Here is a 115,343-nt window from a genome sequence, read left to right as displayed (position 1 = left end):
GCGAGGCAACCGGGAACTGGGCGATCAACACCGGCAACGGTTTCTACGGCGGCGTGCAGTTCGACCAGAACACCTGGGAACGCCAGGGCGGCCTCAAGTACGCTCCGCGCGCGGATCTCGCCACCCGCGAGGAGCAGATCGCCATCGCATCGGTGACGCAGAAGTCCCAGGGTTGGGGCGCATGGCCTGCCTGCACCTCGCGCTTGGGTTATCGCTAGTCACGTAGAGTTTCGCCCGTGTCCGAACATGTGAGGGGATCTGCGGCTCTTCTCGGTCCTGCCGAGGTCCGCTCGTTGGCCGCCGAGCTCGATGTACGGCCCACCAAGCAGCTCGGCCAGAACTTCGTGCACGACGCCAACACCGTCCGACGCATCGTCGCCTCCGCCGGAGTCGGCCCGCAAGACACGGTGCTCGAGGTCGGCCCCGGCCTCGGTTCGCTGACACTCGCGCTGCTCGATGTCGCCGAGGCCGTCATCGCCGTCGAGATCGACCCCAAGCTCGCGACCCGTCTGCCGATCACGGTGGCCGACCGGGCCCCGACTCTGGCCGACCGCCTGACGGTCATCGAGGCCGACGCCCTTCGTATCCGCGCCGCGGAGATTGCCGGGGAGCCGACCGCCTTGGTGGCCAATCTTCCGTACAACGTCGCCGTTCCCGTGCTGATCCATCTGTTCTCGGAACTGCCGAGTCTTCGGGTGGCTGTGGTGATGGTCCAGGCCGAGGTGGCCGATCGACTCGCCGCGGTGCCGGGAAGCAAGATCTACGGCATCCCCAGCGTCAAGGCGAGATTCTTCGGTGACGTCAAAAGGGCAGGAGCAGTGGGTCGTTCGGTGTTCTGGCCAGTCCCCAAAGTCGAGTCGGGCCTGGTTCGCATCGATCGGTATGCCGAGCCACCGTGGCCGACGGACACCGCGCATCGCAAGGCTGTCTTCTCCGTGATCGATGCCGCATTCGCGCAGCGGCGCAAGACTTTACGAGCAGCCCTGGCGGGGTGGGCAGGCTCCCCGGTCGCCGCCGAACGGCGACTTCGCGAGGCCGGAATCGACCCGACGGCACGCGGCGAGACCATCGACGCCGCAGCCTTCGTCCGTTTGGCCGCCACCGAAGCCTGACCGTCAGAACGGGTTCAGGGTCACTTCGAGTGCGCCGGACGACGTGACCCGCTGCGGATTGAGCTGCTGAATCAATGCTCCCGAGGTGAGCGTGATCGTGTACTCGACCCACCCGAGGCCGGTGTCGATGTACGCCTCACCCCACGGATACCTCGCGGTTCTGTCCTCGTGTGCGACGCCCGAGGCGCCGGTCGTCGTGTTGCGCCACTGCACTTCGGTGTGCGAAGCGAACGACAGAAAACGCCAGTTCTGGCTGTAGATCGGGTCGGTGGTCGGCGGCTGTGCGGTGATCGCCAGGAATGCGTGATACGGCCCGCCGAAGTCGGATCGAAGGCCGCTGTAACCGTTGACCTCGAGCGTGTAGGGCGCTTCCCAGGGGTACGCGCTCGGGATGGACACGGTCGTGAGATGGGAATGCGGTGCAGCCGCCGCCGTGCCACTCGAGACGAACAGCGCTGCCACCGTCATCGCCAGCGCCACCAGTGCCGTCGTCCATCGTCTTCGCATGTCGAACCCCTGTTCGTCGACGCCTCGTCAGATGCTGAGCAATGCTATTGGCATTCCGCGTCGCTGCGCGTCACGTTTCCGTATCGAACCAAGTGGTTCGTTCAGAGGTGGATGTCCGACAGTCTCGTCAGCTCGGTCCACCTCGACGCCGCACCGCGGGCCGCGGCCACCGGTGCGTAACGATCGGCTTCGATCAGAGGGTCCAGCTCGAGACCGGTCGCCGACGCGATGTCGGCCACCGGAACCTGGTATGTCCGGTAAGGGCCGAGGGGCGGGGGATCGGTCTCGAGTCGCAGCGGTTTGTCGAGGATCGGGTCGAGAGACGGCGACTGGTCCAGCACGTAGCCGGTGCATGCAGGATTCGAATCCTGCGACCACACAGCGATTTTGAAGAACCGTCGCGGAATGGCGATGCCTCGGTAGATGGGATCGTCGTCGGCGAATACGCAGCCGCTGAACACCGAAAGACGTCGGCCGTATTGCTCTGCGTAGCCCAGAACGTAATCTTCGAGCCCGAGCCACAGTGTCTTCGATTGGTTCAGCGTGGCCGTCTGCGGAGCGCACACCGTGTAGTGGAAGGTGTCCTCGTTGGCGCGGGTGGCCACCGACAGCTCGCCCCACACCGGGTCTCGCCTGCGAACCAGGTGTCCGCGATCGAGGTCGTTGTTGGAGTACAGCTCGTTACCGGCCTGCTGCGACGGCGGCAGGCGGTCGTCCAATCGCCAGTCGTCGCCCCGCTCGACATCCTTCAGGCTGGCCCCGTCGATGTTGACACCGGTGACCGCGGCGAGGCGTCGGTCGGGGTCGATGGACACCGAGAAGTGCGTGTACGGCAGTACCACCACACCCGCGCGATCGGGCAACGGAACGTCGATGTCGGCCAGGAACTTCGGGTCGAAACCGAATGGTGTCGTCATCGGTCCATTGACTCACGTGTCGGTTACCGGAGAGTGAACCGCCGCGAGGTACCGGTCGGTCAGTCTCGCGTGTCGCTCTGCCACGACTCGGCATTCCTCACGCAATTCCGGTGGATCGAGCACGGTGAAATCGGTGTCGAACGCCGCCAGCCATCGCGCGATCGACGGCAGCGAATCGCCGGACAGCACCACCGCGCAGGTGTGCTCGTCGATGGATTCGATTGCGCCCCATTGTTCGTCGATCATCGGAGCGATAGTCTCGATCGGTGCATGCAGTGCGATCCTCGCCTGCACCTGAGTGAACGCGCGATCGATTCCCTTCGAGACGAACGCGGCCGCCCCGCCTGCAGGCAACTCTCGCGGGGTGAACCGAGGACCTGTCGGAATCTTCGGAATCAGGCGATCCACTCGATACGATCGCCAATCCTCCCGCAGCACATCCCATCCCAGCAGATACCAGCGTGCCCCTGCCCGCACCAGACTGTACGGTTCCACCTCACGTCTGGACTCGGAACCGTCGTGCTTGCGGTAATCGAATCGCAGCCGCTCGTGCCCGTGACACACCGCCGCCACCGTCGACAGCACCGAAGCGTCCACCGCCGAACGCGGCGTCTGTTCCACCACGTCGATTCGCAGCGCATCGAGCCGATGGCGGATGCGCGACGGCATCACCTGCCGCAGTTTTGTCAGTGCCCGCAGCGACGCCTCGCCGATGCCTGCCACCGACCCACCGGCGGCGGACTGCAACCCGAACGCCACCGCCAGTGCCTCGTCGTCGTCGAGTAGCAGCGGCGGCATCTCGGCACCGGGGCCGAGCTGATAGCCGCCGCCCACCCCCGGCGTCGCATTGACCGGGTAACCGATATCGCGCAGCTTGTCCACATCGCGTCGCAGCGTCCGTGGGGTGACATCGAGCCGCTCCGCCAGCTCCGCGCCCGCCCAATCGCGACGGGTCTGGAGCAGGGACAGCAACCGCAGCAGCCGTGCCGAGGTTTCTTTCATGCTCACACGATGCCACGCAATGCGGACATGTTCGGTCCGCATGCAAAACCCTGGTGGTGAACTCGGCCGCTGTTTCTCCACTACTGTGGTTACTCGTGCTGTCTGTCGTTCCCACACCCGTTGTCGTTCGGGCCCCGTCGAAGGTGAACTTGCATCTCGCGGTCGGTGACCTGCGTCCCGATGGCTTTCACGAGTTGACGACGGTGTTCCAGGCGCTCTCGCTGTCCGACGAGCTGTCGGTGATTCCGGCCACGTCGCTCTCGGTTCGGGTGCGCGGCGACGACGCGAAGGTGGTTCCCACCGATTCGCGGAATCTGGTGTGGAAGGCCGCGGTGTTGCTGGGGCGTCGAGTCGGGCGTGAGCCGTCGGTGGAGATCACGATCGACAAGGGCATCCCGGTGGCCGGAGGCATGGCAGGCGGAAGCGCCGATGCCGCCGCGACGCTGGTGGCGCTCAATGCGATGTGGCATCTGGATCTCTCTCGCGACGAGCTGGACGAGATTGCGGCCGAACTCGGTAGCGACGTGCCGTTCTCGTTGCACGGCGGCACCGCGGTGGGAACAGGACGCGGTGAGAAGTTGCTTCCGGTGCTCTCGCGCAACAGCTTTCACTGGGTACTGGCGTTGGCCAAGGGCGGTCTGCAGACGCCCGCGGTGTACAACGAGCTCGACGAGTTGCGTGCCAAGGGCAGTCCGCCTCGCCTCGGTGGCACCGAGGATCTGATGCACGCGCTCACGTCCGGTGATGCGCGAGCACTCGCACCGTTGCTCGGCAACGATCTGCAGGCTGCTGCGGTGTCGCTGATGCCACAGCTGCGTCGCACCCTTCGAGCGGGGGTCACGGCCGGGGCGTTGGCGGGCATCGTCTCGGGCTCGGGCCCCACGTGTGCGTTTCTGTGCGCCGACGCCGATGCGGCGGTGTCGGTGAGCGCTGAACTGTCCGGTGCCGGCGTGTGCCGCACCGTCCGTGTTGCGAGTGGGCCGGTTCCCGGCGCTCGTGTTGTCACTAATGAATCGATTGGTTTTTCCTGATGGTCAATCTCGTCAATCTCGAAAACGTCAGCAAGTCCTTCGGCGTCAAGCCGTTGCTCGACGGCGTCTCCCTCGGTGTGCAGGAGGGCGAGCGCATCGGCATGGTGGGCCTCAACGGCGGTGGCAAGACCACCACACTCGAGGTTTTGGCCGGTCTCGAACCGCCCGATTCGGGACGCGTCAGCCGAGTCAACGGCCTGCGGATGGCCGTCGTCACTCAGCGTGGCGTGCTTCCGCCCGGGTCGACCGTCGGCCAGGTGGTGCTCGACCCACTCGGAATGGCCGAGCACGAATGGGCCGGTGATTCTCGGGTGCGCAACATCCTGACGGGCATCGGCATTGCCGATCTCGGACCGGTCGGCAGCTCCGGGCTCGACGCGTCGATCGACAATCTGTCGGGCGGCGAGCGGCGTCGCGTCGCCCTGGCTGCGGCGCTCGTGCAGGACCTGGACTTGCTCGTGCTCGACGAGCCCACCAACCACCTGGACGTCGAAGGAGTGCAATGGCTCGCTGCGCACCTGGTGTCGCGTCGCAGCGCACTCGTCGTGGTCACTCACGATCGGTGGTTCCTCGATACCGTCGCCAATCAGACGTGGGAGGTCGTCGGGGGTGGTATCGAAACCTACGAGGGTGGCTACAACGATTGGGTCTTCGCGCGGGCCGAACGGTCCCGTCAGGCCGACGCATCCGAGGAGCGGCGTCGCAACCTCGCCCGCAAGGAACTTGCATGGCTGCGCCGCGGTGCTCCTGCGCGAACGTCCAAGCCGAAGTACCGCATCGAGGCTGCGGAGGCATTGATCGCCGATGTACCGCCGCCTCGTGACTCCGTAGCACTGTCCTCCTTCGCGCAGCGTCGGCTGGGCAAGGTGGTCATCGAACTCGAGGACGCGCGCCTGGAAACTCCCGACGGCCGTGAGTTGGTCAAGGACTTCACGTGGCGTCTGGCTCCCGGCGAGCGCGTCGGTCTGGTCGGCGTCAACGGTTCGGGTAAGACGACGATGCTCCGCACGCTCGCCGGTGAACTGCAGCCCGCCGCGGGCAAGCGCATTCAGGGCCAGACCGTCAAGATCGGTTGGCTGAAGCAGGAATTGGACGACTTACCCAAGAAGCTGCGTGTCCTCGACGCGGTCAAGGAAGTGGCCGAGCGGATCACGTTGGGCGACAAGGAGATTTCTGCTGGGCAGCTCGCGGAAAGGCTGGGCTTCACCCCCGCTCGCCAGCGCACACCGGTCGGAGATCTGTCCGGTGGCGAACGTCGCCGCCTGCAGTTGACGCGAGTTCTGATGGCCGAGCCCAACGTGCTGTTGCTCGACGAGCCCACCAACGATCTGGACATCGACACACTGCAGCAGCTCGAGGACATCCTGGACGGCTGGGCGGGCACGCTCGTCGTCATCAGTCACGACCGGTACCTGATCGAGCGCATCTGTGACTCGACGTGGGCACTGTTCGGCGACGGCAAGCTCACCAACCTTCCCGGCGGCATCGAGGAGTACCTGCGTAGGCGGGCCGTCCTCGCCGCCGACGCGACGCCGGACTCGTTGACCACCGGCGGGGCACCGCGCAAGGCAACCCGTGATGCGGCCTCGGAGCGGGCAGCCCGCAAGGAACTGAGCAAGCTCGAGAAGCTCGTCCTTCGGCTCTCCAAGCGTGAGGTCGAGCTGCACGCAGAACTAGTCGACGCGTCGACCGAGCAGAGCAAACTCGTCGCTCTCGACACCGAGCTCAAGCAGGTTCTTGCGGACAAGGACGTTGCCGAGGAACGGTGGATGGAACTGGCCGCCGAGCTCGAGTGAGCGGCTCCGCCGCATGTGGCAGGAGTGGAGCCTGCGGAACGACCCGGGGTACTAGTTGGCTCGTAGCCCACTACGAAGTTTCGCTCACGTGCCCGATGCGCATACTGGACACATGGCATCGGTGGTCGCGGAAGTACTCGGTTCGGATTTCTCCCGTCTGCATCCCAAGGTTCAGTGGCGCTTCGGATTGAAGTCCTCGGACCATCTCGCCCAATTCGGGGTTGGCGTGATGGAGGAGATGACGCACTCTCGGCTGGTGCCGCCGCCGTTGTTGTGGGCCGGCCGCAAGCGTGGACTGTTCCCCGCCGGTGTGGGCAAGGACGTGCCGTTCACCATTGCCAACTACGCGTATGTCGACGAACTGGGCCGCGAGACACTGTCTTTCGTGCGACGCTTCGCCTTCGTCGGCCATCCGCAGGGGATGAACTCGGTGATGGTCTCCTCGGCGGAATCCGACGCGTATGCCCTGGACTATCTGGGATTCTCCTCGGACATGGTGGTGCACACCAGGTGTGAGGTCGACGATGAGGGCGGTCTGATACTCGAGAGCGAAGTGCCGAGATTCCTGCTCGGCCCGCTGGCGCCGAAGTTGCCGAAGGTGGCGTCGGCGCTGACGATCGGCCGGGAGTGGTGGGACGCAGCCGAGGAGCGGCATCGCATCGAGATCAAGGTGCAGAGTCCGGTGCTCGGCCAGTTGTTTCTGTATCGCGGATGGTTCACCGCAGAGGAGAGGCCGTGTCGACCTGCCGACATCCCCGGTGACGCGCGCCCGCGATCGGTGGAGTCTCGCGAGTAGCGCGCGCTACTGTTACGCGTCGAACGATGCGCGTGTGAAGGAGTCAACTGTGGCCGTTGTCGAAGCCGAGGTGTCCGGCGGGGTCGGACATATCGTCCTGAATCGGCCGGAGGCTCTGAACTCGTTGAACGGTGCCATGATCCAGGGCATCCGAGACGCTCTCGATGCGTGGCGAGACGACGATGCTGTCGCGTCGGTTCTGGTGACGAGCGGTTCGCCGCGGGCGTTCTGCGCGGGCGGAGACATCAAGGCGATTCGGCAGGCAGTCGTCGACGGCGACCACGACGCCGGTCCGCAGTACTTCGCGGCCGAGTACGATCTCGACGAACTGATCGCGAACTACCCCAAGCCGTACATCGCCGTCATCGAGGCCGCGGCCTTCGGCGGAGGTCTGGGTATCTCGATTCACGGCAGCATCCGCATCGTCACCGAGAACGCGGTGCTGGCCATGCCGGAGACGGCGATCGGCTTCGTGCCGGATGTGGGGTCGAGCTATTTTCTGTCGCGGCTGCCCGGTCGTGTCGGGCGTTACCTGGCGCTCACGGGTACGCGCATCACCGGATCGGACGCTCTCGCACTCGGATTGGCCACGCACTTCTGCCCGAGCGAGGTGGTGGACGAGCTGAAGGCCGACATCCTCGCCGGCACCGATATTCACGAAGCGCTGGAGCGTCACACCACGGCACCGTCGTCGACGGAGCTGTCGTTCGACGCGGAGGCGGTGGCGGCGGTGTTCGAGAAGAAGTCTCTCGTCGACATCATCGACGCACTCGAGTGCGATACACCGTGGTCGCGCACAACGAAGACTCAGCTGGCGACGTTGTCTCCGACGTCCCTGATGGCCACCGACGCGCTGATTGCGCGCGGAGCAGACAGCACGTTGCGGGAATGCCTGGACCGCGAGTTGCGAATGGCTACCTGGATCATCACCGAGCCGGATTTCGCCGAGGGTGTACGCGCAGTGTTGGTCGACAAGGACCGCGCACCGCAGTGGAAGCCTCTGGTACTCGAAATGGTGCGACCAGAGGTCTTCCAGCAGCTGTTGTGACCGTCTGGGGTCAGCGGTAACCCTTGGCCGGGTTCTGCAGGTCCAGCACGATGGTCTGGCCGTTGGAACGCACGTGGATCTCGGGGTTCTGCAGGCCACCCGAGACGAGGTATTCGCCGAGAAGCTGCAGCAGCTCGTCGGGGCCGACCGAGGTATCGGGGGTGCGGATGTCGCCGGTGCGGCTGCCGAGCTCGTTCTGGGTCAGCCGGCCTGCGATGCGTACCGAGGCGACGCCCATGGCGGTACGACGGTCGGGAGCCTGGCCACGCCCGAGCGTCGGCGTGGAGCCGGTCGATCCGTGAGACGTGGAGCGGCCGTTGGTGGGCAGGCCGTGTTCTGAGATCTGATCGCTTGTAGTCACTTCAACCTCGTTCGATTCCGTGGCGGGCTTCTCTGGACGACGTCGATCCGCGCGGGGGGTCGCTGAATCCGTGACGGACGACGTTGCTGGTGCAGGCGTTGTTGCGGACGCCTTCTCGGTGGGCGTGGCCGCTTCGGCCGATTTCTCGGTGGTTGCGGCCTCGACCGCCTTCTCGGCGGGCGCTGCCGCCGAAGAATCGGTGCGGGCACTGGTGGGCGAAGTGGAGCCGGACTTCGGCGGCGTCGCCAAACGATGCGCAGGAGCGCCACCGACCTTGATCCCGGCCAATGGGTAGTTCGATCCCTGTGTCGTCATGTCGTCTTCCACTTCATCGTGTTCCCAGGTGACTCGGTGCCGAGATGTCACGATCGGATATCGATCAGGACGACTCACTCGGCGTCGAGCACGCCAAAACGTACTCTAAGTTTGTTCGGACACACTGAGAGTAGCATCACGATTGTTTAAGACGCTATTTTTCGACCGATGTATTTGTTCTGGATCCTGAACCACACGGCAAAACCCCAGGCGACGAACGCGGCGTACACCACGTAGAGAGCCGCGGACGGGTAGAAACCGGCGACGACGAGCAGCGGTACCCCCACTACGTCCACCGCGATCCAGATCAGCCAGAACTCTGTGAGTCCGCGCGCCATTCCGAAGGTGGCCAGCATCGATCCGGTGAAGATCCACGCGTCGGCCCATTTGCCGAACGAGCCGAGATAGCCGAAGAGCTGCGCGAACACCACCGTGCCGACGACCGCGACCACGAGCATGGCGGTCCGTTCTCGCGCAGTACCCCACCGCGGGAGCACAGCGGCCCCCGATCGCTTGGAATCTCGCATCCAGCGCACCAGCCCGTAGACACTCACGGCGATGAACATCAGCTGGCGTCCGGCTTGGCCGTAGAGATCGAGTGCCTGCGGTGTATGGAACACGCCGCCCAGAAACACGGTGAACAGCAACGCGTTTCCGATGATGCCCACCGGCCACGCCCACACGACGCGTCGCATCCCACCGATGGCCGAGAGCAGCCCGAAGCCGTTGCCGACCACCTCACGCCACAGCACGGGGTGGCCGAACACGCTGAATTCGGCATCGAGCAGATCGATCAGCACAAGGTGCTACTGATCGCCCGCGGCGACGAGCGGTTCGAGGGTCAACTCCGGCATTTCCTTCTGGATGTACTGCAAGCGCCATTTGTCGCTGACGAGTGCCAGCAGGGCCCCGTCCGTCCGGGTGAAGATTTCGACCCCACGCTGACGACCCAGTTCGACGGCCGATGCCGCGTCGGTCCGCCGGGCAAGTGAGTACCCGAGGGGTTCCATCCGGGCGTCGACGCCGAATTCGGTCTTCATTCGTGCGGTGACCACCTCGAACTGCATCGGACCGACGGCCGCGAGCACCGGGGAGGCGTCGCCGCGAATGTCGTTGCGCAGCACCTGAACCACGCCCTCGGAGTCGAGCTGCTCCACGGCGCGGCGGAACTTCTTGTACTTGTCCGCACTGTCGACGCGCAGTGCCGAGAAGTGCTCGGGCGCGAACGACGGGATCGGCGGAAATTCGACCTTCTTGTCGGAGTACAGGGTGTGGCCCGGAGCCAGCGCGGTCGCGTTGACGAGGCCGACGATGTCTCCGGGGTAGGCGTTCTCGACCGTTGTGCGATCGCGACCGAACACCGTCAGGGCGTACTTGGTGGTGAACGGCTTCTTGGTCTGGGCGTGCGTGACCACCATTCCGCGCTCGAAGACGCCCGAGACGACGCGCATGAAGGCGAGCCGGTCTCGGTGGGCGGTATCCATACCTGCCTGCACCTTGAACACCACAGCGCTGAACGGGTCGGTCACCTCGCGCACGCCGCCGGAGACGTCGTCGCGGGATCCCGGCGCGGGGGCCAGGGCCACCAGGGTGTCGAGGATCTGCCGGACGCCGAAGTTGAGCATCGCCGAGCCGAAGATCACCGGCGAGGTCTGGCCGGCCAGGAACATCTCCTGATCGTGCCGCTGACCGCTCGAGATCAGTAGATCGCTTTCCTCGACCGCGGTCTCCCAGTCGACGCCCTCGCGTTCTGCGGCTGCCTCGGCCGACATGAATTCCTCGGGAGCGATGGTGGCGCCGCCCGCGGTGCGCGTGAAGCGGATGTAGCTGCCGTCCTGCACGTCGAGCAGCCCGCGGAAATCACCTGCTATTCCGACGGGCCAGTACAGCGGCGTCGGAGTCAGGCCGATCCGCGACTCGATCTCGTCGAGCAACTCCAGCGGCGACTGGCCCGGGCGGTCCCACTTGTTGATCACGGTGATGACCGGGATGCCGAACTGGCGGCACACCTGGAACAGCTTGAGAGTCTGCGGTTCCAGGCCCTTGGCGGCGTCGATGAGCATCACGGCCGCGTCGACGGCCGTGAGCACGCGGTAGGTGTCCTCGGAGAAGTCGGCGTGGCCCGGAGTGTCGACGAGGTTGATGACGTTGGTGATCTCGGCATCGGGTGATGTGTGGTAATTGAACTGCAGGGCAGTCGAACTCACCGAGATTCCGCGGGCCTTCTCCATCTCCATCCAGTCCGAGACGGTGGAGCGGCGGCCGGCTTTGCCGTGGATGGCTCCGGCCTCGGAGATGACGCGGGCATGCAGTGCCAGTGCCTCGGTGAGCGTCGATTTACCGGCGTCGGGGTGAGAGATCACCGCGAATGTTCGACGCCGGGCGACTTCGGTCTCGAGCTCTTTGGAGGGGTTTCGAGAAGGCCCGGAATCGCCGCGCACTGCCGGTCCGGACCCTTCGAGCGCTGCGTCGACGTCGGGGGTACTGGACGGGGTACTCACGAAAACCTCATTCTCGTAGAAGGCGGCACCGACACGGTGACCGGGCAGAAATCCTGCGTTCGAATTCTCAGGATACGCGGCCTGTTGTGCCTCGCGGGCGGGGCGGGACTGCCTACTGTGTTCGGTGGGGCGGGATCCACCTCACGAGGAGACGCGCGTTGAGCAAGTTCACCGAGGAAATGTTCGAGACCGCGAGCACCAGCAAGCGAGGTCTGGTCACGGGCGAGCCCGATGAGGCGCTGCGGCAGTCCTGGGGCGAAATTCACGAGCAGGCGCGTCGAATGGCAGGCGCGTTGGCCGACGCGGGCGTCGTGCACGGTGACGCGATCGGCATTCTGGCCGGTCAGCCGGTGGACATCGCACCCGCGTGTCAGGCGACGTGGATGCGCGGAGCATCGGTGACGATGCTGCATCAGCCGACTCCGCGGACCGACCTCGCCGTGTGGGGCGAGGACACCGAGACCGTCGTGCGGATGATCGAGGCCAAGGCCGTCGTTCTCGGGGCCCCGTTCGACATCGCCGCCCCGGTGCTCGAGGAGCGCGGCATCACCGTGTTGAAGATCGAGGACATGAAGACCGGTCGCGATATCGATCCGGTGCCGACGGCAGAATCCGATATCGCGTTGCAGCAGCTGACGTCCGGTTCGACCGGTTCACCGAAAGCCGTACGGATCACGCACGAAAACTTCTACGTCAATGCGTACGCGATGATCGACCGCATCGAGTTCGACGTCGAGTCCGACGTGATGGTCAGTTGGCTGCCGCTGTTCCACGACATGGGTATGGTGGGCTTTCTCTCGGTGCCGATGCAAGTCGGTGCCGAGGTCGTCAGCATCACTCCGCTGGACTTCCTGCGTTCGCCGCTGCTGTGGGCCAAGCTCATCCACAAGTACCGCGGAACCGTCACGGCGGCACCGAATTTCGCGTACTCACTGCTTGCGCGTCGGTTGCGCCAGGCCGAGGACGATCTGGACCTCGACCTGTCCACTCTGCGTTACGCCTGGAACGGGGCGGAGCCTGTCGATCCGGACACGATGATCGCGTTGGCAGAGGCCGGCGCCCGGTACAAGCTGAACCCGTTGGCTCTCGCGCCGGTGTACGGAATGGCGGAAACCACTCTGGCGGTGTCGATTCCGGACCCCGCTCGCGGTCAGGTGATCGACGTGGTCGACGCGGACCTGCTCGAGACTCTGGGTCGAGCCGTTCCGTCCACCCGTGGAAACACAAGATCTCTCGCCACCCTCGGCAAATTCGTGCCGGGCCTCGAGGGCCGCGTCGTCGACAAGGAGGGGCAGGTGCTGACCGCTCGAGGTGTCGGCATCATCGAAGTGCGGGGCAAGGCCGTCACCCCCGGGTACATCACCGTCGAGGGGCCGGTCTCGACGCAAGACGCCGACGGCTGGCTCGACACGGGCGATGTCGGCTACATCACCGAGGAAGAACTGGTGGTCGTCTGCGGACGCATCAAGGACGTCATCATCATGGGCGGTCGCAACATCTATCCCACCGACATCGAACGGGCAGCACAAACCGTCGCAGGTGTGCGGCCCGGCAATGCCGTTGCCATCCGGCTCGATGCAGGCGACAAGCGTGAAAGTTTCGCTGTAGCCGTGGAAACCAACGACATCGGCAATGCGGACGAGGTCAAGCGCATCGAACGTGAGGTGGTCCACGCCGTGCACTCGGAGGTCGGAGTGCGACCCCGCACCGTTGCCGTACTCGGACCGGGCAGCATTCCCAAGACGTCGAGCGGCAAACTGCGACGTGCCAATTCGGCGTCACTGATCGCCTGAAACGGCAGGAGACCTCACACCTTTTTTGCGGGGTGTGCGCGTGCGTTCGGAAGCGAGAACAGGCGCGCACCTCACAACAGGGGTGTGAGGTTCGCCAGCATCAGCGCGGATGCACCCTGTTCTGGGCTGCTTCGAGCCCGGCCGAGAGTAGAAGTTCGGCGGCGTCCGCGGCTTCTTCGACGACGACGCCGAGATCCTTGCGTTCGGCGGCCGAGAACGGCTTGAGGACGAACGATGCAGGATCCATTCGTCCGGGTGGGCGTCCGACGCCGACGCGAACCCGCAGATAGTCCTTGGTGCTCAGATGCTGCGAGATCGAGCGCAGCCCGTTGTGGCCACCTTCGCCACCGCCGAGTTTGAGTCGGAGAGCGCCGAAGTCGATGTCCAACTCGTCGTGCACCACCACGATGTTCGCCGCGTCGATGGAGAAGAACCGTGCCAACGCGGCCACCGGCTGGCCCGAGAGATTCATGAACGTCCGCGGCTTGGCGACGACCACCGAGCGACGCCCCAGACGTGCCTGCACGATGTCGGAATTGGACTTCTTGTGCGAGGAGAACGCCCCGCCGATGCGTCCGGCCAAGGCGTCGGCGACCATGAAACCGACGTTGTGGCGGGTCTTTTCGTACTGCGGGCCAGGATTGCCGAGCCCGACGATCAGGGCCGGCGCTTCGGGGTCAACACTCACGGTCGTCATTCTCTCATCGGTGATTCGAAACGAACGGCGCGCCGGTCCCGTGGGGGAGCGACGCGCCGTTCGACGTGGTGGGTGAGAATCAGCTCTCGTCGGAGCTTTCCTCGTCCGTGGACTCTGCTTCTTCCTGAGTCTCGGCTTCGCCCTCTTCGGAGATGGGCTCGGTGCCTTCGCCGTCGGCCTCGAGGTCTTCCTCGGACGGAGCCTCGACGACGTTGACGAGGAGCGTCTCGCCGTCGGACACCAAGGTGACGCCGGACGGAAGGTCCAGGTCGGCTGCGGTGATCTGGGTACCGATCTGAGCCTCTTCGACGGAGACGACGAAGTTCTCGGGGATCTCCAGTGCGTCGGCCTCGATCTCGACCGCGGTCGAGTCGGTGGTGACGAGGGTGCCCGGTGCGGCGTCGCCCTCGACGATGATGTTGACCTCGACGGTGACGCGCTCGCCCTTCTTCAGGACGAGGAGGTCGGCGTGCTCGATGCTGCGACGGATCGGGTGCACGACGATCGACTTGGTGAGCGCCAGCTGCGACTTGCCGGCGATGTCGAGGGTGAGCACAGCGTTGGTGCCGTCGTTACGCAGCACAGCCGCGAACGCGCGAGCGTCCAGCGCGAGGTGCTGGGGATCGGTGGCGTGTCCGTACAGAACGGCGGGAACGAGGCCGTCGCGACGTGCGCGGCGAGCTGCGCCCTTGCCGAATTCGGTGCGGACCTGCGCGGTGAGATTGTTTACCTTCGATGCCATGGTGCTACATGCTCCTGATTACTGTGGTTCGTGCGGCGTACTTCGTCGGGCGGTCAAGCTCGTCGGGGCGGACACGAACGAGCGCGGCCAACGGGGCCGAGCCGCGTCGATAACGGTGGATCCTGAAATCGTGGATCTACCCTCGCCGAGACAACCTGGAAGACAATACACGACCACGTCATGTGCGCGGGAGTTCGACCCCTGCTACGAACTTTCGCGCACCTGCGAGCGCAGCGAGCAACTCGGCGGCAACATCACGCGCCACGGATATCGCATCGTCACGGCCGCCCGCGGTTCCCATCACCACCGCACCCTCGTGCAGTACCGACAGTCGCGATCCCAGCTGTTCGGCGTTGGCATACCCGGCGTCGTCGGCCAATCGCGCGAACAGCGATCTGGTCCATTCCTTCTCGGACTTGATGATCTCGAGTACCGGGCTGTCGGTGCCGCCGAACTCGGCGAACGCGTTGACGAATCCGCAGCCGCGATGGTTGTCGCGCATCCACAGATCGAGGGCGTCGTACACCCCCAGGATGCGCGCGTCTCCCGGGGCGAGGGATTCGACGTACCGGCTCACGTGCTCGCACCACAGGCCGTAGCGGCGGGTGAGGTACCGCTGGACCAGGCCGTCCTTGGAGCCGAAGCGGTCGTACAGGGTCTTCTTGGTGGTGCCGGCTTCCTCGGCGATGAGGTCGACGCCGACGGCGCGAATTCCGCGGGCGTAGAACAGCTCGCTGGCGACGGTGAGAATGCGTTCTCCGGCGGGGGTGAGTGGCTTGTCGAGCATGGTTGCCTTCCGAAAGCGCTGGTGGGAAGCAGGTGCACTGCGAGTATACAGACCTGTATGTTTACATCGCTGCATGAAAGCAAATGTCGACGCCGTCGCAGGTACTGCCCTGGTGGTGCTGTGGAGTTCGGGGTTCATCGGAGCCGAGCTCGGTACAGCGCAAGCCCCCGCGCACACGCTGCTGGCCTGGCGCTATGTCGCGGCCGTGGTGCTACTGATCGCCTGGTGCCGATATCGACGGCTGACACCGACCTGGCACGCCATCCGAATTCACGCCGTCCTCGGCCTGTTCTGCCAGTTCCTCTACCTCGGGGCCACCATCACCGGCATCGGGATGGGCGTGCCGCCAGGTGTCGCCGCGCTGATCGCCGCCCTGCAGCCTCTGCTGGTCGCGTTGGCGTCGAGCAGGATCTTCGGCGAACGTGTCGGGGCGAGGCAGAGTCTGGGACTCGTCGTCGGCATCGTCGGGGTAACGCTGGTCGTGGTGGGGGACATGTCCGGTGCGGATCTCGCCTGGCCCGTCTACCTGCTACCGGCCGCCGGGATGCTGGCTCTGTCGATAGGGACGATCGGTCAGCGAATCCTGGCACCGAAGGAGCCGATCGCGCTGTCGATGGCCATCCAATGTTCGGTCAGCGCAGCCGGTTTCATGACATGGAGCATGCTGGCCGGAGATGCCGCACCGCCGATGACGGTGGGTTTCGGATTGGCCGTCGCCTGGACCGTGGTGCTGTCGACCTTCGGCGCATACGGCGCGTATCTGTTCGTGGTGCGTCGCAGCGGGCCCACCCGCGCCAGTGTGCTGCTTTACCTGACTCCGCCGACGACCATGGTGTGGGCCTGGCTCATGTTCGGCGATGCGATCACCTGGGTTGGAGTGGGTGGCCTCGTGGTCTCGGCAATCGGTGTGGCTGCCTATGTGAGCGGAACTTCGACCCCTGCTACGAGCCCGGAGTGGAGCCTGTGGAACGACCGGAGAGCCGGTCACTCACCTGCGAGCGCAGTGAGCATCGTGTCCAGTTCGGCGAACGTGACGAAATAGTGGGGAGATGCGCGCACCACGGCGTCGAGTCCCCGGCCCGTCATGTCCAGTCGCGTCGAGCTGCGGTGGCTGACGGTCACCGTCACTTCCTCGGCGGCGAGTCGGTCGCGAACAGTGACGGGATCTTCACCGTCGACGGTGAAGGAGACGATGCCACTCTTGCGATCGCCCAGATCCTGCACCGTCACCCCGGGGATTTTTCGGAGTCCGGCGCGAAGGTATTCGGCACGTTCGGCGACGGCTTCTTCGACGTGGTCGATGCCGAGCTCGAGTAGATAGTCGACGGCAGCGCCGAGTGCGAGCCTGGCCGCGACGTCGCATTCCCAGAACTCGAATCGTGTGGCGTCGTCGGCCATTCGGTAGGTGGAGGCGTCTTCCCATTGAGCGCTGTGCAAGTCGAGGGCCGGCGGATGCAGCGTCGACGCCAATCCTGGACGCAGGTAGAGAAATCCGGTTCCGCGCGGGCCACGAAGCCATTTGCGTCCGGTGGCGGACAGAGCGTCGACATCGAGCTCGGCGACGTCGACACGCATCTGCCCCATGGACTGGCAGGCGTCGAGCAGTACCAGGGCACCGTGTCGGTGGGCGAGATCTGCGACAGCGCGAGCGGGATTGATCAGACCGCCGTTGGTGGGTGCGTGCACCACCGAGACCAGCTTGACGCGATCGTCGAGCATGGTTGCCAGCGCGTCGATGTCGATTCGTCCCGATTCGTCGCTCGGAATCACCTCGACGATCGCTCCGGTGACCTCGGCGCGGTGGAGGGCGGAGATCGCGTTGCTGGCGTATTCGGCCTCGCACAGCAGAATTCGATCACCGGGGGAGAGCGGCACCGAGTAGAAGAAGTCGTTCCACGCGCGCGTCGCGGAGTCACTCAGTGCGATGCTCGACGCCGAAGCCCCGATCAACGTTCCGATCGATGTCTTCACCGCGGCGAGGTCGTTCGCTCGTTCGGTTGCGGCCCGGTAGCCACCGATTTCCGCTTCCCGGCGCAGGTGCGCGACGGCGGTGTCGACGACGACGGTCGGCGGCAACGAGGAGCCGGCGCTGTCGAGGAAGACCCGACCCGACGCACCGGGGGTGTCGCGGCGAATGCGGTCGTGATCGAGCATGGTCGTCCTTCCTGTCAGGAACTCTCGGCATCAGGGTTGCACAATCGGTAGCCTCGATACGACGCGGGATCACGGCGTTTTCGATCCCCGCAGCTGGGTACGTTCGGTAGCGAAGAACGTGGTGAGTGCGGAAAGAAGGAAAAAGTGTCGTCGAACGAGAAATCCCTCGAGCTGAGCACACGCCCAGCAGCCGAGGCGTACGTGTCGAAAGTGTGTTTCAAGCTGGGGCCACCGGCCCTGATCGGTGCCGAACTCGAGTGGCTCACTGCCCTCGACGACGGAACGCGTCCCAGCCTCTCTTCGCTTGCAACTGCACTCGGTGATCACTCCCCGCGCAGTATCGCCCCCGAGTCACCCGCCCTGACGTTGCCGGGCGGAAGTATGGTCACCGTCGAACCCGGCGGCCAAGTCGAATTGTCCAGTTCGCCTTATACATCCGTTTCCGATCTCGCACCGATGCTCGACGCCGATGCCCGGTTGTTGCGAGACATGCTCGAGGACTCCGGCATCGGCATCCTGGCGGTTCCGGCCGATACCGCGCGTGCTCCGGAACGGCTCCTCGTCCTGCCGAGATACTGCGCGATGGAGAACCGATTCACCACCATCGGCCCCTATGGCAAATTGATGATGTGCAACACGGCTGCCGCGCAGGTGAGTGTCGACGCCGGTCGTGATCGAGCCGAGGTTGCCGCGCGTTGGCGAATGCTCCACGTCATCGGCCCGGCCTTCGTGGCGGCATTCGCGCGATCCCCGGAACTCGAGGGAGCCCCCGAAGGAGTATGGGCGTCCCAGCGCATGCGGACGTGGCTCGAACTCGATTCCAGTAGAACGGATTCCAGCAGAACCGCGGTTCCCACTACCGGAGACCCGATTTCCGACTACGCGCGGTGGGCTCTCGACGTGCCGCTGCTCTGCATACAGGGCGTCGACCAGAACTGGGAAGCGCCCGCGGGTACGACGTTCGCACAATGGTTGGCCGATCCAGGTGTCGTCGGGCGCGCACCAACATACGGGGATCTCGACTACCACCTGACCACCCTGTTCCCTCAGGTTCGAGCGTGCGGTCACCTCGAGATCCGTTACCTCGATGCCCAGCCGGACGGGCAGTGGGTGGTTCCTGCGGCGGCGTTCGAGGCGCTGTTGTCGACACCCGAGCTGGTGGCTCGCGCCACCGAGATCGGAGCAGGGACCGCCGGACGTTGGATCGACGCGGCGCGCGTCGGGCTGGGCGACCGCGATCTCCGCTCGGCCGCAACCGAATTGCTGAACCTCGCGGCGGAGTTCGGCGGCCTGCACGCCGACAACCTGTCGGCGGCCGCTCGCCGATGTCACTCCGGCGAGCCCCCGAGCGAATTCGACTCTGCGACGCGGGAATTCCACACTCGAAAGGAATCGGTGTGAGCGCCGAACAACTCAGGAACAGGATCGAAACGGTCCTCACACGCAGCCGCGCCCGCAGCGCAGCACTCACCGATTGCGTGGACGAAACCGAACTGATGGCGCAGCATTCGCCGTTGATGAGCCCGCTGGTCTGGGATCTCGCGCACATCGGGAGTCAGGAAGAACTCTGGCTGGTTCGCGACGTCGGTGGCCGTGACCCAGTGCGTCCCGATATCGACGAGCTGTACGACGCGTTCAAGCATTCGCGTTCTTCACGAACGTCGCTTCCGTTGCTCACTCCCGACGAGGCGCGCCTCTACGTGCAAACCGTTCGAGACAAGGCCTGGGACGTGCTCGACCGCAGCACATTTGCGGGCAGGCCGGTCGAGAAGCACGGATTCGCGTTCGGCATGATCGCGCAGCACGAGCAGCAGCACGACGAGACCATGCTGGCGACGCATCAATTGCGCTCGGGGCCCGCTGTTCTCGCCGCCCCTGCGCCGCCGTCGTCTGCGGTTCAGGTCTCGGGTGAGGCGATCATCTCCGGTGGGTCGTTCTCGATGGGCACCTCACTCGACCCGTGGGCGCTGGACAACGAACGTCCGGCCCACCCGGTGCACGTGCCCACGTTCGCGATGGACCGCGCCCCGATCACCAACGCACAGTTCGTCGAGTTCATCGAGGACGGCGGATACCGACGCCGCGATCTGTGGACCGAGAAGGGTTGGCAGCACCGCGTCGAGGCCGATCTCAGCGCTCCGCAGTTCTGGGAGCGCGATTCCGACGGCACGTGGTGGCGTCGTAGCTTCGGGGTGCGCCGTCCGGTGCGTCCGCACCAACCCGTCGTTCACGTGTGCTGGTTCGAGGCCGACGCGTACGCCCGGTGGGCGGGCAAGCGCCTACCGACGGAGGCGGAGTGGGAGAAGGCCGCGCGCTTCGATGCCGAGACCGGTATCAGCTGTGCCTACCCGTGGGGCGACGCCGAACCCACTGCGGCGTATGCCAATCTGAATCAGCGGCACCTCGAACCGGCGGACGTGGGCGCGTATCCGGACGGTGCGTCCGCGGACGGCGTGCACCAACTCATCGGTGACGTCTGGGAATGGACGTCGTCGGACTTCGAGCCGTACCCCGGATTCGAGGCGTTCCCCTACGCCGAATACTCCGAGGTGTTTCTTCGAGGCGATTACAAGGTGTTACGCGGCGGCTCCTTCGGCACCGACGAAGTGGCGTGTAGGGGCACGTTCCGTAACTGGGACCACCCGATTCGCCGGCAGATCTTCAGCGGCTTCCGGTTGGCCCGCGACGTCGAGCCCAGCTGAATGTGCCGTCACCTGGCATATCTCGGCCCCCGCACGTCCGTCGGGGGAGTGCTCACCGACGGTGAACACAGTTTACGTGTGCAGTCGTACGCCCCGAACGACATGCGCGGCGGGGGCACCATCAACGCCGACGGGTTCGGCGTCGCGTGGTGGCAGGACGGTTCGGTGCGCAGCTACCGCAATCCGATGCCCATCTGGACCGATCCGGCGGTCGATGATGTTCTGCCGCAGCTCTATTCGACGTCGGTGATCGCCGCGGTGCGATCGGCCACGGTGGGAATGCCGGTGGAACGATCGGCCTGTGCGCCGTTCACCGACGGCCGTTGGGCGTTCAGTCATAACGGTGTGGTTCGCGGCTGGCCCCACTCGCTGACCGACCTGTGGTCCGAGGTGCCACCGGTCGATGCACTCACGTTGCCTGCTCCGACCGACGCAGCCGCAGTCTGGATCGTGTTGCGGCAGTTACTCGACACTCTCGACCCGCCGGCAGCCCTCGCCACGTTGGTTCGGCGCATCGAAGCGCGTGCGCCGGGGTCCAGGCTCAACTTTCTCCTCGGCGATGGGGAGAACATGTACGCCACCGCAGTGCATCACGCATTGTCGGTCCGTCGTTCCGATGACGCCGTCACCATCGCATCCGAACCGACCGACGACAGTACCGACTGGACGCACGTCGACGACCGCAGTCTTGTTGTTGCCACGGCGTCGGAGTTCACCGTTTCCCGTCTCGACGAAGAGGAGCACACATGAGCACTGTCGAGGTACACCTCGCAGACACAGCATTGGTGGACGAATTACGCAAGGATGTGCGAGACGGGTTGACGTCTTCGCCGAAGTGGCTCTCGCCCAAGTACTTCTACGACGCACTCGGCAGCGAGTTGTTCGAGCAGATCACAGTGTTGCCGGAGTACTATCCGACCCGCACCGAGCGGGCACTCCTCGAAGAACATGCCCTCGACATCGCCGAGGCAACCGAATCGACGATGTTGATCGAGTTGGGCTCGGGCTCGTCGGAGAAGACGAAGATACTGCTCGCTGCTGGGGTCAAGCATGGATCACTGAAAACGTATGTGCCGCAAGATGTATCCGTTACGGCGCTCGAGGGAGCCATCGAGCAGATCGCCCAGGAGTTCCCCGCTCTCGAGGTGCACGGCATCGTCAGTGATTTCACCGACACACTGCACAATCTGCCGGCGGGTAACTCACGCACCATTGCGTTTCTCGGCGGCACCTTGGGCAACCTCATCCCCGAGGAGCGCGAGGAATTTCTGAAGGCCATCGCCGACGCGCTCGATCCAGGAGAGCACCTGCTGCTCGGTGTCGGGCTGGTCATCGACCCGAAGGTTCTCGTTCCGGCGTACGATGACGCGGCCGGGGTGACGGCGGAGTTCAATCGAAACGTGCTGTCGGTGATCAATTCTCGCCTGGGCGGAAACTTCGATGCCGACGCGTTCGAGCATGTTGCGCTCTGGAATGCCGAGCAGGAGTGGATCGAGATGCGGCTACGGGCCTCGTCGCCGCAGGAGGTGTATCTGGCCGATCTCGATCTGCCCGTGCACTTCGACGCCGGTGAGGATCTGCGCACCGAAATCTCGGCGAAGTTTCGACCGGAAGGCATCACCGAAGAACTCGCCGCCGCGGGATTCGATGTCGACCATCTGTGGTCCGATGCAGAATCTCGCTTCGCGCTCATCCTCGCGCGCAAGGGTGGGTAGCGACCTATTCGGCGAGAGTCACATCCAGTTGCTGAGTGCCGATGACGCCGAGTAGATCCAGTTTCTCTCGGGCATCGGTTCCCGGTTGCGGCGAATAGACCAGGAGGTGTTGGCCCTCTTTCTGAGTCACGAGTGTCTCGCAGTGGACGGCGATGACGCCGAGTTCGGATGCACGAAGCGTTTGGACGCCGACGTCTTGTATGCGACTCGGTGCTCGCTCCAAATCGTCTCGAACTCGGAACTGGCGGCGCGTAGACGCTCGACCAGCACAGCGACCTCAGGATCGCCTGCTCGCCTGGCCGACACTGCTCGAAGATCGGCGACGTGCTTGTGGCCCATCCGATCCCAGTCCTCGCGTACGAAGTTGCGGCGCGTGCCGGGATCGGTGAACCAACGCCACACCACGTACTTGTCGAGCCCGGTGTACCTGCGCGGGTCCTCGGCCAGCGCGAGGTACATCGCATTGTGCGCCACGATCTCACCGAGGTCTGTCACGACGCAGGCGGGAGTGTCGTCGAGCTTGGTCAGCAGGTGCATCAGGCCGGGTCCGACGTGTTTGTCCGCGCCCATCCTCGTCGGCGGTGATTGGCCGGCGAGGATGTAGAGATGGTCTCGCTCGTCGTCGTCCAACCTCAGGGCGCGGGCCAGCGCACTCAATATCTGAGTCGACGGGTGCGGCCCGCGGCGTTGTTCGAGGCGGGTGTAATAGTCGGTGGACATCCCGGCCAGCAGTGCCACCTCGTCGCGCCGCAGCCCGGGCGTGCGGCGTCGCGGTCCCGGTGCGACACCTACGTCGCCGGGAGTCAGAAGTTCCCGACGTCGTCGGAGAAAATCGGCCAGTTCGTCACGTTCCACGTATCGAGTGTGCGCCTCGTCGCCGGTTCGAGCCAGGGATCGGCAGTCCTCCGACAACTGCTCTCTGCCGCAATTCTCGTCGGGAACGCACAGTGGACGACATGAACAGAACACAACTGGGAAAGTCCGGACCCACCGTCTCGCGTATCGGCCTCGGCGCGATGGGGATGTCCGGTGCATACGGCGAATCGAACGACCGGGAATCGATCCGCACCATCCATGCTGCTGTCGACGCAGGCGTCGATCTTGTCGACACCGGTGACTTCTACGGTGCCGGCCACAACGAGATGCTCATCGGTCGGGCATTGAGCGAACGCAACCGCGACGAGGTCGTGCTGTCGGTGAAGTTCGGGGCACTACGAGGACCCGACGGAAGCTGGCTCGGATTCGACGGCAGGCCGAACGCCGTCAAGAGCGCGCTGGGCTACACACTCGCACGGCTCGGCGTCGATCACATCGACATCTACCGACCCGCCCGACTGGATCCGCAGGTGCCCATCGAAGACACCGTCGGTGCCATCGCCGAGATGGTGGACGCGGGATACGTGCGGCACATCGGCTTGTCCGAGATCGGAAGTGCGACACTGCGTCGTGCCGTGGCGGTACACCCGATCAGCGACCTGCAGATCGAGTACTCCATCGTCTCGCGCGGAATCGAGGAGGACATCCTCGCGACGGCCCGCGAACTCGGTGTCGGTACAACCGCGTACGGCGTGCTCTCACGTGGGCTGCTGAGCGACACGTTCCGCGCGCCCACTGCGTTGGCCGCCAACGACTTCCGTGCACATAGTCCCCGATTCCAAGGGGAGAACCTGACGAGGAATCGCGAACTCGTGGAGTTGCTGGCCGAGATCGCGGACGAGCGCAACGTCTCGGTCGCGCAACTGGCCATCGCCTGGGTGCTCTCTCGTGGTGACGACATCGTGCCCGTCCTCGGCGCTCGCACCGTCGAGCGATTGACGGAAACCATTGCTGCATCGGAGATCTCGCTGACCTCCGACGAGGTAGCGCGCATCGAGAATGCCGTGCCGAAAGATGCGGTAGCAGGCGAGCGCTACGCCGAGGCACAGATGGCGCAACTCGACAGCGAAGCCTGAGCAGAGGCGTCAGCCCACGGCGATGGCGTCGATCTCGATCATCTGACCCGGGATTGCCAACCTGGCCACCCCCAGCATCGTCATGGTCGGCGCAACTCCTGCGGCTCCCAGTCTCGCCATGAGTACGCCGTAGTGCTGGAACAGAAGGTCGACGTCGGTGGTGTACACACCCAGCCTCACCACGTTCGAGATCGACATCTCGGCCCCCGCCAACACGGCGTCCAGATTGTCGAGACTCAGCGTCAGCTGCGCTTCCATGTCTCCCTCGTGCACGGGCGTGCCGTCGCTGTTCGTCGAGGTCTGCCCGGAGCAGTAGAGGGTCCTGGTGTGTCCGGTGACCAGCTCGCCCTGGTGAAAGCCCAGAGCGACTGACCAGTTCACCGGGTCGACTGCAGTTCTTTCCATATCTTCGTCTCCGTCTCGTTCGTTTCCGATCAGTACGAAGCAAGATTGACAGCGATACACGACACCCTCTGTCGTGTATTTCGGTACCGTTCGCGCATGCGTGCGGACAGGTTGGTCTCGCTGGTGCTTCTGTTGCGCCAGCGCGGCCGAATGACGGCCGACTCTCTCGCCGTCGAACTGGAAGTGTCGACTCGCACCGTCCTCCGCGACATCGACGCTCTGTCGACTGCGGGCGTCCCTGTCTACGCGGAGCGCGGCAGGCTGGGAGGGTTCGCGCTACTGCCTGGCTTCAGGACCGAATTTCAGGGCCTCAACCACGATGAGACCCTGTCGCTACTGGCTGCAGTGGGATCGAACGGCGGAGATCACGCGCTCGGCCTCGGATCCGGAGTGGTGTCAGCGCTCCGAAAGGTGATGGACGCGTTGCCCGACGGCCATCACGACACCGCGCGTACTGCCGCTCGCCGGCTACTCATCGAGCCGGAGACAGACCTTCTGTCTCGACGGGTTGTCAGCGAGCAGATACCCGCTCCCATCATGGACTCCGTTCGCAGGGCCGTGTTCGACGGCAGCAAGCTCCGGATTCTCTACGCGCCGAACGACCGAGATGCGCAGTGGCGCACGGTGGATCCTGTCGGTTTGGTCGCAGTGCGAAGCCGGAGCTACCTGCTGGCGACCCGAGACGGCGAAGACCGCACCTACCGACTTTCGCGGGTGCAGGACGCCGAGGTGCTTCTCGAGCCGGCCCAACGGCCGGACAGCGTGCATCTCGACCGGATGTGGCACGAGCGCAGCACCCGATTCAGGAACGGCGGCACCCCTGTGACGGTGTCGGCGCTCATCGACCCGAGGCGCCGGGAAGAACTGGCAGACACTGCATTGACCGTCACCGACGAGGATCTCGACGGTGACGGTCGGTTGCGAATGGACATGACTTTCCAGGATGCGCGGCACGCTGAGTGGGCTCTGTGGCAACTCGGTACCGACGCGGAAGTCCTGGTGCCGCAGTCGTTGCGGGATGGTCTGTACGGCCGGGCCCTTGCAATCGCCGAGCGCTACAGACCACGCGATCAGGCGTCCGCCAACGCGAGTACCGGCGAAATTTGATTCGCCCGACGAGCCGGAGTCAGTGAGGCACCGAGTGCGAGGAGTCCACCGCACAACACGGTTCCGGCGATGACTGCCCACGGGAGGGTGGGCGCGGTGAGTCCGCGGGAATCCAGTGAGCCCAGCAGCGATTGTGCTGCGGCCCAGCCGTACACGATGCCGAGGATCAGACCGAAGCCCATGGACGCGACCACCATCTGAGTACTTTCCGAGACGATCATCGCTCGAATCTGCTTGCGGGTGAATCCGAGTGCACGCAGCAGACCGATCTCACGGGTGCGCTGCAGAATGCTCAGCAGCAGGTTGTTCACCATTCCGACGGCCGCGATGACGGCCGAGAAGCCGATGAGTCCGGTCATGATGCCTACTGTCACGGTGAGCACTTGGCCGACCGTCGCCTCGTCGTATTCGTCGACGAGCATGGACCGATAGCTGTACATCGCGACCGCGAACGTCGTCACCAAGGTCACCCCGATCAACAATCCCACCGCGGTTCGGGTACTGCGATCCGGATAGCGAATCGCGTTGGCGGATGCCAATCGGGCAGCGGGTCCACGGCCGGACAGTCTCCCGACCAGTCTCAGTGTCGCGGGCAGAATGCGGTACGCCCCGACCATGATTCCGGTGAACGATGCGACGCCACCGAAGAACGCCACCAGAACACCGCCCGGGTTGACCATCCCGATCATGACTCCGAGCCCCAGCAGAGCCACGCCGCCGGCGATGAGCACGATCGAGAGCGCGGTCCTGATCCGACGGGACCGCGGAGCCTCCACGCCCGTGTCGACGGCACCTCCGGTTGCTTGAACGGGTGTGACGTCGAGGACCTTTCGTGACCCCACATACGACGCGACGGTCGTCGTCAGCACCACGATCACCACCGGCAGGACCACCATTGGCTGAACGGTCGTGTACTGCACATCCGGCAGCTGACCGGCCGAGACCGCAACGGCCCGGGCCAGGTGACTCGCGCCGACGCCGAGGACCATACCGACTGCGCCACCGAACAATCCGACGACGAGGCCCTCGCGTGCTACCGATCGGCGCAGGTCACGAGAGCGGGCTCCCAACAGTCGAAGGAGTGCGATGGTGCGGGTGCGCCCCGCGACGATCGTCGCGAACGTGTTCGAGGTGACCACCGCCGCGACGTACAACGCGAGGCCGATGAACACCAACGCGACGCTGTACAGCGCGGTGACGGCAGCACCGTCGGTGTCCCCGAAGATATCGACCAGAAACGCGGTCGCCTGAATCAACACCACACCGAAGAACGACGCCAGCGATGTCACCAGAATGCTGGCACCGTGCTCTTTCGACGCCTGAGCAGAAGTCAACGCACTCATCGGACGCTCTCCATTCCCAGCATGTAGCTCGAAATCTGTTCAGCGCTCGAACGTCCGAGCTCGTTGACGATGCGCCCATCGGCGAGGAAGACGATGCGATCGGCGTAGCTGGCTGCGATCGGATCGTGGGTGACCATGACGATCGACTGGCCGTACTCGCGCACCGCCGCGGCCAGGAGGCCGAGAACCTCGCGGCCGGTGCGGGAATCGAGGTTGCCGGTGGGCTCGTCGGCGAAGATGAGATGCGGTCGAGTCCCCAGCGCACGGGCGATCGCGACGCGCTGCTGCTGTCCGCCCGAGAGCTGATGTGGACGGTGGTTCACCCGACCTTGCAGTCCCAAGGTATCGATGAGTTGCTCGATCCAGGCCGACTCCTGTGCACTGGGTGCGCGACCGTCGAGCTCGAACGGCAGCAGGATGTTGCCCCGAACATCCAGAGTGGGAACAAGATTGAAGGACTGGAAGATGAACCCGACTTGCTTGCGTCGCAACGTCGTCAGAGCGTCGTCGTTGGCCGAGGTGATGTCTGCACCGGCCAGCATCAAGTGACCCGAGCTGGCGTTGTCCAGTCCGGCCATGACGTGCATGAGCGTCGATTTGCCGGAACCGGACGGTCCCATGATGGCGGTGAACTGGCCGGCGTGAATGTCGAGAGAGACGTTGTCGAGGGCGCTCACCGGATTGGACGAGTCGCCGAAGTGCTTACTGACCTGAAATGCCCGTGCAACAGGGCCTGCTGTGATCGTCATGCCCACAACGCTATGAATTCGCCGGATCGAAGTAATCAGGCGCGAGTCTTCGCGTCGTACATCTGCAGGATGACATCGGCGTCAGTCCCGAGGTCAAGGCGAGTTCAGTCCGTGCTCGAATGCGTAGACCACCAGCTGCACTCGATCACGCAGGTGCAGCTTGGCGAATATGCGGCTGATGTGTGTTTTCACCGTCGCTTCGCTCAGGTACTCCAGTTCGGCGATCTCGGAGTTGCTCAGCCCGCGGGCTGTGAGCCGGAAGAGCTCCTTCTCCCGCGCAGTGAGGGTCTCGAAGGCGGCCGGCACCGTCGGAACCGGAGGCGTCGGAGTGAAATGCGCCAGCAAGCCGGTCGTCGCGGACGCGGCGATCACCGAGTTTCCGGCATGGACCGTACGGATCGCAGCGAGCAGAAACTCCGGGTCGGCATCCTTGAGCACGAATCCGCTTGCGCCCGAACGAATGGCTCGCGCAGCGCTCTCGTCCAGGTCGAACGTGGTGAGTACCAGAATGCGCGGAGGTGTGTCGGAGGCCGCCAGAATCTGCTCGGTCGCGGCGATACCGTCGAGCACCGGCATCCGGATGTCCATGAGCATCACGTCGGGAGTGACGGACGCTGCGAGTTCGACGGCTTCTCGTCCGTTGCCCGCCTCCCCGACGAATTCCAGGTCGGGCTGGGAGGAGATCAGCATGCGAATGCCGGCTCGGAACAGCTGCTGATCGTCGACCAGCGCAACTTCGATGCGATCGGAACTCACGTCGTGCCCTTCGTCGAGGGGGTGGTGGTAGGCAACCACGCCGTCACAGTCCATGACGAGGCGTCGCCGGTCGCTGTGCACGTGCCGCCGGAGAGGCCGGCGCGTTCCTTCATGCCGGCCACTCCGTGGCCGGACGATTCCGCGGCGGGAAGCCCCGGGAACACACTGTTTCGTACCGTCAGTTCGACGCCGGCAGAATCCGATTCGATGGCGACGGTCACCGGCGCGTTCGGATCGCCATGGCGCAGTGCATTGGTCAACGATTCCTGCGCGATGCGGTACAACGCCAGATGCGCTCCTGCACCCAACGACACGTCGCCGGTGTCGATCGAGGAGTCGATGTTCAGGCCGGTGGCGCGCATCTGGTCGAGCAGACGCTCCAGGTCGCCCGGACCGGGGGTCGGTAGATCGCCTTGGCTGTGGCGGAGCTGTCCCAGCAGCACCCGGACGTCGGACAGTGCCTCGCGCGCTGTGTCGGAGATCGTCGTCAGTGCAGTGTCGACGGCCGCGGGGTCCAGTGCACGCACGTAGCGTGCGCCATCGGCCTGAGCGATCACCACGGCCAGGGAATGCGCCACGATGTCGTGCATGTCCCGGGCAATTCGGTTGCGCTCCTGTTCGATTGCCACTTCATGCTCGGCTCGCGCCTGGTGTACCTCGGCGAGCTCGCGCGCGTGTGCCGATTCGATGGCTGTACGCCGGGCGTAGGCGAGTCGACCGAGCGCCCAGGACAGCCCGAGCATGGCCCACAGCGCAGCGAGGAGAACGGCGGCCTGCAGCAGCCTCGGTTCCTGAAATCCTGCATCGGTGGGCGCCCCGAATGGATTGCCGTCCACGAACGCCAGGTACAGCGCCGCTATCACTCCGCCGACGACGGCCGAGGCGAGACCGAGGCGTCGAACCACGTTGTCGCCGTACGCGGCCGAGCAGTACAGAATCGCGAAGATCGCTGTATCCGCCGACAGGGGGAGCACTCCGCTGACCATCTGTACGACGGCAAGGACCCAGGCGAGCGCCAAGGACCATCGTGGCGATCGGCGCCGGATGGCCAATGCGATGCCGAACCCGATCAGAACAGCTGCGCTCGGAGAACCGGAGGATTGGCTCAGAGTCGACGGCAGCAGGAGCAGAACGAAGACCACGGCGTAGGTGACATCGAGCACCTGCCGTGAGATCGAACGCTTGCGCAGCACTCGATCAGACTACGTGGATCAGTTGGTGCGGCGACGAGCCTTCTCGAGCGCGGCCAGTGTTGTCAGCACGGTGGTCCGCTGACGTTCGAGATCCTTCATGCGAGCGCGTGCGGGGAGGCCCTGAACGCCGTCGAGTGCGCTGATCTGCTCGTCGACGGAGGTGAGTTGGCCGAGCAACTTCTCCACGCGGGACTGCAGTTCGATCGCATCGATTCCGGTGACACCGGCCTGCGACTTCTTCGTCGGTGCCTTCGCCGGAGCGGAGGTCGATGAGGGTGAGGCCGGTGCGTTCACCGCGGCAGCGGCCCTGGGGCGCAACGCCTTGCGTACGGCGGCCGGGTCGGGGAGCTTCTCGAGCCGAATGCGGTTGAGGACCTCACGCGCATCGCGGGCGGTGACGCGGTACTCGCGCTCCTCGTCGTCCTCGGACGCCAGGGTGCCGCCCAGGGGCCGCAGACCGTACATGCCGATGAAGTGCTTGGCCTCGTCGATGACGGCTTCCTTCTCGCGGCACAGACCGCAGCGAGGCTCGTTCCTGAAGATTTCGACGCTGTCGGTGCTGCCGCACCAGACGCACCCGCCCGGCGTCCATCGAGCAATTCTGACGGTAGTAGTTCCAGCCGGGCCGTTGAGAGAGTGCGCGTCGATCACGACGAGTCATCTTAGGTGACAACAAAACCCGCCCCACACACCCCCGTCTCGCGAGCTGCATATTCCGGTCGTCGACGTGACGTAGTTCATGCAGTGCGGACGGAGAGTGGGTGGGGCGGGTTCCGGTCGAGCGAAACAGACCTGTTGTTATGCGCTGCCGTTGAAAAGGCTGGTGACGGAACCGTTTTCGAAGACCTCGCGGATGGTGCGGGCCAGCAGGGGTGCGATCGACAGCTCGGTTAGTGTCTCGAAGCGCTTCTCGTCACTGATCGGGAGAGTGTTGGTGACGACGACTTCCTTGGCACCGCAGTTGGCGAGGCGCTCGGCGGCCGGGTTGGACAGAACGCCGTGAGTCGCGGCGATGACGACGTCGCCCGCGCCGGCTTCCTTGAGAACCTTCACCGCGCCCGCGATGGTGCCGCCGGTGTCGATCATGTCGTCGATGAGGATGCAGGTGCGGCCCTCGACCTCGCCGACGACGCGGTTGGACTTGACCTGGTTGGGCACCAGCGGATCACGCGTCTTGTGGATGAAGGCCAGCGGTGCGCCGCCGAAGGAGTCCGCCCACTTCTCGGCGACGCGGACGCGGCCGGAGTCGGGGGAGACGACAGTGATGTGCTCGAGGCTGTACTTGCCGCGGATGTGATCGGCGAGCTGGCTGTGCGCGTGCATGTGATCGACGGGGCCGTCGAAGAAGCCCTGAATCTGATCGGTGTGCAGGTCGACGGTGATGATGCGGTCGGCACCTGCGGTCTTGAGCAGATCGGCGACGAGGCGAGCGGAGATGGGCTCGCGGCCGCGGTGCTTCTTGTCCTGGCGGGCGTACGGGTAGAACGGGAGGATCGCGGTGATGCGCTTGGCCGATCCACGCTTGAGAGCGTCGATCATGATCAGCTGTTCCATCAGCCAGGTGTTGAGCGGGAACGGATGCGACTGCAGAACGAACGCGTCCGATCCGCGGACCGACTCCTCGAAGCGCACGAAGATCTCGCCGTTGGCGAAGTCACGTGCCGTCTGCGGGGTGATCTCGATGCCGAGTTCCTTGGCGACCTGCTCGGCCAACTCCGGATGTGCTCGACCAGAGAACAACATCAGGTTCTTCTGGTTGTCGATCCAATTGGGGGTGCTCACTGCTGTTCGCCGTCCTTTTGTTCGTGCCGATCACGATCTGCGAGCGCCGCTGCCTGCGCAGCTTCGGTTCCGGGCCTGTTGTCGATGACCCAGCCTTCGATATTGCGTTGCTTGCCACCGGAGACGGCCAGCGCGCCGGGAGGAACATCTTCCCGAACCACTGTCCCTGCGCCGGTGTAAGCGCCGTCGCCCACGTGAACGGGAGCGACGAACGTCGAGTCGGAACCGGTCCGTACATGGGATCCGATTTCCGTGCGGCTCTTGTTGACGCCGTCGTAGTTGGCGAAGACGTTGGAGCAACCGATGTTGCTGTGGTCGCCGATCGTGGCATCGCCGACGTAGGTCAGGTGCGGAACCTTGGTGTGGTTGCCGATCGTCGCGTTCTTGGTCTCGACGTAGGCACCGAGCTTGCCGCCGGTGCCGAGAACGGTGCCCGGACGCAGGTAGGTGAAGGGTCCGACCGTCGCATCCGGTCCGATCACGGCCTGCTCGGCGTGGGTACGCACCACCGACGCGCGTTCCCCGATCTCGACGTCACGCAAGGTCGAATCCGGCCCGACGACCGCGTCGTCGGCGATATGGGTCTTGCCGTGCAGCTGGACACCGGGCTCGAGGCGAACGTCCGCACCGAGAGTGACATCGATGTCGATCCACGTGGTCGACGGGTCGACGACGGTGACGCCTGCCCGCATGTGCCGCTCGATGATGTGGCGATTGAGTACCGACGTGACGTGCGACAGCTGCACGCGATCGTTGACGCCCACCACCAGGTCGGGATCGGCGAGCTGGGTGCCGTAGACAGCCTTGCCGTCGGCCTTGCTGATCTTGACGACGTCGGTCAGATACAGCTCGTGCTGGGCATTGGCGGTGCTGAGCTTGCCGAGTGCGGTGCGCAGCGCCACCGCGTCGAACGCGTAGACGCCGGAGTTGACCTCGCCGATCAGCACCTGAGCGGGGGTGGCGTCGGCGTGTTCGACGATCTCGGCCACCTCGCCGTCGTCGGTGCGAACGATGCGGCCGTAGCCGTTGGCATCGTCCGGGACGAAGGTCAGCACCGTCGCGGCCGCGGGACGCGGGGCGCTCAGATGCTCGTCGAGCAATGCCTTGAGGGTGTGGCCGTCGAGCAGAGGGACGTCGGCCGCGGTGACGAGGATCGTGCCCTCGAAGTCGTCCGGGAGCGCGGCCAGGCCGCACTGCACGGCATGTCCGGTACCCAACTGTCGATCCTGAACAGCGGTATGGATGGTGCGACCCAAGGTGGCCGCGAGATCGTGCACGGCGGAAGAAACTCGTTCACGATCGTGTCCGACGACGGTAACCAGGTGGTCGGGCCCGAGGTCGGCGGCCGCGTGAAGGGCGTGCGCGAGCATCGTGCGTCCGGCGAGAGGATGCAGAACTTTCGGGGTCTTCGAGCGCATTCGGGTACCTGCACCCGCAGCGAGAACGACCACGGCGGTCTGCACAGGCATTGAGCTCCTCAGGCGGTAACGCGAAAGACGGGCATGCGTGAATGATGTTGCTCGCTCCGCCGCCAGGACTCGAACCTGAACTATCTGAACCAAAATCAGAGGTGCTGCCATTACACCACGGCGGATAATCGACCGGTGGTACAGACAGTGGCCGACGAATCGAACGACGCATTCGTCAAGCCGTTGCGCTCCCACCGAGCGCAACGATCCTCGCATGAGAGGTAGTGGTGAGTCGAACCGCGACGTATAACAGACCGGGCAGGTCGTTCCCACAGGCACGCCAATGGGATGGATCGGGCATCGCTAGGGTGAGGTTGTCGTCGAGTCCGGCGTCAGGACGTGCACGGTCGGTAACGGAAGCGGTTTCCATGTCAGCCTCGGAGCAAGAACGCTCACCTCGGGTTCGGATGACCGGGACTCAACGTCGTGAGCAGTTGATCGAGGTGGGACGGACGCTCTTCGCCGAACGTGGCTACGAGGCCGCGTCGGTGGAGGAGATCGCCGGACGCGCCAACGTGTCCAAGCCGGTCGTCTACGAACATTTCGGCGGTAAAGAAGGCCTCTACGCCGTCATCGTCGACCGTGAGATGTCCACGTTGCTGGGGATGATCACCAAATCTCTCGATCTCAATCGGTCGCGAATCCGCGTGGAACGTGTCGCGCTCGCGCTACTGACCTACATCGAGGATCGGACCGACGGTTTCCGCATACTCGTTCGTGATTCCCCTGTCTCTGCCGAGGACGGCAAGTACTCGTCCCTGCTCAACGAGGCCATCGGACGCGTCGGACACATGCTGGCCGGAGACTTCTCGCGTCGCGGCCTCGATCCCGAGTTCGCCCCGATGTATGCCCAGGCCCTGGTCGGAATGGTGTCGATGACGGCGCAGTGGTGGCTGGACGTGCGCACTCCCTCGAAGGAAGTGGTGGCGGCACACGTGGTCAACCTGTGCTGGAACGGGTTGACAAACCTGGAAGCGGACCCTCGACTGACCGAGGAATGAGTACCCGGTTTCGTCTCTTTGCGGTGAAAGAGGGGGTATCGTCCCCTTTGTCGGCCATGAGAGCTGTGTCACTTACGGCACAGTGCTCAACCGGACCGATGCATGTTGGCATGAGACGTAAAGCCACTCAGTGGTACCGTTCGGGCGTAATTTGCGCAGTGTCAGTACAGAATCGCGAAGGCGGATCCTATGGTCAGGCAGGCCCGCGCTGAGATAACCCGCGACACCGTGCTCGCGGGCGCAGCGAATGTATTCCTGCGCCTCGGGTACGCGAACGCGAGTCTCAGCGAGATCATCTCTCAGTCTCAGGTCACCAAAGGCGCTCTGTACTTCCATTTCGGTTCCAAGGAAGAATTGGCGCGTGCGGTCATCGACGAGGGCAACACTCGTCTGACCACTGCCTGCTCGCAGTTCAACGATGGTCGCATCCCCGCACTCGAAGCGGCTATCGGCATCTCCTACATCGTCGTCGATCTCTCGGTCAGCGATCCCATGGTCTCGGCCATGCTCCGATTGAGCCATCAGATCGGTGACTACCGAGGCACCGAGGGCAATGTGATGGCCGGCTGGAGCGAGTCGTTCGACAGGCTCGCCGCCAAGGCGATCGCGCAGGGCGACATCGATCCCAACTCGGATTCACGCACCATCGGTTCGCTCGTACTCGAGATTCTCACCGGCGTGCACATGGTTGCGGTCGCCACCTCCACCACCGAGGAATTGCCCTCGCGCATGGAGCGTCTCTGGTACTACCTCCTGCCGGCGTTGGTGCCTGCCAACAAGTTGGACTACTTCCGCGAGTTCGCGGCTCGTCGAGTCATCCGCTTCGGCCCGTAACTCACGAGTTCTCCGCAACGAAGTCTGCAATATCGCCCTGGAGGCGATCCGGATATTCGCCGTTGACGGCATGTGAGGCGTCGGGATAGAGCCGCACGGTCCCGTCGGGAAGCGCCCGTTCTGCCGTGGCGACGGCATCCGTGGCGTCGTGCATCACGGACTTTCCTGCGATGACGGCCAGTAGCGGCACCTCGAGTGTCGCTAGGCGTTCTTCGGTGATTCGCGTGGGCTGCGGCAGTTTCAGCGAGTAGCCCTGCATTCCGGCCTCGATCATGTCTGCAATCGGAACGTTCTGGACCTCGGCACCGCCCGCGGTGTACGAGTTGAAGCCGTCTCGCCATGACTTCGGCAGCCACGGTACGGCGGCAGGGAGCGCGCGGATCGCGGTGCTCCAGGGGATGTCGGAAAAGACCTCCACAGGGTCGATCAGTGTGAGGGAGGCGATGCGGGAGCTGTCGTGCAGTGCCAGGTTCGCCGCCGTCCACCCGCCGATGGACAGCCCGATCACGTGCACTTTGTCGACGGGCAGAGCCGCGAGGGTCTGCGCGAGCCAGTCTGCCTGATCTTCGTCACCGGAGATCGGACGTTCTTGAATACTGCGACCCGGTTCGCCCAGTAGATCGACGGTGTAGACGTCCCCGATCGTCAGCAGGCCCGGAAGATTCGCTGCCCAGACCGGGGTCGCGGAGGACCGCCCAGGTAGGAGTAGTAGCGGGTGCGTCGAGCCGCCCGTGCCAGCAAACCGATAGACGCGGACGACGCCATAGTCGGTGCGAACGTCGATTGTTTCTGCCGGGGTGGGTAGATCTTCGAAAGCGAGGTCGTATGCGGCGAGAAATCGATCCTCGCTCTCTGCGCTGTTCCAGTGCCCGACAGGTGAGGGGGATCGGAGCGCGAACGTGAGGGCGAGCGCGCCGACGGTCAACGCCCCGGCTGCGATCTTCAGGTATCGACGGCGTGTTTTCGGTACTCGATCGTTCATGTCCGGTCTCCTAACCGATCGGTAAGTATTTCGACCGTACAGTAAGCTGGCGGTTGTGGCAACGAGAGAACCGAGCTTCATCGAACGCACCCGGCGCGCGCAGCTGATCGACGTCACGATCACTGCGGTCGCCGAGCACGGATACTCGAACGTCTCGCTCGCGCGTATCGCAGACAACGCCGGCATCACCAAAGCGGCTGTGCTGTACCACTTCCGAACCAAGGATGCGGTAGTGGAAGCGGCGTATCGATTCGTTCTCGATGCTCTCGTCCAGGACGTGGCTGCTGCGGTCGGGGATGTTCCAGCGCAGGACGGTCCTCAGGCCTACGTCCGGGCCATGGTCGGCCACCTCCGCGCTCACCCCCGGCACACGCGCATGCTGATCGAGGCGCTGGCAAACTCCACCGCCGGACACACGCCGGAGCAGCGATGGCGGCCGTTGGCCGACCTCATCGACGCGTCGGTCCGTGCACGTGGGACGGACGGTGTCGATTCACGAACGCTCGCCATCATCACCGGCGGCGCGGTCGACGCGATCGTCACCGAATGCCTGCACGACCCGGATTACGATTCGGCTGCTGCCGGCGAGTCACTCGCAGCGATGCTCGACGCAGCTCTGAGCTGAGCTCGCGTGTCTCCCGCCTGCCGGGGTGTCGGCGTACTCCCATAGACTCGACGGCGACTGTGCATGCGCAGCCGTCGCCTCGAATCGCTTGTAGGAGCATTGCTGTTGTCTTCCGATTCTCTGCCTGCCGTGTCGCTATCCGGGCCGGCCCCGATCGTTCCCGACGCGGCGCTGCAACTGTCGGGTCTGGCCAGCGTTGCGCTGACGGATTCGTCGATGGTGGCCGTCGCCGACGCGATCGGCACCGCTGAGCACACCCTCATCGGACCGCACTCGGTTCGCCCATTCGTCGCGGCCGCGATCGCGCAGCACACTCAGCTGTTGATCGTCACCGCCACCGGGCGTGAAGCGGACGACCTCACCGACGAACTCCGCCAGATCCTCGGCGGCGGCGTCGTGATGTTCCCGTCGTGGGAGACGCTTCCGCACGAACGCCTGTCGCCCAGTGCAGACACCGTCGGCAAGCGACTGGACGTGCTCCGCCGGCTCGCTCGTCCCGGCGACACCGATTACGGCGATCCTCTGCGCGTCATCGTCACCACCGTCCGCTCGCTGGTGCAGCCCATGGCTCCCGGTCTCGGCGAGATCGAACCCGTGACCCTGAAGGTCGGGCTCGACATCGACTTCGACGGCTTGATCCACCGACTCGTCGAGTTCGGATACCTGCGCGTGGACATGGTCGGCAAGCGCGGCGAGTTCGCCGTCCGCGGCGGCATCCTCGACCTCTTCTCGCCGACGGCAGATCACCCGGTGCGCGTGGAATTCTGGGGCGACGAGATCACCGAACTTCGCGCGTTCGCGGTCTCCGATCAACGGTCGCTGCCCGATCACGAGGTCGAACTCGTCATCGCGCCGCCGTGCCGTGAGCTGCTCCTCACCCAGGAGGTCCGCGACCGCGCCGCAGTGCTCGCCGCCGACAACGCGGGTGACACGGCGCTGGTGGAGATGCTGGACAAGCTCTCCGCCGGAGTTCCCGTGGAGGGAATGGAAGCGTTGCTTCCGCTGCTGCAGCCGGGCGAACTGCAATTGCTTGCCGATACCCTCCCCGCCGGAACGCACGTACTGCTGTGCGATCCTGAGCGAATCCGCACGCGCGCAACAGATCTGGTGCGCACGGGCCAAGAGTTCCTCGAAGCATCCTGGACGGCAGCCTCGATCGGTGGAGCTGCGCCGCTCGATACCTCCACCCTCGACACGTCCAGTCTCGAAGGCGCGTCACTGGATCTCGGTGCCTCGGCGTATCGGTCTCTTCGACAGGTTCGCGAGTCCGCGCAGGTGCACGGCCGTCCCTGGTGGACCATCAGCCCACTCGCCTCCGGCAACGGCGAAGAAGTCGAACTCGCCGTCGATTCGGTCCCGGAGGTCCGAGGGTCCGAGGAAGCGCTGACGGCCCTGTTCGCCACCCTGCGGGCGCACATTGCCACCGGTGGCCGCGCCGTCATCTCCGTGGCGGGTGCCGGTACCGCCACTCGCATCATCGAACGCCTCGCCGAGGCCGAAGTGCCTGCAGCACGTCTCGAGTCCGGTGCGGTCCCGGTCGCGGACGTCGTCAACGTCCTCTGCGGATCGTTGCACGACGGCCTGGTGTTCCCCGATGCCAAGCTCGTCGTCGTCACCGAAAGCGATCTGACCGGCAACCGCGTCGCCGCAGCGGGGGAGGGGCGCAAGCTCCCGGCGAAGCGTCGCAATCAGGTCGATCCCCTTGCTCTCGTCGCCGGCGACAGCGTCGTGCACGATCAGCACGGCATCGGTCGATTCGTCGAGATGGTCGAACGCACCATCGGTGGTGCCCGACGCGAATACCTCGTCGTCGAATATGCACCGAGCAAGCGGGGCCATCCCGGCGACCGACTGTTCGTCCCGATGGACTCGCTCGATCAGCTCTCACGCTATGTCGGCGGCGAGCTGCCGTCGTTGAGCAAGCTCGGCGGATCCGACTGGGCCAATACCAAACGCAAGGCGCGCAAGGCAGTTCGTGAGATCGCCGGCGAGCTGGTGCAGCTGTACGCCGCTCGTCAGGCAGCTCCCGGGCACGCCTTCGGGCCCGACACTCCGTGGCAGCTCGAGATGGAAGATGCGTTCGGATTCACCGAGACGGTCGACCAGATGACCGCCATCACCGACGTCAAGGCCGACATGGAGAAGGCGGTCCCGATGGACCGCGTCATCCTCGGCGACGTCGGGTACGGCAAGACCGAAATCGCAGTACGCGCCGCGTTCAAGGCTGTGCAGGACGGCAAGCAGGTCGCCGTCCTGGTTCCGACAACGCTTCTGGCGCAACAGCATCTGCAGACCTTCACCGCGCGCATGGCGTCGTTCCCGGTGACGGTGAAGGGGCTCTCCCGCTTCACGCACGGGTCCGAGTCCAAAGAGGTCATGGCCGGGTTGGCCGACGGCACAGTCGATATTGTCGTCGGCACGCACAGATTGCTGCAGACCGGTGTCGCCTGGAAGGACCTCGGTCTGGTCATCGTCGACGAGGAGCAGCGTTTCGGCGTCGAGCACAAGGAGCACATCAAGTCGCTTCGAACCCACGTGGACGTGCTGACGATGTCGGCCACGCCGATTCCGCGAACCCTCGAGATGAGCCTGGCCGGCATCCGTGAGATGTCCACCATTCTCACCCCGCCCGAGGAGCGGCACCCGGTGCTCACCTACGTCGGGGCGTACAACGACAAGCAGGTCGCCGCGGCCATCAGGCGCGAGTTGCTGCGTGACGGTCAGGTGTTCTTCGTCCACAACCGAGTCAGTTCGATCGACAAGGCCGCCAAGAAGATTCGTGATCTGGTGCCCGAGGCCAGGGTCGCGACCGCCCACGGTCAGATGAACGAGGAGACACTCGAACGCACCGTGCAGGGTTTCTGGCAGCGCGAGACCGACGTGCTGGTGTGTACCACCATCATCGAAACCGGTCTCGACATCTCGAATGCCAACACGCTGATCGTGGAGCGGTCCGATTCGCTCGGCCTCTCTCAGCTGCACCAGCTCCGAGGACGAGTGGGTCGTAGTCGCGAGCGTGGCTACGCGTACTTCCTGTATCCACCGGAGAAGCCGCTCACCGAGACCGCCTACGATCGCCTGGCGACCATCTCGCAGAACTCCGACCTCGGTGCCGGTATGGCCGTTGCGATGAAGGACCTCGAAATCCGCGGTGCCGGAAACGTTCTGGGAGCCGAGCAGTCCGGGCACGTCGCAGGCGTTGGATTCGACCTGTACGTGCGGCTCGTGGGTGAGGCGGTCGAGGCCTACCGCGCCGCTGCGGACGGAAAGCCCATTACGACCGACGAGGCTCCGAAGGAAGTGCGCATCGACCTTCCCGTCGACGCCAACATTCCACCCGACTACGTCACCAGCGACCGGTTGCGCCTCGAGGGCTACCGAAAGCTCGCTGCGGCAGCCGATTCTGCTGGTATCGACGCCGTCATCGACGAACTCGTCGACCGGTACGGGCCCCTTCCCGAGGAGGTCGGCCGCCTTGTCTCCATCGCGAAGTTGAGGCTGATCGCCAAGGAATACGGCTTGACCGACGTCAACGTCGCCGGAACGCAGGTCAAACTGGCTCCGATGGAGTTGCCCGATTCCAAGCAGATTCGCCTCAAGCGGCTTTATCCCAGCGCCACCTACCGGGCGACGACCGGGGTGGTGCAATTGCCGCTGCCGCGCGTCGAGGGTGGCGGAGTGGGCGCGGCGCGCGTGCGCGACGTCGAATTGGTGCAGTTCATCGCCGATCTCATCCTATCCTTGGACGGGAAGCCATCTCGGTCGGTCTTGTTGGAGCAAACAGTGGGGGTGTAGCGGTGACGGTAGTTCTGCTCGACCCCGTTCGTCCGGCGCAGGTACCCGTGGATGCTGTCGAATTCCTCGGTGGTGCGGTGCAATTCACCGAAGAGGTACCGGTGCGGGTGCGGTGGCTGTTCTCCGGCACCGCTGCGCCCGATGCCGTCGATCCCGTCCTGGTCAGCACCGACCGGGCCAATCCCGACGTCCAGGACCGGATCGCGCGCGGAGAACGAGTCATCGCCGCCGAGAAGTTGCCCGGTGACGACGTGATCGCAGCGGTGCACTTGATGGACCGATTGCACACCGTCGGTGGCTGGGAAGCGCAGCAGACCCACGAATCGCTGCGTGGTTACCTGTTGGAAGAAACCTACGAACTTCTCGACGCCATAGCCGCAGGGAACTTGAACGACCTGCGCGAGGAACTCGGAGACCTGTTGCTGCAGGTACTCTTTCACTCCAGAATCGCTCAGAACGCCGCCGAGAATGCGTTCGATATCGACGACGTCGCCGCGGGACTCGTTGCCAAACTCACCCACCGCAGCCCGCACCTCGCTCGCCAGGACGGCGGACCGATCGACATCGTCGAACAAGAGCGCGCCTGGGAAGCGCAGAAGGCGTCGGAAAAGGCACGGCGATCCTGCATCGACGGCATTGCTTTGTCCCAGCCGTCACTCGCCCTGGCGCAGAAGGTGATCGGACGAGCCACCAAGGCCGGCCTACCCGACGAACTCGTTCCCGACGGCCTACGCGTCGTGCACATCGGGGTCGACCATTCGCACGGTGGAGAAAGCGCCGAGGACGCACTGCGGCGTCGGGTATTGGATTTTGCATCCCTGATCCGCAACGCCGAAGCATCCGCCCGTAACGCGGGCATCGCGCCGGGAGAAATGTCTGCACTGGATTGGATCGAGCACTGGGGTCTGCGGGGGTAGTCCTACACCACCCGCTCCACCCCTCACCTCGTCCCTCGGTTATGGGATCAATGTGGGTTTCAGTCGCTCAGAGTGCAACAAAGCCGCATTGATCCGGATCGACTACTTACGCCAGAACAGGTGATGAGTGATTCCACTGCTGCTAGGGACGACCTCGTGCTCGAATCTGTCGTCCAACTCGTCGGGTGAATCCCACAGCTTCAGGCCCGAGCCGAATTCGATGGGCGCGACAGCGATGTGCATGGTGTCGACGAGATCGGCATCGAGGAATTCCCGGATGCTGGTGACGCCACCGCCGAGGCGCACGTCCTTACCGTCGGCCGCCTCCTTTGCCTGTGTCAGCACCTCGGACGGCTCGCCGTCGACGAAGTGGAACGTGGTGTCGGAGAGTGTGATCGACGGTCGCTCGTGGTGGGTGAGGACAAAGACGGGTGTGTGGAACGGTGGTTCCTCGCCCCACCAGCCCTGCCATTCGTGGTCGGCCCACGGACCGCGTTGAGGGCCGAACTTGTGTCGGCCCATGATCTCGGCACCGATGTTGTTCGCGAAGTCGCGGGCGAAGTAGTCGTCCAGACCACGACTGCCGCCTGGAGCGGTGCGGTTCGGCCAGCTCGCGGTTGCCCCGCACCACGCCATCAGGCTTCCATGATCGAGACCGAACGGGCTCTCGAAGCTCTGGTCCACTCCCGCAGCGATCCCATCGCTCGAAATGGTGAAGTTCTGTACCCGAACCAGCTGTCCCATGTGTGCTCCCGATGTCGATGATGAAGATCTACGACGTGTAGACCGAGCCGCGTGTAGAAACTCATCGCTGAACTGGATCGGATCAGACTAGTCCGGTGGCACACGTCATCGATCACCGAACCGTGAAGTAGTCGGCCGGATCGAGGCCGTCGAGTGCGATCCATCTGTGCGGAACCGCAGCGTCGCCCTGTGTGCTGCCGGACGTGGCTCGGACGAAGTCCTGGATATCGAGTGCCAGTCGAGGGTCGTCGTCGATGCGACGGGCCATGTCGTAGAAGACTGCCAGCACGTGGACGCAGCGACCGGTGCTGTCGGAGCAGGTGCATTCGACCCGGGTGAGTGTGGGTACAGGCGGATGACCTCGATCAGTGCATTCGCTGTACATCTCGTCGGTGAGAATTGTTCGGGTTCCCTGTAATTGGGTGCTGATGATGTTCAGAGCAGGTGAAGGCATCGGTGCCACCTCGATAGACACCTCAGGTGTTGTGCGGCCGTGTTCGACGGCTCCTCGGATCTTGCCGGCACTGATCGTCACCTCCACATTTCCGCCCTTCGCCAGCGCGCGGGCGCGGGGCAGCCGGGGGTCGGGCCGGGTCACGCGTAACGGCTGGGCGAGTCGAACCCAATCCCGCCCCCACGCTGTGTAGCCGAAGTCGTCGTCCGCCATGTCAGCGGCTTCGCTTGCGGCGCAGCGTGTCGACGAGCCGGTCGTCGTCCAACTTCGCCAGCTCGGCTACATCCGACGTATCGGCGACGTCGGACAGTGTCGACTTTCGTGAATGCATGGCCGCGATGTGCTCCTCGATGGTGGTGTCGGTGGTGAGGGTGGTGATGGTGACCGTGCGGGTCTGCCCGATCCGATGGACTCGATCCGAGGCCTGCGCCTCGACGGCTGGGTTCCACCATCGGTCGAAGTGGACGACGTCGGCTGCGCGAGTCAGGGTGAGTCCGGTGCCGCCGGCTTTCAGGCTCAGCACCAGTACGGCAGGGCCGTCGTCGGACTGGAAACGTCGAACGATATCTGCCCGTTGCTCCTGATTCAGGCCACCGTGAAAGAACGGCACCGACACTTGGAACTCCTCGCCGAAGTGCCGTACGAGAAGCTCGCCGGTCTTGCGATATTGGGTGAAGATGATTGTCGGCGAATCGGTTTCGAGGTTGTTGGCCACGATGTCGGTGCAGAGGTCGAGCTTCCCCGAACGCCCCGACAGATCATCGGAGTCGCCCGTGACCAGTGCCGGGTGATTGCAGACTTGTTTCAGTGCGGTCAGAGCCGCCAGGACCCGGGCCTGGCGTTGCACGCCATCGCCGAAGCCGTCGTCGATCGCCTGATCGAGGACGCGGTCGTACAACCGCTGTTGTTCCTCGGTGAGATCGCAGATCAGGTCGGCGTGAATCTTCGGCGGAAGTGATCCGGCGACCTGAGACTTCTTTCGCATCAACACAACCGGTTCGATCGCTGCCCGTAGCCGAATGGCGGCGGCGCCGGAACCGTCCGATATCGGCTTGATGAAGCGACGCCGGAACTGAGTCTTGTTCCCGAACACGTGCGGTGCGACGAGGTTGAGCAGCGCCCAGAATTCGTCGAGATGGTTCTCGACGGGCGTGCCGGTCATCGCGATCGTCGCGTCGGCGTGGATGAGTCGCGCGGCCTTCGAGATCTGGGTGCGCGGATTCTTCAGCACCTGTGCCTCGTCGAATACGGCAGTGGCCCAGTGAAGATCGGCGAGTTGTGGACCGTGCGTGCGCAACGTCGGATACCCGGTGAGCATCACCGTTCTCGGGTCCATTGCCGGCAGTGGCCCTCCGCGCCAGGTCACGGTCGAGAGGCTCGGCGCAAACCGAGCGATCTCGTGTGCCCAGTTCCCGACCAGCGACGTCGGACTCACCACCACCTGTGGCCCCTCGTCGGCGCGCCCGACGAGGTAGCCGATTGCCTGCAGCGTTTTGCCGAGCCCCATCTCGTCCGCGAGCACCGCACCGCCGTGGGCGGTCACCGTCTCACGCAGCCAACTCACGCCGCGCACCTGGTAGGGCCGCATCTCCGCGACCAGCGCTGTGCGCAGTTCGGCGGCGACGGCCGTCGTGTGGCGAAAGGTGGCGACGGCGTGTTCCGCCGACATGACCGCTCTCCCGGTGGCATCGGGAACCGCATGCCCCGCGATCGGCAGCGCAGAACCGCCGCCCGCCAGGTGCGTCCGCCACGCATCGACCGAGGCACCGGAAGTGTCGAGGACAACGTCAGCCAGTCGATCGGGCTCTATCAACGCGCAGTCGACGTCGGACACCTCGAAACCCGAAAGGTCTAGAGTCGGAACTGCCAGCGTCACCCGCTGGGCATCGCCGACGGGTGGGGGAGATCCGACAGTGCCGGAAGACCAGGTCCACAGGGCAAACATGTGGCGATCGAGGAGGTAGGTCGCTTGAGTATCGGCAGGCTGGGGGAGGGGCATGAATCCCTTCGAGAAGCAGTCGGCGACGAATCCGAACCGCTAGAACATAAGCAGACCGCACAGTTCTGTCAAACTCGAAATAATTCCGAAAGCTGTTGCAAAATAACGGAATTTATGACCCTACGTTTAAATTTGACACCCAGATGGTTCGGTGTTCTCCGCCGGACTCAGGGCTCACCCGCCCGCGTCAATGGACCGTTGCACCGGTCGGACGTATGCAGTGCGCCATTGACGCGGACCGGGCTATTGCGTGAATGAACCACTGCACGGGTCAGACGTGTGCAAGGGTCCATTGACGCGACGCGGGGAACCGACCTACTCGAACAGCGTCGAACCCCAGTATTCGGATTCTCCGACGCCGGGAGGGCAGGCGAATACCGCAGAACCCACGTGTTGGATGTATTCGTTCAGAGCGTCCTTGCGGGACAGGGCCAATTGCATCGGCACGAATTGGGTCAGTGGGTCGCGGCAGTAGGCGATGAAGAACAGTCCGGCGTCGAGGTGTCCGAAGCCGTCGGATCCGTCGGTGAAGTTGTATCCCCGACGCAGGATCTGGACGCCGCCGAGGTTTTCCTTCGATGCCAGACGCACGTGCGCGGTCTTGTCGATGAAGGTGCCCTCGGGGCCCTGTGACTCGAAATCGAGTGCGTCGAACTCGTCCTTCTGGCCGAGTGGCGCGCCGGACCCCTTGCTGCGCCCGATCACTCGCTCTTGTTCCTTCAGTGTGGTGCGGTCCCACGATTCGATGAGCATGCGGATGCGACGGGCGACGAGGTAGGAGCCACCGGCCATCCACTCTTGATCATCGTCGGACGCAACCCACACGTTCTCGTCGAGCAGCGACGGGTCTTCGGCTTTGAGGTTGGCCGTTCCGTCCTTGAAGCCGAACAGGTTTCGCGGTGTTGCCTGGGTGGTCGAGGTGGATGAGGTTCGGCCGAAGCCGAGTTGAGACCACTTCACCGAGACGGTGCCGAATCCGACACGAGCGAGGTTGCGGATCGCGTGCACGGCAACCTGGGGGTCGTCGGCGCAGGCCTGGATGCAGAGGTCGCCGCCGGAGCGTCGAGGATCGAGGTTGTCGGCCGGGAAGTGCTGCAAATCGGCAAGCGATGCAGGCCTTTTCGAGGCCAGATCGAATCGATCGAACATCGAGGGACCGAATCCGATCGTCAGCGTCAGCGACGACGCCGTCAGACCGAGAGCTTCGCCGGTATCCGACGGCGGGTTGTACTGGCCACCGTCGACTGCGCCGCCGTCGAACGTCTCTTCGCCCTTGGTGAGGCGTTCCGCCATCAGGGTCCACTTCTTCAGCAGCGCAACGACATCGTCGCGTGAGTCGGTGGTGATGTCGAAGGCGACGAAGTGCATGCGATCCTGTGCCGGGGTGACGATTCCGGCCTGGTGGTCTCCGCGAAATTCGACGACGTCCGAAGCGGGTGCCTCGGCTCCGGAGGCGGTCGCGTGTCCAGCGATGGCTCCCACTCCGACGAGTGCAGCCCCCGTCCCGACGGCACCGAAGAGGCACCGTCGGGAGAATTGTCCAGTCTTATTGTCCGGCAACGACACCCTGCACCTGGCTCACTTCAGCGGACAATGCGTCGATCTTGTTCGAGAGTTCCTGGCGCTGTGGTTCGGTCACCGTGTCGTAGAAGACGAAGCCGTCGCCGCTGCGGTACTTGGCCAGTTCGGCGTCGAGTTCTGCGAAGCGGGCATCGATGGCGGTTCCGAGTTCGGCGTTGCGCTCGTCGAGGATGGGACGCACCGCAGCGATGGCGGCCTGGGAGCCGTCGACGTTGGCTTGGAAGTCCCACAGGTCGGTGTGTGAGAAGAAGTCCTCTTCACCGCTGATCTTGGTTTTGGCAACTTCGTCGAGCAGTCCCTGTGCGCCACCGGCGACCTGAATGGGGTCGATGGTGAAGTCGTCGGCCTTGATCTTGTCGGCGAGTTCGGTGATGTCGGCCTCGAGTTGATCGGCCATCGCGTTGGTGTCCGGCTGCAGCCCCTGCGACCACAGGTCCTTCTCGATGCGGTGGAATCCGGTCCACTCGGCACCGGGCTCCACGTCCGGCTCACGCAGGTCGATGCGTGGGTCGAGGTCGTCGGGGAAGCTCTCGGCCACGGGCTCGATGCGCTCGTAATAGCTACGCGCAATGGGGAACTGGGCCTTGGCTGCGTCGACGTCGCCGCTCTTGACGGCGGTGACGAACGATGCCGTGGTGTCCTGCAAAGCATCGATCTGGCTCACGACGTAGCGCTTGTAGCCGGCGGCGGCCTCGGTGAGGAGGCCGTTCTCGTCGGCGGTGCGGACCGAGTCGCCGGAGACGACGTAATCGGCGCGGATACCGTCGCCCACCATGCCTGCCTTGCAGGCGGTTTGGTAGGTGCCGGGGTCGGGCAGGGCGACGATGAGCTGACGCGTCAGGCCGGGTCCGATGTTCTCGACCTCACCCATGACGCGGTCGCCCGCGCCGTAGACGTAGAACTCGGTGACCTTGCTGCCGTTGTTGGTGATCTGGAACGTCGAGTTACCGGTGGTGCCTTCGGATGCGCTCACGTCGCAGGAGGAGTCGGTCGCGGTGACGGCGATATCGCCCGATGCGGCTTCGTTGGAAGACTTTTCGGTGCAGCCGGCCAGGGCTATCGGCAGAACCGCGACCGCGGCCAGAGCGATGGTGGAACGACGCATGATGGTGGTGCCTTTCAGGAGTTCTGAAGTACGGGCTCGGGAGCCGCGGGAACGTGGACCGGCCGGAGGAAGAGGAACAACACGACGACGATGTAGAGCACCCATGCGATCGCTTGGAAGACAGTGGGTTCGGGACGGAAGTTGAAGATGCCGCCGAGCACGGTGCCGTACCAGCTCGAGGCGTCGAAGTGCGCGCTGATGTCGAAGGCGACAGCGCTGCCACCGGGCAGAACTCCGCCGATCTGCAGTGCGCGGATGCCGTAGGCGAGGATTCCGGCGGCGACCACGATGAGGAAGATGCCGGTGTACTTGAAGAAGACAGCGAAGTTTATGCGCACGGCACCGAAGTACAGGAACACCGTCAGCACGGCAGCGACGACGATGCCGAGCAGTAGACCGAGCAGCGGCCACAGGCTGCCGTTCGTGTTCTCGGCGTAGCCGACCATGAGCAGTGCGGTTTCGACACCTTCGCGGCCGACGGCGAAGAACGAGAGCGTCAGCACTGCCGCAGGCCCGACGGTGAGTGCTTTCTCCATGTTCGCCCGCAGTTCGCCGGAGATGTTCTTCGCGGCGGTCCGCATCCAGAGCACCATCGCCGTCACGATGATTACGGCCACGAGCGATGCTGCGCCTGCGATGACCTCGGCGGTCAGGCCGGTGACCGTGGATGTGCCGTAGTGAATGACGAAGAAGATCGCGGCCACCATGGCGACGGCCAGCCCGACGCCCAGCCACACCCATTTGAGCGCGTCGCGTCGGTTGGCCTTGACGAGGAACGCAACGAGGATCATCACCACGATGCCGGTCTCGAGGCCCTCGCGAAGACCGATCAGACCGCTGCCGAACATCTGAGTGGCGATCGACGGCGCGGATCCTGCGGCGGCGAGAACGGACACGGGCACTTCTCCTGTTTTGCAATGAACATTGGTACGCCTTCCCTCTCAAAGGGTAGGCGACCCTCATGCGTGAAGGTTGACAGAAACATACACCCTGCATCGCCAGTCGAATGCACGTTGAACTGGGGTTTTACGGGTCTTTAGCTTTCTATTACCTTGCGTGTGCAGGATGGTGAGGTGATCTCACGAATCTGCGTGCTCGCCACCGCATCGCTCCTCCTTGCGCTCACCGCATGTGGCAGCAGCGAGCCGAAGCGTGAGATTCCCGAGGGCATTCCGCCCGGTCCGGGAACCGAGGTGCCGCTGATCGACTTCAATGCCCCCGGCCGGACAGCCGATCTGTTGCTCGCGTGGGCCGAACCTCAGACCGACGCGCTCGGTATCTCGGTGACGGCTCTCGCGTCGTACGGGCACGCGGCCGCGATCATGACCGAGACGGACGCGGACTGCGGAATCGCCTGGACGACGCTCGCGGGCATCGGATACATCGAGAGTCGGCACGGCACATACCAGGGCTCGTCCGTGCAGCCCGACGGTCTCGTCGCACCGCCGATCCGCGGTATTCCGCTCGACGGCGGGCCGGGCGTCGCCGAGATTCCGGACACCGACGGCGGCGTCATGGACGGTGACGCCGAGTTCGATCGAGCGATGGGTCCCATGCAATTCATCCCCGAGACGTGGAAGAAATGGGGTGTCGACGCCAACGGCGATGGCATCGCAGATCCGGACAACATCGACGACGCGGCGTTGACGGCGGCTCGCTATCTGTGCGCCCGCGGCGGCGATCTGCGGACGGCACAGGGCTGGGAGACGGCGTTGATGGCGTACAACCTCTCGGGCCAGTATCTGCGTGACGTGCGAGATCGCGCGGCCGCGTACTCGGTGGGCACCAGGCCGTAGAAACTCCGTGCATCGCGGGCACCACGGGGGAGCGGCTAGTCTTGCACCCGGCACAGTCCGCCGGTCCCCGTTACTAGGAGAAGCATTCGTGGCCATCATTGAGCAGGTCGGAGCTCGCGAGATCCTCGATTCCCGTGGCAACCCCACGGTTGAGGTCGAGGTCGCATTGGACGACGGGACGTTGACCCGCGCAGCCGTCCCCTCCGGCGCATCCACCGGTGAGCACGAGGCCGTCGAGCTTCGTGACGGCGGAGACCGCTACGGCGGCAAGGGCGTCGAGAAGGCCGTCAACGCGGTGCTCGACGAGATCGCGCCCGCGGTCATCGGCCTCGACGCCATCGAGCAGCGCACGGTCGATCAGGCTCTGCTGGATCTCGACGGCACGCCCGACAAGTCTCGCCTCGGCGCGAACTCCCTGCTGGGTGTCTCGCTCGCTGTCGCCAAGGCTGCGGCCGAGTCCACCGGCCTGGAGCTCTTCCGCTACCTCGGCGGACCGAACGCACACATCCTCCCCGTGCCGATGATGAACATCATCAACGGCGGCGCACACGCAGACAGCGGCGTCGACGTGCAGGAGTTCATGATCGCGCCGATCGGTGCTCCCACGTTCAAGGAGTCGCTGCGCTGGGGTGCCGAGGTCTACCACGCGCTCAAATCCGTGCTCAAGGCCAAGGGCCTGTCCACCGGACTCGGCGACGAGGGCGGCTTCGCTCCCGATCTCGCCGGCACCAAGGCAGCTCTCGACCTGATCCTCGAGGCCATCGGCAAGACCGGCCTCAAGCCCGGCCAGGACGTTGCTCTCGCGCTCGACGTGGCGGCCACCGAGTTCTACACCGCAGGTACCGGCTACGCCTTCGAGCGTGAGACCAAGTCGGCCGAGCAGATGTCGGCGTTCTACGGCGAACTGGTCGATGCCTACCCGCTGGTCTCCATCGAGGATCCGCTCGACGAGAACGACTGGGACGGCTGGGTTGCACTCACCGAGTCGATCGGCGACAAGGTTCAGCTCGTCGGCGACGACCTGTTCGTCACCAACCCCGAGCGTCTCGAAGACGGCATCGTCAAGGGTGCGGCCAACGCGCTGCTGGTCAAGGTCAACCAGATCGGCACGCTCACCGAGACCCTCGACGCAGTCGATCTCGCTCACCGCAACGGTTACAAGACGATGATGAGCCACCGGTCCGGCGAGACCGAGGACACCACCATCGCTGACCTGGCAGTTGCCGTCGGCAGCGGCCAGATCAAGACCGGTGCTCCGGCTCGAAGCGAGCGCGTGGCCAAGTACAACCAGTTGCTGCGTATCGAAGAAGCTCTGGGCGACGCGGCGCGTTACGCCGGCGAGTTGTCTTTCCCCCGGTTCAATTACGAGGGATAGCAGGCAGGTACGTATCGCACGAAGTGGAGATGAATGATGGCACGGCGCGGAAGGTCCGGGACCAGTCCAGGTGGACGTGATCCCCGACCCCGCGGCCGGTCCTCCTCTTCGAGTCGGTCGAAGGCCGGGGGCGTCTCTCGTGACGAGAACGCCTCCGGTCGGACGGCCACCCCGCCGGAGCCGTCGGAGCAGGTGCGCGACGCGGTGGTCGGCGGCAAGGCCGCTCCCCGGCGCGTCGGTGTTCGTCGGCCCAAGATGCCCGAGCGGACGTTCCTCGGACTGTCCACCGGGCGGGCCGTCATCCTCGGCGTTGTGGTGTGCGCGCTGGCGTTGACGCTGGCAGTACCGCTACGCACCTACTTCTCGCAGCGCAGCGAACTCGAGTCCGTGCTGGCCGAGCGGCAAGCGTTGGAGAACGACGTACAAGCGCTGCAGACCCAGAAATCTCAGCTCGACGAGCCGTCCCGCATCGCGGCCGATGCGCGTGAGCGCCTGCGGTTCGTCATGCCGGGGGAGACGCCGTACCAGGTGCAGTTGCCCGGCGACTACGGCAAGACCCCGGAGGAACTCGCGGCCGACAGTGGGCCGACGGGGCCCTGGTACACCGACCTCTGGAACACCGCAGTTCAGCCGCAGGGATCGAACGAGCCGGCGGAGCCGACGTCCGCACCGATGCCCGTCGTACAGCCAGAACCCGTGCCGGCCGCTCCGGCACCACAATCAGAAGGAGGACCGGTCGGGTGAATTCCTCGGCAGTCTCGCAGGAAGATCTCGATGCGGTCGCATCGCAGCTCGGACGTGAACCGCGTGGCGTACTCGAGATCGCATATCGATCTCCGGACGGCCGGCCGGGCGTGGTGAAAACCGCCCCGAAGCTGCCCGACGGTACGCCGTTCCCCACCCTGTTCTATCTGACCGATCCGCGGCTGACGGCCGAGGCGAGCCGGCAGGAATCGGCCGGTGTGATGCGGGAGATGACCGAACGCCTGGGCACCGATCCCGAGCTGGCTGCTGCCTACCTGCGCGCCCATCAGTCCTACCTCGCCGAGCGTGACGAGATCGAATCTCTCGGAACGGATTTCACCGGCGGTGGCATGCCCGATCGGGTCAAATGCTTGCACGTCCTGATCGCCCATTCGTTGGCCAAGGGCCCGGGCGTCAACCCGCTGGGTGACGAGTCGGTGGCCCTTGCCGCCGAGAACTCGTTGCGTGGCAAGGCTATTCCGGCTGATTGGCCGACCATCGAAGAACTACGTGCGGAGAAATCATGACCAGGGTTGCAGCAATAGATTGCGGCACCAACTCGATCCGCCTGCTCGTCGCTGACAACAACGGGAAGTCCCTCGCCGACGTCGCCCGCGAGATGCGGATCGTGCGGCTCGGTCAGGGAGTCGACGCGACGGGAGCGTTCGTGCCCGAGGCCATCGAACGCACTCGTGTGGCATTGATCGAGTACGCGGAGATCATTCGCAAGACAGGGGCCACCGCAGTGCGGATGGTGGCCACCTCTGCCACCCGGGATGCGTCGAATCGCGAGGACTTCTTCTCCATGGTGCGCGAGGTGCTCGGCAAGGTCATCCCCGGTGCCGAGGCCGAAGTGATCACCGGTGACGAGGAAGCGCGGTTGTCCTTCGCCGGTGCAGTCGGTGAACTCGACTCTGCGGCAGGGCCTTTCCTGGTTGTCGATCTGGGCGGCGGTTCTACCGAGCTCGTACTGGGCGACGCCAAAGGCGTCAAGTCTGCGTTCTCGGCGAACATCGGCTGCGTCCGTTTGACCGAACGATTCCTGCATTCGGATCCTCCCACCGCGGACGAGATCAACGGCGCGCGTGAGTACGCCCGCGAGAAGTTGGCGGAGGCGTTCGAGGAAGTGTCGATCGGCGATGCGTCGAGCTGGGTCGGTGTGGCCGGCACGATGACGACCATCGCTGCCATCGCCAAGGACCTGCCCGAGTACGACGCAGACGCGGTGCACCTGTCGCGAGTGCCCTTCGATCAGCTCTTCGAGGTATGCGAGCGACTGATCGGCATGACGCATACGCAGCGAAGTGCGTTGGGCCCCATGCATCCAGGTCGGGTCGACGTCATCGGCGGCGGTGCAATTGTGTGCAGCGTATTGGCCGAGGAATTCGAGCGACGCGGTGCCGTTAGCTCGTTGACGGTCAGTGAGCACGACATCCTCGACGGTATCGCGATGTCCATCAAGATCTGATCTGCAATTCTGCAGATACGGTCTGCGGCGATGTAGGTTGCATCGCTGCGTGATTCGGTGAAGCCTTACAGGCGCTGTGGCCCACGTCACGGCTCCCTTCGAGGTGAGGACCACCGATGACGTCACCCGCCGAGCAAGCACCGGCCGACCAGGCGCCGGCCGAGAAAGGGCTGGCTCGCGTAGCGCAAGCGCTCGCCAAGGGGACCGAGAAGTGGTTCCCCGATGCGTACATCTTCGCCCTCGTCGGCGTGGTGGTCGTTGCCGTCGCTGCCTTCGCCAACGGGTCGTCTCCGCAGAATGTGGTCGACGCGTTCGGTAACGGGTTCTGGGACCTGACTGCGTTCACGCTGCAGATGGCGATGGTCGTTCTCACCGGCTACGTCGTGGCCACATCTCCACCTGTCGCCAGATTGATCACCCGATTGGCGCAGGTGCCCAAGAGTTCCAGTAGCGCAGTCAGTTTCGTGGCGCTGCTGTCCTGCTCGGTGTCCTTCCTGAACTGGGGCCTGAGCCTGGTGTTCGCCGGTCTGCTGGCCCGAGCCATCGCGCGACGTGACGATCTGCGGACGGACTACCGCGCACTCGGGGCTGCTGCGTTCATGGGACTCGGAGCCGTGTGGGCACTCGGTATGTCGTCCTCTGCTGCTCAGCTGCAGGCGACGGCGAAATCGCTTCCGGCGACACTGCTTTCGGTGACGGGAGTACTCGATTTCGGAACCACGATTTTCACGTGGCAGTCGTTGCTGATGTGCGCGATCATCATCGTGTTGACGGTCGTCATCGCACACGTGTCTGCTCCCAAGGGTGCCGCAATCAAGACTGCCGCGGACATGGAGGTCGATCTCGACGACACCGTCGCGGAACCGTCACCGCGCACCAGGCCGGGGGAGTGGCTCGAGTACAGCCGCATCCTGCCACTGTTCGCCGGCGCGATGACTCTGGGATGGCTTGTCTCCCAACTGCTGACGCTGCCGGTGCTGTCGGTGGTCAGCAGCCTCAACGGGTACTTGTTGGTGTTCCTGATGCTCGGACTCGTGCTGCACGGTACTCCGCGTCGCTTCCTCGATTCGGTCAGCAAAGCAGTCCCGGCCACCGCAGGCATCCTGGTGCAGTTCCCGCTGTACGCGGCTATGGCAGCCATGTTGACCAAGGCGGAGGGAAGGGGAGGCGTGACGATCTCCGAGCACCTCGCGAATTTCTTCACCGACATCGGCAGCGGAGGTGGATTCGCCGTGGTCATCGCGGTGTACACCGTCGTGCTCGGATTGTTCGTCCCCTCCGGTGGCGGCAAGTGGCTCGTCGAAGCGCCGTACGTCATGCAATCTGCGACAGACGTGCAGATGAACCTCGGCTGGACAGTCCAGATCTACAACGTCGCAGAGGCGTTGCCGAACCTGATCAATCCGTTCTTCATGCTGCCTCTGCTGGCGGTTCTAGGCCTGCGAGCGCGAGACTTGATCGGATTCACGTTCCTGCAGTTCATCTTTCACTTCCCGGTGGTCCTGCTGCTGGTGTGGCTCCTCGGTATGACCTTCGACTTCGTGCCGCCGGTCATCCCTGCCCAGTAGCAGCCCGATATGATCGTCACCGCTGGAGCGAGTCTCCGGCGGTGGCCCCTATAGCCCAATTGGCAGAGGCAGCGGACTTAAAATCCGCACAGTGTCGGTTCGAGTCCGACTGGGGGCACCGGAGTTCATATGAATCCATTCTCGATTGCGGCACAGCGTATTTCGATGGGCGTCAATGTACTGGGTGGACGCTCGCGGATGTGTACGGACCCCGCGAAGCCGCGGATTCTGTTCGTTGTCACAGAAATCGTGCGTTCGGCCGAGTTTCTGCTGGTCAGAGCGCTTTCACAGGAGTGGGTATTGCCCCGAGTGTCATGGCTCGGTGTCACAGAATGTCACAAGTCATCACAAACTGGACGCGTGCTGCACGACTCGATTCGTCCATGCGACTGGCTTTGCCGGTAACTTGATCCATCGCGGCAATGCCATCCGAAAGTGTCATTCGAGTAGATGAAGGGGCCGCCGGCCGAAGTCGAAGGGCACCGGATTTGTCTGGATGGGTCGCTACAGTGCAGGAACTCGCAACGATCAGAACAGAGGTGTCACGGGTGGCGAAGCGTCGAGGTTTTTTCGCGGAGATGCAGCACCAGAACCGGCTACGCGAACAACGTGACCGCCAGCAAGCACGAGCCCACGCGCAGGCGACTGCTCGAGCGGTGCGGTTGTCGGAAAAGGCACGGCGCGATTGGGAGCGCGCGTGCGCCTCCGCTGACCGCGCGGCGAATCAAGCTTCGGCAGCGGCGGTCAAAGAACGCGCCCGCTTGCACGTGGAGGCACAACTGGCAGAGGTCGAGGCGCGCAACGCCACCTTGGCAGAGAAGTACGAAGCGATCGATGGCATCCTGGCGGCCACACTGGACGTGGACGACTACGTCGACCTGAACGCTTTACGACAGAAGATCGAGCATCCGCCGTTCGATCGACCGGATCTGACTACACCGACACCCCCGCCTCCACCCCTACCGCTCCCACCGGAGCCGGCCTACGTCGAACCAGCCGCACCCGAGGGTCTCGGCTCCCTACTGGGGGGACGAAAACGCCATGTAGCAGCTGTGGAGCAAGCGCAGGCGATGTACTGGCAGCAGCGACAGGGGTGGGAACAGGCTGTCGTCCAACGCAATCACGCCCAGGAGGCCAACGAGCGCGCACACGGTGCCGCCGAAGCGAGTCGACTACGGGCCCTGTCGGTCGCTCAGTCCGAGTACGAGGCGGAGTGTGCTGAACGCCGCAGACAGGTGATGCAGGCGAATGTCCAGTTGGAACGGCTGATGGTCGGGCTGCAGGAGGGTGAGCCGAATGCGCTCGAAGAGTATGTCTCCATCGTGCTCGGGAATTCGGTGTATCCAGAGTGTTTCGAGGTGCAATACGACTTCTCCTTCGATGGTGCCGACCGGGAACTCGAACTGACCGTCTCGGTACCCTTGCCCTCGGATTTGCCGACCGAGAAATCGTTCAAATACACCAAGGCGAGTGACACGATTACTAGCACGCCACTACCCATGAAGGCGCGCAAGGATCGATACGCCACCGCAGTGGCCGAGGTCGCGGTCCGCACCGCCCACGAAATTTTCGAGGCTGACCGTGACGGTGTGGTCAACACGTTGGCGATGACAGTTGGCGTCGACACCGTGGACCCGGCCACTGGCCACCCCACTCGAATCACACTGGTTGAACTGGCGACGGACCGAACCGCCTTCGAGCGGCTCAATCTTTCCGGCGTTCAGGCGACCGCGACGCTCGAGCACTTGAGTGCCGGTGTATCGAAGAATCCACACGACCTGGTACCCGTCGGCAACACACGGGGAGTTCGCGGGTGAGTAGCTATCAGAAAAACGCTGTCTGTGATCAAGCGTGTAGGCCACGATGACAGGCCCAGACGACACTATCCGGGCTCTGCGAACCACTCTGGTAGCCAAAGAGCGCGAGCTCAACGATCTGTTGGATCGACTAAAAGTGGTCGAGCAAGAACGCGACGAGGCACTATCGCACGCTGCGTGGCGGGGCCAGGTTGTGACCCCGACGTCGGGGTCGGCGGCTACCGGAGTGGTGGAAACCGACGACCGGATCGTGTTGCAGGAGGTGGGCATCTACACCTACCAGCACCCCCTGGAGAACGCCGACCAATTCCGTGAACGGTTGGCCGCGGTGCGTGACGAGATCAAGGCTGCGGTCGTCGGGGGAGAGGCCATAGTCGCGTCGGACATGTTCAGCTTCAACAATTCTCTCGCCAAAGGCCGCAAGATGACTTCGGATCTGTCGAAGCTCATGTTGCGCGCCTATAACGCCGAGGCCGACATCTGTGTTCGTACCATCCGGGCCGGAAACCTTGCGACGGCCGTGAGCCGTCTGGAGAAGGCAGCTGCCACGATCGCGAAGCTCGGAGACATGATGCAGATGCATGTCGCCGAGACCTATCACAGGCTCCGGGTAGAAGAACTCGAGCTCACAGCCGATTACATGATGAAAGTCCAAGAAGAAAAACTCGCTCAACGCGAGGAGCACGAACGCCTCCGAGAGGAAAAGAAGGTCGAGCTGGAATTGGCCGCGCAGAGGGAGAAGCTCGACAAGGAACGAGCGCACTATCAGAACGTGCTCGACTCCCTGGCCGGCCGCACTGATGCGGAGGCACAGCGTATTCGAGACAAGTTGGGCGAACTCGACCAGGCCATCGCACAGAACGACTATCGACGTGCCAATATTCGCGCTGGCTATGTGTACGTGATCAGCAACCGCGGTGCATTCGGACCGGATGTGGTCAAGATCGGTATGACGCGACGGCTCGAACCGATGGATCGGGTCCGCGAATTGGGGAGCGCCTCGGTGCCGTTCCCATTCGATGTGCACGCGTTGTACTTCTCTGACGACGCTGTTGCATTGGAGGGAGCGCTCCACGCGGCTTTCGCAACTCGTCGACTGAACCACGCGAACCTCAGGCGAGAATTCTTCTTCGCCGAACCGGGCCAAGTGCGAGATGTGTTGGCTCAAGAAGTGGGGAACCTGTTGGAGTACAACGAGAAACCCGAAGCGACGCAGTATTTTCAGAGCCGGGGGAGTTGGCCGGCGAGCGTGGTATCTCGACCCTGAGGTTTGACTGAACTCGGTGAAGGCCGGTCGAAATCAGTCGGTCGCCCCGGCTCGGCTCGCAGGTGGGTTCGCGGTGGGCGCGCGGACGACCGTTCGGTGACACACAACGTCGGGTTGCGGAGGCAATGTGCCTGACGGCATTGGCGCAGTTGGCGGGGTTCTGTCCACCGCGGTACGTCAGGATGTCGGTGGATTCAGCGTGGTCTTTGCCGAGGGTCTCGCTGACACGAGAGTGACACAACTGGGTACAAACGGGTGCGGATCGGTCTGGACGCGAATGTACGAAAAGCACTGTTGCACAACAAAAAGAGGATTCATCTGAGTCCGGGTAAGTCCATCTTTCCGGACTTAGAATCCACACAGTGTCGGTTCGAGTCCGGCTGGGGCACGGATAGCAGCAGTTCAGGGCTGGTTAACGCCCGCCAGCGATACCGTGACCGGTGATAAGCCTTCTACCAATCGTCAGCGGTTGTCGCGCCGAGCCGCATGGCTTCGTTCACCAAGTCGGTGAGGTCGGGCATGGGATCGCCTTCACGGAGGTGAGGCATCAGCTCTTGGAGGTGGTGCACGATGCCCCATTGCTGCTCACTCGTGTTCTTGAGCAGGTGGGTCAATAGGCGAGCCCAGTCCTCAGCCTCGGCAGCAATGTCGAGGTCCTTCAACCGATAAAGAAGCCGTCCGTGCGGCTCGATGCCTGCCGTTGATGCCAGGACAAGGTCGATTGCTTCGCTTCGGGCTCCTGGCAGGCCGACGACCCAGCCGCCCGTGGCGGAGGCCTCAGCCGGGGTGAATGGTTGCGGCACGGACCGATTGCGACTCGACCAGTATGCGCGGATCCATCGATCCCACTGACCCTGTGCCTCAACGGCTTCGAGCTTTGTCAGCGTGTGCCCGACCTGTCGTGCCCACGAGACTCGAAGGTCTTCTGGCGCGTCCAGAACGAACCGTGTCAACCACGTTGCCGGGTCGACGGAGGCGAACATCGCGATTGACGTCAAGTGAATCGCGAGCTGGCGACGGAGGTTCTTCGCAAACGCGGCGGTATGCGTCGTCGCGGTCAGGTAGTGCTCCAGTAGACCGGCCTCGAGCAGCCCGTCGTTCGCGCGCCCCCATGTGAGAAAGCCCTGCCATGCTGCCGCTGCCTCCTCCTCGCTTGTCCAGTCGAAGAGGGGGAGGAGCCAGACTTCACACCAGTCACGATCCGCGCTGAAGAAGAAGTGCAATTGCGAGGAAAGGAGAACTCGGGCGAGAAGTCCGTTACGGTCGTGGGCCGAGATCAGATGGCTGAGCTCTCTGGCGATTTCCGTCGGGAGGCCATCCCAAAGCGCCTCAGCTTGCGACCACTCCCACTGGACGACCTTTGTCCAGAACTCGGCCAGGTCACCTGCTGGGTGGTTGATCGCTTCCGTCACAAGGTCATCCCCACCTACGATCGAGCCCTCTGTAGGCGTCGTGGGCCATAGGGCGGATGCCAGCGTCCGTGCTGATTCGTACTTGTGCCACGGGGTGGGGTGTTCGGGAGTTCCGCCGTTGGACAGCATGGCAGAAGCTGGCCTGCGGATCTCCTCATGATCCCAGCCCTCGATCGTTGCGAGAGCTTGCTGAGCAAGAGCATCGTTGAGCGTCGCGCGATCCCAGCCATTAATGACTGCCGATCGGAACTCGACTTCATCATCCTGTAGAACTTGAGCGACAAGTAAGCCGTCCGCGGGATGCGCTGTGACGCATGCCTGCAGAGATCCCAGTGCGCCGGTCCAGCTGGGTCCTTGGAATGCGTGCGCCTCTCCGTTGAATTCGCGAAGCCGAGCGAGCGCTGAAGTTGGTTCCTCTGCTATCAAGTCGTGGAGCCCGGCTGCCGTAAAGGGCAATGCATCCTCGACGAACCCAGACATGCTGTAGTGCAGAAGATCCGGGTGCTCCCTTCGGGCGTACTCGGGGTGTGCAGCCTGCGCTTCCTTAAACGCTTCGGCTGCCATCTGAAGTCCGGGTGCTGACTGTGCGAGCCAGCCGAGCATGTTGTAGACCCGATAGGTGGATTGCTCACCGTCGCTGCTCGCGTCAGGACCGGCAATAGCAGCGTCTACGAGGCTGCGGGCCACGTCCTCGCTTGCAGCTGGGAGAACGTCACCAATGAGCTGTAACAACTCGTGCTGGAGCGCTAGGTCCCAAAGAAGGTTCCGCCCTAACAGCCAAGTCAACTTCTCATCGGGGCCGGCGTCCGTTCGTACCCGCCAGCCATGCACAGCAAGGCGGCGAAGGATCCCGTTGGGAGAGGATCTCCACACTTCCAGGTATCCCTGTGCAAGCGATAGATCGTGGGACAGAGCCGCCTCGATCGAGTCGCGTGCTGCGTCGATGAGGATATCGATGCGGTTACGGTGGTTGTCTTGCTCATGCCGTTCGATGGCTGATCGCGAGAACGAAATTGGATCGAAAGAACTGTCAGGATCCATTCCACGAAGGCTTCGATAGACGCGCGAAATCTGCGCCGTTGCGAGACTGAGGAGTTGGGCGAAGTACTCATCGAGGACCGGGAGGAAGATCTTGGTCCAGTTATCGCTTAGCCAATATTCGTCGCCGCAAAGGTCGACTTCGAACCGGGGTTGGTTGGTGGTCCCTCCGAAGTCAAACGCTGGTATCAGCAAGGGGCGGGTCCGATCCTCGAACACCGTCAACGCGAGATCGAAATTGTTCGTCCAGTCCTTGCCTACAAGCATCATGTCGAGTAGGTCATGTCGACGGGTCGGGGCGTTTTGAAGGACAAGCTGGAGCCATGGATTGAGCCACTTCGGGAACGCGCCCTCGAAGCGAACGAGGGTCTGGGTGATTACGTACCAGGTGTGCGGCGGCCACGGCTTCTCGCGGAAGGATCGGAGAACTTTCCCCGAATTCTCCTTGTTGAGGATGTACTGATCAGCGATCCAGGACATTAGGACCCCCGACGCCGGGTCGACGGCTGTGTCCGGCGAAAACACGCGAGGGAATGCAGGTTGGCCTTCGACCCAGGCGAACCACCGTTGGCCATGGTCGACGTCGACGAACCTTGCCTTCTCCGAAAAGTACCTGGACCGAACCGGGTGAGTGAGCGCCGCGTTGAGGTATGAGACCTCCTCGGGGATCGTCGGCGGTTCCCCAGACACGAGGTCGGCAATTCGCGCGCGATGCTCGATGTGCCCCATCGTCGCCAGTTCTCGCCATCGCTGCAGTGATGTGGGCAGGGCCGAGTGGTCGCCGGCGTCATTGGGGTACGAGATGGGTGTCAACCCCAACCGGCGCCACTCTGCGTTTTGCTCATCGTCGGTTAGGACATATCGGTTTTGGTCCGGTCCAAGAGACCGGGCGAGGTACTGCATCACGACGTCGCCATGGCTATAGCCGATGAAGATGACCGTGAATCTCACGAACATTCGCTCCAAGAATCGTGCAGCCCACGCCTCGCGCAGATAAGCGTGGCCAAAATCGGTGTCCGTAACCACAAGACGGCGGCTGGGCTGCAACAAAGACCCGTGGAGGTGAACGACCCCTTCGAAATCGTCACCGACAGGTAGAGCCGGGGCCTCGTAGACATCAGGTTCGAGGGACATGGAAGTGGCTGCCGAGGTCAGGTGCCGGTCGTAGTTGGTCGTGACAATTTTAGGGGTCGGATACGCGGCAGCCAGTCCAGCGATCGCGAGGTGAAGGGGGTTGGGCTTCGATCCGGCAAGGTCGATCGCGCTGGCGACGAGTTGGTGCACGTCGTTCCCGTAGTCCTGAAGGCGGCCGAGAAAGACATCCGGGTGTCGAACTTCTTCGTCGGTCGGTTCGCGTCCGACGAGCGCACCGATATCCCGCACCAGTTCCGCGAAGTCCGGCAGACTAGAGGGATGTGAACGAGATGCACCTGCTCCGACGAAGATCACCAGGTTGCCTGCTTCGGCGGCATCAAGAACGGGCTGGGGCACGTCGATGTCGCCGATCCACATGCGTCAAGTCTGACCTACCGTGCCGAGAAAAGTTCTGTAGCTCTCGGCGTGTCCAGCGATTCACGCCCGTGATAGCAGGTGAATCTCACAGCTGGAAGGGGTATAACTTATCCGGTCCGTTGTAGCGAACGGGAGCCGCCCACGGCTGGCAAGACCTCAATGCCGTGTAGCCCCCGCGGCAGCTACCGCCGACGGTATGATATTGATGCTCACTTGGCCGTGATGGATGCAAGGACCACCCGCCGGGCTGACCGAGCCACGGACTTGCCGAGACGAAATTCTCAGGCGCGCAGATCCACCTCCCACGGCAACGACTCGGCATAGCGCTCAAGCTCGGCGAGGGGAAGCAGCACCCTTGATCCATGTTTCCTCGCCAAGAGCATTCCCGCGCTTCGCAGGTTTTCGATTCCATGCAGGCTTAGCAACAAGATGCGAGCAGCCTCGGTTCCTGTTGCCAGTAGTGACGCCGGGCGAACTGGCGACACATCGCGCCACGGCGCGTTCCGTCCACCCGAACACGTGGTTGTCCATGACCGATCACGTCGGTTCGGTGTTGCAGCATCGGCGGTGTCTCGGTGTCACGAGAGTGTCACAAGTCGGTACGTTCGGCAATGGACCGAGCCGGACCGTGATGCACGAAAAGCGTTGCAAATAAACAAATATCGAGTCCAGTATGGTTCAGGTGAATCCACTTCTAGGGACTTAAAATCCGCACAGTGTCGGTTCGAGTCCGACTGGGGGCACTGTATTCCCGCAGGTTACTGCGCTATGTCGCTTCGGTGAGCTAACCGGAACCGTTGTCCGCGAATTGCTCTGCGGTCCAACGTAACACGAACGGTAGCCCAGTCATGGCGCCGATGAAGTGGTCGCCTGCCACGGGCTCGTAGTGCACGTTGGCACCCTTGCTGCGCCACTGCTCGATCAGGGCAGTCACGCCGGCCTCGGGGATGAAGCGATCACCGATCCACTTGCTCGCGGAACCGTGGAAGAACGCGACCGGCACCGACGGCGCGTCCGCACCCGGACGGTTGGCGGCGATCACCCGCCGCGCGATGTCGGAGTCGAACGGGTCGGGCTCGGACGCCAAGTCCTCGATTCGCATGCGTGCCAACCCGCCCAGGGCCAGGGGGAGGACGGACATGTCCTTCACCCAGGACGCCAACAGTAGCGCCTTCGGGCCGAACAGCTCGACCATCTCGGGGTGCTCACGCGCGAGACCCATGCTCGCCGCACCCAGCAGGCCGGCCGCGATGGTGCCGTTCATGGTGTCCAGCAGCATCGAGAAGTCGGTGGGCGTTCCACCGGCAATGGCGCCTGCCAACCTCACGTCCGGCGCGTACCTCGGCTGCAGCTGCGCCGTCCACGTGGTGGCGATCGCGCCGCCGCTGTAGCCGTAGGCGACCACTGGGCTGTCGGCGAGCTCCGGGGCGACGACCGTCATCCCGCGTAGCGAATCCAGGACGGCATGCCCGGCCATCGTGCCTTCGGAGTACGACATCCGCGGGCCTTGGTGATCGGCGACGAGGACGGCGTATCCGCGGGCGAGCCAAAGCGGCATCACCGGCGGGAGGTCGGCACCGACACCGTGCACGAGCCGGTACGACGGCGTGCTCTTGGCTCCGAGGGAATCGATGGCCACGTTGTGGGCGACGACAGGCCGCGGTCCGCGCCCGGTCCACGGCCGCCTCGGGATCAGCAGCGAGGCGGTGACGCCGGCGGGGAGACCCCGCGCGTCGGTCGATCGCACCATGAACTGATGCATGGCGGTTCGCGGGCGAGGCACCAGACCACGGGTCGTGCGCTGCCGGATCACCGCACCGGGTGCGAGGTCCTCGATGCCGGGAGGGGTGAGGAAGAAGGCGTCGTTGTCGATCGGCGTCGGGAGGATAGCGGCGTGGGGATCGGCCGGAGGCTCCAGAGGCAGTCGTCGAGTCAATACGCGATCGAGCACACCGAACAGAGTCATGATCCCCCGACATTCGTCTCCAGCCGTATGAATCCCCGCGGTCACCCTACAGTGCGAGGCGGTCGAGCTCGAGCACATCGGTCCGGCTCAGGACCGCCTCGCTGTGTTTGCCGCACGTGGCAAGCAGTCTTCCGTCATGCCTTTGCTCGGCTTTCGGTCCTGCAGTGCTCGACAATGGACGATGCGGCCAGCTTGGCGGTCGAGATCAGTGCATGTCGCGGCACTGCGTTTCGAGATTGGACAGAGAGGCCGTGCCAGATCGCCTGGACGACTCCGACGATGGCGTCGGCCGATGTGTCGACTGGGAGCTCACCCTCGGCGATGGCACGTTCGATTCGCGCGTGTAGCGTGCGTTCGTTCGCGCGGTGCAGTTCGGAAATGTATTGCGCGGCGTCCAGCGTGTCAGCGCTGTCGTTCGTCACTGCACTGCTGACGAAACACCCGGGATGAGTGTCGGAAGGCGCGGTGAACTCGAGCACCGAGTTCGTCAGGATCGACTCGATCACCGCAGCGATCGAGTCGAGACCGACTGCGCGGGTGTAGATGTCGCGATACTCGACGGTGTATGTGCGGACAGCTTCCTCGAACAGTCCTGCCTTGCTGCCGAAGGCTGCGTACAGGCTGGACGTCGACAGTCCGGTCGCAGTGGTGAGTGCACGTGTGGATGTGCCGGAGAATCCGTGCCGCCAGAAAAGCCGCGCAGCAGCGAGCAATACGAGATCGCGGTCGAACGCCGAGGGCCTGCCGCGTGACGGTGTTGCCATGGTTGCATTTTAGATCGATTGCTCCATAATTGTCATATGGAGCGGACGATTCAGAAATCGGTGCCCGTGTCCGGCGGCAGCTGGGTCAACGTCGATGTCTACGGCACCCCGGACCTGCCAGGCCTTCTCATCCTTCCTGGAGTCATGAGTGATGCTCGATCCTGGGCTGCGGTGGCGCGATCGGTGAATGCGTGGCCGTCGGTCACAGTCGTCAATCGACGCGGACGCAGACCTTCGGGGCCACTGACCGCCGAGTACTCGATCGGTGTCGAGGTAGACGATCTTGTCCAGGTGCTGAGTGCGATTCCCGAGCCGGTCAGCATCTTCGGGTGGAGCTACGGCAGCCTGATCACGTTGCTCGCCGCAGACGAACATCCAGTCGAACATCTCATCGCGTACGAACCTGTTATCCCGCCTTTCGCTCGACACGCTCTGAGCGACCTGAAAGAGGCAGCAGCACAGAGTGATCGGGGGAGGAGCGTCGAAATCGTCAATCTGGACATCTCCGGCTTCTCCGTCGAACACGTCGACATCTTGCGCGCCGATGCAAAGCAGTGGGAAGCGCTGTGCGAGCTCGCTGAGCCGCTGTACGACGAGTTGAGTGCGCTCGACGCAGCGCATCTTCCCGATGTTCTGGCCGGAAATGTCGAGCGAGTCGACCTGATCATCGGCCAACACAACCGTTCGGTCGAACCGTACGGCACATCCTTCGACCGGATCAGCCGTCGAATCCCGAACGCGCGCGTTCATCAACTCGATGGCAACGGTCATCTCGCTCACATCGAATCACCCGGCCAGCTCGGACGGGTCATCGACGCAACCGTTGCGTCGGTATGACTCGGTTTCTCCCTGTGACCGCAGTTCGTGAGCCGGAAGAGTCTGCGGTGCCGAGTATTTCGTCAAATACACAACTGCGAGCAGGCGCGCCACTCGCCACCGATCAGCAGTCCAGCAACGAAGTCGGGCTCCCCTCGCTTGCTGCTGCCTGTTAGAGTCGAATTACCGGAAGTAAAAGCGAGGGCTGTCAGCCCCGTTCATACGCCGCTCACCGAGCTGCCACTTCTCCTTTGGATGGAGACGTGTATGAGCCTGAAAAATGAGCGACCAGCCAACACAGATGAGGCGCAGGCCTCTTCGACGCGGCACCGTCCGCAGACTTTGAAAGCCGCCGCGGTAGCACTGGCCGGCCTTTCTGCAGTGTTTCTTTTCGAGATGCTCGACAACTCGATCCTCAACGTTGCCCTTCCCACCATCGGTCGTGAACTCGGTGCGTCGACCACCGCGCTGCAGTGGGTCTCCGGCGTGTACGCGGTCGTGTTCGGGGGACTGATGCTGCTGTTCAGCGCCATCTCAGACAGGTTCGGCCGACGCCGAATAATGTTGAGCGGCCTCGTATTACTGGCGGTTTCCAGCACGGCTACCTCCGTCGTCGAGACACCCGAGCAGCTCATCGCAGTCCGCGCCGCGATGGGCGTCGCCGCGGCCATGACCACCCCCGGCTCCATGGCGCTCGCGTTCCGGCTCTTCGATGAGGAGTCCTTACGCGTTCGAGCCCTCACCCTGATTTCGACGGTCGGCCTGGTCGGGTTGGCGATCGGACCGACCGCAGGAGGCTTCGTTCTCGCTTTCGCGCCCTGGCAGGTCCTGCTCCTGATCAACGTACCCATCGCGATTCTCGCGTTCGTCGGAATCCGCATGGGCGTCGCGAAAGACCTTCCCGAGGAGTTGCACCGCGACCCTCTCGATGTCGCTGGGGCACTGCTCGGCACGGCCACCATCGTCCTGGCGCTCGTCGCGCCGACCCTGTTCGTCGAGGTGGGTTCCGAATCATGGACGCCGTGGGCAGCAACTACCGGAACCCTTGCTGCGGCAACGCTGTTCGTCGTCCGCGCGCGCACGGCAAGGTACCCGCTCTTGGACCTGAAGCTCGTCGCGCTTCCCCTCGTGTCCAGCGGTCTCGCCTACAAAGCCGCGTCTGGTCTCGCCATCGCAGGCCTCGGCTACATGGTCACACTGCAGCTGCAGTTCGCATGGGGATGGTCGCCGGCCCTCGCATCGATAGGGATGCTCCCTCAGGTCGTTGTGCTGCTCGTGGGCGGCCGACTCGTCGCGCCGTTCCTGCGACGAGTGGGGATGAACCACGCCGCCTGGATGAGCGCGGCGGCGGTGGTGCTGGGGCTGGCCGTCTTCGCCGTTGGTAGCCGATTCGGGTATGTCTGGGTCGCTCTTGCCCTCGTCCTCGTCGCGGTAGGTATGCGGGTAGTCGGTGTCGTCGCAGGTACCAATGTCATGGCAGGTCTCCCGGAGAGCCGCACCACCATCGGGGCCGCCATGGTCGACACATCGAGTCAGGTCGCTACCGGCGTCGGGATCACCGTCACCGGCACCATCCTCGCCGCTCTTTTCACGGGCAACATCTCGAGTACCACGTGGAGCGCCGAGCAAGCGGCCTCGTTCCAAACCGGAGTGACCGTAGCGGGGTTCGTCATCACGGCGGCGGCTGCAGCGCTGGTGCTGCTCGGCATGACCCGGGCGCGGTCAGGCCGTGGCGGACTCTGATCGCTCAGGGAGATATCAATCGAGGCGCGCTGACTTGGTTGCTTTGCTCGCCGAGTCGGCTGTGAGCATGGTGGCCGTTGTGACGTCTCCATCCACGTTGGCGGTGTGACGTGGTTGTGGAGAGGTCAGCGGTGCATCCGGGCGCAGATCATCGAAAAGTCCTCTCGGGGAACGGTGAAGAGTCCGCGACGAAAGGGAAGACCCCAGTGGGCAGCGTCTGGAATGAACGACAGTCGATCGACAAGCGGTCGTGCGTCCACGTGTGTGCAGGGGTGGAACGTGGCGGCCAGTCTCCACGGCCGGAAGTTCTCGGTGATGTCGACTCGATAGGGCTCGTCCCCGGTGATGGTCGCCCATGCTGTGAATTGTTGAACCGGAGTTCCTTTGTGCAGGCTCGTGCGGGGGGAGTAGAAGATCATTTCGTCGCCCGGCCGAGGTCGACCGAGACGCGTTCTCGCGCCGTGGTCGGCCTGCGTGAAGCCACCCTTGGTGGCTGCCTCGACGTGGTCCAGGCTGACGGTGTTGATCCAGAACCGCTGCTCCGGCTTGTCCGTGGCGGGCTTCGGGCGGGTCTTCGGGGGCGTGTGGCTCGTCATGATCTTCGTGCGCGGTTCAGGCACGGTCGTGGAGGGTGATGTGATAGCCGTCGGGGTCGGCAAATGTGAACGTGCGGCCGAAGGGGCCGTCGATCGGCGCGGAGACGATCGTCTTGCCATCGGCGACGAGGGCGTCATGGATGGCCTGAACATCAGTGGCGTGCAACCAGATTGCCGCACCGATGCCGGGCTGCGGGGTGGACGCGATGTCGGTGCCGGGGATGACGTCGCGGAGCGCGAATGCGATCGGGGACGTCTCGAAGACGACGGCGTGAGGCGGGCCGGCCTGCGAACGCACGAGACCGAGGTAGTGCTCGTAGAACGACTGCGATGCGGCGAGGTCGGTTGCTTGGAGGTTGATGAAGTCGGGTCCGGTGACAGCCATGGTGATGCTCCGTTTCGTTTGTCAGTTTGTTGACACGCATCAAGCTATGTCAAACTACTGACATGAGTCAAGCGGATGAGGGCATCGACTTGAAGACTTCTCTGGGATACCAGCTGAAGGAGGCTTCCAGTGCGCTTCGTGCGGCCATGGAAGCTGCCCTTCGGCCCCTCGGGATGACGGTGACTCACTATTCGTGCCTCGAGCTTCTGTCGCAGCGTCCGGGCTTGTCGAACTCGGATCTGGCACGGGGCACCTTTGTCACGCGGCAGGCGATGAATGTTCTCCTGCAATCGCTCGAACGCGACGGATATGTAAGTCGGCCCGCGCGAGCACCAGTCGGCAAGGCCCTGCCCACCAGTCTCACTGCCGCCGGGCGACGGAGATTGGCCCGGGCGACGGTGGCCGTCAGGGCGATCGAGATGCAGATGCTCGCAGGGTTGTCCGATCAGGACCAGGTCGCGACCCGGCGCATTCTGTCGACCATCATCGAGTCGCTGAACAATCCGAACGGGTGACCCAACGGCTCTTCGCCGGCCGCGCGCATTGTCCGATGAACGTTCAGATGTCCGCCAGGAACGGGTCGATAGCGGTCCAGGTCGCGTCCGGCGCTTCCAGGTGCGGCAGGTGTCCGGCGTGGGCGATTTCGACGAACTGGGCGCCGGAGATCGCGTCGGCGATGGCCCGTCCGTAGGCCGGTGTGACGATTCGGTCGCTCTCTCCCCACACCACGAGCGTCGGCACTGTGATTGCGTCGAGCCGCGCCATCAGGGTCGGATCGCTCATGTTCCTGCCCGCCAGGGTTTCCATGGTGTTCCTATTTGCCAACTGCATCGCTCGCTGTTCATCGGTGAAAGTGCCGGGGTCGATGTATCCACGGTGTGGGTCGTGCCATGCGGCTTCGGCGAGTTCGCGAGCGTCGAGGGCGAAGAAATCCGCGACAGGTTCTCCGTCCACGATCGCTCCGACGCCGTCGATGACGACCACTGCTGCGATCGATGTTCGGTACTGCTCGGCACGGGCGGCCTGCACTGCCATTTCCAGGGCGATCCACCCGCCGATGGAGGACCCGATCAGCACGACGTCGGTGTACCCGCGCTCGTGCAAGCGAGCGAGGTAACCGGCGGCGAGTTGCGCGATCGAGCTGATGCTGTCCGGACGGTCGGTGCCGTCCCAGCCGGGATGGGTGGGTGTCAGCACGTGCCGGTGGAGCGCGACGTGTCCGGCTAGGGGAGCAACGGTTCCAGGTCCGCCGCCGCCGTGCAGTACGAGCGCGATTCGTGACCGAAGGCGAGGGGTCGGGGCGACGGGGAAGTCGATCGGGAACGATGCGTTCATGATTCTCCTGTATCAACATGTTTATATAAAGACATTGATACGGTAGCACCATGGCTACCGATCTCGAAGTCCTCGGACAGACAATCAAGCGCGCGCAGTATCGAAATCACCGCGCGATGGACGCTGCTCTGCGCGAGATAGGTGTCAGCCTCGTGCAGTGGGATGCGCTGCGCGCGATCGATCGCATGCCGGGTGCCTCCGGGCACGAGCTCGCTGTGACGACCTTTCAGAGCGATCAGGCATTCGGGACTTTGGCGGGCAGGCTCGAAGAGCGAGGGCTCATCAGACGCTCCTCGGGCCGCGGACGCCGGGTGGAACACGTCTTGACCGACGCGGGAGTGCGCGCACTCACGGAAGGTCGGCAGCTGGCGCGCGAAACGCTGGAAGACCTTTTCGCGCCACTCGGTGAAGCGCAACGCCGCGAACTACTTCGGACTCTTCGCAATCTCACCGAAGAGCCTTGAGTTGGACGGTCTCGAGTGCCGCTGCGGCGGTCAGCGAGGCGTACTCCGCTCCGTGTGCTCCCAGTGACCGTACGGCCCTTGCCCTCATGCGGCTGCAGGACGAGACCGAGCATCCGCACTGGATGCCGCAACGCGAGTACGACAGTCCTTCGGGGTGGACGTGCCTGTGATCGTCGCCTATCACGGTTACCCATGGCTCATCCATTGTCCGACCTACCGCCGAGCCAACAACACGCATCCTCACGTGTGTGGCTACAAGGAGGAGGGAATGACCACCACGCCCTTCGGCATGGTGACGATGAATGACATGGACCGTCGCCATCGACGTCATCGACCGCACACCGATTCTGTTCGGTTGTCGGTCAGCCGGCCTTGACGCGCAGACGCTCGACCTCCGAGCGAGAGTGACGCACGGCCTCGGTGTCGGCTCCTTTCCCGTTGGCAAGGTCGTGGGCGAGGTCGAGAATCGCGCGCCGAAGATGCTTGCGTGCTCGACGGGACTTGTGATGGGGCGCGGACTTGATGAACGCCTCGCGCGCCTTCTTCTCCAGGATGCCGTCCACCTCTGCGTCGGTCACGGTCCCCGCTTCGACCTCGGGGGCGAGGATGTCGCGGACGAACTGGTACTCGCGCGGCGCTGCTCGTCGAAACGCGATGGTCAGCACGGTGAACCCGAGCACGATGGAGCCGATCATGACGGGGAAGGTCAAGATGCCACCCATACCGAGGCCGGTGGCGTCGTCCCAGGTGAAGTGCAGGAACATGCCGAACAAGACGAATGCCAGGCCGCGCCCGATCCGGCGTGGCTGGGCCGCGGTGCCGATGATGTAGATGACACCCGTACAGACGAGGGCACTGAAGAGCGGATGGGAAACGAAGCTGACCGCGATGCGGGTGAACGACATCTGCACTGCTTGACCGACCGGATCGGTACCGAACGCCCGGGCAGTGGAGTTGGCCGCGTACAGAAAATCCTCGAAGACCGCGAATCCGAGTCCGAGGAACGCGCCGACTATCAGACCGTCGTTCGCGGTCCGAATCAATCGCGGGGCGAGGCCCATGAGGAGGATGAATCCGCAGAGTTTGGCGGCTTCTTCGGTGATCGGTGCAGTAGCACCGGCTGCCCAGTCGGCGCTCCACACCTGACCGAACAGCTTGGAGTAGATGCCGAGCATCGCGGTGTTCACGGTGTAGGCGAACGCGAAGGTTGCCGGGATAGCGCCCCACAGAAGCGCAGCGAGAACGAGGCGGCCTGGCTGGCGCTCCCAACGGTCGATATGACGGAACCAGGCGAACCACGCCAGCCCACACAAACCACACAGTATTGCCGAGATCGCGAAAGCGTCGGCGTAGAAACCGGCCGACGGCGCGAAGAACGCCCACGCCTGGAACACGCCGATCGCAGTCAAAGCGAGGTAGACCCAGAACGATAGATTGTGGGGTTGCACGAAGCGGAAACGCTCACCCCAGCCGGAGACCTCGATCGCACGGGCCTGGCGTTGGCGGGCTTCGGAAGACTCGGAGCTGCGCGTGGTGTCGGTACCGGTCTCGCTCATGAGTTGTTCCCGTCTACGGTCCGGATGCTGGCGATCATGGTCTGGATGTCGTCGACGGCTGCGGTCATCTGAGCGGGAGGACCGTAGGCGGTGATTTTCACGCCGGTACCGGAGATGACGAATGCTGCGACCACACCGTCGCCGGTCACACTGCTGTAGGGCTGCGCGACACCCGTCTCGCCCGCCGTCGTGGTGAGAGTGGTCCGGTCGCCGTCGACCCGGAAGGTCGGGTCTTCGGTGCGGGAGGTGACCTTCTCTACCTGGTCCAACAATTCACCGGGAGTGCCGTCGAACGTGTCCGGCGAGACCTGGAAGGTGACGCCCTTCCCGGCGATGGTGGCGTCGCCGGACCTGCGTCCCTGATCGTTTGCCCGAAAGCCCGCTTCGACATCCCAGCCGGTGGCCGGGGTGAAGACGATGGTGTCGGTGATCGCAAGTTGCTCGCCGGCTACCACTGGATCGTCCCAGCCGATGGCTGCATTGACACGTGGCACGAAGATGGTCAGCACTACGAAGACCGCGACGACGAAGAGCGCCGGTGGAAACGAGCGTCGGTCGAGTCCGAGCAGACGATGCTCCGCCGGCACCCGATGTTCTTGGTGCGCAACATGTATCTGTGTCACGGGTACTCCTCGGTGCCGAGTGTTGTTCGTGCACATGGACCTCGTGATCGGTGCAGTCCAACAGGGGTGGAATGAGCAGAGTGGTGCTTGCGGTGCAACAGTGCGCGGTCGTTCGTCACCGAGTTCATTGATATCAAAGGCGCGTGGGTATCCGCTGTCGCTCTGCTCGAAAAAAACTGAAAGTACATTTACTACGAAGAAATCAGAAGTTTGCCCTCGTCGCCAGACGGCATTCGCGATAGCCGCGACATCACGTAATGCAAAAAGTGGTCGGGCGAGGGGAGAGGGCGAAACCAATGTGCCTACATTGCTGTTCCGAGGGATGGGTCCCGGATTTCGAGAAAAGCGCCGGGCAGCAACGTCGTTCTTCGTACGGTGAACGGTACGGCCCGGCCATTGAATATTGGGCCGGACCCGACATGCGACCGACAAGTCAGGTTCCGTGAGAACAAAGCCCGGGCGGGTGCGCAGGAGTCCGTCGGTGGTGACCGGATTCTCGATGTGGCCCTTGCGGTTTCACGCGGCTCGACGTCAGAAGATGACTCCATCGGTGGTACTCGCGATGTCCGAGACGGCGGTGTATGCACTGGCGCGCAAGCGATCCAAGCTGTTCGGATCATGGCAGAAATTGGGACTACTCGCCGAGATTCCACGTTCGCACCTGAGCGTGGCGACGCACAGACGGCGCGGAAACGTTCTTCTTTCGACGTTGACGGATCATGCCGACCCGCCGATGCAGCGCATCCCGCCGCTTCTGTGCCCTCGGGCCGAGGACGCCAGCTAGGCTCGTTCGGTGACGGACTCAACGTGGGACGGGTATGTCCGTGTGCGCGGCGCCACCGAGCACAATCTGGCCGCTGTCGATGTCGACATACCTCGCAATGCCTTCGTCGCGTTCACAGGGGTGTCGGGGTCCGGAAAGTCGTCACTGGCTTTCAGCACCTTGTATGCCGAAGCGCAGCGACGCTACTTCGAGTCGGTTGCGCCATACGCGCGTCGGCTGCTTCAGCAAGTGGGCGCACCCCATGTCGCCTCCATCACCGGCCTTCCACCGGCCGTTGCGCTGCAGCAGCGCCGGGGTTCGCCCAGCTCACGCTCCAGCGTCGGCACCATCACCACCATGTCCAACCTGCTCCGCATGCTGTACTCGCGGGCCGGTAGCTATCCCGATGGTGCGCCGCTGCTCGCGGCGGAGGCGTTTTCACCCAACACGGTCGCCGGCGCGTGCCCGCGATGCGGCGGATTGGGCGACTTCCACGATGTGACAACGGAATTGCTCGTCCCCGACCCCTCGCTCAGTATTCGCGAGGGGGCGATCGCGGCGTGGCCGGGTGCGTGGCAGGGTGCCAACCTGCGCAGCATCGTTGCCGGACTGGGTATCGACATCGACGTGCCGTGGCGCACGCTGAAGAAGAAGGACCGGGAGTGGCTTCTCTTCACCGACGAGCACCCCAAGGTGTGGATCGAACCCGAAGAGGGCCGCGTCGACCACAGCTACGAAGGCAAGTTCTGGAGCGCTCGGAGTCACGTCATGCATGTTCTGGCGGACTCGAACAGCGAGCGGATGCGGGACCGCGCGCTGCAGTTCACCGAGACCGTTCGCTGCCCGATGTGCTCCGGCAGTGGACTGCGCGCCGATGCGCTGGCCGTCACCATCGCGGGCCGCTCGATCGCCGAGATCAATGCACTTTCCTTGACCGAACTAGCGCAGGTGTTGCGCCCGATCGGCGAACAGGAAGGAGAGGGAACCGAGGTGGCGGTACGCATCACCGCCGACCTGCTGGTCAGAATCGATGTGTTGCTCGGCCTGGGCTTGGGATATTTGGCGCTGGGGCGTAGCTCGACGACGCTGTCGCCTGGCGAGACGCAGCGGTTGCGGATCGCCACGCAACTCCGTTCCGGTCTCTTCGGGGTGGTCTACGTGCTGGACGAACCTTCCGCAGGACTGCATCCCGCGGATGCCGAGCCACTGCTCGACGTCCTGGACCAGCTGAAGGCGTCGGGCAACTCCCTTTTCGTCGTCGAACACGACATGGACGTGGTTCGCCGCGCCGACTGGGTGGTCGATATCGGTCCCGCGGCCGGCGAGGGCGGTGGACGGGTTCTGTACAGCGGCCCCGTCCCTGGGTTGGAGGAGATCGAGGAATCGGTCACCGGCAGGCACCTCTTCGGTCGGGCGGAATCCGAGCAGCGCGAGGCGCGCCCCACCCAGGACTGGCTGACTCTGACCGGAGTCACCCGGCACAATCTGCAAGAGTTGACGGCGAAGTTCCCACACGCGGTGTTGACGGCAGTGACGGGTGTGTCGGGCTCGGGGAAGTCGACGCTCGTCAGCCAGGTCCTGTTCGAGGTGGCGCGCCACCGACTCGAGACCGCGGCGGACGAGGACGATGACGCGCAGATCGAGGTCGACGTGGCCGAGGTGTCCGGAATCGAGATGTTCACCCGCCTGGTCCGGGTGGATCAACGCCCCATCGGCCGAACCCCCCGATCGACACTGGCCACCTACGTCGGAATGTTCGACATCGTCCGCAAACTGTTTGCCGCCACCGATGAGGCCAAGGCCCGCGGGTGGTCACCAGGACGGTTCTCCTTCAACGTCGCCGACGGACGATGCCCCACGTGCCAGGGTGACGGTTTCGTCGAGGTGGAGCTGCTGTTCCTTCCAGGCACCTACGGCCCTTGCCCCACCTGTCATGGTGACCGGTACACCCCGGAAACTCTCGAAATAACGTGGCGCGACAAGACAATTGCGGAAGTGCTGCACATGTCGGTGGACAAGGCCGCAATGTTCTTCGCCGATATCACGGGAGCATCCCGCAGTCTGGAGACCTTGCGCGACATCGGGCTCGGCTACCTTCGGCTCGGTCAACCTGCCACCGAGCTGAGCGGCGGAGAAGCGCAGCGCATCAAGATAGCCACCGAACTACAGCGCACCCGCCGCGGCACTGCCCTTTATCTGCTGGACGAACCGACGGCAGGGCTGCATCCCTCCGACGTCGCACTGCTCATGCGCCAACTACACCTGCTTGTCGACGCGGGCAACACTGTAGTGATGGTGGAACACGACTTGGATGCCATAGCTTCCGCAGACTGGGTCATCGACCTCGGTCCCGGCGGCGGCGACAACGGGGGCACCGTGGTTGCCACCGGGACGCCCGCCGAACTGGCGGCGTCTCCGGACAGCATCACGGGACCATATCTGGCCCGACGGCTCCAATCCTCAACTGTCGCTTCGTCTCATTGACCTGCAGCCCTACCGACGCGACCGACAACCACACGAGCCACATTTTGGGCATTCCGGTAATTCAGGACCACTGCTGTCCGCGATGAGTTGCACGATGACGTCATGACAATCACTGAGCCCCCCACCCCGTTCGTTGTCGACGTTCCGCAATCCGAGCTCGACGACCTGGCCCGGCGTGTTCGCGACGCACGTCTGCCCGAACCTCTCGGTGCCGATGACTGGACTACTGGAGTGCCTGTGTCGGTGCTCCGTTCGATGGCGACCACCTGGGTCGACGACTTCAGCTGGCGAGAGGTGGAGAAGCAGCTCGCGTCGTTCCCTCAGTACATGGTGGAGATCGACGGGCAGCGCATCCACTACCTTCACGTGCGGTCGTCGCGAGCCGACTCCACTCCCGTGCTGCTGTGCCACGGATGGCCGGGGTCGTACCTCGAATTCCTCGACCTCGTCCCACTGCTGACCGAGCCGGACGACGCCGACCTTCGAGCCTTCGACGTGATCGTGCCATCCGTCCCCGGATTCGCATTCTCGACGCCGCTGTCCGACGGCGGGTGGAGTACCGATCGCGTGGCCCAAGCGTTCGTGGAGTTGATGAGTTTCCTCGGATACGGGTCCTATGTAGTGCAGGGCGGTGATTACGGTGCCGGAGTCGCACCGGCGATGGGTCGTCTCGATCCGGACCACTGCGCCGCCATTCATGTCAACGGGTCCATCGGCGCACCCTTCCAGGAACCCGACGAGGCAGAGCAGAAACGTTGCACCGAAACCGAATTGGACCGCTATCGACGTGTGGGCGAGTTCATGGAATCGGAGTTCGGGTACATCTCCATCCAGTCGACGCGTCCGCAACTTCTCGGTGCTGCTCTGACCGACAGTCCCATCGGTCAGTTGTCATGGATGCTGGACAAATTCCGCGCGTGGACTTATCCGTTCGACGCGGAACCGGATGGTGCCCTCGGCCGCAATCGGATACTCGCCCACGTCACCCTGTACTGGTTGACTCGGAGCGCCGGTAGCGCCGCCTACACGGTCTACGCGGCCGAGGGTGGAGCCTGGGATGGTCCGAAGGCTAAACCGTCGCAACCGGTGGGTGCCATCATGTTCGCCCACGACATCGGCATCAGGCACCTTGCGGAACACGAGTTCGACATCGCGCACTGGACCGAGGTTCCGGATCATGGTGGTCACTTCGCGGCGATGGAGGAGCCGGTGCGTCTTGCCGCGGATCTGCGCTCGTTCTTGTCTGCGTTATCGTCTGCCGGTTGACCGATCACTGGGGGTGGGGACAGTCGCCGCGGCGGCCGACGAACGCCGTCCGGCTGGAATCAGAATCGTCACACCGGCACCGATGACTGCCGGCAAGGCGAAGGCCAACAGCTGAGTGCTGGTTCCCGCACCGGCGGCGACGAACAGTCCGCCGTATGTCGGACCGACGATCGCGCCGAGACGCCCCACCGCGAGTGCGACGCCCAGTCCTGTGGTCCGGCACGACACGGGGTAGTAGCCACCGATGAAAGTGTTGAGCAGGATCTGCGTCCCGGTTGTTCCCATTCCTGCGATCAGCACCAGAACGTAGACGATCCCGATCGGGGGAGTGGTCGCGATCAACGCCAACGACACTGCTGCACAGAGGAATCCGAGAGTCGTCACCGGCTTGATGCCGAACCGATCGGCCAGGTAAGCGCCGCCGAGTGCACCTACTGCACCGCCCACGTTGAGCACCAGCAAGAAGGACAGCGCTGCACCGAGCGGGTATCCGGCCGATCGCATCACCGCGGGCAACCAGGTGGCGACGCCGAACAACACCAGGAGGCACAACAGGGTCATCACCCAAAAGGACAGTGTCACTCGCGCACGGTTCGCAGTGAACAGCGCACCGATTCCGCGATCTGTCGACTTCGGGTCACCACCGGAATTCTTCACAGCTTCTTCGAGGCCGTAACGAATCGAGATCGTTTGTGCCGCAGCGCTCCTGCCCTGCGAGTTCAGGAAAGCGGGGGATTCAGGGAGATAGCGGAGCATCATCGGCAGGATCAACAACGCCGGGATCATCCCAGCTGCGAACATCGCTCGGAAGCCGAATGCCGGGACGAGCCAGAGGGACAGGATCCCCGCCGCGATACCGCCGACGCTGGTCCCCACGAATCCCAGTGCGACCGTTCTCGCTCTGGTGTCGAGGCGGGAAAATTCGATCAGCATCGACGCCGCGGTCGGCATCAGAACTCCTGCCCCGACGCCGACGACAAATCGCGCTGCTCCGAACATCTCGGGCGAGGGTGCAAGTGCACAGCATCCCATTGCGGCCGAGAACAAAGCGACCGCGGCGATCAAGGCGCGTCGCCTACCCCAGCGATCTGCGATGCTGCCCGCGGCCAGCGCCCCGACCAACATGCCGACTCCCACCACCGATCCGAGTACACCGACGGTCGCCGGATCCAGATCCCACGGCTCGTACGCCAGGAGCGACGGCACCACCGTTCCGTACATGAGAAGGTCGTACCCCTCCAGCGTCAACGCCGCCAGGCAGAGTGCGACCACGGGAGAAAAAGTGTTACGTGACATGAGTTTCCGCTCGCGAGAGGGTCAGATGAAGTGTTGGGACAACCAGGCACCGATGTCGGCGGCGGCCAGAGAAGCACCGGTGGGCGCGCCATCGCGAATGGGGCCACCGAAGTGGGTGCCCTCGATCGCCACGCGGGACTTGTCCACTGAGCCCAGAGCCTCGACCATCCTCGACGCATCTTCCGGGAAACACGCCTGATCGCCGGTCAATTCGACGAACAACGACGGGACCGTCACCGACGGTGCGCACCGAACGAAATCGGCGTTGGAGCTCAGACCGGACCACGTCGACAACCAGGCATCCGGTGTGGACAGGCGCGCGAACCCGACGAGCCCATAATTCGTCAGATCCGGCCGTCGGCCGAACAACGAACCATAGGGGCGGGCGTTGGGGCTCAGCGACAGGTCGGTGAATCTCAGGTCCGCGTCGGTGCGATAGACGGTCGATATGCGAGGTGCCAACGCATCTCGACGGTCGACAGGATCACGGCTTGTCTTGAAACGCCGTCGGGCGCCGGATGCTTCGGCGACCCGTGACCGCGCGATCGCGTCGAGCCGAGCGACGCGCTCGAGCTGAGCGGCGCGGTACCTCTGAACGAAGTCAGAGGAATAGGTAGAGCTATCAGGTGCGTCGACAAATCCGTTCGCCTTATCGAAGGGATCGAGTGCCGGGTCGACGGACATGGGGTCCGATTCGTCGACGACGGACGGATCGATCAGACGCAGCAGCAGCGCACCCTGTCCGGGGTGTGGAGCCATGAAAATCGCACCGTCCGGCACGGGCATCTCCGCAGATGCGAGGTCGATCGGTCGACCTGCGGGCGTTGCCGCCAGCCGATCCTCGGGCGCGAGACCGGCCTGCTCGTGGTAGAACGCGAACAGGGTGCCACCACCCGAGTGTCCCAGCGTCACAACGTGATCGAAGGAGCGCGAGCGTAGGAACACCTGCCCGGCGGCGGCGTCGAGCAACGCCTGCTCGTGCACCAGGGAGATGTCGTTGTTCACCGATCGCGTGCCCTGAGTCCACACGGCGTATCCGCGGGCGAGCAACTCGGGCACGAGAACGTGATGCGTCAGGTCCTGTCTCGGGTGCATCAACGCCACGACCGTCTCGGCACCGGGAACGGTCCGCAGCACTCCGCTGACCTTGGCACCGTCTGCGGTGCTCAGCTCGTGCACCGAGGTCACCGTGTTCGACGGAGCCTCGGCGGCATCGATGTACCGGCCTGCGCCGAGTCGGGTCCGAGTCATGACTGCTCGACGCGCAGAGCGTCTTTGTCCCACTGTGTGATTCGAGACTCCGACAGGCCAGAGACGCTGCTGTACCAGACGGCGTGCCTGCATCCGGTGGCCCGACGATCGATGACGATGTCCCCATCCGAGACTATGCGGAAGTACGGGCCGACGTGGTCGACGCGTACGGCTGGGTCGACGTCGGCCACCGATGCGATAGTGGTGTTCTCGGGAATGTCGAGTACGTACAACGTGGTCACGAAACTCCCACCTCGTGCTCGGCCGACCAGTCGGCCGCACGTTCGACGATCAGTTCGGCCTTGCGGGTCAACAGATTCGCCATACTCGGGTCGGGTCCGCGCACGACGTCGATCAGGGCGTCGATCGTCAGGTTCGCGTCGAGATCTTCCTGCGGCGTGACCGGCCGCATCGCGCGGGTGAGCTCGATCATGTAGCCGTTGGGATCGTGTGTGTAGATCGACTCGATCGTCTCGTGTTGGATCTGCATCTCCACGGGCCAGTCGCTGCCGTCCAGCCGCCGCCGGTATTCCATCAGGTCTTCTTCGTTGTCGACGTGGATTGCCAGGTGACGCGAGCGGATGAAGAAGATCGGAACGTCCTCGGCGAAGCGCGAGTACGAATCGCCCTGTGGTCCACCGTCGAACGGTTCGAGGCCGAAGTAGTAGAAGAACGCGAGGCGGTCGTCGTTGCCGATGTCGAAGAAGAAATGGATGAAGTCCGGATGCTTCTCCGGGCCCCACCCTGCGGCGCAGATGGAGTGGACGACGGGGAACCCGAGAACGTCGCGGTAGAACTCGACCGTTGCTGCCGGATCGAACGTGGGGTAGGCGACGTGGTCGACGCCCCGAACCTTGTGTGGCAAGTCGGACATGAAGATTTCCTCTCTACGAAAGTGACGATCTAGGAGGTGACGACGGCGTCTGCCCGGAGCAGTGAGCCGGCGTCCGGAAGATCGACGGGTAGGTCCAGCGCACGGAGCAGGCTGTAGGCGCCTGCCGTCGCGGCCGACAGAACGGGGATGCCGAATTCGTCCTCGGCAGCCTGGACGAGCGGAAGGGACGGCATCTGTACGCACGCGGAAATCACCAGGGCGTCGGCACCTGTGAGATCCAAGGACCGTGCCGCGTCCATGACTCGTTCGCCAGGGATGCAGCCGACTTCGGCGTTGTCGGACACTTCGAGTGCACGCCAATCGAGGACGCGAATGCCTTCGGCCTCGATGTACTCGACCACCTTCTCGGCGAGCGGTCGCATGTACGGCGTCACGAGAACGATGTTCTTCGCGTCCAGAGCCCGCAGGCCTTCCACGAGTGCTCCCGCACTCGACCTGACGGCTGCATCGGATCCGCCCGTGGCGAGTTGTTCCGCGATGAGCCCCTCGACCCGTTGGTGTTCCCCGGGCCCGGCGACCATGAGAGCGACGAGGCATGCATAGAGAATTGCGTCGATTCCGGCATCGCCCAACTCGAGGATGCACCGTTCGCGCTGGGCGTTCATGGCCCGCAGTTGCTCCGGCGACACGGCCTGCATGCGCATGCGCGAGGAGTGGAACGAGAACCGGGCATCTCGATGTCGCGCCAACAGGGCGGGCATCTCCGTTTCCACGGTGACGTTGGAGCTCGGTACGACCAAGCCCACACGATGAATACTCATGAACTGCCTTTCAGTAATTGACGTTAATGACGAGTATTCGACGTATGCGACGATTCGTCAAGCGGCCTGGAGCTGGGGAATCGAATCCGGGAGTCCGGTCGGGCAGTATCGAGGAAGGTGGCAGCACTCACATTCACGCTTGACATGTCGTCGGTCACGTCGAATACTCGACGCAGACGTAAGCAGTGTTCGAGAGTGTTTCGCTCTCACACGCCAGAACGTCTTCGACTCGGACCTAAGGAGCACACCGGCATGACCTATGTGATCGGAGTGGACGTCGGCGGAACGTTCACGGACGCAGTACTCGACGACAGTTCCGGCACCGTGGTCGCTGCAAAAGCGCCCTCGACACCACCCGACTATTCCCAGGGGGTCATCGACGTTCTCGAAGCGTTGGCCGAACAACTCGGATGCCCGGTGCAGGAAATGCTCGCGAACACCCACCACATCGCGCACGGCACCACGTCCTCGCTCAATGCTCTGGTGATGGGCAACGTCCCGCCGGTCGGGTTCCTGACCACCAAGGGGCATCGGGATTCGATCTACATCATGAACGTCGAGGGCCGGTACCTCGGTGGCTCTCCCGAGCAACTGCAGAACGTGTTGGGACAGAGCAAGTCCCACGGTCTCGTCCCCAAACGACACGCACTCGAGGTCACCGAACGCCTCGACCGTGACGGCACGGTCGTCGTCGCGCTCGACGAGGAGTCCGCGCGCGTCGCCATCCGAAGGCTGGTCGACGACGGTGTCTCCGGAATTGCGGTCTCGCTGCTCTGGTCTTTCCGTAACCCTGTGCACGAGCAGCGTATTCGTGAACTCGTGCACGAGATCGCGCCCTACATGTTCGTTTCTTTGTCCTCCGAGGTGAGCCCGCGCATCCGTGAGTTCGCGCGTAACGCGACGACGATCATGAGCACCCAGATCGGACCGGGACTACGCGACTATCTGGGTTCGCTGGAATCCAAGTTGCGCGCACTCGATCTCGCCGGCCCACTCCTGGTGATGCAGAGCAACGGCGGTGCCGTTGCCGCAGCCGAGGCACCGAAGAACGCCATCAGCACGGTCGGTTCGGTCCTCACCGGCGGCGTGGTCGGAGCCGTATCACTCGGAAAGCAGCTCGGACACAAGAACATCATCGCCACCGACGTCGGCGGAACCACCTTCCTCGTCGGACTCGTCGTGGACGGTGAGCCGGTGCGTGCGTCGAGCACCATCATCAATCACCACCCGATCAACGTGCCCACCCTGCAGGTGCACGCCATCGGCTCCGGGGGCGGTGCCATCGCGTGGGTGGATGCAGGCGGCAACCTCCAGATCGGGCCGCACAGCGCCCAGGCGGTGCCCGGACCTGCGTGCTACGGACAGGGCGGCACCGAACCCACCAATGCCGACGCCAATCTCGTCCTCGGCATCCTCCCCGAACGCGGATTGCTCGGCGGACGTAAACCGCTCGACAAAGAGCTTGCGCGAGAGGCCATTCGTCGCCGCATCGCGGAACCGCTCGGTCTGTCGATCGAGGACGCGGCGGCCGCGATCTACGCCGTTCAGAACGCACAGACCGGCGACCTTCTGCGCAAGACGGTCGTCGAAGCCGGACACGATCCGCGCAACTTCGTTCTCTACGCATTCGGCGGAGCCGGCCCATCGCATTGCGCTGCCTATGCAGCCGAAGTCGGCGTCAAGGAAGTCATCGTTCCACTCGGGCAGGTGGCATCGGCGTTCTCGGCCTACGGTCTTGCGTCGTCGAACATCGTGCTCGCGGCCGAGCTGTCCGACCCGGCGGCGATGCCGCTCGATCCTGCTCGCGCAGAAGCGAATTTCGACGGCCTCGAGAAGCGAGTCCGTGAAGCCCTCGGTCGACAAGGGCTCAATTTCACGTCTGTCCAGGTCGAACGTGAAATCGACATGCGGTACACGATGCAGTTGGCAGAGGTTGCCACGACCATTCCCGAAGGCTCGCTGGACTCTTCGAGCGTCGCACACGCCTCCGATCTCTTCGAGCAGCGCTACGCCGACTTGTACGGGAAGGACAGCGGCTTCCGTGAAGCAGGTATTCAGGCGATCACCTATCGCGTGCGTGCAACCGGCGTCCTGCCGTTCTCGCCGACCCTCCCCGAGCTGAAGTCGGCCGATTCCGCCGATGCCTCGGTCGCTCGCATCGGTACCCGAAAAGTCAACTTGGACGGTCGAATCGGATACGTCGACACCGACATCTACGACTACAGCAAGCTCGCCGCCGGGCATGTGCTCGCCGGCCCCGCCATCGTCGAAGTCCCGACGACCACAGTCGTCGTCCCGCACGGCACCACCGGAACTGTCGACCGCCTCGGCAACCTCAACATCGTCGCCGGCTGAGACCACAGGAGAACCGAACCATGACATCCGCAATTCCCGGGTCCGAGATCTTCTCGTCCCGCCCCGTCGACCCCGACGCCCTCGCCCGCACCCTGCCACCGACGCTGCCGGTGCACACCGTCACCCAGCAGCAGATCGACGAGCTCGACCCGCTGACCTACGAGGTCATCCGACACCGACTCTGGTCGGTCACCGACGAGATGGGCGAGGCACTCAAACGAATGTCGGGCTCACCCATCGTCACCGACGCGAACGATTTCGACTTCGCGATCAGTGACGAACTGGGACAGGAGGTTCAGGTGGGCCTCTACAACACCATGCTCGTCGGAGCCGTCGACCTGGCGATCTACTGGACCCTGCAACACCGCGCCACCAACCCGGGAATTGCGCCGGGTGACATGTTCCTGTGCAACGACCCATGGGTCGGCGGGGGACTGCATCAGAGTGACGTCATCGTCTACCAACCCATCTTCCACGAGGGCAAACTGTTCGCCTGGACCAGTGCGATCTGCCACGAACCCGACCTCGGTGGTTCCGGCCTGGGATCGTTCGATCCGTCGGCGAAAGACGTGTTCTCCGAGTCGCTTCCGACTCCACCGGTCAAGGTGGTCCGCGATTACGAGCTACAACGCGACATCGCGGATCTCTGGGTTCGACGCTCCCGCGTTCCCATGCTGGTAGGGCTCGACCTGCGCGCCAAGATCGGCGCGAACACCGTCGGCCGCAACCGCATGCTCGCCGTCATCGAGCAGTACGGTGCCGACACCGTCAAAGCCGTCATGAAGCGCATGATGACCGACGCCGAAGGACGTCTGCGCAGCAAGCTCTCCTCGCTCCCCGACGGGACCTGGAAGGCCACCGGCTACCAGGACCAGTCGCACACCGGTGATCGCGAGGTGCACAAGATCACCGTCGCGATGAGCAAGACCGACGACCATCTCACGTTCGACTTCACCGGCACCGACAAGCAGACCGGCGTCATCAACTGCACCTACGCAGGTATGCGCGGCGGTGTCATGCTCGCGTTGCTTCCGATCCTCGCGGGCGACATTCCCTGGTCTGCAGGCGGATTGATGCGATGCTTCGATTTGGTCTCCGAAGAAGGCACCATCAACAACGCGAGCTTCCCGGCTGCGGTCAGCCGTGGTCCCATCGGACCCGCTTGGCTGACCGGAACACTCATCGCCGAATGCCTCTCGCAGATGCTCGACAGATCGGTCGACCTGGGCAAGAGCGTGCAGGCTGCGTGCTGCGGTACCTGGGACACCGCCGTGATCGCAGGCCTCGACGAACGCGGAGAGCAACCCGTTCCGTTCCTCAACATCATGATGGAACCGATGGCAGGCGGTTACGGCGCACGCCCGACCGCAGACGGCATGGACACAGGCGGACTCTTCTGTATTCCGATGGGGCGCATCCCCGATACGGAAATGACCGAGTTCCTCTACCCGCTGCTCACACTGTGGCGTCGTGAAGAGCCCGACTCCGGTGGACCCGGTCGTCAACGCGGTGGCGTCAGTGCATCGCTCGCGGTCACGCCGTACGGCACCTCGCTCCCGATGGGCCTCGTCCTCGCCTCGGCGGGTAAAGCCGTGGCGCAGAACAACGGCCTCGCCGGCGGATACCCCGGCAACACCGGACTCGAAATCCTGGCGCGCAGTACCGACGTCATCGAGCAGTTCGCAGCAGGCAAGATTCCCGGAGCCCTCGACGAGCTCGGCGGCGGAAAGGAATTCGGCGCGTGCTACGCCGAAAGCTATGTCGCTCCCGGTGAGGTGCTGTACATGCACTGGCAGGGAGGCGGCGGTTACGGAGATCCGTTGCATCGCGATCCCGGGGCTGTCGTCGTGGACCTACGCGAGGGCAAGGTCACCGCAGAGGGGGCGAACGTCGTCTACGGCGTGGTGATCGACGCGGGAAAGGTGGACGAGGTAGCAACTGCGCAACGACGTCGAGACATGATCGACGAACGGCGCACGCGGTCCACCCAGCACTCCGACGCCCCCATCATGGATCTCTCGCTGGCCAGACGTCTCGACGACAACCTGTCCGAGGTGACCGTCGGGGACGTTCGGGTCATCGCCTGTGCACAGTGCGGTCGACTGCTCGGTGACGAGAAGACCAGCGGCGTATTGGATCTGGCTCGCTACGAGGGTCCGTCCTCGGCGGCGGGTCCGCAGGTGACGTCGGATCCGTCCATATACGTCGACACGCCCATCGTGTTCCGTCAGTTGTGCTGCCCGGGATGCTGGACGGCCGTGTACTCGGGAATCGTCCCGGCCGATCACCCCGATCATTCGTTGGAGATCTCACGATTGCTCCCGGCGGTGGCCGAACGATGACGGTGATCACCGACGCGACCCACTCGGACTGGGACGGCCGGCTGGTGGGCTACCCGGAGGATCGCGCGCAGCAGTACCGCCGGAGTGGTTCGTGGAGTCCACTTCCCACGAGTCGCCGGTTCCGCGACATCGCTCTTCGGTATCCCGACAGGCTCGCGATCATCAGCGCCGAGGGTTCGATGACGTTCGCCGAACTCGACCGCCGGACCGATGCCATCGCTGCAGGCTTGATGCGACTGGGGCTGGCACGCCTGGACCCTGTGTTGTTCCAACTGACGAACCGGCTGGAGACGGTGCTGGCCTGGTACGGCTGCGTCAAGGCCGGACTGGTTCCGGTCGCCACACTGGCCGCGCACCGAATGCACGAGATCGCGCACATCGGTGCCGCGGTGGGCGCAGTCGCGCATATCGTCGAGGCCGGCCTGCCGTCGTTCGACCTGGTCTCGTTCGCCCACGAACACGCCGCGGGCAGCGAGACCGTTCGCCACGTGGTCACAGTCGGGTCGGTGGACACCGACGAACTGCGCGTGGAGGACCTCGGTCTCGACATCGATCCCACCCAAGCCCGAGCTCTCGTCGAGGCCATCGAGGCGGAAACGGATCCCGAAGATGTGGTTGCATTCCAATTGTCCGGCGGGACAACGGGAGTGCCCAAGGTCATCCCACGGATCCATGCCGAGTACTGGAACAACGCACTCATGTACGCCCAACGGCTCGAATGGACCGCGGACAGCCGTGTCGCCCATCTGATCCCCATCGTGCACAACGCAGGGATCGCCTGCGGTCTGCACGCCTCGCATTCGGTCGGTGCGTGCCTCGTACTCGCGACCGCCGACGTCGGATCGGCGTTCGACCTGATGGAGCGCGCGGAAGCCACCGAGGTGTTGATCGGCCACGGTCACTACCAGGCCGTGTCGAGTCCCGAGTTCGATCGCGTGAGTAGGCGTCTGCGGCACGTGATCCTGTCCGGTGCCAAAGTGTCACCGGCGCTGATGGACCGCGTCGACGACGGCGGAGATCATTGGGCGGGTCAGTTGTTCGGGATGTCCGAGGGGCTGCTCACCGTCACCCCGGTCGCCGCCCCTCGCGACGCTCGAATCACCACAGTCGGCACGCCTGTCTGTGCGGAGGACGAGGTGCGCATTCTCGATCCCGGCACGGAGATCGAGCTACCCGACGGGGACGTCGGCGAATTGTGTTGCCGCGGGCCGTACACGATCACCGGGTATTTCGGTGCCCCCGAGCACAATCGGACTGCCTTCACCTCCGACGGCTTCTACCGCACCGGCGATCTGGCGTCGATCTCCGTCGTCGACGGTGAGCGGTACGTCACGATCGAGGGGCGCATCAAAGACCTCATCAACCGCGGCGGCGAGAAGATCAACGCCGAGGAAGTGGAGCTTCTTCTGCTCGACCATCCGGCCATCGTGGGCGCGGCCGTCGTCGCGATGCCCGACCCTCGACTCGGCGAGAAGACGTGCGCGTATCTCGTCACCGACGGGGCGCCGTTGACGATGGCCGACGTGCAGGGCCATCTCACGGGACTCGGTGTGGCCAAGTTCAAATGGCCGGAGCGCCTCGAATGGCTCGACGCGCTTCCCCGAACCAACGTCAACAAGATCGACAAGAAGCGTTTGCGGCTGGACATCGCCGCGAAGCTCGAGAGGCAACGATGAAACTCGACCGCGTCGCAGTCATCGGCGGGGGCCCCGGTGGCCTCTACGCCGCGCGGCTGCTGAAACTGTCCAACCCCGCCGCGGAGATCGCCGTCTACGAACAGAGTTCACCGGACACCACGTTCGGGTTCGGAGTGGGCCTCGCCTCACGGACGCAGCGGAATCTACGTCAGGCCGACGCCGCATCACTCGATGCTATTGTCGCTCAGGCGTACTCACACGAGATGTCGATGCAGGTGGGGGAGTCGATCGCCCGCTTGGCCCACGGTGATCTGCTCGCTGTGGCCCGTACCTCGCTGCTGTCCGTCCTGCAGGAGCAAGCGCGGGACGCCGGGGTTCGGCTCGAATTCGGCGAACGCCGTGCACCGGGCGATCTCGATGTCGACCTCGTCATCGCCTCGGACGGAATCAACAGCGCAACGCGAACGGCAGACCCGGGGTTCGGCACCGACATCACCATCGGATCCGGCCTCTACCTCTGGTGCGGAACGGATTTCGCACTGGCAAGCGCGATTTTCGTACCCGTCACCACCGAGCACGGCACTTTCGTCGCACACGCGTATCCCTACGCGCCGGATCGCAGTACGTTCCTGATCGAGACGGATCTCGACACGTGGCATCGCGCGGGCTTCGACGTCACGACGGATGACACGGACCCGACCGACAGTGACGAGACGTCGTTGCGCTACCTCGAGAAGGCTTTTGCCGACACCCTCCAGGATCACAGGCTCATCGGAAACCGGACCAGGTGGATGCAGTTCCGAACCGTCAAGTGCCGAAAGTGGTCGGTGGACAACGTCGTTCTCCTCGGGGACGCCGCCCACACCGCCCATTACTCGATCGGATCGGGAACGAAGCTGGCCATGGAAGACGCCATCGCACTCGATGCTGCGCTGGCGTCGGCTGCGACCGTCGGCGATGCCCTCACCGAGTACGAACGGGTGCGTCGCCCCGCAGTCGAACACCTCCAGCAGATCGCAGTGCGAAGTGAACAGTGGTGGGAGTCGTTCCCACAACGGATGGATCTGCCCGTGGAGCAACTGATGGTGGCGTACATGACGCGCGCCGGAAAGGTCGGCCTGGAGCGATTCCTCGAGTCTGCGCCCGAGGTGGCGTGGAAGGGAATCGCGAGCTACGCGCAGGTTCCGGCAGATTCGGAGGTTCCTGTCGATGTGTCTCGCTGGATCCTCTCGCGGCCCGTCGAACATGGTGGGCGGCTATTTCCCGACCGATTCGCCCCGTCCGATCTTCGCGAAGAGCCGACGACAACGGTGGTCTCGGTGGACGTCGAATCTGCGTGGAACGAGAAGGCCACGGCCATTGTCGACGAGTGCAGGGCAAGCACCACGGTGTGGCTCACCGGTTCCGGCGAGCGTGATCACGTCCTGACTCGACTCGATGTTGCAGAGCGAATGATGCGCAGCACCAGTGCACTCGTCGTCGTCGACGTACCGGAAGAGTGGATGCCCGACGCGGTGGCAGGTCTGGTCAGTGCGCGCACCCACCTCGTGTCTGTCGGTCGTTGACGGGAGCGACGGTTATTCTTCGGTCATGACACGCGAGGACTCACAGCGAGGAGCGGCGCGCAATCCGCGTCGGGAGCTGGTCGAGAAGCAGATTCTCGACCAGGCCACGCGGTTGTTCGCGGAGAAGGGCTTTGCCAGCACGACCCTCCAGGACATCGCCGACGCAACGGGCCTCACCCGGCCGGCGCTCTATCATTACGTCGCGAACAAGGACGAGTTGCTGTCGCGCCTGATCAGTGAGAGCACCGAGACGCCTGCCGCAGTTCTGCACCAGATCAACGAGCGATCCGATCTCGGTCCCACCGAGAAGCTTCGCAAGATGGCCACCGCGATCGCGTTGAATCAGGCCGAGACCGCCGACCGCTTCAAGCTCATCATCAGGTCGGAAGCCGACCTCCCCGAGGAGATGTCGCGGACCTACCAGCAGAGTCGACGACACGTCCTCAAGGAGTTCGTGACGGTCATCGAAAGCGGTGTCAAGGCAGGGGAATTCAGGCCCGTCGATCCGCGTACTGCGGCACTCGGCATCATCGGCATGCTGAACTGGGTTGCCTGGTGGCATCAGAGCGGTGATCCGGACGCCGATCGGAGCGTGGCCGTCCAACTCGCCGACATGGCACTGCGCACTGTTGCCCAGGACAGCGGCAAGCCCGTCGTACCCGAGGGACCCGAACGGGCCATCTCCATGCTCCGCGAAGACCTCGACTACCTCGAACGCATCCTGGCTCGGGATCGAACCTAGGCGAGCGTGAAAAGAGCGGCTCCGTAGTGCGACACCTCGCCGCTCACATCCCTTCCGCCCGACCGAACGGTTCGGTGCACCCCACAGTTCTCGGATCGAATCCGTACGGCCACGCGCAGTGCCTTTCGGTTGGGGTTCGGGAATTGGGATGGAAAGTCAGTTCGCTCCGAGTAGCTCGGCCATCTGTGCATAGAAAGCTGCGGGATCGCCGGCGAGAGAGGACTTCACCATAGCGGTCCATTCGTCGACGATGATTTCGGTAGAGCCGGCCGCCAGACCGTCCAGGGCGGCACGCGGCACTGTGCGGGGATCGATCTTCGGTCCGTCGTAGCCGGCGGCGATGTCGGTATCTGCAGCGCCGAGAAGTACGCCCTGTACGAATGTTCCCTGCGGTGCCAGTTCCAGGCGTACACCGTTCGTCATGTTCCATTCGGCGGCCTTCGCGGCAGAGTAGGCCCCGGATCCCGTTGTGGCGAACCAAGATAGAGCCGACAAGATATTGACGATCGAGCCGCCACCCTGTGCTGCGAGTACCGGGGCGAATGCCCGAATGACGTGCAGTGTGCCCCAGAAGTGTGTGTCCATCTCGCGTCGAACCTCGGTGAGGTCACCGGTGACGAGCGCGGCACCGGTGGAGATGCCCGCATTGTTGACGAGCAGTGTGACATCGGACGCCGTCGACGCCGCTGCTCTCACCGATTCGCTGTCGAGCAAGTCGAGCGTCAACGGCACCACCCGGTTGTCGTCGAAGTCGAGCGTTTCTGGTCTGCGAGCTGTCGCGTAGATTTTCTCCGCACCTCGATCGAGCAGTTCGAGGACGAAGTGACGGCCGATGCCACGGTTGGCTCCGGTGACGAGGGCGATCTGGTCGGAGAAGTCCATGGGGACCCTACTTTCTTCGCGAACTTTCGTGTTTTCGGTCCTGATCGGTCCGACATCGACAAGGCTAAAACTTCACGTTAACGTCAAGGGCAAGTCCAAGAATCGAAACATTCCTCCGAGGGAGATACTGGATGCGTATAGGCGAGGTGGCACACCTGGCAGGAGTGAGCACGCGAGCTCTTCGCTACTACGAAGAGCAGGGCTTGCTGGCGTCCGAACGTACCTCCAGCGAACAACGCGTCTACCCTGAGTCTGCCGTCGAGCGCGTGAAGTTACTCCAGCAACTTTTCTCCGCTGGTCTTTCGAGTCGGAAGATTCTGCAACTACTGCCGTGTATAGACAGCGGCCAGAGCTCGCCCGAGGCCTTCGAGATCATGAGAGTCGAACGAGACCGAATCACCGCGGCCATGGCCGATCTGGCCGCCACGCGCGACGTCCTCGATCGGATGATCGACATTGCACACAACCCGACACCCGAACACTGTCCTGCGCTTCGAGACACCCCATGGGCACCGTTCGAGGCCGACGCCTCTGCTACGCATCGGTGAACTGCCCGACTCCTTCTGGCTCCGCGTCGATTGCTTCGTCGATCGTTTCTCCCACTGCAGCCGCACCGACCGAGGTCATGATCGTCCCTGCGTGATCGAGTCCAGGCATCGGGGTGATGGATGTCAGGTCGAACGCGTCGATGTCCTGGGGCGAGTACATCGGGGCGGAATCTGCACCAATGCTCCACTCCGCGTGCAGGAATCGAATCGGCATCGTCAGTTCCCGGAATCGTGAAGCGCCGAAGAACACGTCCGTGGCGTCGGCGACGACCACAGCCGAAGACAGTCGAATCGATCCGTCGGCCAGATCGTGTTCGGCGTACGTCCGTAGTAGCGGATCGGCCGGGTCGAGTAGCGGCAACGACGTCGACACCAAGAACTCGATGTAATCGTCGATGTCGTTCCACCGCTGCTGTGTTCGCGCAATCTTGTCCCCGAAGGCAGCCGCAACGTTGTCCTGTGTGAGACCGGCGGGCGGTGGTACCGGCACGCCCCCGTCGACAAGAACGAGACTCTTCACCCGGGACGGATACCGGGCTGCGAACTCGACCGCCACGAACGCTCCCATCGACATTCCGCACACGTGCACGGAGTCGAGTCCCAATGCATCCATGACGGCGTCCAGATCGTCTGCGTGCCGTGTCAGCGATGACGGTCCCGTGACATCCACACTGTCACCTCGGCCGCGCAGATCCGGTGCGACGAGGGTCAGGTGCGGCGACTCCGCGTGCAGCCAGCTCCACAGCATGCGCTGGCTGGAGACCCCGTGCACCACGAGGACGGGCTCACTGGTCCCAGTGTGAGTTTCCACGACGATGTCTCCGCCGGATACCGGTACTCGATCGATGGTCATGATGCCGACAGTATGGGAAGCCGGATCCAGAAGGGACGGATCCGAACCCCACTGTGACCGTCGAAATGTGGATAGTTCATCTACCGTGTACGCGGTGCCGAGCCGAGGGCCTTCCCTCAGCTCGGTCCGAAACGCTCGGTACGGATGTTCGCTGCCGAGTGACCCCGAGCAACCAACATGTCGGCCACCGTGTCGACGAAGCTCGTGGGGCCGCAGATGTAGCACCGCGGCTCGAACTCTGCCGGCCATCCGTGGGCGTCGAGGTCCTCGACCGTGATGCGGCCGAGGGGCCGTGCGTTGCCGGCGGGAGCACGCCGTGTGTGGATCATGGTGACGTCCACGCCGGCCGGAGGGTGAGCCCACTCGTCGGCGAAGTAGACCTCTGCGGGTTCGCGCACCGAGTACAGGACCCGAAAAGGTACTCGTCCGCCCGTCGCGGAAGCCTGCGCGCGAACCATCGCGCGGAGCGGGACGATGCCGGAACCGCCACCCACCAACAGGATTGGAGGAGACTGGGTCTCCGAGGGCTGGGACGGCCGCCAGACGAACCATCGCCCCACCGGCCCGCGGATCTCGATGCGATCGCCGACCTCGACGGACTCGACCAGGTACGGCGACACCTCGCCGTCCGCGACGTTCTGGACCGCGATCTCTATGCGCGACGTGCCGTCGGGTGCCGAGGCCAAGGAGTAGCTTCGCTGTGCGCTGTAGCCGTCTTCGGCGGTGAGCTTGACGTCCACGTGCTGCCCGGCAAGATGGCCGGGCCATCCGTCGACGTCGAGAACCAGGGTGGACGCGGTGGGTGTCTCACGCCGCACGGTCTGCACCGTGGCAACGAGCCAGGGTTTCGCCCCAGCCGCCGATGTCACGTCAGTCGCCCTGGTACCGCTGCTCGCGCCACGGATCTCCGTAGTCGTGGTAGCCGCCGCGCTCCCAGAAGCCTTGTTCGTTCTCCAGCGTGAGTTCGATACGCGAGATCCACTTGGCCGATTTCCAGAAATACAGATGCGGAACGAGAAGCCTTGCGGGACCACCGTGTTCGCGAGCCAGGGGAGCGCCGTCGAATTCGGTCACCAGCCAGGCCCTGCCATCCCTGAGGTCTTCGAGGGGGAGGTTGGTGGTGTAGCCGTCGAAGCCGTGGACCACGACGAACCCGGCATCGGTATCGAGACCGTCCAGCAGAACGTCCAGGCTTACGCCCTTCCACGTGGTATCGAGCTTCGACCACTTGGTGACGCAGTGGATGTCGACTGTCGGAGTGTCGTGTGGAAGTGCCGCGAATTCGTCCCAGGTCCAGCTGCGAGTGTCGCCCCGTTCGGTGGTGATCGAGAACGACCATGTTTCGGTCGCGACAACGGGCGCGGGCCCGATCGCGAGGACGGGAAAATCCTTGGTCAGATACTGACCGGGGGGAGTGCGCCCGTCGTCGCCGCGTCTGCGGCCGACGAAGCCCTTCGAGATCAGTGCCATGGTGACGAATTGTGCGCTCGTGGTCGGGAGTCTGACAAGTCAGGACGCATTCGACGTGGAGCTGCCCAGTATCCGAGAAGGGGGTCAGACGATCCCGCCGTTGGCGTACACGACCTGACCATTGATCCATCGAGCAGGACCGGCCAGGTGGGCGACGGTCTCGGCGATGTCCTCCGGTGGACCCAATGTTCGTGATCGAGGCGGAAGCAGTCCTGGTGTGCTTCTCACGGCGGTGAGTTTTCGTACCGACGGCAGTCGATACCGGCGACACCTTACGTATCGAGCATCGGAGACGACCATGACCACGACGACCACCCCTGCGACCAATTCACGCCGTGCAACCCGCGCAGGCTGGGGCCTCACTGGCCTTCTTGCGCTATTCCTGATTTTCGACATCGTCGGCAAACTACTGAATGTGCAGCAGGTGAAAGATTCGACTGCGGAGTTGGGGCTCCGCGACGAGATGACGCCCGTCATCGGCATCGTCCTGCTTGTGTGCCTGGTTCTCTACCTGGTGCCTCGTACCGCGTTTCTCGGTGCGGCTCTGCTGACCGGATATCTCGGTGGTGCCGTCCTCACCAATTGGCGAGTGGACAAGCCGTTGTTCAGTACGGTCTTGTTCGCGGTGTACGTCGGAGTTCTTGCTTGGGGTGCGCTGTATCTGCGGGATCCGAAGGTGCGTCAGGTCATGCCGATCGTGCGGTAGAGGGTGCTGCGCATCCGTCGGGTCAGGTGGGGTTGCCGGACTCGTCGCACGGGGCCGAGTGGCCGTCGTCGATGAACTGCAGCGTCACGTTCATCTCGGTGGGTTGGATGCTGCCCGACCAATCGGAGTACGGGTGGTCGAGAAACGCGACGACGACCAGCGCCGAGGCCACGAGCGCGGATACGAACGCGATCGGAACGGCTTGCACTACAGCGGATTCGCGGCGATCCGCCTGTACGCACATGTACGAGAGAATTGCCGACGCTCCGATGCCCAGCACGATCCAGAGAGGAAACGGAACCGACGGTGTTGCCTCGGCCAGTCGGTCGCGGCGACCGTCGCGGCGTTCGGCTTGCTGATCGAACCACTGTCCGTACGCCGCCTCCTGCGAGGCACCTTCCGGTGTGGTGGCGGCAAAATCCTGGGCCATGGTGTCCACCCAATGATTGACCGATGGGGACGTTTCACCGCGCGCCATTGCAGACCATTCGTCCGAGACGACAGCACGGCCGTAGCAGATGAGGCCACCGTGCAACTGTGCACCGCCGTGTCCTTCGAGGACATCGGCCACATTGTGCAGCTCCGTCACGGCGACGGCTTCGACGCTGGCTCCATTACTCGCGCGCTGGTAACTCTGCAGTGCGAAGAAGATGGTGAATGCCAGCAGAACCGAGAACATCGTTCCGATGACCGTCAGTGCACCGGCTGCACGAGTGCTGTCGATGAACCATCCCGGATCGGGCGCTCGGGTGCGAGCAGCGAGTTTGGCCGTCACGGCCAACACCACGACGAGTACGACGATCAGACCCAGTATCCAGCTCGGCACTGCGCAACTGTAAGTGAGTGCGCTCCGGCGCGTCGGCGGAATCGCGTACTCGTCGCGCATGAGTGAATGCGATTGTCCGGACGTCATTTTGCTCCGCCCCTTGTCACTGCATCCTAGAGTTGGGTGGAAGCAGCGACCGCTGTGCGGACCGGGCCGAGGGGCGATGCTGTGACCGCGAAGAAATCGATACTCGGCGTCATGATCGCGGCCGCATTGCTGTTGACCGGATGTACCGATTCCGGACCCGACACCGATCCTGCATCTACGTCCGATTCGGTGCCCTATCCCGACGGCCCCGTCACGATGACGGCGGGAGCCGATCCCGGCAGTGGCTTCGACCTCACCATCCGTTCGGTCGTGGATGCCCTGCAGAAGGAGAAGATCGTCGAAACAGCTCTGCCGGTGCAGAATCGACCCGGCGGGAGTGGTGCCGACTACCTTGCCACGATGGTCGAGGACCATCGGAGCGCCGACGATGAGCTTGCGGTGACGTCGTTGTCGATGATGGTGAACCAGGTGAGTGGGGTGTCGAAATACGGCTACGACGACGTCACGATGATCGCCCGACTGATGACCGAGTACTACGTCGTCGTAGCGCGTCCCGGCAGTCCTCTCACCGACCTTCGCGGAGTTATGACGGCAATAGCGTCCAACCCATCGGGCGTCGTGGTCGGTGCGGCCCACGATGACGAGTTGCCTTTCTCCCTGCTGGTTTCGGCTGCCGGCGGCGACCCGTCTGCCGTCCGCTACGTCACCCAGGAGGGTGGCCGCGAACAGACCGCTGCACTTCTGGGTGGTGAGATCGACGTGGCCATCGGTGGCGTCAGTGAATTCGTCGATCAACTGGCATCCGGGGACCTCGACGGTATCGGCGTTCTGGCCGAAGATCGAATCCCCGGTCTCGACGTTCCCACTGCACGAGAGCTGGGATTCGATGTGACGCTGGCCAATTGGCGCGGACTGTACGGGCCACCGGACATGCCCGTCGACGCGGTCGACTACTGGCGGACGGCGTTGGGGAAGATGGTGGAGACACCCACTTGGAAGCAGATCGCAGAGCGCAGCAAATTCACGACGACCTTCATGATCGGCGACGAGTTCGAAACTTTCCTGGCCGAGACCCAGAAGGATGTGGAGACCGGATTGCAAGCGGTTCCGCGGTGAGCGGCGCGGCGGCGACAGTCGATACATACGGGTCAGGGGTTCGGCTGTGCCTCGGCGCGTTCTGCGGCCCATGATCCGAGAAGCCGTATGCGTTCCGCGCTCGGCGAGCCCGGCTCAGCGGTGTACACCATGAGGACGGCTCCGGGATCGGCGGTGATAGCGAGCGCCTCGTAAGCGAGGTGAACCTCGCCGACGACCGGGTGGTTGAAGCGCTTCATGCCGGCCCCATGGGTTCGAACGTTGTGGGCACCCCACAGTTTTCGGAATGTTTCGTCGCGCGTGGAGAGTTCCCCGACGAGGTCTTGGAGTCCCTTGTCGTGCGGGTCGCGACCTGCTTCGGCGCGCATGATGGCTACACACATTTCGGCGAAGGTGTCCCAGTCGGGGTAGAACTCTCGGGACGAAGGATCCAAGAACTGGAATCGAGCGAGGTTGGGCGTTCGTCCACCGTCCCCGATCACAGGGGCGTAGAACGCTTTCGCGAGTTCGTTCGTCGCCAGCAGATCCTGACGTTGGTTGCGTACGAAGGCAATCCCGTCCGTTATCGAATCGAGGGCCCATTGCAGGCTGATTCTCGGGGCAGCGGGGCGGGCAGCCTTACGTCGAGGACGTCCGGAGGTCGGTACTCCGTCCACAGCTCGCGCAAGGTCGAGAAGGTGTGCATGTTCGGTGTCGTCGAGTTGTAGTGCGCGCGAGAGGGCATCGAGCACGGACGCCGATGCACCGCCGATGGCACCGCGCTCGATACGCGCGTAGTACTCGACAGAGAGGCCGGCAAGTGCTGCCACTTCGCTTCGTCGTAATCCGGCGACTCGGCGACGGCTGCTTCCACCCGTGATACCGGCCGCATCCGGGGTGAGCCTGGCTCGGCGGGTCATGAGGAACTCGCGTACCTCTGCCTTGTTGTCCATGCGGTCCAGCCTAAGTCTGCCGGTCGAATCGAGCGACGCCCTGCTGATACATCCTTCGTGATGACGCATCGGTAAATTTCGAGGTCGCCGGTGCAAGCAGATCGCCGCCTGCACCGGCTACCCCTACTCGATCAGACCAGGGTCGAGGTATCGATGACGAATCGGTAGCGAACGTCGGAGGAGAGTACCCGTTCCCACGCGTCGTTGATCTTGTCGGCGGAGATGACTTCGATGTCGGCTCCGAGGTGGTGTTCGGCGCAGAAGTCGAGCATTTCCTGCGTTTCGGCGATCGATCCGATGGCCGATCCTGCGAACGTTCTGCGGTGGGGGATGAGCGAGAAGACCTGCAACGGAAGGGGTTCTGCGGGAGCACCCACGTTGACCATTGCGCCGTCGACGGCGAGCAGAGACAGGTGTGCGTTCAGATCGATCGAGGCGCTGACGGTGTTGATGATCAGATCGAATGTGGACGCGAGCTTCTCGAATGTGTCGGGGTCACTGGTTGCGTAGTAGTGGTTTGCTCCCAGTCGAAGTCCGTCCTCCTGCTTCTTCAGCGACTGCGACAGAACCGTCACCTCGGCACCCATGGCGTGGGCGATCTTGACGGCCATGTGGCCCAACCCGCCCATGCCGACCACCGCGACCTTCTTGCCGGGACCGGCTCCCCAGTGCCGGAGCGGTGAATAGGTGGTGATCCCGGCGCACAGCAGCGGCGCGGCGGCGTCGAGCGCGATGCCCTCGGGGATCTTCACCACGAAGTGTTCGGTGACGACGACCTGTTGGGAGTAGCCGCCCTGGGTGGTCGTGCCGTCGCGGTCGGTGCCGCCGTAGGTCTGAATGTTGCCGACGAGGCAGTACTGTTCGAGACCCTTGACGCACTGGGCACATTCGCCGCACGAGTCGACCATGCAGCCGACTCCGACACGATCGCCGACGGCGTGCATGGTGACCTCGGATCCGACCTCGGCCACTGTTCCTGCGATCTCGTGGCCGACGACCAGCGGGTACGGTACCGGGCCCCATTCGCCGCGCGCGGTGTGAATATCGGAGTGGCAGATGCCGGCGAACTCGATGTCGATACGGACGTCGTGTGGTCCGAGGTCGCGGCGCTCGATCGTGATGGGGGACAGCGGCTGGTCGGCTGCGGTGGCGGCGTAGGCCTTCACGGAAGTTGTCATGTTTCGATGAAACATGAGTCGGCGAGATCGAGACAGTCTCTGACGAGAGGTGTACCAGGAGAGCACCCTTTGTCGGTTCTGCTGGAGATCGTCCACCTGCTGCTGATCTGCGCCTGCTTCTCTCCGCGTCGACGCGAGCCGGGTGAACTGCCGTGGTTGTCCAATCCTGATGTGGCGCAACAGCAGAACCGTACCACCTCAGTGCCGCAGGTCTTTTCGCATGATCACCCGAGGGAAGCCACCCGACACCGACGTTGTTTCGACGGCGAACTCGAAGCCCGCCGACTCGAACAGCCGACGGGTTCCCACGTATGCCATGGTGAGATCGACTTTCTTGCCCTCGTTGTCGACCGGATACCCCTCGACCGCCGGGGCACCATGGTCGTCCGCGAACCGAACGGCACCGTTCAACAACGCGTGTGCGATTCCGCGTTTTCGGTGGCCGGCCTTCACCCGGAAGCACCAGACCGTCCAGACCGGCAGATCGTCGACGTGCGGAATCTTGTTGGACCGCGCGAACGGTAACTCCGAGCGCGGTGCAACCCCCGCCCAGCCGACCACCTCGTCGCCGTCGTAGGCCAGTACCCCCGGCGCGACTGTTCGACGGGTCAGCTTCTTCACGTACTCGGCGCGTTCGGGGCCGACGAGTGCCCTGTTGGTCGCGGAATCGATTCGGTGGCTGAGGCACCAGCAGACCGAGGACGTCGGGTTCTTCGGGCCGAGGATTTCACGCAGATCCGCGAACGACGTGGCCGGCCGTATCGAGAAGCTCACCCGCCGACCATACCGAGCATCGATGGATGCTGCCCCGGAACAGGCACCCGGTGTCCGGACGAACCGGTCCGGAGTTTCCGCGTCTCGACCCGGTACGGTCGTGGCGTGGACACTTCGATCGTCGATGCACCCGGCGGTGCGCTGTGAGTATTTCCTCGAGCGACCGCACGTTCCTGGTCCGTGCTGTGGACTTGGCGGCGGAGGCGGTGCGGACGGGCAACGATCCGTTCGGTTCGGTGCTCGTCTCGGAGGGCGGGGAAGTGTTGGCCGAGGACAGGAATCGGGTGGGCGACCGGAACGATCCAACCCAGCACCCCGAGATCGCTCTGTCACGTTGGGCCGCTACCAATCTGAGCCCTGTTCAGCGTCGAGCGGCGACGGTCTACACCTCTGGTGAGCATTGTGTTATGTGCGCTGCGAGTCACGGAATAGTCGGGCTGGGGCGCATCGTATACGCGACGTCCACCGCTCAATTGCTCACCTGGCTCCAGGAATTCGACGCTGCACCACTCGCGATCACACCGTCGCCCATCGAACAGATCGTGCCGGGAATCGTGGTGGACGGGCCGGTCGCCGAGTTCGGCGATGCTGTTCGTGAACTACACCGGCAACGTCACGCGTCTGCGCAGTAGAGAGCAACACAGAGGGGAAGGCCGTGCCGGACGGCATCGAGATCGACAACAGGCAGCGTACGAGTGCGATGACAACCGCCCTCGCAGTGACCGGTTGCGTCAGCGTCCTTCTCGCGTGGCTCGAGTTCGTTCTCATCCGTCAGCAGTTCGCGGTGGGATTGTGGGTCATCGCCATGGCAGTGGTGGCGATATGGCTCGTCTCATCCGATGCCGGGAAGCCTGCAGCCGTAGGCACTTCGCTCGGCGCTGCCGTCGTCGTCACTCAGGTCGCATGGCTGGTGACGGGCTTTCACGCACTGTGGGTCTTGTGCTTGACCGCGGCGATTGCGCTCGGATTCTTCCTGCTGGCTTCGGCTTGGGCGGGCCGTTCGGTGGGCTCGTCACCTCGGGCCGGTATCCGTAGGGCGGTTGCCGTCGTACCGGCCGGTTTCGCTGCGGCGAGTGCGGTGGTGGTCTCCGCGCTGGTGATAACTACCGCAGCCAGTCCGGCACCGCTGATTCGATCGCTGCACGCGTTGGGGCAGAGCAACTCCTTCGCGTCCGACGCGCCGACAACGACGACGTTTGTCGACGGGGCCCGTGTCACCAGCGACGTCGAATACGGCTCGGCGCTACCGAATTCGTTTCTCGACATCTACATCGCGGACAACGATGCATCGATCAGCCGGCCCACGTACGTATCGGTTCACGGTGGTGGCTGGATAGTCGGAGACAAAGCGGACGGTGCTCCCAGCACAGATTCGGACGGTGCGTCCTGGGCCGGCACCATGCTCGACGCCGGTTACAACGTGGTGTCGCTGAACTACGCGTTCGCGCCGCAGTACCGCTTCCCCACGCAGACAATCCAACTGGGCCAGGCCATGCGCTTTCTCGACACGAACGCCGACCGGTACGGACTCGACATGAGTCGCGTCGTGCTCGCCGGAACCAGCGCGGGTGGCCACATCGTGGGCAATTACGCCATTGTGCAGACCAACCCCGATTACGCGCGCGCACTGGGCGTCGAACCGACCCAGGACCGAAATGCCTTGAAGGCGATCGTGTTCGAAAGCGCTGCCCTCGACGTCGGGAGAGCGGGTACACCACAATCACCGAGCCCGTCGAACGGCTTCTTTTTCGACATCGCGGCCCGAAGCTACCTGGACACCACCGACACGGCGCTGCTGGCGCAGGCGAATGTCACGGACAACGCGACAGCCGACTTCCCTCCGAGTTTCATCTCAGACGGCAATACCGGCACTTTCCCGGACCAGGCAGCCGATCTGAGCGCCAAGCTGGACAGAGTGGGCGTCGCCAATCGCCTGAACCTGTACAGCAAGAACGAGGCGAGACTCGACCATGGATTCATGGCGGTGAGTTCGCAGTGGACCGATGACTACAACCGTCTCAGGATCGAGTTCCTCCGAGACTTCGTCTGATCTTTCACCGAGAGATGGATCCTCGAGGCGTGCAATCAGTTTTTCGGGACGGGGTCTTGCGGTGAGCTTTGCGATCGGCCCGGGTCCAAGCAGTGACATCGACACTCGACCACTCGGCAGCCCTCGGGCGACCGCTCAGTTCTGGGGAGCCTCGTCGGTCGGAGGATGCGGCACGTTCTCTTCGTCCACGTGCGCGCCTTCGATTGCATCGGTCTCGGCGGTGTGGTCACGCGGACCGTCATTGCTGCCGTGGGACGGTACTGCTTCGCTTGCATCGCTGGGCATCGTCATGGAATCTCCTAGTGGTCGAGGCGACCGGTCGCCGGTATCAGGACCTCCTGGGAGTGCCCCGCTGGACACAGAACTACACACGGTCAGGCTTCAACGCGTCGGCGAGCATGTGCATCGCTGCTGTGGTGGACAGCGCACGCACACTTGCCCGGTCGCCGGGGAGATGAAGCGTGCGGGTCGAGGTCGGTCGGCCGACAGCGGCAATAGCGAAGCAGACGGTGCCGACCGGTTTGAGTTCCGTGCCGCCGCCCGGTCCCGCGATTCCGCTGGTGGATACGGCGATGTCGACGCCCAGTCGGGTCCGTGCGCCCTCTGCCATCGATGCCGCGACCGGTTCGCTGACGGCTCCGTGCTGTTCGATGGTCTCCGCGGGAACGTCGAGCAGGCCGATCTTCGCTTCGTTCGCGTACGACACCACAGCGCCGATCACATACGCAGACGAGCCTGCGCGGTCGGTGAGCCGGGCCGCGATCATGCCTCCGGTGCAGGATTCCGCAGTGGCGATTGTTCGGCCGGTCAGTCGGTCGGCCACGATGTCGTCGATGGTGGATCCGTCGGTCGAGAAGACTTGTGCACCATGGTGTTCGTCGATGAGGCCGACGAGGTCGGAGTATGCGGTTGCTGCCGATTCCGCATAGCGGGTCACCATCTCGAGCTCACCGAGACTCAAGCAGGTGGTGATTTCGAGTGCGTCGAATCCTGGGATGGCACTTTCTGCCGTCCGCAATGTTGCGGCGAGATCGGCTTCGGACAGCCTGTATGCGCGAATGGTGTCCTGGCGGATCTGCGCGCGCCGAGACAAGACCTGGGCTATGGGCGCGCACGCGAGTGCCTCCGTCCACATCGCTTGTAGTTCGCGAGGAGGACCGGGCAAGATCAGCACTGCGGGAAGCGTCCCAGAATCGTTCGCTGATATCGCCACGCCAGGCGCAGTCCCGGTTGGCGAAATAGATTGCGCACCTTCGGGAACCATGGCTTGCTTGCGAATTCCCGCCTTCAGCGGCTCGGAGTCGACCGCGGAGCTGAGCCGGCTGCGCCAGCGCTCGACGATCTCGGAGATTCCCTTCTCGAGCTGAACGTCGAGGTGCATTTCTCGGCCGTACAACGCAGCGACTGTCGCCACCGTGAGATCGTCGGCGGTCGGACCGAGGCCTCCGGTTGTGACGATCAGATCGACGCGCTGATCCGCGAGAAATCGCAGTTGTGCCGTCAGGTCATCGGGTCGGTCGCCACAGATCGTGATGTGTGCGACGTCGATGCCCAGCTCGAGGAGTTGCTGGGCTACCCACGGGCCGTTTCGGTCGGCAACCCGACCGGCCAGCACTTCGGTTCCTGTGACCACTACACCCGCTCGCACAGTCATTCTTCGACCTTACTGTCCCGGGGTTCGAGCGGAGCTGCGGTGGCCGCTCTTCGTCGCATGACGTCAGTGGGTGCGCGAGGTGGTGGACACCAGCAGTGCACGCGCGGGTTCGTCGCCGAGTGCGCGGACGGAGTGAGCGTTGAGCGACGGGAAGTGCAGCGCATCTCCGGTTTCGAGTCGAACACTGTCGTTTCCGATGGTGACCTCCACCGAGCCGTCCAGTATGTAGAGCCATTCCTCGCCGGCGTGGTGGGCAGTCGGGGCATCCGAGGCGGGCGGGATGGTCAACAGAACGGCATCGATACCGGGATAGTTGCCGGACAGGGGAGTCATCGCTCCGTTGGCAGAACCGTGGCGACGCTGCTCTGCGACTCTCACCAGGTGAAACGCGAGAGTCGGCTCCTCGGCGACGAGTTCGCTCAACGTCACTTGGAACACGCGTGCAAGTTCGATCAACGTGCCCACCGACGACTGCCGACTCCCTGACTCGATGCGCGAGAGTTGCGTGGTCGACAGGCCGACCCGCTCCCCGAGGGCGGCCAGTGTCCAACCCCGTTCGCGCCGAAGACTCGCGATCCTGCGTCCGATCCAGTTCTCGTCACTCGGATGGCCCGGCATGGAAGAAATGGTACGCACCCCGACAACAGAATATTGCCTTGTGGGTCATACAAATTGCCCATGGGGTTGATTTGTCGGCGCCCGCCTGCGATGGTCGATTGCGAGCCATGGCGATTCGAGGATGGGAGCACCGGTGACCGATACCGGCTCGGAACATCCGTCCGGCAGCCCGGAGGGTTCCGATCGAACTGCTCTCTCCGTGGTGGGAACGGATGCCGCTGTGGCAGCAATCGTTCTGCTCGGCCTCGATCTACGCTTGGTGTTCGGGAGCGCGTCGGCGGTGCTGGCCGAAATTCGACAGTCCTACGCTCTGGGGTCCGGTTCGGCCGCACTACTGACCACAGGGCCGGTCCTGTGCCTGGGTGTTTTTGCCGTCGCCGCGACTCGGACGGTTCGGCGATGGACCGTACCCGTCGTGCTGACCGGATGCCTGATGCTGATTTTCGTCGGGACCGCGCTGCGGGGCGCGCCTTTGTGGCCGGCGCTGATAATCGGAACTCTGCTCGCCGGGATGGGCATCGCAGTTGCGAACGTTCTCGGTCCGGTGTTGATCCGACTGCTTTTCCCACACCGAATCGGACTGATGACGGGCTTGTTCACGGCACTGGTCAGTGCCAGCGCAGGAATCGCCTCGGGAGCCACGATTCCGATCGACTCGTCGGTATTCCACAACTGGCGAACGACTCTCATGGTCTGGGCGGTACCGTCCACCGCCGCGCTGGGGGCCATGGCACTTCTCGCGTGGCGGTATCGCCACGTCGACCGGACGACGACCTCAACGGACCGATCTGCCGAACCGAAGTGGCAGACCGCTGTTCTGCGATCATCTGTCGCCTGGGCTGTCACCGGATTCATGGGACTGCAATCGTTGCTCGCGTATTCGATGATTGCGTGGCTCCCCACGATCTACCGGGATCGCGGGCTCAGTGCCGAGAATGCGGGACTGCTGCTGACTGCGCTGTCGGTGTCGAGCATCGCCACGGCGCTGACCGTCCCCGTACTCGCCGCCCGCATCCGTCGGCAGAGTGTGCTCGCAATCGCTGTCGTCGCATTGTCCGTCGTCGGACTGATCGGTGTTCTGGCAGGCAGTATCGAGCTGGCTCCAATGTGGGCGATTCTGCTCGGACTCGGTCAGGGAGGGCAACTTTCGCTCGCTCTGACGCTGATCAATCTACGAGCTCCGAATACAGCGACGGCAACTAGCCTGTCGACCATGGCGCAATCGATCGGCTACCTCGTTGCCGCAGCGGGACCCGTCGTGGCGGGTGCGATCCACAGCTCGACCGGCTCGTGGACTGCGCCCCTACTCGCATTACTGGCGGTCATGGTTCCGCTGACACTGTGCGGATGGATGGCCGGGCGAGATTCGCCGGTGACGTTCGTCCAACCCTGATGGTGGCCTATCTTGATCTCGATGCGTATTGCAGTGGTGGAAGACGACGACGGAGTCGGTGATGCGTTGGTGGACGCGTTGACCGAGGTGGGTCATACGCCTGTCCGCATGCGCCGCGGTGCCGACGTGTTACTCGGCTATCACGAGATGGACGTTGTACTACTGGATCTCGGGCTACCGGACATGGATGGCCTCGAAGTCCTTCGGAAGCTACGGACCCTGAGTTCGGTTCCGGTGGTGGTGCTCACCGCGCGCGACGACGAGCGGTCGGTGGTGCGGGCTCTGCGCACCGGCGCGGACGACTACGTGGTCAAGCCGGCTCGGTTGGGGGAGTTGCATGCCAGGCTCGAGGTCGCGGCGCGTCGTCGGCGCGCGGCGAGCGATGCCGGCGCAGACAGGGTGGTGCTCGGCGACATCGTTGTCGACCTCATCGGACGAGGGGTCGAAGTAGACGGACGAGACATCGCACTGACCACCAAGGAGTTCGACCTTCTGGCTCATCTGGTGACTCGACGCGGCGAAGCGGTGAGCCGGGAACAGTTGATGGACGCCATCTGGGGTGACGCGTACGTCGCGATTTCGCGGACGCTCGATGTGCACATGACGGCCTTGCGATCCAAGCTCGATCGGCCGGGCACCATCGTCACCATCCGCGGCTTCGGCTACCGCTGGGACAGCTGACGTGCGCCTGCGTGTACTGATGGTGCTGATGATCTACTCGACTGTCGTCGTGCTGGCGTTGGCGGTGCCGTTGGCAGTGTTGGTGGGCAGGGAGCGGGCCCAGAGATTCACCGAGAACAGGACAGCCGCCGCAACGTTTTTCGCCGATCTGGGTTCGCGGGAGGACCGGTCCGGGATTCCTCGCCTTCAGGAGTCTGTCGATCGTTACAGCAATTTGTACGACGAGGGAATTGCCGTCGTCGACCGCAACGGTCAGGCGCGTGCACTGTCCGGTCTGGACTTCGACCGCGCCGACGTCCAGCAGGCCATCGCGGGAGCGTTGCGAAATCAGCGGGGTGACCTACCGTCGAGTCTGTCGCCGTGGTCGCAGTCGACGGCGTTGATCACTGCCCCGGTCGGCGGGGGAACTCAGGTGGACGGCGCGGTGGTCCTCGAGGCGTCCACTACCTCCGCCCGTCGGGACGTCGGTACTGCCTGGATGGTGATCGCCGGCGGAGCTCTCCTGATTCTCGCAACGGTGGCGGTGATCGCTGTTGCGTTGTCACGCTGGGTTGTTCGGCCACTGACCGCACTGTCGTCGCGCGTTCACTCGTTCGGCGGCAAGTTCCACGATCGGTTACCGATCGGCGAGGCCCCGACGCCGGAGCCGGCCGCATACGATGGGCCACCGGAAGTACGCGAACTGTCCCGGGCGTTCGACGCCATGGCCGACGATGTCGAGGCAGCAACCGCTGCGCAGCGCAGGTTGGTGGCAGATACTGCTCATGCGCTGCGTAACCCGTTGGCTGCGTTGAGAATTCGAAACGATGTGCTCGGAATGCGCGTACCCGAGTCGGCGACCGAAGCGCACCGTCGGACCACCCTCGAAGTCGACCGCCTCAGTGCCGTCGTCGAAGACCTGCTCGTCCTCGCTGCCGCCGAAACCCCGTCCAGCACCCGATCGACGGGGTGCGACTCGGGCGCTGTCATTGCGGATCGGGTGGAGTTCTGGTCGAGTGCAGTGGTTTCGGCAGGAAAGAGTGTCCACGTCACGACGTGGGAGTCCGAGGAGGACGGCCGAGTGACGATGCCCGGGGACGACCTGACTCGAATCTTCGATGCCCTTTTGAGCAATGCAACCAAGTACGCAGGGGCCGGTTCGGACATCGAGATCGGGCGTCGGACATCGGACACCGACATCACGATGTGGGTGTCCGATACCGGGCCCGGCGTTCCTGTCGACGAGCTGCCGAAGGTCGCCGATCGATTCTTTCGGGCGTCGACTGCTCGCGGGGACGGAACCGGCCTCGGTCTGTCCATCGTCCGTGCGCTCGCCGAGCGAGCGGGCGGATCCATCCGGGTCGAGGCGCGTCGACCGTCTGGACTGCGTGTCGAGATTCGGCTACCGAGGGTCGTTTCCTAAGGGAGTGTTAGGAATCGTGAAACAGCTTGGTTTCGGGCTGTGCTTGCCGTCACAGTAGGGGGACTTCGGTTGCCGATTGCCAGCCGTCAGCCCACCGCCCGCTGAATGTGGAAGGACCAGAGCATGGCCAACGAGGCCACGTCGATCACCGGTTCGCCGGGATCGACCCCACCCATCTCGTCTCCCGCCGCCACCCGTCGCGCCGTGTACAACACGTTGCGTGGGTCGTCGGGCAACCTCGTCGAGTGGTACGACGTATACGTCTACACCGTCTTCGCGACTTATTTCGAGAATCAGTTCTTCGACTCGGCAGACAAGAACTCGACGATCTACGTCTACGGCATCTTCGCGGTCACCTTCCTGATGCGTCCGGTCGGTTCGTGGTTCTTCGGACGCTACGCAGACCGACGAGGCCGTCGTGCCGCGTTGACGTTCAGTGTTTCGATGATGGCGGCCTGCTCGATGGTCATCGCGTTCACCCCCGGGCGGGAGAGCATCGGCGTGTGGGCCGCCGTCATCCTCATCCTGTGCCGTCTGGTGCAGGGCTTCGCCACCGGCGGTGAGTACGGGGCGTCGGCCACCTACATGTCCGAGGCCGCCACCCGTGAGCGTCGCGGCTTCTTCTCCTCGTTCCAGTACGTCACGCTGATCGGCGGACACGTTCTGGCGCAGGTGACGCTGTTGCTGATGCAGGTCTTCTTCGAGCGGGAACAGATCGAGGACTTCGGTTGGCGGATCGCGTTCTTCATCGGTGGCGTCGCCGCAGTGGTCGTCTTCTGGCTGCGCCGCAGCATGGACGAGTCGCTGACCAAGGATCAGCTCGAGGCCGTGCGCAGCGGAGCCGATCGATCTTCGGGATCCATGAAAGAGCTGGTCACCAAGCATTGGCGCGCCCTGCTGATCTGCTTCATGGTGACCGCTGGTGGCACCATCGCGTTCTACACCTACAGCGTCAACGCACCCTCGATGATCAAGGCGGCGTACGAGGACCGCGGAATGACCGGAACGTGGATCAATCTGTTCGGGCTGGTTTTCCTCATGCTGCTGCAGCCCATCGGCGGGTTGATCAGCGACAAGGTCGGTCGCAAGCCGCTGCTCGTCTTCTTCGGAGTCGGTGGGGTGCTGTACACCTACGTACTCATCACGTATCTGCCGTCCGCCACGTCGGTGGTGCAGTCCTTGGCGCTGGTCTGCGTGGGTTACGTCATTCTCACCGGCTACACCTCGATCAATGCGATCGTCAAAGCCGAACTGTTTCCCTCGCACATCCGTGCACTCGGCGTCGGTTTGGGATACGCGCTCGCGAACTCTGCCTTCGGCGGTACCGCCCCGTTGATCTACCAGGCCGCGAAGAACGGCGGGCACGTCGGCTGGTTCATCCTCTACGTCACGATCGTCATCGCCATCTCGCTCTTGGTGTACGTCTTCGTCCTGCGGAACAAGACCGAGACCGTGCTCGACCGCGAGCAGGGGCGAGCGTTCGAGCAGTCCACCACGTCATAGGGTGACTGACATGAATCCGCCCGCAGCGTCGTTCTCTCGGAGGACGGCGTTGCGGGCGGGTCTAGTTTCCTTTACGGCTGCCGCGCTGGGTGCGTGCACATCGGAGTTGCCGACCCAGTTGCGTCTCGCCGCCGGTGAGATCGGTGGCTTCTTCTGGGAGTTTGCAGGCTTGTTGGCCGACGGTGCCGCAGACGCCGGTGCTGCGGATATCGTTCCGCTGACGTCGGCCGGCTCGATCGACAACCTCGAAGCCCTCGGCACCGGACGGGCCGAGTTGGCGCTGACTCTCATCGACGCGGCGTACAGCCATCCGAGTGCAGATCTCGCGGCGGTCGGGTGCGTGTACGAGAACTACTTTCAGGTCGCGGTACGAGCGGACTCCGCCATCCGGACCGCAGGAGATCTGCGGGGTCGCCGGGTGAGTATCGGAGCCGCGGGGTCCGGTGCGACCATGGTGTCGCAACGTGTCCTCGACGCGGTGGGTGTATCTGGGTCGGCTGCAGTCGAGCAGGTGCAGTTGCCGATGAGCGCGGCATCGGATGCGTTGGCCGACAACGAGATCGACGCAGTGATGTGGGCGGGTGGATTGCCGACCCCGGCGTTCGCCGAGCCTCGAACTGCGATCCGCTTGCTCGATCTGGGAGCCGTCGTCGCTGATCTGCGCCGCGAATTCGGTACCGCCTACGAGGCGGTGCTCGTTCCGGCGAACGTGTACGGCGAGCACCCCGAGGTGACGACCGTCGGGATTCCGAACGTGCTCCTGGCGCACCCCGAGGTGCCCGACGCCGTTGTCTCGAAACTGGTGGGTGTGCTGCTGGATCGATCGTCCGCGCTGGTTCCAGGACAGGCGGTCGGGAGTCAATTCCTCGACGCCCGCTCGCTCGTCATGACCGGCAGCATCCCCCTGCATCCCGGGGCCGAACAGGAATACCGAAGACGGCACGGGTGAGCCGGCTCAACGTGGACTAACGCGCGATCGACTCCACTCGCGCCTCGAAATCGAATCTGTTGATCGCGCCCAACCCGGTTGCCTCCTCGGTACCGATCAACGAGGCCATCGCCGAACCCGCATCGGCCGATACTCGACCGACTCCGGCCTGTGCCGTCGGGTGGTGTACCGACAGCCGCAGAACCTTTGTGCCGCTCCCGGCTTCGTTCCAGATGCTGACCTTGTCGAGCGGCGAGGGCAACTGTGGCAGTGGTGCCTGATCGACGATGCGGACGGATCCCCCCTCGGAGATCCCGCCGGCGGCGTCGGCGGTAGCGCCTACGCCCGGCAGATACGCGATGTCGAAACCGGCTCCGTGCATCAGGTCGTAGATCTTTCGGTTGTCGGTCACCTGTTCGACGGCATAGAAATGGTAACCCGAGGCGGCGTCGTGGCGGTCGACCGACAGAACTCGCTCGCCGAAGGCGAACGGTCCGTCGAAGGGGACCCCGTCGATAGTGCCGCTCTGGCATGTCTCGACACCCATGAGCAACGATGAACTGCCGGGTACTCCGGGGCCTCCAGGAAGTCCGAAGAAGCTCGACGAGGTGTACCCGTCGGGCAGTTCAGCGTCGGCGTTGGCCGGCGGCACCGAGACGATGGCCGACACTTCGACGCAATCTCGGGCGTAGAACCCGCCGATGTCGGTCGGCTCTGCCGCGCCCGCGGTGGGGGTCACCCCCACACTCAGCAGAAGGGCAAACCCGGTGGCCAGTGACAGTCGGCGGTAGCGAATCCAACTATGTTGCACAGCAGTGCCTTTCCGGGACAGTGGTGGAATCAGTTCAGGGCGACGAGTTCATGCAGGGTTCTGCCCGTGCGAACATCGGTGACGCCGTCTCGGACCACTGTGAGCTCGAATGTGGAATCGAATCGGAAGTAGCCCGGATGGCCGACGAGTCGGTACAACAGCGGGCGGAACACCTTGTGCCCGGCGACCGGCACGTCGTCCAGTAGGTCGTGCGCGTGCACCACGGTCTCGACGGTGAGTACCAACTTGACGACGCCGGGGATCTCGATCTTCAGCCATTCCGGATACTCGCGGTTGGCAATCGCGTTGTACTTCATCGGCCCTTCGGAGACCTCCGCCTCACCCGAGCTGAGAATGACCTCGCCCTTGTACGCCAGCATCATCGGCCGGCTTTCATGCGCATCGAGGCGTTCCTGCGTCTTCACCAGTGCGTAGAGCAGCGAGTAGTCGTCGTCGTACAGGCGGCCCCAGTGCCACCGATCGATGACGCTCTTCATATCGCCTGCACCCCAGTTGTGGTCGGCGTATCCCCTGCCGGACACAGCTTTCGTCCTTGCTCCGATCGTGATCGACCCCTCGACACGTGCACGTGGAGCAGCGACGACCCAGCCGAACACGTCGGTTTCGCCGAACAAGGTTTCGCCCTCGCCGGGCATCCAGCTGGGTAGCTCGTTGTGGAACCGCAGATCGAACGTGACGTTCTCTTCCGAGAGCGACAGATGATGAATGGGCAGACTGTCCGGAGGAAACTCGGCCCAGGCGTGATTGGGGCCGACCCGAACATCGCAATGAGACATCGACGCCGAGGACTCCTTCTTCGAGTACCGCTTGAAGATCTGACGGCGGGTTCCATCCGGTGCGTAGATCAGGATCTCCACGCTCGGCTTGGCCACCATTGCCGGCTCCTCCGGTCGGCGCAGGTTGAGGAAGCCGATGATGGTGTGTCCGTCGTCGAGATGGGCATCGAAGTACCAGTGCTCGAAGCCTGTTCGGCTGCCCGGCACGGGGTGCGCACCGTTGTGCCTGGGCAGAACTGTGGTCAGGGCGGCGTCGGTCCTGCCGGGCCCGTTCCAGGTCTCGACGATTTCGGGGGATGTCATGTGTAACTCTCCGCTTCGTTTGCTGGTTCCGGGCATCACAGGCCGTCGAAGCCGATGTGTACCGTCTTTTCCTCGGTGTCGCCCTCGAGTCCGGATCGACCGAGTTCGCGGCCGATGCCGCTCCCTGCTCGACCGCCCCAGGGCAGTGCCGGATCCGGCACACCCCATCCGTTGACCCACACCGTTCCCACTCGGAGCTTCTCGACGACGGAATGGACACGGGAGATGTTCTGCGAGTAAACCATTGCGTTGAGTCCGTACCGAGTGTCGTTGGCGATACGAATTGCTTCCTCGGTGGTGCGGAAGCTGATCACCGTGGCGACCGGGCCGAAGATCTCGTCGCGTGCAATGGTGAGTTCGTTGGTCCCGCGGAACACCGTGGGCTGCGCGTAGATTCCCGTACTACGTTCGCGCTTACCGCCGTACATCAATTGTGCGCCTTCGGATATACCGGAATCGATGTATCCCTCGATGCGGGCGAGCTGCTTCGCGTTGACGATGGTCCCCATGGTGGACCGGTCGTCGAAGGGATCTCCGACCACGGCGCTCTCTGCGGCCGCAACGAGCCCGTCGACCACCTGATCGATGACGGACTCGTGCGCCAGCACCCGCGTCCCGGCAGCACACACCTGACCCTGATGATAAAAGTTGCCCATCGCGATCCAGGGCATCGCAGCGTCGAGATCCGCATCCTCGAAGATCAGCTGGGGTGCCTTTCCTCCGAGTTCGAGAACGAGCTTGCGAAAGCTGTCCCCCGCGAAGCTCTGAATCGATTGCCCCACAGCGGGGCTGCCGGTGAACGAGACCTTGTCGACCCCGGGGTGCGCGGCCAGGGCCGCACCGGCGACGGGACCGAGACCGGTGACCACATTGATCACACCGTCCGGAATGCCTGCCTCGGCGGCGAGTTCGGCCAGTCGCAGCGTGGACAACGAGGCATCCTCGGCCGGTTTGACGACGACGGTGTTCCCCGCGGCGAGAGCCGGTGCCAGCTTCCAGGCAGCGATGAGGGCCGGGTTGTTCCACGGTGTGATGGCGGCAACGACACCGAGCGGCTGGCGGACGGTGTAGCCGAATCGGTTCTGCGGACCGAAATTCGGTAGCGACATGGTCGAGCCGGAGATCTTGTCGGCCCACCCGGCGAAGTGACGGAACGCCTCGGCGGCACAGGGAATGTCACCGCCGACGGAGTCGCGAAAGAGCTTGCCCATCTCGACGGCTTCGAGGGCAGCGAGAGTCTCGGCGTCCGCATCGATGAGCGCCGCCAACCGAGTCAGTGCCTTTCCTCTCTCGGGGCCGCTGGTACGCGACCACTCACCGTGCTCGAACTGCTCACGTGCAGACCGAACTGCCGCATCCACGTCCTCCTGGCCGGCCGCGGCGATCTGGGCGACCACCTCGCCGGTGGCAGGATTCGTCGAGGTGTACGTGGCACCGTCGGCCGCGGCGATACGTGCGCCACCGATGCGAAGCAGTGGCTCGGGTAGATCGAATTCAGGTCGAGTGATGTCGGCTGTGGTCATCGTGGATCTCCTGTGGATGCGGAATCTCGGGGAACGAAATGTCGTTGCAAGCCGCTCCACGAAGAGTCGTAGTCCGGCTGGCGGTGCCCAGCACTGTGCGCGAAGTCCGTCGTGATCAACGGAAGTCGGGTCTCGAACATGAAGGCCAATGAGCCGTCGAACTTCTGGGGCACCAGCTCTGCATTCGACGCGGTGGTGAACGTTTCGAGGTCGGGCCCGTGGGCTCCCCACATGTTGTGCAGGCTGGCCCCGCCGGGGACGAAACCTTCGGCCTTGGAATCATGCTGTCCACGAACGAGTCCCATGAACTCGGTCATGATGTTGCGGTGGAAGTGGGGCGGCCGGAACGAGTGTTCGGCAACATTCCATCGCGGAGGGAAGATGGCGAGGTCCACATTGGCCTGGCCGGGTCGCTCGGACGGCGAGGTCAGAACGGTGAAGATGGATGGGTCGGGGTGATCCCACCCGACGGTGCCCATGGTGTTGAAACGGTCGGTGTCGTATTTGTACGCACTGTGTGTGCCGTGCCAGGCCACGACGTCCAAGGGGGAGTGGTCGTATTCCGCTGCCCAGAGTTGGCCGCCGAACTTCTGGACCACCTGCACGGTGTCCGTACGATCCTCGTACGCGGCAACCGGATACGAGAAGTCACGGGCATGCGCCAGGCCGTTGGATCCGATGGGGCCCAGTTCGGGCAGGGTGAAGTAGGACCCGTAGTTCTCGCAGACGTAACCGGAGGCCGAATTCGCGTGCAGTGACACCCGAAATTTCACTGCACGACCGATCACGGCGATCTCGCCGGGCAGGACGTCGAGGAGTCCGAACTCGGTATGCAGTCGTATTCCACCCGATTGCGGAACGACGAGTATTTCTCCGTCGAGATCGGCGAAATACCGGTCGGTCATCGACCTGGTCGCGTGGTACATGTGCACGGCGATTCCGTTGCGCCCGAGCGCATTACCGTTCGCTGCCATGGTGTACATGCTGTCCAGGAAATCCTCGTCCGGCCACGGGGTGTCCAGCGGATTCCAGCGCAGACGATTGACGTCGAGTACGCCGTCGACCAAGGGAGCGGATCGGAAGTGGCGGTTGTCGATGCGCTCGAACCTCGGGTGCCGCGCCGATGGGCCGATACGGTAGACCCAACTGCGCCGATTGATTTCGCGCGGCTCGGTGAACGCGGTTCCCGAGAGCTGCTCGGCATAGAGGCCGTAGGGCGCTCGCTGCGGGGAGTTCTGACCCCACGGCAGGGCACCGGCGATCGCCTCGGAATGATGTTCGTTCCCGAATCCGGTCTGATATTCGAGGTTCTCGGTCATCGGCGCAATGCTCCCTGGGCATCGAATTCGGCCTCTCGGCCGTCCATTTGGGCACGAAGCCAGCTGCGGCGGTGCGCGTCGGCAATTCGTTCCATTCTCGCTGCGACCCCGGGAACGATTCGGCGAACGAGCTCGAGCGCGGTGATGAGAGGGAATCGCGCGAGTACGATCAGAATCCATGGGAACGCCGAAGGCATATCGTATTTCGCACGCGTCGCCGGGCCCATGAACAGCGTGGTGTACGCGCCGTAGATGCCGTAGTTGTACCGAGCACGTAGGCGCGCCAATCCCTTCTGGTGCGGCCTGGGCGCAAAGCTGGCGGGAAACGATTCGATGAGTTCCTTGCCGTGTACCCCGGCGTCGTGACTACGTGCTGCCGAGACCATGGCCGTCATGCGCAGTGAGTCGGCGATGGTGGTCGGGAAGTTGTCCACGTTCACCCCGAGCAGATGACCCATGAACTTCTGAAAATGCAGCAGCGCGCGAATTTCGGTGGGTGTGGTCTGCAGCCCGACGAGTCGCAGGGCCAACGCGGGTACGGTGCTGCCACCGAGCAGCGTCAGCATCTGATAGCCCTGGCTGATGGGGTAGCCCCACTTCTCGGTGTGCCATTCGGGATGCCCGTCGATGCGGCGTCTGACTGCAACGTGCATCACCCGCACCTTCATCGCGGTTGCGCGGCCGGTCGATCCGATGCTCAGCAGTGCCCCCGGCTCCGACGTGTCGACCCAGAACTGGCAGGTTTCCAGAAATCGACGTAGTGCGTTGTCGCCTGCGTAGCCGCCGGCGAGGGACAGCGGTGTCGCAACGGCGGCCTCGGTGTACATCTCGAGGGTGATGCCGCCCGCAACAGCGAACAACATCGTGCCCCAGCGCCGCCAGATGGCCGCGCCCTGTTCGACGAGCTCCGGCCGCACCCACTCCGGCAGCGTCTCGAACTCGTCGAAGAGAACACGCATGCTGGCCGGTACGTCGTCGAGTGCGTCGATGCCCTCCACCAACGCTCGGTCGAGAAGTGCGCGCCCGGCCTTCGGATCAGAAGCGAACACCTCGTCGACGAAGTTCTCGGCGACGGGGTCTCCGTGGAACAGGCTGTCGCAGAAGTCGGCGGCGAGGTCGTCGGACGGAAAGAGCGACGTGCCGAACAGCTTTCGCACCGTCGATTCGACTCGGGCGAGACGCGGGTTCTTCCGATGCTCCCAGTAGGTGAAGGCGGTCGGTACGCGTCCGGTGTCCGCGGTGAGGGTCATACGTTCTTCTCCATCCAGGTGCCGCATTCGTCGGTGACGGTGCCGACTCCGTGGGGTTGGTCGACGAGATAGTGATTGAGTTCGGGCAGCTCGACGAGTGTCGAGTCTGGACTGGCGTCGTGCATCGAGCGGGAATCTCCGGCGAAGGCTGCTTGATCGCCGAGCAGCGAGACGATCAGCGTCGGTGCATCGATCCTCGGTAGATTCTTCAAAGCGTCGGCTCCGGTGTGATCCGAGCTCCAGGTGCTCAGCCAACTGCGTACCGACACGAATCGTGCGAGCCCGCCGGCAGCGGTGTTGGCGCGCTGGGGATCTCCGTACATGCTTCCCAGTTGCCGGTCGCTTGGATCGAGCGTGAGGTCGACGAATCGAGGGTCTGCGACCGTACGGTGGACCACGAATGCGTGATCCGACGCGCCCCGGACCGACACGGTGTCGAGTTCGCGGATTGCCCAATCGTCGATTCTTCTGATGCGTTCGAGCTGCGCCGCGCGGTACTGCTCGACCCAGTTCCGATCGAGGGGAATGTTGCGATCGGGACTGTACAGATCGAGCTCTGGGTCGGTGGAGAACGGATCGTTCTCGTCGGTGACCGCGGGGTCGATCCAGTGCCGCAGTACGCGCGCCCGCCCGGAGTGAGCTCCGACGAGCATCAGTGCATCGGCCGGGACCAGCGCGGGGCCGTCGACCTCGACGGTCGGCGACTCCGCCTGCTCCTGGTAGTAGGTCGACAGCGAGCCGCCGCCACTGAACCCGAGAAGAACGACCTTCTCGAAGCCGAGTTCGTTCTTCATCCAGCGCACACCGGATCCGACATCGGCGATCGCGCGTTCCATCAACAGTGCCGGTTCGTTGGAGCTGTACCGAGTGTTCAGTCCCATGATCGGCAGACCTGCCTCGGCGAAGCCGCGAAGTAGGAAGTGCGACAGGAAGTCCGAGGTGGGATGTGCGAGAAGGATTCCGACACTGCGGTCGTGGTGCTGCGGGGCAACGAGATTGGCGTGCAGCGTGGGGTAGTGCCGGGACAGGCCCGAGTGCATTTCCACCCGGCCGTCTCGGGCTGGTTCGTATTGGATTCTCTGGAAATTGTCGACGATCACTTGAGGGTCCGCCTCCTAGGACGAATGCGATCCGAGTCACAGGAACGTACCATACTTCGAGGTATGGACAAGTCCCGTTCTTTTCGTTCATTCGGCTGCGAAACGTCCATACCGTGTAGTACGGTCGGTTGGTTCTGGACTGAGAGAGTGATATCGATGAGTGAGCGAGAAGCAGTGCTGGAGAGCGCATCCGAATCGACCGAGGATGCGCCGGATGTCGATGACATCGCTGTCGACAAGGACGAATCGAACGATGAACCCAGGCGTCCGCTGCGGCTGCGTCGCAGTCTGATCGGGTTCGCTGTGCTCGGGGTCGTGGCGCTCGGCG

The 115,343-nt window shown here is 63.9% G+C and carries 108 protein-coding genes, 2 tRNA genes and 2 pseudogenes (2 of these 112 only partly in view); 54 read left to right on the top strand and 58 right to left on the bottom strand.

Annotated features, from left to right (window positions below; translation table 11 throughout):
* Together CH294_RS02530 and rsmA are read left to right on the top strand one after the other, a co-directional pair.
* Positions 1–218 carry the end of a resuscitation-promoting factor gene (locus CH294_RS02530; protein WP_094736999.1) on the top strand. Its footprint begins 910 nt before the window's first position, so 218 of the gene's 1,128 nt are visible here — the last part of the coding sequence; its start codon lies off the left edge, out of view; it ends in the stop codon at positions 216–218.
* A gap of 18 nt (positions 219–236) precedes the next feature.
* The gene (gene rsmA / locus CH294_RS02525; RefSeq protein ID WP_094608289.1) at positions 237–1,112 is read left to right on the top strand and encodes a 16S rRNA (adenine(1518)-N(6)/adenine(1519)-N(6))-dimethyltransferase RsmA; all 876 of its coding nucleotides are present in this window, start codon (positions 237–239) and stop codon (positions 1,110–1,112) included.
* 3 nt (positions 1,113–1,115) lie between these two features.
* Here rsmA and CH294_RS02520 read toward each other — a convergent pair whose 3' ends face one another.
* From CH294_RS02520 to CH294_RS02510, 3 genes are all read right to left on the bottom strand, one after another.
* Positions 1,116–1,619: a hypothetical protein gene (locus CH294_RS02520; RefSeq protein ID WP_094736908.1), complete on the bottom strand. Its 504-nt coding sequence runs from the start codon at positions 1,617–1,619 to the stop codon at positions 1,116–1,118.
* A gap of 101 nt (positions 1,620–1,720) precedes the next feature.
* Positions 1,721–2,536, bottom strand: coding sequence for a DNA/RNA non-specific endonuclease (locus tag CH294_RS02515; RefSeq protein WP_094736907.1), 816 nt, complete (start codon positions 2,534–2,536; stop codon positions 1,721–1,723).
* Positions 2,537–2,548: 12 nt separating this feature from the next.
* Complete coding sequence (locus CH294_RS02510) at positions 2,549–3,538, bottom strand: YafY family protein (RefSeq protein WP_032377274.1); 990 nt, start codon at positions 3,536–3,538, stop codon at positions 2,549–2,551.
* 95 nt (positions 3,539–3,633) lie between these two features.
* On the opposite strand from CH294_RS02510, the gene CH294_RS02505 reads away from it, so the two are divergent.
* The 4 genes from CH294_RS02505 (at position 3,634) to CH294_RS02490 (ending at position 8,209) form a co-directional block, all read left to right on the top strand.
* On the top strand, positions 3,634–4,569 hold the full coding sequence (locus CH294_RS02505) for a 4-(cytidine 5'-diphospho)-2-C-methyl-D-erythritol kinase (protein ID WP_032404895.1): 936 nt from the start codon (positions 3,634–3,636) through the stop codon (positions 4,567–4,569).
* Positions 4,569–6,365, top strand: coding sequence for an ABC-F family ATP-binding cassette domain-containing protein (locus tag CH294_RS02500; protein WP_032377273.1), 1,797 nt, complete (start codon positions 4,569–4,571; stop codon positions 6,363–6,365). The genes CH294_RS02505 and CH294_RS02500 overlap by 1 nt, the downstream gene beginning before the upstream one ends.
* Positions 6,366–6,477: 112 nt before the next feature.
* Complete coding sequence (locus CH294_RS02495) at positions 6,478–7,161, top strand: DUF4166 domain-containing protein (protein WP_032377272.1); 684 nt, start codon at positions 6,478–6,480, stop codon at positions 7,159–7,161.
* Positions 7,162–7,210: 49 nt separating this feature from the next.
* Positions 7,211–8,209 carry an enoyl-CoA hydratase/isomerase family protein gene (locus CH294_RS02490; RefSeq protein ID WP_094736906.1) on the top strand — a complete coding sequence of 333 codons (999 nt, stop codon included), beginning with the start codon at positions 7,211–7,213 and terminating at the stop codon, positions 8,207–8,209.
* Between the two features lie 10 nt (positions 8,210–8,219).
* On the opposite strand, the gene CH294_RS27740 is transcribed toward CH294_RS02490, so the two are convergent.
* A complete protein-coding gene (locus tag CH294_RS27740) occupies positions 8,220–8,570 on the bottom strand; it encodes a hypothetical protein (protein ID WP_230592571.1) in 351 nt (116 codons plus the stop codon).
* 70 nt (positions 8,571–8,640) lie between these two features.
* Here CH294_RS27740 and CH294_RS27735 point away from each other — a divergent pair, with 70 nt between their 5' ends.
* Positions 8,641–8,865: a hypothetical protein gene (locus CH294_RS27735; protein ID WP_230592570.1), complete on the top strand. Its 225-nt coding sequence runs from the start codon at positions 8,641–8,643 to the stop codon at positions 8,863–8,865.
* 166 nt (positions 8,866–9,031) lie between these two features.
* On the opposite strand, the gene pnuC is transcribed toward CH294_RS27735, so the two are convergent.
* Positions 9,032–9,685 carry a nicotinamide riboside transporter PnuC gene (gene pnuC / locus CH294_RS02480; protein WP_094608285.1) on the bottom strand — a complete coding sequence of 218 codons (654 nt, stop codon included), beginning with the start codon at positions 9,683–9,685 and terminating at the stop codon, positions 9,032–9,034.
* Between the two features lie 6 nt (positions 9,686–9,691).
* Complete coding sequence (locus CH294_RS02475) at positions 9,692–11,326, bottom strand: peptide chain release factor 3 (protein ID WP_249305014.1); 1,635 nt, start codon at positions 11,324–11,326, stop codon at positions 9,692–9,694.
* A 218-nt stretch (positions 11,327–11,544) separates the two neighbouring features.
* Here CH294_RS02475 and CH294_RS02470 point away from each other — a divergent pair, with 218 nt between their 5' ends.
* Positions 11,545–13,179, top strand: coding sequence for a fatty acyl-AMP ligase (locus CH294_RS02470; RefSeq protein WP_032404289.1), 1,635 nt, complete (start codon positions 11,545–11,547; stop codon positions 13,177–13,179).
* Between the two features lie 100 nt (positions 13,180–13,279).
* On the opposite strand, the gene pth is transcribed toward CH294_RS02470, so the two are convergent.
* The 3 genes from pth to CH294_RS02455 all read right to left on the bottom strand — a co-directional run bounded on the left by pth (position 13,280) and on the right by CH294_RS02455 (position 15,405).
* Complete coding sequence (gene pth / locus CH294_RS02465) at positions 13,280–13,867, bottom strand: aminoacyl-tRNA hydrolase (RefSeq protein WP_230594531.1); 588 nt, start codon at positions 13,865–13,867, stop codon at positions 13,280–13,282.
* 88 nt (positions 13,868–13,955) lie between these two features.
* On the bottom strand, positions 13,956–14,618 hold the full coding sequence (locus CH294_RS02460; RefSeq protein WP_032404287.1) for a 50S ribosomal protein L25/general stress protein Ctc: 663 nt from the start codon (positions 14,616–14,618) through the stop codon (positions 13,956–13,958).
* Positions 14,619–14,796: 178 nt separating this feature from the next.
* Positions 14,797–15,405 (bottom strand): TetR/AcrR family transcriptional regulator, encoded by a 609-nt coding sequence (locus CH294_RS02455; RefSeq protein WP_052058788.1) that lies wholly within the window; start codon positions 15,403–15,405, stop codon positions 14,797–14,799.
* A gap of 73 nt (positions 15,406–15,478) precedes the next feature.
* Here CH294_RS02455 and CH294_RS27170 point away from each other — a divergent pair, with 73 nt between their 5' ends.
* Positions 15,479–16,447: a DMT family transporter gene (locus tag CH294_RS27170; RefSeq protein WP_170944557.1), complete on the top strand. Its 969-nt coding sequence runs from the start codon at positions 15,479–15,481 to the stop codon at positions 16,445–16,447.
* Here CH294_RS27170 and CH294_RS02440 read toward each other — a convergent pair.
* A complete protein-coding gene (locus CH294_RS02440; protein WP_094736905.1) occupies positions 16,390–17,559 on the bottom strand; it encodes an aminotransferase class V-fold PLP-dependent enzyme in 1,170 nt (389 codons plus the stop codon). The two genes, CH294_RS27170 and CH294_RS02440, sit on opposite strands and share 58 nt — an antisense overlap.
* Before the next feature lie 144 nt (positions 17,560–17,703).
* On the opposite strand from CH294_RS02440, the gene egtA reads away from it, so the two are divergent.
* From egtA to egtD, 4 genes are read left to right on the top strand one after another with little or no spacing between them, the layout of a single operon-like run.
* Positions 17,704–18,960 (top strand): ergothioneine biosynthesis glutamate--cysteine ligase EgtA, encoded by a 1,257-nt coding sequence (gene egtA / locus CH294_RS02435; RefSeq protein WP_094736904.1) that lies wholly within the window; start codon positions 17,704–17,706, stop codon positions 18,958–18,960.
* On the top strand, positions 18,957–20,261 hold the full coding sequence (egtB, locus tag CH294_RS02430) for an ergothioneine biosynthesis protein EgtB (protein ID WP_170944556.1): 1,305 nt from the start codon (positions 18,957–18,959) through the stop codon (positions 20,259–20,261). The genes egtA and egtB overlap by 4 nt, the downstream gene beginning before the upstream one ends.
* Entirely contained in the window at positions 20,262–21,011 is a 750-nt protein-coding gene (gene egtC / locus CH294_RS02425) for an ergothioneine biosynthesis protein EgtC (protein ID WP_094736902.1), read from the top strand.
* On the top strand, positions 21,008–21,976 hold the full coding sequence (gene egtD / locus CH294_RS02420; RefSeq protein WP_037155214.1) for an L-histidine N(alpha)-methyltransferase: 969 nt from the start codon (positions 21,008–21,010) through the stop codon (positions 21,974–21,976). The genes egtC and egtD overlap by 4 nt, the downstream gene beginning before the upstream one ends.
* Before the next feature lie 4 nt (positions 21,977–21,980).
* On the opposite strand, the pseudogene CH294_RS02415 reads toward egtD, so the two are convergent.
* Positions 21,981–23,011: pseudogene (locus CH294_RS02415) on the bottom strand (helix-turn-helix transcriptional regulator).
* Here CH294_RS02415 and CH294_RS02410 point away from each other — a divergent pair.
* On the top strand, positions 22,933–23,928 hold the full coding sequence (locus tag CH294_RS02410; RefSeq protein WP_094736997.1) for an aldo/keto reductase: 996 nt from the start codon (positions 22,933–22,935) through the stop codon (positions 23,926–23,928). The pseudogene CH294_RS02415 and the gene CH294_RS02410 sit on opposite strands and share 79 nt — an antisense overlap.
* A 9-nt stretch (positions 23,929–23,937) precedes the next feature.
* On the opposite strand, the gene CH294_RS02405 is transcribed toward CH294_RS02410, so the two are convergent.
* Entirely contained in the window at positions 23,938–24,333 is a 396-nt protein-coding gene (locus CH294_RS02405) for a RidA family protein (RefSeq protein ID WP_094736901.1), read from the bottom strand.
* Positions 24,334–24,429: 96 nt separating this feature from the next.
* Here CH294_RS02405 and CH294_RS02400 point away from each other — a divergent pair, with 96 nt between their 5' ends.
* Complete coding sequence (locus CH294_RS02400; RefSeq protein WP_094736900.1) at positions 24,430–25,440, top strand: WYL domain-containing protein; 1,011 nt, start codon at positions 24,430–24,432, stop codon at positions 25,438–25,440.
* Here the strand turns inward: CH294_RS02400 and CH294_RS02395 are convergent.
* The 8 genes from CH294_RS02395 to CH294_RS02360 form a co-directional block, all read right to left on the bottom strand.
* Positions 25,404–26,783 carry an ABC transporter permease gene (locus CH294_RS02395; RefSeq protein ID WP_094736899.1) on the bottom strand — a complete coding sequence of 460 codons (1,380 nt, stop codon included), beginning with the start codon at positions 26,781–26,783 and terminating at the stop codon, positions 25,404–25,406. The genes CH294_RS02400 and CH294_RS02395 overlap by 37 nt on opposite strands.
* Positions 26,780–27,532, bottom strand: coding sequence for an ABC transporter ATP-binding protein (locus CH294_RS02390; protein WP_032377260.1), 753 nt, complete (start codon positions 27,530–27,532; stop codon positions 26,780–26,782). The genes CH294_RS02395 and CH294_RS02390 overlap by 4 nt, the downstream gene beginning before the upstream one ends.
* A gap of 93 nt (positions 27,533–27,625) precedes the next feature.
* A complete protein-coding gene (locus CH294_RS02385; RefSeq protein WP_032404276.1) occupies positions 27,626–28,288 on the bottom strand; it encodes a response regulator transcription factor in 663 nt (220 codons plus the stop codon).
* Positions 28,285–29,481: a histidine kinase gene (locus tag CH294_RS02380; protein WP_032404275.1), complete on the bottom strand. Its 1,197-nt coding sequence runs from the start codon at positions 29,479–29,481 to the stop codon at positions 28,285–28,287. Before CH294_RS02380 ends, CH294_RS02385 begins: the two co-directional genes overlap by 4 nt.
* A gap of 18 nt (positions 29,482–29,499) precedes the next feature.
* On the bottom strand, positions 29,500–30,132 hold the full coding sequence (locus tag CH294_RS02375) for a hypothetical protein (RefSeq protein WP_249305003.1): 633 nt from the start codon (positions 30,130–30,132) through the stop codon (positions 29,500–29,502).
* 147 nt (positions 30,133–30,279) lie between these two features.
* Positions 30,280–31,263 carry a ribose-phosphate diphosphokinase gene (locus CH294_RS02370; protein ID WP_032377257.1) on the bottom strand — a complete coding sequence of 328 codons (984 nt, stop codon included), beginning with the start codon at positions 31,261–31,263 and terminating at the stop codon, positions 30,280–30,282.
* A complete protein-coding gene (gene glmU, locus CH294_RS02365) occupies positions 31,260–32,732 on the bottom strand; it encodes a bifunctional UDP-N-acetylglucosamine diphosphorylase/glucosamine-1-phosphate N-acetyltransferase GlmU (protein ID WP_032377256.1) in 1,473 nt (490 codons plus the stop codon). The genes CH294_RS02370 and glmU overlap by 4 nt, the downstream gene beginning before the upstream one ends.
* 54 nt (positions 32,733–32,786) lie before the next feature.
* A tRNA-Gln gene (locus tag CH294_RS02360) sits at positions 32,787–32,857 on the bottom strand.
* 243 nt (positions 32,858–33,100) lie between these two features.
* Between CH294_RS02360 and CH294_RS02355 the strand changes: the two genes are divergently transcribed.
* Together CH294_RS02355 and CH294_RS02350 are read left to right on the top strand one after the other, a co-directional pair.
* A complete protein-coding gene (locus CH294_RS02355; RefSeq protein WP_094736898.1) occupies positions 33,101–33,733 on the top strand; it encodes a TetR/AcrR family transcriptional regulator in 633 nt (210 codons plus the stop codon).
* Positions 33,734–33,922: 189 nt separating this feature from the next.
* Positions 33,923–34,567 (top strand): ScbR family autoregulator-binding transcription factor, encoded by a 645-nt coding sequence (locus CH294_RS02350; protein ID WP_032377254.1) that lies wholly within the window; start codon positions 33,923–33,925, stop codon positions 34,565–34,567.
* A gap of 1 nt (position 34,568) precedes the next feature.
* Here CH294_RS02350 and CH294_RS02345 read toward each other — a convergent pair whose 3' ends face one another.
* Positions 34,569–35,549, bottom strand: coding sequence for an alpha/beta hydrolase (locus CH294_RS02345; RefSeq protein ID WP_094736897.1), 981 nt, complete (start codon positions 35,547–35,549; stop codon positions 34,569–34,571).
* A 55-nt stretch (positions 35,550–35,604) separates the two neighbouring features.
* Here CH294_RS02345 and CH294_RS02340 point away from each other — a divergent pair, with 55 nt between their 5' ends.
* From CH294_RS02340 to CH294_RS02330, 3 genes are all read left to right on the top strand, one after another.
* Entirely contained in the window at positions 35,605–36,174 is a 570-nt protein-coding gene (locus tag CH294_RS02340) for a TetR/AcrR family transcriptional regulator (protein ID WP_094702298.1), read from the top strand.
* A gap of 216 nt (positions 36,175–36,390) precedes the next feature.
* On the top strand, positions 36,391–39,969 hold the full coding sequence (gene mfd / locus CH294_RS02335; RefSeq protein ID WP_249305012.1) for a transcription-repair coupling factor: 3,579 nt from the start codon (positions 36,391–36,393) through the stop codon (positions 39,967–39,969).
* 2 nt (positions 39,970–39,971) lie between these two features.
* On the top strand, positions 39,972–40,886 hold the full coding sequence (locus tag CH294_RS02330; protein ID WP_094608276.1) for a MazG family protein: 915 nt from the start codon (positions 39,972–39,974) through the stop codon (positions 40,884–40,886).
* A gap of 102 nt (positions 40,887–40,988) precedes the next feature.
* Here the strand turns inward: CH294_RS02330 and CH294_RS02325 are convergent, their stop codons facing one another.
* The 6 genes from CH294_RS02325 to efeU all read right to left on the bottom strand — a co-directional run bounded on the left by CH294_RS02325 (position 40,989) and on the right by efeU (position 47,665).
* Positions 40,989–41,630: a dihydrofolate reductase family protein gene (locus CH294_RS02325; protein ID WP_094736896.1), complete on the bottom strand. Its 642-nt coding sequence runs from the start codon at positions 41,628–41,630 to the stop codon at positions 40,989–40,991.
* Positions 41,631–41,742: 112 nt separating this feature from the next.
* Positions 41,743–42,297: a hypothetical protein gene (locus CH294_RS02320; protein WP_094736895.1), complete on the bottom strand. Its 555-nt coding sequence runs from the start codon at positions 42,295–42,297 to the stop codon at positions 41,743–41,745.
* Position 42,298: 1 nt separating this feature from the next.
* Entirely contained in the window at positions 42,299–44,029 is a 1,731-nt protein-coding gene (locus CH294_RS02315; protein WP_094736894.1) for a DEAD/DEAH box helicase, read from the bottom strand.
* 369 nt (positions 44,030–44,398) lie between these two features.
* Positions 44,399–45,649, bottom strand: coding sequence for an iron uptake transporter deferrochelatase/peroxidase subunit (gene efeB, locus CH294_RS02310; protein WP_094736893.1), 1,251 nt, complete (start codon positions 45,647–45,649; stop codon positions 44,399–44,401).
* Positions 45,630–46,769 carry an iron uptake system protein EfeO gene (gene efeO, locus CH294_RS02305; RefSeq protein WP_094608381.1) on the bottom strand — a complete coding sequence of 380 codons (1,140 nt, stop codon included), beginning with the start codon at positions 46,767–46,769 and terminating at the stop codon, positions 45,630–45,632. Before efeO ends, efeB begins: the two co-directional genes overlap by 20 nt.
* Before the next feature lie 14 nt (positions 46,770–46,783).
* Entirely contained in the window at positions 46,784–47,665 is an 882-nt protein-coding gene (gene efeU, locus CH294_RS02300) for an iron uptake transporter permease EfeU (RefSeq protein ID WP_094736994.1), read from the bottom strand.
* A 177-nt stretch (positions 47,666–47,842) separates the two neighbouring features.
* Here efeU and CH294_RS02295 point away from each other — a divergent pair, with 177 nt between their 5' ends.
* From CH294_RS02295 to CH294_RS02255, 9 genes are all read left to right on the top strand, one after another.
* Positions 47,843–48,565 (top strand): lytic murein transglycosylase, encoded by a 723-nt coding sequence (locus CH294_RS02295; RefSeq protein WP_094736993.1) that lies wholly within the window; start codon positions 47,843–47,845, stop codon positions 48,563–48,565.
* An 88-nt stretch (positions 48,566–48,653) separates the two neighbouring features.
* Positions 48,654–49,940: a phosphopyruvate hydratase gene (gene eno, locus CH294_RS02290; protein ID WP_008718800.1), complete on the top strand. Its 1,287-nt coding sequence runs from the start codon at positions 48,654–48,656 to the stop codon at positions 49,938–49,940.
* A 192-nt stretch (positions 49,941–50,132) separates the two neighbouring features.
* Positions 50,133–50,684: a cell division protein FtsL gene (locus CH294_RS02285; protein ID WP_249305001.1), complete on the top strand. Its 552-nt coding sequence runs from the start codon at positions 50,133–50,135 to the stop codon at positions 50,682–50,684.
* The gene (locus tag CH294_RS02280) at positions 50,681–51,211 is read left to right on the top strand and encodes a DUF501 domain-containing protein (protein WP_032404265.1); all 531 of its coding nucleotides are present in this window, start codon (positions 50,681–50,683) and stop codon (positions 51,209–51,211) included. The genes CH294_RS02285 and CH294_RS02280 overlap by 4 nt, the downstream gene beginning before the upstream one ends.
* Positions 51,208–52,152 (top strand): Ppx/GppA phosphatase family protein, encoded by a 945-nt coding sequence (locus tag CH294_RS02275; protein ID WP_032404264.1) that lies wholly within the window; start codon positions 51,208–51,210, stop codon positions 52,150–52,152. Before CH294_RS02280 ends, CH294_RS02275 begins: the two co-directional genes overlap by 4 nt.
* 116 nt (positions 52,153–52,268) lie before the next feature.
* On the top strand, positions 52,269–53,720 hold the full coding sequence (locus tag CH294_RS02270; protein WP_094736892.1) for a TIGR00366 family protein: 1,452 nt from the start codon (positions 52,269–52,271) through the stop codon (positions 53,718–53,720).
* Between the two features lie 44 nt (positions 53,721–53,764).
* Positions 53,765–53,838 (top strand) — tRNA-Leu (locus tag CH294_RS02265).
* 460 nt (positions 53,839–54,298) lie between these two features.
* A complete protein-coding gene (locus CH294_RS27730; RefSeq protein ID WP_249304999.1) occupies positions 54,299–55,537 on the top strand; it encodes a hypothetical protein in 1,239 nt (412 codons plus the stop codon).
* Between the two features lie 46 nt (positions 55,538–55,583).
* Positions 55,584–56,804, top strand: coding sequence for a DUF4041 domain-containing protein (locus CH294_RS02255; RefSeq protein ID WP_094736891.1), 1,221 nt, complete (start codon positions 55,584–55,586; stop codon positions 56,802–56,804).
* Positions 56,805–57,256: 452 nt separating this feature from the next.
* Here the strand turns inward: CH294_RS02255 and CH294_RS02250 are convergent, their stop codons facing one another.
* The 3 genes from CH294_RS02250 to CH294_RS02235 all read right to left on the bottom strand — a co-directional run bounded on the left by CH294_RS02250 (position 57,257) and on the right by CH294_RS02235 (position 63,496).
* On the bottom strand, positions 57,257–60,766 hold the full coding sequence (locus tag CH294_RS02250; protein WP_094736890.1) for a DUF4020 domain-containing protein: 3,510 nt from the start codon (positions 60,764–60,766) through the stop codon (positions 57,257–57,259).
* A gap of 784 nt (positions 60,767–61,550) precedes the next feature.
* The gene (locus tag CH294_RS02240; protein WP_094736888.1) at positions 61,551–62,732 is read right to left on the bottom strand and encodes a lipase family protein; all 1,182 of its coding nucleotides are present in this window, start codon (positions 62,730–62,732) and stop codon (positions 61,551–61,553) included.
* 134 nt (positions 62,733–62,866) lie between these two features.
* The gene (locus CH294_RS02235) at positions 62,867–63,496 is read right to left on the bottom strand and encodes a TetR/AcrR family transcriptional regulator (protein WP_094736887.1); all 630 of its coding nucleotides are present in this window, start codon (positions 63,494–63,496) and stop codon (positions 62,867–62,869) included.
* Between the two features lie 36 nt (positions 63,497–63,532).
* Between CH294_RS02235 and CH294_RS02230 the strand changes: the two genes are divergently transcribed.
* Both CH294_RS02230 and CH294_RS02225 read left to right on the top strand, forming a co-directional pair.
* On the top strand, positions 63,533–64,333 hold the full coding sequence (locus tag CH294_RS02230; RefSeq protein WP_094736886.1) for an alpha/beta hydrolase: 801 nt from the start codon (positions 63,533–63,535) through the stop codon (positions 64,331–64,333).
* A 246-nt stretch (positions 64,334–64,579) separates the two neighbouring features.
* Positions 64,580–66,055 carry an MFS transporter gene (locus CH294_RS02225; protein ID WP_094736885.1) on the top strand — a complete coding sequence of 492 codons (1,476 nt, stop codon included), beginning with the start codon at positions 64,580–64,582 and terminating at the stop codon, positions 66,053–66,055.
* Between the two features lie 125 nt (positions 66,056–66,180).
* On the opposite strand, the gene CH294_RS02220 is transcribed toward CH294_RS02225, so the two are convergent.
* On the bottom strand, positions 66,181–66,675 hold the full coding sequence (locus CH294_RS02220; protein WP_249304997.1) for an EVE domain-containing protein: 495 nt from the start codon (positions 66,673–66,675) through the stop codon (positions 66,181–66,183).
* A complete protein-coding gene (locus CH294_RS02215) occupies positions 66,668–67,036 on the bottom strand; it encodes a VOC family protein (protein WP_037176283.1) in 369 nt (122 codons plus the stop codon). The genes CH294_RS02220 and CH294_RS02215 overlap by 8 nt, the downstream gene beginning before the upstream one ends.
* A gap of 62 nt (positions 67,037–67,098) precedes the next feature.
* Between CH294_RS02215 and CH294_RS02210 the strand changes: the two genes are divergently transcribed.
* Complete coding sequence (locus tag CH294_RS02210; RefSeq protein ID WP_094736884.1) at positions 67,099–67,551, top strand: MarR family transcriptional regulator; 453 nt, start codon at positions 67,099–67,101, stop codon at positions 67,549–67,551.
* Positions 67,552–67,594: 43 nt separating this feature from the next.
* Here CH294_RS02210 and CH294_RS02205 read toward each other — a convergent pair whose 3' ends face one another.
* Entirely contained in the window at positions 67,595–68,371 is a 777-nt protein-coding gene (locus CH294_RS02205; protein ID WP_094736883.1) for an alpha/beta fold hydrolase, read from the bottom strand.
* Between the two features lie 50 nt (positions 68,372–68,421).
* On the opposite strand from CH294_RS02205, the gene CH294_RS02200 reads away from it, so the two are divergent.
* Genes CH294_RS02200 through CH294_RS02195 form a run of 3 tightly spaced genes read left to right on the top strand, consistent with a single transcriptional unit; the run spans position 68,422 to position 69,211 of the window.
* Complete coding sequence (locus CH294_RS02200) at positions 68,422–68,835, top strand: MarR family winged helix-turn-helix transcriptional regulator (protein ID WP_094736882.1); 414 nt, start codon at positions 68,422–68,424, stop codon at positions 68,833–68,835.
* Positions 68,832–69,005 (top strand): hypothetical protein, encoded by a 174-nt coding sequence (locus CH294_RS28055; RefSeq protein WP_349290421.1) that lies wholly within the window; start codon positions 68,832–68,834, stop codon positions 69,003–69,005. Before CH294_RS02200 ends, CH294_RS28055 begins: the two co-directional genes overlap by 4 nt.
* Positions 68,990–69,211, top strand: coding sequence for a hypothetical protein (locus CH294_RS02195; RefSeq protein ID WP_349290420.1), 222 nt, complete (start codon positions 68,990–68,992; stop codon positions 69,209–69,211). The genes CH294_RS28055 and CH294_RS02195 overlap by 16 nt, the downstream gene beginning before the upstream one ends.
* On the opposite strand, the gene CH294_RS02190 is transcribed toward CH294_RS02195, so the two are convergent.
* A complete protein-coding gene (locus CH294_RS02190) occupies positions 69,198–70,391 on the bottom strand; it encodes a PrsW family intramembrane metalloprotease (RefSeq protein WP_094736881.1) in 1,194 nt (397 codons plus the stop codon). The genes CH294_RS02195 and CH294_RS02190 overlap by 14 nt on opposite strands.
* Positions 70,388–71,014, bottom strand: a complete 627-nt coding sequence (locus CH294_RS02185) for a hypothetical protein (protein WP_141216435.1) — start codon at positions 71,012–71,014, stop codon at positions 70,388–70,390. Before CH294_RS02185 ends, CH294_RS02190 begins: the two co-directional genes overlap by 4 nt.
* A gap of 481 nt (positions 71,015–71,495) precedes the next feature.
* On the opposite strand from CH294_RS02185, the gene CH294_RS02180 reads away from it, so the two are divergent.
* From CH294_RS02180 to CH294_RS02170, 3 genes are all read left to right on the top strand, one after another.
* Positions 71,496–71,798 carry a hypothetical protein gene (locus tag CH294_RS02180; protein WP_170944555.1) on the top strand — a complete coding sequence of 101 codons (303 nt, stop codon included), beginning with the start codon at positions 71,496–71,498 and terminating at the stop codon, positions 71,796–71,798.
* Between the two features lie 9 nt (positions 71,799–71,807).
* A complete protein-coding gene (locus CH294_RS02175; protein WP_094736878.1) occupies positions 71,808–74,261 on the top strand; it encodes an excinuclease ABC subunit UvrA in 2,454 nt (817 codons plus the stop codon).
* Between the two features lie 102 nt (positions 74,262–74,363).
* Positions 74,364–75,527: an epoxide hydrolase family protein gene (locus CH294_RS02170; RefSeq protein WP_094736877.1), complete on the top strand. Its 1,164-nt coding sequence runs from the start codon at positions 74,364–74,366 to the stop codon at positions 75,525–75,527.
* On the opposite strand, the gene CH294_RS02165 is transcribed toward CH294_RS02170, so the two are convergent.
* From CH294_RS02165 to CH294_RS02145, 5 genes are read right to left on the bottom strand one after another with little or no spacing between them, the layout of a single operon-like run.
* Positions 75,510–76,799, bottom strand: a complete 1,290-nt coding sequence (locus CH294_RS02165; protein WP_249304995.1) for an MFS transporter — start codon at positions 76,797–76,799, stop codon at positions 75,510–75,512. The two genes, CH294_RS02170 and CH294_RS02165, sit on opposite strands and share 18 nt — an antisense overlap.
* A 45-nt stretch (positions 76,800–76,844) precedes the next feature.
* Positions 76,845–78,074, bottom strand: coding sequence for an alpha/beta hydrolase (locus CH294_RS02160; RefSeq protein WP_094736875.1), 1,230 nt, complete (start codon positions 78,072–78,074; stop codon positions 76,845–76,847).
* Positions 78,071–78,316: a hypothetical protein gene (locus tag CH294_RS02155; RefSeq protein ID WP_037176298.1), complete on the bottom strand. Its 246-nt coding sequence runs from the start codon at positions 78,314–78,316 to the stop codon at positions 78,071–78,073. Before CH294_RS02155 ends, CH294_RS02160 begins: the two co-directional genes overlap by 4 nt.
* Positions 78,313–78,948: a VOC family protein gene (locus tag CH294_RS02150; protein ID WP_094736874.1), complete on the bottom strand. Its 636-nt coding sequence runs from the start codon at positions 78,946–78,948 to the stop codon at positions 78,313–78,315. The genes CH294_RS02155 and CH294_RS02150 overlap by 4 nt, the downstream gene beginning before the upstream one ends.
* 29 nt (positions 78,949–78,977) lie before the next feature.
* Complete coding sequence (locus CH294_RS02145; RefSeq protein ID WP_037176300.1) at positions 78,978–79,730, bottom strand: maleate cis-trans isomerase; 753 nt, start codon at positions 79,728–79,730, stop codon at positions 78,978–78,980.
* A gap of 252 nt (positions 79,731–79,982) precedes the next feature.
* Here CH294_RS02145 and CH294_RS02140 point away from each other — a divergent pair, with 252 nt between their 5' ends.
* From CH294_RS02140 to CH294_RS02120, 5 genes are read left to right on the top strand one after another with little or no spacing between them, the layout of a single operon-like run.
* Positions 79,983–82,085 (top strand): hydantoinase/oxoprolinase family protein, encoded by a 2,103-nt coding sequence (locus tag CH294_RS02140; RefSeq protein ID WP_094736873.1) that lies wholly within the window; start codon positions 79,983–79,985, stop codon positions 82,083–82,085.
* A gap of 20 nt (positions 82,086–82,105) precedes the next feature.
* Positions 82,106–84,427, top strand: coding sequence for a hydantoinase B/oxoprolinase family protein (locus CH294_RS02135; RefSeq protein WP_094736872.1), 2,322 nt, complete (start codon positions 82,106–82,108; stop codon positions 84,425–84,427).
* On the top strand, positions 84,424–86,103 hold the full coding sequence (locus CH294_RS02130) for an AMP-binding protein (protein ID WP_094736871.1): 1,680 nt from the start codon (positions 84,424–84,426) through the stop codon (positions 86,101–86,103). Before CH294_RS02135 ends, CH294_RS02130 begins: the two co-directional genes overlap by 4 nt.
* On the top strand, positions 86,100–87,629 hold the full coding sequence (locus CH294_RS02125) for an FAD-dependent monooxygenase (protein ID WP_094736870.1): 1,530 nt from the start codon (positions 86,100–86,102) through the stop codon (positions 87,627–87,629). Before CH294_RS02130 ends, CH294_RS02125 begins: the two co-directional genes overlap by 4 nt.
* Before the next feature lie 25 nt (positions 87,630–87,654).
* A complete protein-coding gene (locus CH294_RS02120; protein WP_094736869.1) occupies positions 87,655–88,371 on the top strand; it encodes a TetR/AcrR family transcriptional regulator in 717 nt (238 codons plus the stop codon).
* Between the two features lie 156 nt (positions 88,372–88,527).
* On the opposite strand, the gene CH294_RS02115 is transcribed toward CH294_RS02120, so the two are convergent.
* Positions 88,528–89,253, bottom strand: a complete 726-nt coding sequence (locus CH294_RS02115; RefSeq protein ID WP_094736868.1) for an SDR family oxidoreductase — start codon at positions 89,251–89,253, stop codon at positions 88,528–88,530.
* Positions 89,254–89,384: 131 nt separating this feature from the next.
* Between CH294_RS02115 and CH294_RS02110 the strand changes: the two genes are divergently transcribed.
* Positions 89,385–89,801, top strand: coding sequence for a MerR family transcriptional regulator (locus CH294_RS02110; protein WP_094608197.1), 417 nt, complete (start codon positions 89,385–89,387; stop codon positions 89,799–89,801).
* Here the strand turns inward: CH294_RS02110 and CH294_RS02105 are convergent.
* The 4 genes and pseudogenes from CH294_RS02105 to CH294_RS02090 form a co-directional block, all read right to left on the bottom strand.
* Positions 89,788–90,654 carry an alpha/beta hydrolase gene (locus tag CH294_RS02105; RefSeq protein WP_094736867.1) on the bottom strand — a complete coding sequence of 289 codons (867 nt, stop codon included), beginning with the start codon at positions 90,652–90,654 and terminating at the stop codon, positions 89,788–89,790. The genes CH294_RS02110 and CH294_RS02105 overlap by 14 nt on opposite strands.
* A gap of 116 nt (positions 90,655–90,770) precedes the next feature.
* On the bottom strand, positions 90,771–91,523 hold the full coding sequence (locus CH294_RS02100) for a ferredoxin reductase (protein ID WP_037155517.1): 753 nt from the start codon (positions 91,521–91,523) through the stop codon (positions 90,771–90,773).
* Between the two features lies 1 nt (position 91,524).
* On the bottom strand, positions 91,525–92,124 hold the full coding sequence (locus tag CH294_RS02095) for a sulfite oxidase-like oxidoreductase (protein WP_032404168.1): 600 nt from the start codon (positions 92,122–92,124) through the stop codon (positions 91,525–91,527).
* A gap of 84 nt (positions 92,125–92,208) precedes the next feature.
* Positions 92,209–92,316 (bottom strand): annotated as a pseudogene (locus CH294_RS02090) (3-ketoacyl-ACP reductase); the annotation flags it as partial.
* Positions 92,317–92,422: 106 nt separating this feature from the next.
* Here CH294_RS02090 and CH294_RS02085 point away from each other — a divergent pair.
* Positions 92,423–92,830: a DoxX family protein gene (locus CH294_RS02085; RefSeq protein ID WP_094736866.1), complete on the top strand. Its 408-nt coding sequence runs from the start codon at positions 92,423–92,425 to the stop codon at positions 92,828–92,830.
* A 22-nt stretch (positions 92,831–92,852) separates the two neighbouring features.
* On the opposite strand, the gene CH294_RS02080 is transcribed toward CH294_RS02085, so the two are convergent.
* Positions 92,853–93,656, bottom strand: a complete 804-nt coding sequence (locus CH294_RS02080; RefSeq protein ID WP_032404839.1) for a DUF4239 domain-containing protein — start codon at positions 93,654–93,656, stop codon at positions 92,853–92,855.
* Between the two features lie 168 nt (positions 93,657–93,824).
* Here CH294_RS02080 and CH294_RS02075 point away from each other — a divergent pair, with 168 nt between their 5' ends.
* On the top strand, positions 93,825–94,820 hold the full coding sequence (locus CH294_RS02075; RefSeq protein WP_249304992.1) for a tripartite tricarboxylate transporter substrate-binding protein: 996 nt from the start codon (positions 93,825–93,827) through the stop codon (positions 94,818–94,820).
* 32 nt (positions 94,821–94,852) lie between these two features.
* On the opposite strand, the gene CH294_RS02070 is transcribed toward CH294_RS02075, so the two are convergent.
* From CH294_RS02070 to CH294_RS02060, 3 genes are all read right to left on the bottom strand, one after another.
* Positions 94,853–95,731, bottom strand: a complete 879-nt coding sequence (locus CH294_RS02070) for a helix-turn-helix transcriptional regulator (protein WP_094736864.1) — start codon at positions 95,729–95,731, stop codon at positions 94,853–94,855.
* A gap of 131 nt (positions 95,732–95,862) precedes the next feature.
* The gene (locus tag CH294_RS02065; protein ID WP_094736863.1) at positions 95,863–96,909 is read right to left on the bottom strand and encodes an NAD(P)-dependent alcohol dehydrogenase; all 1,047 of its coding nucleotides are present in this window, start codon (positions 96,907–96,909) and stop codon (positions 95,863–95,865) included.
* Positions 96,910–97,107: 198 nt separating this feature from the next.
* Positions 97,108–97,683, bottom strand: coding sequence for a GNAT family N-acetyltransferase (locus CH294_RS02060; RefSeq protein ID WP_094736862.1), 576 nt, complete (start codon positions 97,681–97,683; stop codon positions 97,108–97,110).
* A 143-nt stretch (positions 97,684–97,826) separates the two neighbouring features.
* Here CH294_RS02060 and CH294_RS02055 point away from each other — a divergent pair, with 143 nt between their 5' ends.
* Positions 97,827–98,315, top strand: a complete 489-nt coding sequence (locus tag CH294_RS02055; RefSeq protein ID WP_094608362.1) for a nucleoside deaminase — start codon at positions 97,827–97,829, stop codon at positions 98,313–98,315.
* A 68-nt stretch (positions 98,316–98,383) separates the two neighbouring features.
* Complete coding sequence (locus CH294_RS02050) at positions 98,384–99,733, top strand: alpha/beta hydrolase (protein ID WP_094736861.1); 1,350 nt, start codon at positions 98,384–98,386, stop codon at positions 99,731–99,733.
* A gap of 135 nt (positions 99,734–99,868) precedes the next feature.
* On the opposite strand, the gene CH294_RS27345 is transcribed toward CH294_RS02050, so the two are convergent.
* The 3 genes from CH294_RS27345 to CH294_RS02040 all read right to left on the bottom strand — a co-directional run bounded on the left by CH294_RS27345 (position 99,869) and on the right by CH294_RS02040 (position 102,005).
* A complete protein-coding gene (locus CH294_RS27345) occupies positions 99,869–100,024 on the bottom strand; it encodes a hypothetical protein (RefSeq protein WP_170944554.1) in 156 nt (51 codons plus the stop codon).
* A 73-nt stretch (positions 100,025–100,097) separates the two neighbouring features.
* Complete coding sequence (locus CH294_RS02045; RefSeq protein ID WP_094736860.1) at positions 100,098–101,387, bottom strand: competence/damage-inducible protein A; 1,290 nt, start codon at positions 101,385–101,387, stop codon at positions 100,098–100,100.
* A 63-nt stretch (positions 101,388–101,450) separates the two neighbouring features.
* A complete protein-coding gene (locus tag CH294_RS02040) occupies positions 101,451–102,005 on the bottom strand; it encodes an XRE family transcriptional regulator (RefSeq protein WP_094736859.1) in 555 nt (184 codons plus the stop codon).
* 133 nt (positions 102,006–102,138) lie between these two features.
* Here CH294_RS02040 and CH294_RS02035 point away from each other — a divergent pair, with 133 nt between their 5' ends.
* The 5 genes from CH294_RS02035 to CH294_RS02015 all read left to right on the top strand — a co-directional run bounded on the left by CH294_RS02035 (position 102,139) and on the right by CH294_RS02015 (position 107,933).
* Complete coding sequence (locus CH294_RS02035) at positions 102,139–103,398, top strand: MFS transporter (protein WP_170944553.1); 1,260 nt, start codon at positions 102,139–102,141, stop codon at positions 103,396–103,398.
* Between the two features lie 21 nt (positions 103,399–103,419).
* Complete coding sequence (locus CH294_RS02030; protein ID WP_094736857.1) at positions 103,420–104,079, top strand: response regulator transcription factor; 660 nt, start codon at positions 103,420–103,422, stop codon at positions 104,077–104,079.
* Position 104,080: 1 nt separating this feature from the next.
* Positions 104,081–105,481 carry a HAMP domain-containing sensor histidine kinase gene (locus CH294_RS02025; RefSeq protein ID WP_249304990.1) on the top strand — a complete coding sequence of 467 codons (1,401 nt, stop codon included), beginning with the start codon at positions 104,081–104,083 and terminating at the stop codon, positions 105,479–105,481.
* Between the two features lie 123 nt (positions 105,482–105,604).
* Positions 105,605–106,984, top strand: coding sequence for an MFS transporter (locus CH294_RS02020; protein WP_094736988.1), 1,380 nt, complete (start codon positions 105,605–105,607; stop codon positions 106,982–106,984).
* Between the two features lie 10 nt (positions 106,985–106,994).
* The gene (locus CH294_RS02015) at positions 106,995–107,933 is read left to right on the top strand and encodes a TAXI family TRAP transporter solute-binding subunit (RefSeq protein WP_094736987.1); all 939 of its coding nucleotides are present in this window, start codon (positions 106,995–106,997) and stop codon (positions 107,931–107,933) included.
* Between the two features lie 16 nt (positions 107,934–107,949).
* Here CH294_RS02015 and CH294_RS02010 read toward each other — a convergent pair whose 3' ends face one another.
* Genes CH294_RS02010 through CH294_RS01985 form a run of 6 tightly spaced genes read right to left on the bottom strand, consistent with a single transcriptional unit; the run spans position 107,950 to position 115,015 of the window.
* On the bottom strand, positions 107,950–108,723 hold the full coding sequence (locus CH294_RS02010) for a hypothetical protein (RefSeq protein ID WP_141216433.1): 774 nt from the start codon (positions 108,721–108,723) through the stop codon (positions 107,950–107,952).
* A gap of 29 nt (positions 108,724–108,752) precedes the next feature.
* A complete protein-coding gene (locus tag CH294_RS02005; protein WP_249304989.1) occupies positions 108,753–109,823 on the bottom strand; it encodes a lipocalin-like domain-containing protein in 1,071 nt (356 codons plus the stop codon).
* Positions 109,824–109,858: 35 nt separating this feature from the next.
* Entirely contained in the window at positions 109,859–111,346 is a 1,488-nt protein-coding gene (locus CH294_RS02000) for an aldehyde dehydrogenase family protein (RefSeq protein WP_094736854.1), read from the bottom strand.
* Complete coding sequence (gene hmgA / locus CH294_RS01995) at positions 111,343–112,665, bottom strand: homogentisate 1,2-dioxygenase (RefSeq protein WP_094736853.1); 1,323 nt, start codon at positions 112,663–112,665, stop codon at positions 111,343–111,345. The genes CH294_RS02000 and hmgA overlap by 4 nt, the downstream gene beginning before the upstream one ends.
* Positions 112,662–113,915: an oxygenase MpaB family protein gene (locus CH294_RS01990; protein ID WP_094736852.1), complete on the bottom strand. Its 1,254-nt coding sequence runs from the start codon at positions 113,913–113,915 to the stop codon at positions 112,662–112,664. Before CH294_RS01990 ends, hmgA begins: the two co-directional genes overlap by 4 nt.
* Complete coding sequence (locus CH294_RS01985; protein ID WP_094736851.1) at positions 113,912–115,015, bottom strand: alpha/beta hydrolase; 1,104 nt, start codon at positions 115,013–115,015, stop codon at positions 113,912–113,914. The genes CH294_RS01990 and CH294_RS01985 overlap by 4 nt, the downstream gene beginning before the upstream one ends.
* A gap of 156 nt (positions 115,016–115,171) precedes the next feature.
* Here CH294_RS01985 and CH294_RS01980 point away from each other — a divergent pair, with 156 nt between their 5' ends.
* Positions 115,172–115,343: the 5' portion of a hypothetical protein gene (locus CH294_RS01980; protein ID WP_249304988.1), read on the top strand. 425 nt of this gene lie beyond the right edge of the window; the window shows 172 of its 597 coding nt (coding positions 1–172); it begins with the start codon at positions 115,172–115,174; its stop codon lies off the right edge, out of view.

Origin of the sequence: Rhodococcus sp. 14-2483-1-1, assembly GCF_002259335.1 — a bacterium.
Lineage (GTDB): Bacteria > Actinomycetota > Actinomycetes > Mycobacteriales > Mycobacteriaceae > Rhodococcoides.
The sequence above is the reverse complement of the archived record's forward strand: the minus strand, read 5'-3'. Positions and strand labels throughout refer to the sequence as shown.

Excerpts from the sequence above, each read along its gene's own strand:
- CH294_RS02390 (WP_032377260.1), bottom strand. The coding sequence starts at position 27,532 with ATGACGATCACAGCAGGCCCTGTTGCACGGGCATTTCAGGTCAGTAAG.
- CH294_RS02130 (WP_094736871.1), top strand. The coding sequence starts at position 84,424 with ATGACGGTGATCACCGACGCGACCCACTCGGACTGGGACGGCCGGCTG.
- CH294_RS02345 (WP_094736897.1), bottom strand. The coding sequence starts at position 35,549 with ATGAACGATCGAGTACCGAAAACACGCCGTCGATACCTGAAGATCGCA.
- CH294_RS02275 (WP_032404264.1), top strand. The coding sequence starts at position 51,208 with ATGACCAGGGTTGCAGCAATAGATTGCGGCACCAACTCGATCCGCCTG.
- CH294_RS02440 (WP_094736905.1), bottom strand. The coding sequence starts at position 17,559 with ATGCTCGATCACGACCGCATTCGCCGCGACACCCCCGGTGCGTCGGGT.
- CH294_RS02040 (WP_094736859.1), bottom strand. The coding sequence starts at position 102,005 with ATGCCGGGCCATCCGAGTGACGAGAACTGGATCGGACGCAGGATCGCG.
- CH294_RS02225 (WP_094736885.1), top strand. The coding sequence starts at position 64,580 with ATGAGCCTGAAAAATGAGCGACCAGCCAACACAGATGAGGCGCAGGCC.
- CH294_RS02495 (WP_032377272.1), top strand. The coding sequence starts at position 6,478 with ATGGCATCGGTGGTCGCGGAAGTACTCGGTTCGGATTTCTCCCGTCTG.
- CH294_RS02105 (WP_094736867.1), bottom strand. The coding sequence starts at position 90,654 with ATGACCATCGATCGAGTACCGGTATCCGGCGGAGACATCGTCGTGGAA.
- efeO (WP_094608381.1), bottom strand. The coding sequence starts at position 46,769 with ATGCGTCGTTCCACCATCGCTCTGGCCGCGGTCGCGGTTCTGCCGATA.
- CH294_RS27345 (WP_170944554.1), bottom strand. The coding sequence starts at position 100,024 with ATGACGATGCCCAGCGATGCAAGCGAAGCAGTACCGTCCCACGGCAGC.
- CH294_RS02320 (WP_094736895.1), bottom strand. The coding sequence starts at position 42,297 with ATGGCGGACGACGACTTCGGCTACACAGCGTGGGGGCGGGATTGGGTT.
- CH294_RS02005 (WP_249304989.1), bottom strand. The coding sequence starts at position 109,823 with ATGACATCCCCCGAAATCGTCGAGACCTGGAACGGGCCCGGCAGGACC.
- CH294_RS02460 (WP_032404287.1), bottom strand. The coding sequence starts at position 14,618 with ATGGCATCGAAGGTAAACAATCTCACCGCGCAGGTCCGCACCGAATTC.
- CH294_RS02160 (WP_094736875.1), bottom strand. The coding sequence starts at position 78,074 with ATGACTCGGACCCGACTCGGCGCAGGCCGGTACATCGATGCCGCCGAG.
- CH294_RS02045 (WP_094736860.1), bottom strand. The coding sequence starts at position 101,387 with ATGACTGTGCGAGCGGGTGTAGTGGTCACAGGAACCGAAGTGCTGGCC.
- CH294_RS02085 (WP_094736866.1), top strand. The coding sequence starts at position 92,423 with ATGACCACGACGACCACCCCTGCGACCAATTCACGCCGTGCAACCCGC.
- CH294_RS02520 (WP_094736908.1), bottom strand. The coding sequence starts at position 1,619 with ATGCGAAGACGATGGACGACGGCACTGGTGGCGCTGGCGATGACGGTG.
- CH294_RS02250 (WP_094736890.1), bottom strand. The coding sequence starts at position 60,766 with ATGTGGATCGGCGACATCGACGTGCCCCAGCCCGTTCTTGATGCCGCC.
- CH294_RS02030 (WP_094736857.1), top strand. The coding sequence starts at position 103,420 with ATGCGTATTGCAGTGGTGGAAGACGACGACGGAGTCGGTGATGCGTTG.
- CH294_RS02515 (WP_094736907.1), bottom strand. The coding sequence starts at position 2,536 with ATGACGACACCATTCGGTTTCGACCCGAAGTTCCTGGCCGACATCGAC.
- CH294_RS02240 (WP_094736888.1), bottom strand. The coding sequence starts at position 62,732 with ATGACTCTGTTCGGTGTGCTCGATCGCGTATTGACTCGACGACTGCCT.
- CH294_RS02140 (WP_094736873.1), top strand. The coding sequence starts at position 79,983 with ATGACCTATGTGATCGGAGTGGACGTCGGCGGAACGTTCACGGACGCA.
- CH294_RS02455 (WP_052058788.1), bottom strand. The coding sequence starts at position 15,405 with ATGCTCGACAAGCCACTCACCCCCGCCGGAGAACGCATTCTCACCGTC.
- CH294_RS02000 (WP_094736854.1), bottom strand. The coding sequence starts at position 111,346 with ATGACCACAGCCGACATCACTCGACCTGAATTCGATCTACCCGAGCCA.
- CH294_RS02400 (WP_094736900.1), top strand. The coding sequence starts at position 24,430 with ATGCGTGCGGACAGGTTGGTCTCGCTGGTGCTTCTGTTGCGCCAGCGC.
- CH294_RS27730 (WP_249304999.1), top strand. The coding sequence starts at position 54,299 with ATGCAGCACCAGAACCGGCTACGCGAACAACGTGACCGCCAGCAAGCA.
- CH294_RS02135 (WP_094736872.1), top strand. The coding sequence starts at position 82,106 with ATGACATCCGCAATTCCCGGGTCCGAGATCTTCTCGTCCCGCCCCGTC.
- CH294_RS01990 (WP_094736852.1), bottom strand. The coding sequence starts at position 113,915 with ATGACCCTCACCGCGGACACCGGACGCGTACCGACCGCCTTCACCTAC.
- CH294_RS02170 (WP_094736877.1), top strand. The coding sequence starts at position 74,364 with ATGACAATCACTGAGCCCCCCACCCCGTTCGTTGTCGACGTTCCGCAA.
- CH294_RS02115 (WP_094736868.1), bottom strand. The coding sequence starts at position 89,253 with ATGGACTTCTCCGACCAGATCGCCCTCGTCACCGGAGCCAACCGTGGC.
- CH294_RS02210 (WP_094736884.1), top strand. The coding sequence starts at position 67,099 with ATGAGTCAAGCGGATGAGGGCATCGACTTGAAGACTTCTCTGGGATAC.
- glmU (WP_032377256.1), bottom strand. The coding sequence starts at position 32,732 with ATGCCTGTGCAGACCGCCGTGGTCGTTCTCGCTGCGGGTGCAGGTACC.
- CH294_RS02235 (WP_094736887.1), bottom strand. The coding sequence starts at position 63,496 with ATGGCAACACCGTCACGCGGCAGGCCCTCGGCGTTCGACCGCGATCTC.
- mfd (WP_249305012.1), top strand. The coding sequence starts at position 36,391 with ATGGTGGCCGTCGCCGACGCGATCGGCACCGCTGAGCACACCCTCATC.
- CH294_RS02255 (WP_094736891.1), top strand. The coding sequence starts at position 55,584 with ATGACAGGCCCAGACGACACTATCCGGGCTCTGCGAACCACTCTGGTA.
- CH294_RS27170 (WP_170944557.1), top strand. The coding sequence starts at position 15,479 with ATGAAAGCAAATGTCGACGCCGTCGCAGGTACTGCCCTGGTGGTGCTG.
- CH294_RS02145 (WP_037176300.1), bottom strand. The coding sequence starts at position 79,730 with ATGAGTATTCATCGTGTGGGCTTGGTCGTACCGAGCTCCAACGTCACC.
- CH294_RS02325 (WP_094736896.1), bottom strand. The coding sequence starts at position 41,630 with ATGGGACAGCTGGTTCGGGTACAGAACTTCACCATTTCGAGCGATGGG.
- CH294_RS02150 (WP_094736874.1), bottom strand. The coding sequence starts at position 78,948 with ATGTCCGACTTGCCACACAAGGTTCGGGGCGTCGACCACGTCGCCTAC.
- CH294_RS02190 (WP_094736881.1), bottom strand. The coding sequence starts at position 70,391 with ATGAGCGAGACCGGTACCGACACCACGCGCAGCTCCGAGTCTTCCGAA.
- CH294_RS02065 (WP_094736863.1), bottom strand. The coding sequence starts at position 96,909 with ATGACAACTTCCGTGAAGGCCTACGCCGCCACCGCAGCCGACCAGCCG.
- CH294_RS02315 (WP_094736894.1), bottom strand. The coding sequence starts at position 44,029 with ATGTTTGCCCTGTGGACCTGGTCTTCCGGCACTGTCGGATCTCCCCCA.
- egtC (WP_094736902.1), top strand. The coding sequence starts at position 20,262 with ATGTGCCGTCACCTGGCATATCTCGGCCCCCGCACGTCCGTCGGGGGA.
- CH294_RS02110 (WP_094608197.1), top strand. The coding sequence starts at position 89,385 with ATGCGTATAGGCGAGGTGGCACACCTGGCAGGAGTGAGCACGCGAGCT.
- CH294_RS02355 (WP_094736898.1), top strand. The coding sequence starts at position 33,101 with ATGTCAGCCTCGGAGCAAGAACGCTCACCTCGGGTTCGGATGACCGGG.
- CH294_RS02410 (WP_094736997.1), top strand. The coding sequence starts at position 22,933 with ATGAACAGAACACAACTGGGAAAGTCCGGACCCACCGTCTCGCGTATC.
- CH294_RS02350 (WP_032377254.1), top strand. The coding sequence starts at position 33,923 with ATGGTCAGGCAGGCCCGCGCTGAGATAACCCGCGACACCGTGCTCGCG.
- hmgA (WP_094736853.1), bottom strand. The coding sequence starts at position 112,665 with ATGACCGAGAACCTCGAATATCAGACCGGATTCGGGAACGAACATCAT.
- CH294_RS02205 (WP_094736883.1), bottom strand. The coding sequence starts at position 68,371 with ATGAACGCATCGTTCCCGATCGACTTCCCCGTCGCCCCGACCCCTCGC.
- CH294_RS02095 (WP_032404168.1), bottom strand. The coding sequence starts at position 92,124 with ATGGCACTGATCTCGAAGGGCTTCGTCGGCCGCAGACGCGGCGACGAC.
- CH294_RS02015 (WP_094736987.1), top strand. The coding sequence starts at position 106,995 with ATGAATCCGCCCGCAGCGTCGTTCTCTCGGAGGACGGCGTTGCGGGCG.
- CH294_RS02125 (WP_094736870.1), top strand. The coding sequence starts at position 86,100 with ATGAAACTCGACCGCGTCGCAGTCATCGGCGGGGGCCCCGGTGGCCTC.
- CH294_RS02120 (WP_094736869.1), top strand. The coding sequence starts at position 87,655 with ATGACACGCGAGGACTCACAGCGAGGAGCGGCGCGCAATCCGCGTCGG.
- CH294_RS02215 (WP_037176283.1), bottom strand. The coding sequence starts at position 67,036 with ATGGCTGTCACCGGACCCGACTTCATCAACCTCCAAGCAACCGACCTC.
- CH294_RS02270 (WP_094736892.1), top strand. The coding sequence starts at position 52,269 with ATGACGTCACCCGCCGAGCAAGCACCGGCCGACCAGGCGCCGGCCGAG.
- CH294_RS02405 (WP_094736901.1), bottom strand. The coding sequence starts at position 24,333 with ATGGAAAGAACTGCAGTCGACCCGGTGAACTGGTCAGTCGCTCTGGGC.
- CH294_RS02050 (WP_094736861.1), top strand. The coding sequence starts at position 98,384 with ATGACAACCGCCCTCGCAGTGACCGGTTGCGTCAGCGTCCTTCTCGCG.
- CH294_RS02230 (WP_094736886.1), top strand. The coding sequence starts at position 63,533 with ATGGAGCGGACGATTCAGAAATCGGTGCCCGTGTCCGGCGGCAGCTGG.
- CH294_RS02510 (WP_032377274.1), bottom strand. The coding sequence starts at position 3,538 with ATGAAAGAAACCTCGGCACGGCTGCTGCGGTTGCTGTCCCTGCTCCAG.
- CH294_RS02395 (WP_094736899.1), bottom strand. The coding sequence starts at position 26,783 with ATGAGTGCGTTGACTTCTGCTCAGGCGTCGAAAGAGCACGGTGCCAGC.
- CH294_RS02500 (WP_032377273.1), top strand. The coding sequence starts at position 4,569 with ATGGTCAATCTCGTCAATCTCGAAAACGTCAGCAAGTCCTTCGGCGTC.
- CH294_RS02020 (WP_094736988.1), top strand. The coding sequence starts at position 105,605 with ATGGCCAACGAGGCCACGTCGATCACCGGTTCGCCGGGATCGACCCCA.
- egtD (WP_037155214.1), top strand. The coding sequence starts at position 21,008 with ATGAGCACTGTCGAGGTACACCTCGCAGACACAGCATTGGTGGACGAA.
- CH294_RS02070 (WP_094736864.1), bottom strand. The coding sequence starts at position 95,731 with ATGGACAACAAGGCAGAGGTACGCGAGTTCCTCATGACCCGCCGAGCC.
- CH294_RS02200 (WP_094736882.1), top strand. The coding sequence starts at position 68,422 with ATGGCTACCGATCTCGAAGTCCTCGGACAGACAATCAAGCGCGCGCAG.